At 61.4% G+C, this 114434-nt stretch carries 102 protein-coding genes and 2 pseudogenes (2 of these 104 running past the window's edge); 70 read left to right on the top strand and 34 right to left on the bottom strand.

All coding sequences use genetic code 11. The features are described 5' to 3' along the window. From lon to Q7C33_RS16565, 4 genes are all read right to left on the bottom strand, one after another. Nucleotides 1-403, bottom strand: partial view of an endopeptidase La gene (gene lon, locus Q7C33_RS16580; protein WP_030139565.1) — the beginning only. Its footprint begins 2012 nt before the window's first position; the window shows 403 of its 2415 coding nt (coding positions 1-403); it begins with the start codon at nucleotides 401-403; its stop codon lies beyond the left edge, outside the window. Between the two features lie 219 nt (nucleotides 404-622). Next, nucleotides 623-1936 carry an MFS transporter gene (locus Q7C33_RS16575; RefSeq protein WP_030139564.1) on the bottom strand — a complete coding sequence of 438 codons (1314 nt, stop codon included), beginning with the start codon at nucleotides 1934-1936 and terminating at the stop codon, nucleotides 623-625. Between the two features lie 425 nt (nucleotides 1937-2361). Beyond that, nucleotides 2362-3603: a CNNM domain-containing protein gene (locus Q7C33_RS16570; RefSeq protein WP_407683797.1), complete on the bottom strand. Its 1242-nt coding sequence runs from the start codon at nucleotides 3601-3603 to the stop codon at nucleotides 2362-2364. Nucleotides 3604-3615: 12 nt separating this feature from the next. Next, nucleotides 3616-4428, bottom strand: coding sequence for a cytochrome C assembly family protein (locus tag Q7C33_RS16565; RefSeq protein ID WP_030139562.1), 813 nt, complete (start codon nucleotides 4426-4428; stop codon nucleotides 3616-3618). A gap of 196 nt (nucleotides 4429-4624) precedes the next feature. Here Q7C33_RS16565 and ffh point away from each other — a divergent pair, with 196 nt between their 5' ends. From ffh to Q7C33_RS16510, 11 genes are all read left to right on the top strand, one after another. Further along, nucleotides 4625-6001 carry a signal recognition particle protein gene (gene ffh, locus Q7C33_RS16560; RefSeq protein WP_030139561.1) on the top strand — a complete coding sequence of 459 codons (1377 nt, stop codon included), beginning with the start codon at nucleotides 4625-4627 and terminating at the stop codon, nucleotides 5999-6001. Between the two features lie 251 nt (nucleotides 6002-6252). Then, entirely contained in the window at nucleotides 6253-6504 is a 252-nt protein-coding gene (gene rpsP, locus Q7C33_RS16555) for a 30S ribosomal protein S16 (RefSeq protein WP_003198088.1), read from the top strand. Nucleotides 6505-6509: 5 nt separating this feature from the next. Further along, complete coding sequence (gene rimM / locus Q7C33_RS16550; protein WP_407683796.1) at nucleotides 6510-7046, top strand: ribosome maturation factor RimM; 537 nt, start codon at nucleotides 6510-6512, stop codon at nucleotides 7044-7046. After that, nucleotides 7028-7801 carry a tRNA (guanosine(37)-N1)-methyltransferase TrmD gene (trmD, locus tag Q7C33_RS16545; protein ID WP_187293314.1) on the top strand — a complete coding sequence of 258 codons (774 nt, stop codon included), beginning with the start codon at nucleotides 7028-7030 and terminating at the stop codon, nucleotides 7799-7801. Before rimM ends, trmD begins: the two co-directional genes overlap by 19 nt. A gap of 45 nt (nucleotides 7802-7846) precedes the next feature. Next, complete coding sequence (rplS, locus tag Q7C33_RS16540) at nucleotides 7847-8197, top strand: 50S ribosomal protein L19 (RefSeq protein WP_030139558.1); 351 nt, start codon at nucleotides 7847-7849, stop codon at nucleotides 8195-8197. 131 nt (nucleotides 8198-8328) lie between these two features. Continuing rightward, on the top strand, nucleotides 8329-9225 hold the full coding sequence (gene xerD, locus Q7C33_RS16535; protein ID WP_030139557.1) for a site-specific tyrosine recombinase XerD: 897 nt from the start codon (nucleotides 8329-8331) through the stop codon (nucleotides 9223-9225). A gap of 298 nt (nucleotides 9226-9523) precedes the next feature. After that, a complete protein-coding gene (locus Q7C33_RS16530) occupies nucleotides 9524-10255 on the top strand; it encodes a DsbC family protein (protein ID WP_030139556.1) in 732 nt (243 codons plus the stop codon). 132 nt (nucleotides 10256-10387) lie between these two features. Next, the gene (locus Q7C33_RS16525; protein WP_030139555.1) at nucleotides 10388-11692 is read left to right on the top strand and encodes a homoserine dehydrogenase; all 1305 of its coding nucleotides are present in this window, start codon (nucleotides 10388-10390) and stop codon (nucleotides 11690-11692) included. Between the two features lie 104 nt (nucleotides 11693-11796). After that, a complete protein-coding gene (gene thrC, locus Q7C33_RS16520) occupies nucleotides 11797-13206 on the top strand; it encodes a threonine synthase (RefSeq protein WP_198796310.1) in 1410 nt (469 codons plus the stop codon). Between the two features lie 120 nt (nucleotides 13207-13326). Beyond that, nucleotides 13327-14697, top strand: coding sequence for a transporter substrate-binding domain-containing protein (locus Q7C33_RS16515; RefSeq protein ID WP_407683795.1), 1371 nt, complete (start codon nucleotides 13327-13329; stop codon nucleotides 14695-14697). A 163-nt stretch (nucleotides 14698-14860) separates the two neighbouring features. Next, complete coding sequence (locus Q7C33_RS16510) at nucleotides 14861-15148, top strand: DUF3509 domain-containing protein (protein ID WP_407683794.1); 288 nt, start codon at nucleotides 14861-14863, stop codon at nucleotides 15146-15148. 344 nt (nucleotides 15149-15492) lie between these two features. On the opposite strand, the gene Q7C33_RS16505 is transcribed toward Q7C33_RS16510, so the two are convergent. Next, complete coding sequence (locus tag Q7C33_RS16505) at nucleotides 15493-16692, bottom strand: CaiB/BaiF CoA transferase family protein (RefSeq protein ID WP_407683793.1); 1200 nt, start codon at nucleotides 16690-16692, stop codon at nucleotides 15493-15495. A 148-nt stretch (nucleotides 16693-16840) separates the two neighbouring features. Between Q7C33_RS16505 and Q7C33_RS16500 the strand changes: the two genes are divergently transcribed. The 3 genes from Q7C33_RS16500 (at nucleotide 16841) to Q7C33_RS16490 (ending at nucleotide 20736) form a co-directional block, all read left to right on the top strand. Then, nucleotides 16841-17383, top strand: a complete 543-nt coding sequence (locus Q7C33_RS16500; protein ID WP_030139550.1) for a YaeQ family protein — start codon at nucleotides 16841-16843, stop codon at nucleotides 17381-17383. Nucleotides 17384-17551: 168 nt separating this feature from the next. Continuing rightward, entirely contained in the window at nucleotides 17552-19261 is a 1710-nt protein-coding gene (gene recJ / locus Q7C33_RS16495) for a single-stranded-DNA-specific exonuclease RecJ (RefSeq protein ID WP_407683792.1), read from the top strand. Nucleotides 19262-19629: 368 nt separating this feature from the next. Next, nucleotides 19630-20736: an NADH:flavin oxidoreductase/NADH oxidase gene (locus Q7C33_RS16490; RefSeq protein ID WP_334598265.1), complete on the top strand. Its 1107-nt coding sequence runs from the start codon at nucleotides 19630-19632 to the stop codon at nucleotides 20734-20736. Between the two features lie 203 nt (nucleotides 20737-20939). Here Q7C33_RS16490 and Q7C33_RS16485 read toward each other — a convergent pair whose 3' ends face one another. Next, nucleotides 20940-22565, bottom strand: a complete 1626-nt coding sequence (locus Q7C33_RS16485; RefSeq protein WP_198796314.1) for a glucan biosynthesis protein D — start codon at nucleotides 22563-22565, stop codon at nucleotides 20940-20942. Nucleotides 22566-22921: 356 nt separating this feature from the next. On the opposite strand from Q7C33_RS16485, the gene Q7C33_RS16480 reads away from it, so the two are divergent. After that, nucleotides 22922-23107 (top strand): hypothetical protein, encoded by a 186-nt coding sequence (locus tag Q7C33_RS16480; RefSeq protein WP_030139546.1) that lies wholly within the window; start codon nucleotides 22922-22924, stop codon nucleotides 23105-23107. Between the two features lie 25 nt (nucleotides 23108-23132). Then, nucleotides 23133-23381, top strand: a complete 249-nt coding sequence (locus tag Q7C33_RS16475; RefSeq protein ID WP_030139545.1) for an AbrB/MazE/SpoVT family DNA-binding domain-containing protein — start codon at nucleotides 23133-23135, stop codon at nucleotides 23379-23381. 76 nt (nucleotides 23382-23457) lie between these two features. Here the strand turns inward: Q7C33_RS16475 and Q7C33_RS16470 are convergent, their stop codons facing one another. The 7 genes from Q7C33_RS16470 to Q7C33_RS16440 form a co-directional block, all read right to left on the bottom strand. Beyond that, a complete protein-coding gene (locus Q7C33_RS16470; protein WP_407683791.1) occupies nucleotides 23458-24882 on the bottom strand; it encodes a gamma-aminobutyraldehyde dehydrogenase in 1425 nt (474 codons plus the stop codon). A 157-nt stretch (nucleotides 24883-25039) separates the two neighbouring features. After that, nucleotides 25040-25852 (bottom strand): ABC transporter permease, encoded by an 813-nt coding sequence (locus Q7C33_RS16465; protein ID WP_030139543.1) that lies wholly within the window; start codon nucleotides 25850-25852, stop codon nucleotides 25040-25042. After that, nucleotides 25842-26789, bottom strand: a complete 948-nt coding sequence (locus tag Q7C33_RS16460; protein ID WP_030139542.1) for an ABC transporter permease — start codon at nucleotides 26787-26789, stop codon at nucleotides 25842-25844. Before Q7C33_RS16460 ends, Q7C33_RS16465 begins: the two co-directional genes overlap by 11 nt. 2 nt (nucleotides 26790-26791) lie before the next feature. Beyond that, complete coding sequence (locus tag Q7C33_RS16455) at nucleotides 26792-27826, bottom strand: ABC transporter ATP-binding protein (RefSeq protein ID WP_030139541.1); 1035 nt, start codon at nucleotides 27824-27826, stop codon at nucleotides 26792-26794. 210 nt (nucleotides 27827-28036) lie between these two features. After that, on the bottom strand, nucleotides 28037-29188 hold the full coding sequence (gene ydcS, locus Q7C33_RS16450; RefSeq protein ID WP_030139540.1) for a putative ABC transporter substrate-binding protein YdcS: 1152 nt from the start codon (nucleotides 29186-29188) through the stop codon (nucleotides 28037-28039). Between the two features lie 88 nt (nucleotides 29189-29276). Continuing rightward, nucleotides 29277-30734 carry a gamma-aminobutyraldehyde dehydrogenase gene (locus Q7C33_RS16445; RefSeq protein ID WP_030139539.1) on the bottom strand — a complete coding sequence of 486 codons (1458 nt, stop codon included), beginning with the start codon at nucleotides 30732-30734 and terminating at the stop codon, nucleotides 29277-29279. A gap of 215 nt (nucleotides 30735-30949) precedes the next feature. Next, nucleotides 30950-31864 carry a LysR family transcriptional regulator gene (locus tag Q7C33_RS16440; protein ID WP_030139538.1) on the bottom strand — a complete coding sequence of 305 codons (915 nt, stop codon included), beginning with the start codon at nucleotides 31862-31864 and terminating at the stop codon, nucleotides 30950-30952. Nucleotides 31865-32046: 182 nt separating this feature from the next. On the opposite strand from Q7C33_RS16440, the gene Q7C33_RS16435 reads away from it, so the two are divergent. From Q7C33_RS16435 to Q7C33_RS16365, 15 genes are all read left to right on the top strand, one after another. After that, entirely contained in the window at nucleotides 32047-32757 is a 711-nt protein-coding gene (locus Q7C33_RS16435) for a tellurite resistance TerB family protein (protein ID WP_030139537.1), read from the top strand. A 220-nt stretch (nucleotides 32758-32977) separates the two neighbouring features. After that, a complete protein-coding gene (locus tag Q7C33_RS16430; RefSeq protein WP_407683790.1) occupies nucleotides 32978-34663 on the top strand; it encodes a methyl-accepting chemotaxis protein in 1686 nt (561 codons plus the stop codon). Beyond that, nucleotides 34663-35199, top strand: coding sequence for a chemotaxis protein CheW (locus Q7C33_RS16425; RefSeq protein ID WP_198796319.1), 537 nt, complete (start codon nucleotides 34663-34665; stop codon nucleotides 35197-35199). Before Q7C33_RS16430 ends, Q7C33_RS16425 begins: the two co-directional genes overlap by 1 nt. Beyond that, nucleotides 35196-36461, top strand: a complete 1266-nt coding sequence (locus Q7C33_RS16420; protein WP_407683789.1) for a CheR family methyltransferase — start codon at nucleotides 35196-35198, stop codon at nucleotides 36459-36461. Before Q7C33_RS16425 ends, Q7C33_RS16420 begins: the two co-directional genes overlap by 4 nt. Continuing rightward, a complete protein-coding gene (locus Q7C33_RS16415) occupies nucleotides 36458-37129 on the top strand; it encodes a chemotaxis protein CheW (RefSeq protein ID WP_198796321.1) in 672 nt (223 codons plus the stop codon). Before Q7C33_RS16420 ends, Q7C33_RS16415 begins: the two co-directional genes overlap by 4 nt. Continuing rightward, a complete protein-coding gene (locus Q7C33_RS16410) occupies nucleotides 37126-39396 on the top strand; it encodes a hybrid sensor histidine kinase/response regulator (RefSeq protein ID WP_198796322.1) in 2271 nt (756 codons plus the stop codon). Before Q7C33_RS16415 ends, Q7C33_RS16410 begins: the two co-directional genes overlap by 4 nt. Further along, a complete protein-coding gene (locus tag Q7C33_RS16405; protein ID WP_323156005.1) occupies nucleotides 39393-40403 on the top strand; it encodes a chemotaxis response regulator protein-glutamate methylesterase in 1011 nt (336 codons plus the stop codon). Before Q7C33_RS16410 ends, Q7C33_RS16405 begins: the two co-directional genes overlap by 4 nt. Nucleotides 40404-40442: 39 nt before the next feature. After that, entirely contained in the window at nucleotides 40443-41444 is a 1002-nt protein-coding gene (locus Q7C33_RS16400; RefSeq protein ID WP_198796324.1) for a response regulator, read from the top strand. Nucleotides 41445-41726: 282 nt separating this feature from the next. Then, nucleotides 41727-42822, top strand: a protein-coding gene (prfB, locus tag Q7C33_RS16395; RefSeq protein ID WP_095963568.1) for a peptide chain release factor 2 whose coding sequence is annotated in 2 segments (ribosomal slippage) — nucleotides 41727-41798 and nucleotides 41800-42822 — 1095 coding nt in all. Because the reading frame shifts where the segments join, the coding sequence is not laid out codon by codon here. A gap of 108 nt (nucleotides 42823-42930) precedes the next feature. Further along, nucleotides 42931-44433: a lysine--tRNA ligase gene (lysS, locus tag Q7C33_RS16390; RefSeq protein ID WP_198796325.1), complete on the top strand. Its 1503-nt coding sequence runs from the start codon at nucleotides 42931-42933 to the stop codon at nucleotides 44431-44433. A 101-nt stretch (nucleotides 44434-44534) separates the two neighbouring features. Then, nucleotides 44535-45251 (top strand): TetR/AcrR family transcriptional regulator, encoded by a 717-nt coding sequence (locus Q7C33_RS16385; RefSeq protein ID WP_030139528.1) that lies wholly within the window; start codon nucleotides 44535-44537, stop codon nucleotides 45249-45251. 175 nt (nucleotides 45252-45426) lie between these two features. Further along, on the top strand, nucleotides 45427-45981 hold the full coding sequence (locus Q7C33_RS16380; protein ID WP_264432771.1) for a hypothetical protein: 555 nt from the start codon (nucleotides 45427-45429) through the stop codon (nucleotides 45979-45981). A 36-nt stretch (nucleotides 45982-46017) separates the two neighbouring features. Continuing rightward, nucleotides 46018-47295 (top strand): flavohemoglobin expression-modulating QEGLA motif protein, encoded by a 1278-nt coding sequence (locus tag Q7C33_RS16375; RefSeq protein WP_198796326.1) that lies wholly within the window; start codon nucleotides 46018-46020, stop codon nucleotides 47293-47295. 80 nt (nucleotides 47296-47375) lie between these two features. Next, nucleotides 47376-48281 carry an alpha/beta hydrolase gene (locus tag Q7C33_RS16370; protein ID WP_407683788.1) on the top strand — a complete coding sequence of 302 codons (906 nt, stop codon included), beginning with the start codon at nucleotides 47376-47378 and terminating at the stop codon, nucleotides 48279-48281. Next, complete coding sequence (locus tag Q7C33_RS16365; protein WP_030139524.1) at nucleotides 48278-48607, top strand: hypothetical protein; 330 nt, start codon at nucleotides 48278-48280, stop codon at nucleotides 48605-48607. Before Q7C33_RS16370 ends, Q7C33_RS16365 begins: the two co-directional genes overlap by 4 nt. 191 nt (nucleotides 48608-48798) lie before the next feature. Here Q7C33_RS16365 and Q7C33_RS16360 read toward each other — a convergent pair whose 3' ends face one another. From Q7C33_RS16360 to Q7C33_RS16350, 3 genes are all read right to left on the bottom strand, one after another. Continuing rightward, nucleotides 48799-49590 carry an OmpA family protein gene (locus Q7C33_RS16360; RefSeq protein ID WP_407683787.1) on the bottom strand — a complete coding sequence of 264 codons (792 nt, stop codon included), beginning with the start codon at nucleotides 49588-49590 and terminating at the stop codon, nucleotides 48799-48801. Nucleotides 49591-49638: 48 nt separating this feature from the next. Then, the gene (locus Q7C33_RS16355; protein ID WP_014336761.1) at nucleotides 49639-50052 is read right to left on the bottom strand and encodes a DUF4398 domain-containing protein; all 414 of its coding nucleotides are present in this window, start codon (nucleotides 50050-50052) and stop codon (nucleotides 49639-49641) included. Nucleotides 50053-50436: 384 nt separating this feature from the next. After that, a complete protein-coding gene (locus Q7C33_RS16350) occupies nucleotides 50437-50781 on the bottom strand; it encodes a hypothetical protein (RefSeq protein WP_030139522.1) in 345 nt (114 codons plus the stop codon). Nucleotides 50782-50959: 178 nt separating this feature from the next. Here Q7C33_RS16350 and ppc point away from each other — a divergent pair, with 178 nt between their 5' ends. From ppc to Q7C33_RS16315, 7 genes are all read left to right on the top strand, one after another. Then, on the top strand, nucleotides 50960-53590 hold the full coding sequence (ppc, locus tag Q7C33_RS16345) for a phosphoenolpyruvate carboxylase (RefSeq protein WP_407683786.1): 2631 nt from the start codon (nucleotides 50960-50962) through the stop codon (nucleotides 53588-53590). 291 nt (nucleotides 53591-53881) lie between these two features. Beyond that, on the top strand, nucleotides 53882-54529 hold the full coding sequence (gene adk / locus Q7C33_RS16340; RefSeq protein ID WP_030139520.1) for an adenylate kinase: 648 nt from the start codon (nucleotides 53882-53884) through the stop codon (nucleotides 54527-54529). Nucleotides 54530-54623: 94 nt separating this feature from the next. Next, on the top strand, nucleotides 54624-55301 hold the full coding sequence (gene tsaB / locus Q7C33_RS16335) for a tRNA (adenosine(37)-N6)-threonylcarbamoyltransferase complex dimerization subunit type 1 TsaB (protein WP_198796330.1): 678 nt from the start codon (nucleotides 54624-54626) through the stop codon (nucleotides 55299-55301). 341 nt (nucleotides 55302-55642) lie between these two features. Beyond that, nucleotides 55643-55951, top strand: coding sequence for a hypothetical protein (locus Q7C33_RS16330; RefSeq protein WP_407683785.1), 309 nt, complete (start codon nucleotides 55643-55645; stop codon nucleotides 55949-55951). Beyond that, nucleotides 55951-56811, top strand: coding sequence for a DUF72 domain-containing protein (locus tag Q7C33_RS16325; RefSeq protein ID WP_407683784.1), 861 nt, complete (start codon nucleotides 55951-55953; stop codon nucleotides 56809-56811). Before Q7C33_RS16330 ends, Q7C33_RS16325 begins: the two co-directional genes overlap by 1 nt. A gap of 33 nt (nucleotides 56812-56844) precedes the next feature. Beyond that, complete coding sequence (locus tag Q7C33_RS16320; RefSeq protein ID WP_217860253.1) at nucleotides 56845-57666, top strand: isocitrate lyase/PEP mutase family protein; 822 nt, start codon at nucleotides 56845-56847, stop codon at nucleotides 57664-57666. A gap of 16 nt (nucleotides 57667-57682) precedes the next feature. Beyond that, nucleotides 57683-58381: an extensin-like domain-containing protein gene (locus tag Q7C33_RS16315; protein ID WP_030139515.1), complete on the top strand. Its 699-nt coding sequence runs from the start codon at nucleotides 57683-57685 to the stop codon at nucleotides 58379-58381. Nucleotides 58382-58384: 3 nt separating this feature from the next. On the opposite strand, the gene Q7C33_RS16310 is transcribed toward Q7C33_RS16315, so the two are convergent. After that, the gene (locus tag Q7C33_RS16310; RefSeq protein WP_030139514.1) at nucleotides 58385-59005 is read right to left on the bottom strand and encodes a hypothetical protein; all 621 of its coding nucleotides are present in this window, start codon (nucleotides 59003-59005) and stop codon (nucleotides 58385-58387) included. Between the two features lie 91 nt (nucleotides 59006-59096). On the opposite strand from Q7C33_RS16310, the gene Q7C33_RS16305 reads away from it, so the two are divergent. Further along, nucleotides 59097-59879, top strand: a complete 783-nt coding sequence (locus tag Q7C33_RS16305) for a class I SAM-dependent methyltransferase (RefSeq protein WP_206768479.1) — start codon at nucleotides 59097-59099, stop codon at nucleotides 59877-59879. Nucleotides 59880-60018: 139 nt separating this feature from the next. On the opposite strand, the gene Q7C33_RS16300 is transcribed toward Q7C33_RS16305, so the two are convergent. Beyond that, a complete protein-coding gene (locus Q7C33_RS16300; RefSeq protein ID WP_030139512.1) occupies nucleotides 60019-60654 on the bottom strand; it encodes a TetR/AcrR family transcriptional regulator in 636 nt (211 codons plus the stop codon). A 94-nt stretch (nucleotides 60655-60748) separates the two neighbouring features. On the opposite strand from Q7C33_RS16300, the gene Q7C33_RS16295 reads away from it, so the two are divergent. After that, nucleotides 60749-61849 carry an efflux RND transporter periplasmic adaptor subunit gene (locus Q7C33_RS16295; protein WP_407683783.1) on the top strand — a complete coding sequence of 367 codons (1101 nt, stop codon included), beginning with the start codon at nucleotides 60749-60751 and terminating at the stop codon, nucleotides 61847-61849. 6 nt (nucleotides 61850-61855) lie between these two features. Next, on the top strand, nucleotides 61856-64921 hold the full coding sequence (locus Q7C33_RS16290; protein WP_407683782.1) for an efflux RND transporter permease subunit: 3066 nt from the start codon (nucleotides 61856-61858) through the stop codon (nucleotides 64919-64921). A 136-nt stretch (nucleotides 64922-65057) separates the two neighbouring features. Here the strand turns inward: Q7C33_RS16290 and Q7C33_RS16285 are convergent, their stop codons facing one another. From Q7C33_RS16285 to plsB, 4 genes are all read right to left on the bottom strand, one after another. Next, entirely contained in the window at nucleotides 65058-65747 is a 690-nt protein-coding gene (locus Q7C33_RS16285) for a DUF4197 domain-containing protein (RefSeq protein WP_030139509.1), read from the bottom strand. Nucleotides 65748-65776: 29 nt separating this feature from the next. Next, nucleotides 65777-66181, bottom strand: coding sequence for a YbaY family lipoprotein (locus Q7C33_RS16280; RefSeq protein ID WP_030139508.1), 405 nt, complete (start codon nucleotides 66179-66181; stop codon nucleotides 65777-65779). Nucleotides 66182-66274: 93 nt separating this feature from the next. After that, entirely contained in the window at nucleotides 66275-66619 is a 345-nt protein-coding gene (locus Q7C33_RS16275; RefSeq protein ID WP_030139507.1) for a hypothetical protein, read from the bottom strand. A 172-nt stretch (nucleotides 66620-66791) separates the two neighbouring features. Further along, complete coding sequence (gene plsB / locus Q7C33_RS16270) at nucleotides 66792-69284, bottom strand: glycerol-3-phosphate 1-O-acyltransferase PlsB (RefSeq protein ID WP_407683781.1); 2493 nt, start codon at nucleotides 69282-69284, stop codon at nucleotides 66792-66794. Between the two features lie 223 nt (nucleotides 69285-69507). Here plsB and Q7C33_RS16265 point away from each other — a divergent pair, with 223 nt between their 5' ends. Next, on the top strand, nucleotides 69508-69717 hold the full coding sequence (locus tag Q7C33_RS16265) for a cold-shock protein (protein ID WP_003184959.1): 210 nt from the start codon (nucleotides 69508-69510) through the stop codon (nucleotides 69715-69717). A 215-nt stretch (nucleotides 69718-69932) separates the two neighbouring features. On the opposite strand, the gene Q7C33_RS16260 is transcribed toward Q7C33_RS16265, so the two are convergent. The 3 genes from Q7C33_RS16260 to dapE form a co-directional block, all read right to left on the bottom strand. Then, nucleotides 69933-70310, bottom strand: coding sequence for a hypothetical protein (locus Q7C33_RS16260; protein WP_030139505.1), 378 nt, complete (start codon nucleotides 70308-70310; stop codon nucleotides 69933-69935). A gap of 78 nt (nucleotides 70311-70388) precedes the next feature. Next, nucleotides 70389-71198 carry a putative RNA methyltransferase gene (locus Q7C33_RS16255; protein ID WP_407683780.1) on the bottom strand — a complete coding sequence of 270 codons (810 nt, stop codon included), beginning with the start codon at nucleotides 71196-71198 and terminating at the stop codon, nucleotides 70389-70391. Then, nucleotides 71198-72349, bottom strand: a complete 1152-nt coding sequence (gene dapE, locus Q7C33_RS16250; protein ID WP_258648208.1) for a succinyl-diaminopimelate desuccinylase — start codon at nucleotides 72347-72349, stop codon at nucleotides 71198-71200. The genes Q7C33_RS16255 and dapE overlap by 1 nt, the downstream gene beginning before the upstream one ends. Before the next feature lie 302 nt (nucleotides 72350-72651). Between dapE and tcdA the strand changes: the two genes are divergently transcribed. Continuing rightward, the gene (gene tcdA / locus Q7C33_RS16245) at nucleotides 72652-73470 is read left to right on the top strand and encodes a tRNA cyclic N6-threonylcarbamoyladenosine(37) synthase TcdA (protein WP_217860246.1); all 819 of its coding nucleotides are present in this window, start codon (nucleotides 72652-72654) and stop codon (nucleotides 73468-73470) included. Nucleotides 73471-73605: 135 nt separating this feature from the next. Here tcdA and Q7C33_RS16240 read toward each other — a convergent pair whose 3' ends face one another. From Q7C33_RS16240 to Q7C33_RS16225, 4 genes are all read right to left on the bottom strand, one after another. Next, a complete protein-coding gene (locus tag Q7C33_RS16240; RefSeq protein WP_407683779.1) occupies nucleotides 73606-74010 on the bottom strand; it encodes a SufE family protein in 405 nt (134 codons plus the stop codon). After that, nucleotides 74007-75212, bottom strand: coding sequence for an aminotransferase class V-fold PLP-dependent enzyme (locus Q7C33_RS16235; protein WP_407683778.1), 1206 nt, complete (start codon nucleotides 75210-75212; stop codon nucleotides 74007-74009). The genes Q7C33_RS16240 and Q7C33_RS16235 overlap by 4 nt, the downstream gene beginning before the upstream one ends. Before the next feature lie 176 nt (nucleotides 75213-75388). Beyond that, complete coding sequence (gene dapD, locus Q7C33_RS16230) at nucleotides 75389-76423, bottom strand: 2,3,4,5-tetrahydropyridine-2,6-dicarboxylate N-succinyltransferase (protein WP_030139499.1); 1035 nt, start codon at nucleotides 76421-76423, stop codon at nucleotides 75389-75391. Between the two features lie 32 nt (nucleotides 76424-76455). Next, a complete protein-coding gene (locus Q7C33_RS16225) occupies nucleotides 76456-76818 on the bottom strand; it encodes an ArsC family reductase (protein ID WP_217860243.1) in 363 nt (120 codons plus the stop codon). 177 nt (nucleotides 76819-76995) lie between these two features. On the opposite strand from Q7C33_RS16225, the gene Q7C33_RS16220 reads away from it, so the two are divergent. Together Q7C33_RS16220 and Q7C33_RS16215 are read left to right on the top strand one after the other, a co-directional pair. Then, nucleotides 76996-78351 carry a type III effector protein RopAA gene (locus Q7C33_RS16220; protein WP_407683777.1) on the top strand — a complete coding sequence of 452 codons (1356 nt, stop codon included), beginning with the start codon at nucleotides 76996-76998 and terminating at the stop codon, nucleotides 78349-78351. A gap of 183 nt (nucleotides 78352-78534) precedes the next feature. After that, entirely contained in the window at nucleotides 78535-80172 is a 1638-nt protein-coding gene (locus Q7C33_RS16215) for a Na+/H+ antiporter (RefSeq protein WP_407683776.1), read from the top strand. Between the two features lie 21 nt (nucleotides 80173-80193). On the opposite strand, the pseudogene Q7C33_RS16210 reads toward Q7C33_RS16215, so the two are convergent. Then, nucleotides 80194-80484 (bottom strand): annotated as a pseudogene (locus tag Q7C33_RS16210) (helix-turn-helix domain-containing protein); the annotation flags it as partial. Between the two features lie 586 nt (nucleotides 80485-81070). Between Q7C33_RS16210 and Q7C33_RS16205 the strand changes: the two are divergent. Further along, nucleotides 81071-81430, top strand: coding sequence for a DUF6124 family protein (locus tag Q7C33_RS16205; protein WP_407683775.1), 360 nt, complete (start codon nucleotides 81071-81073; stop codon nucleotides 81428-81430). Nucleotides 81431-81711: 281 nt separating this feature from the next. Here Q7C33_RS16205 and dapC read toward each other — a convergent pair whose 3' ends face one another. From dapC to map, 3 genes are all read right to left on the bottom strand, one after another. Continuing rightward, nucleotides 81712-82911, bottom strand: coding sequence for a succinyldiaminopimelate transaminase (gene dapC, locus Q7C33_RS16200; protein ID WP_407683774.1), 1200 nt, complete (start codon nucleotides 82909-82911; stop codon nucleotides 81712-81714). A gap of 136 nt (nucleotides 82912-83047) precedes the next feature. Beyond that, the gene (locus Q7C33_RS16195; RefSeq protein ID WP_030139492.1) at nucleotides 83048-85750 is read right to left on the bottom strand and encodes a [protein-PII] uridylyltransferase; all 2703 of its coding nucleotides are present in this window, start codon (nucleotides 85748-85750) and stop codon (nucleotides 83048-83050) included. A gap of 48 nt (nucleotides 85751-85798) precedes the next feature. After that, the gene (gene map / locus Q7C33_RS16190) at nucleotides 85799-86581 is read right to left on the bottom strand and encodes a type I methionyl aminopeptidase (RefSeq protein ID WP_030139491.1); all 783 of its coding nucleotides are present in this window, start codon (nucleotides 86579-86581) and stop codon (nucleotides 85799-85801) included. A 375-nt stretch (nucleotides 86582-86956) separates the two neighbouring features. Here map and rpsB point away from each other — a divergent pair, with 375 nt between their 5' ends. The 23 genes and pseudogenes from rpsB (at nucleotide 86957) to ispD (ending at nucleotide 113238) form a co-directional block, all read left to right on the top strand. Beyond that, on the top strand, nucleotides 86957-87694 hold the full coding sequence (gene rpsB, locus Q7C33_RS16185) for a 30S ribosomal protein S2 (protein WP_003198231.1): 738 nt from the start codon (nucleotides 86957-86959) through the stop codon (nucleotides 87692-87694). Nucleotides 87695-87889: 195 nt separating this feature from the next. After that, the gene (gene tsf / locus Q7C33_RS16180) at nucleotides 87890-88756 is read left to right on the top strand and encodes a translation elongation factor Ts (RefSeq protein ID WP_030139490.1); all 867 of its coding nucleotides are present in this window, start codon (nucleotides 87890-87892) and stop codon (nucleotides 88754-88756) included. A 214-nt stretch (nucleotides 88757-88970) separates the two neighbouring features. Next, nucleotides 88971-89714 carry a UMP kinase gene (pyrH, locus tag Q7C33_RS16175; RefSeq protein ID WP_003198235.1) on the top strand — a complete coding sequence of 248 codons (744 nt, stop codon included), beginning with the start codon at nucleotides 88971-88973 and terminating at the stop codon, nucleotides 89712-89714. Then, nucleotides 89711-90268, top strand: a complete 558-nt coding sequence (gene frr / locus Q7C33_RS16170; RefSeq protein WP_030139489.1) for a ribosome recycling factor — start codon at nucleotides 89711-89713, stop codon at nucleotides 90266-90268. The genes pyrH and frr overlap by 4 nt, the downstream gene beginning before the upstream one ends. A 13-nt stretch (nucleotides 90269-90281) precedes the next feature. Next, entirely contained in the window at nucleotides 90282-91037 is a 756-nt protein-coding gene (gene uppS, locus Q7C33_RS16165) for a polyprenyl diphosphate synthase (protein ID WP_030139488.1), read from the top strand. After that, on the top strand, nucleotides 91037-91843 hold the full coding sequence (locus Q7C33_RS16160) for a phosphatidate cytidylyltransferase (protein ID WP_030139487.1): 807 nt from the start codon (nucleotides 91037-91039) through the stop codon (nucleotides 91841-91843). The genes uppS and Q7C33_RS16160 overlap by 1 nt, the downstream gene beginning before the upstream one ends. Then, nucleotides 91840-93030: a 1-deoxy-D-xylulose-5-phosphate reductoisomerase gene (ispC, locus tag Q7C33_RS16155; RefSeq protein ID WP_407683773.1), complete on the top strand. Its 1191-nt coding sequence runs from the start codon at nucleotides 91840-91842 to the stop codon at nucleotides 93028-93030. The genes Q7C33_RS16160 and ispC overlap by 4 nt, the downstream gene beginning before the upstream one ends. Nucleotides 93031-93082: 52 nt before the next feature. Then, nucleotides 93083-94435: an RIP metalloprotease RseP gene (gene rseP / locus Q7C33_RS16150; protein ID WP_407683772.1), complete on the top strand. Its 1353-nt coding sequence runs from the start codon at nucleotides 93083-93085 to the stop codon at nucleotides 94433-94435. Between the two features lie 74 nt (nucleotides 94436-94509). Next, a complete protein-coding gene (bamA, locus tag Q7C33_RS16145) occupies nucleotides 94510-96897 on the top strand; it encodes an outer membrane protein assembly factor BamA (RefSeq protein WP_407683771.1) in 2388 nt (795 codons plus the stop codon). 45 nt (nucleotides 96898-96942) lie between these two features. Beyond that, nucleotides 96943-97446: an OmpH family outer membrane protein gene (locus tag Q7C33_RS16140; protein WP_003184901.1), complete on the top strand. Its 504-nt coding sequence runs from the start codon at nucleotides 96943-96945 to the stop codon at nucleotides 97444-97446. A gap of 3 nt (nucleotides 97447-97449) precedes the next feature. After that, the gene (lpxD, locus tag Q7C33_RS16135) at nucleotides 97450-98505 is read left to right on the top strand and encodes a UDP-3-O-(3-hydroxymyristoyl)glucosamine N-acyltransferase (protein ID WP_217860235.1); all 1056 of its coding nucleotides are present in this window, start codon (nucleotides 97450-97452) and stop codon (nucleotides 98503-98505) included. A 105-nt stretch (nucleotides 98506-98610) separates the two neighbouring features. Next, entirely contained in the window at nucleotides 98611-99051 is a 441-nt protein-coding gene (gene fabZ / locus Q7C33_RS16130) for a 3-hydroxyacyl-ACP dehydratase FabZ (RefSeq protein WP_003184897.1), read from the top strand. Beyond that, the gene (lpxA, locus tag Q7C33_RS16125; protein ID WP_030139482.1) at nucleotides 99048-99824 is read left to right on the top strand and encodes an acyl-ACP--UDP-N-acetylglucosamine O-acyltransferase; all 777 of its coding nucleotides are present in this window, start codon (nucleotides 99048-99050) and stop codon (nucleotides 99822-99824) included. Before fabZ ends, lpxA begins: the two co-directional genes overlap by 4 nt. 2 nt (nucleotides 99825-99826) lie before the next feature. After that, a complete protein-coding gene (gene lpxB, locus Q7C33_RS16120) occupies nucleotides 99827-100957 on the top strand; it encodes a lipid-A-disaccharide synthase (RefSeq protein WP_407683770.1) in 1131 nt (376 codons plus the stop codon). Next, nucleotides 100954-101607: a ribonuclease HII gene (rnhB, locus tag Q7C33_RS16115; protein ID WP_030139480.1), complete on the top strand. Its 654-nt coding sequence runs from the start codon at nucleotides 100954-100956 to the stop codon at nucleotides 101605-101607. Before lpxB ends, rnhB begins: the two co-directional genes overlap by 4 nt. A gap of 195 nt (nucleotides 101608-101802) precedes the next feature. Beyond that, on the top strand, nucleotides 101803-105324 hold the full coding sequence (gene dnaE, locus Q7C33_RS16110; protein WP_407683769.1) for a DNA polymerase III subunit alpha: 3522 nt from the start codon (nucleotides 101803-101805) through the stop codon (nucleotides 105322-105324). Between the two features lie 150 nt (nucleotides 105325-105474). Next, nucleotides 105475-106422 (top strand): acetyl-CoA carboxylase carboxyltransferase subunit alpha, encoded by a 948-nt coding sequence (locus Q7C33_RS16105; protein ID WP_024779026.1) that lies wholly within the window; start codon nucleotides 105475-105477, stop codon nucleotides 106420-106422. Nucleotides 106423-106556: 134 nt separating this feature from the next. Then, nucleotides 106557-107886 (top strand): annotated as a pseudogene (gene tilS / locus Q7C33_RS16100) (tRNA lysidine(34) synthetase TilS). Nucleotides 107887-108160: 274 nt separating this feature from the next. Next, nucleotides 108161-109792, top strand: a complete 1632-nt coding sequence (locus Q7C33_RS16095; protein WP_030139477.1) for a CTP synthase — start codon at nucleotides 108161-108163, stop codon at nucleotides 109790-109792. A gap of 4 nt (nucleotides 109793-109796) precedes the next feature. Next, nucleotides 109797-110642 (top strand): 3-deoxy-8-phosphooctulonate synthase, encoded by an 846-nt coding sequence (kdsA, locus tag Q7C33_RS16090; RefSeq protein ID WP_030139476.1) that lies wholly within the window; start codon nucleotides 109797-109799, stop codon nucleotides 110640-110642. A 152-nt stretch (nucleotides 110643-110794) separates the two neighbouring features. Further along, nucleotides 110795-112084 (top strand): phosphopyruvate hydratase, encoded by a 1290-nt coding sequence (eno, locus tag Q7C33_RS16085; RefSeq protein WP_030139475.1) that lies wholly within the window; start codon nucleotides 110795-110797, stop codon nucleotides 112082-112084. A 171-nt stretch (nucleotides 112085-112255) separates the two neighbouring features. Further along, complete coding sequence (gene ftsB / locus Q7C33_RS16080) at nucleotides 112256-112534, top strand: cell division protein FtsB (protein ID WP_030139474.1); 279 nt, start codon at nucleotides 112256-112258, stop codon at nucleotides 112532-112534. Continuing rightward, entirely contained in the window at nucleotides 112531-113238 is a 708-nt protein-coding gene (ispD, locus tag Q7C33_RS16075) for a 2-C-methyl-D-erythritol 4-phosphate cytidylyltransferase (protein ID WP_030139473.1), read from the top strand. Before ftsB ends, ispD begins: the two co-directional genes overlap by 4 nt. A 167-nt stretch (nucleotides 113239-113405) precedes the next feature. Here the strand turns inward: ispD and Q7C33_RS16070 are convergent, their stop codons facing one another. Continuing rightward, a complete protein-coding gene (locus Q7C33_RS16070) occupies nucleotides 113406-114302 on the bottom strand; it encodes a LysR substrate-binding domain-containing protein (RefSeq protein WP_407683768.1) in 897 nt (298 codons plus the stop codon). A gap of 107 nt (nucleotides 114303-114409) precedes the next feature. Between Q7C33_RS16070 and Q7C33_RS16065 the strand changes: the two genes are divergently transcribed. Next, nucleotides 114410-114434 carry the 5' end (the start) of an S-(hydroxymethyl)glutathione dehydrogenase/class III alcohol dehydrogenase gene (locus Q7C33_RS16065; RefSeq protein WP_030139471.1) on the top strand. 1088 nt of this gene lie beyond the right edge of the window, so only the first 25 of its 1113 coding nucleotides appear in the window; the start codon lies at nucleotides 114410-114412; the stop codon falls past the right edge of the window.

The following is a 114434-nucleotide window of genomic DNA, read 5'->3' as shown; positions in this document are numbered from 1 at the left end:
TGAGCCAGGTGCGGATGCGCACGCGGGTCAGGCCCTGGGCGACGAACTGCAATTTTCCGGCTTCACGGCTGGCGTGGTGAACCTTCACCAGCGTGCCGTACAGCGGCAGCTTCGAGGTGTCGAAATGGCGCGGGTCTTCCTGGGGACTGTCCATGAAAAACAGCGCCAGGGAGTGATGTTCGGATTTGGCCACCAATTCCAGGGTTTCGGCCCACGGCTCTTCATTGACGATGACCGGCAGCACCTGGGCCGGGAAGAACGGGCGGTTGTGGATCGGAATGATGTAGACCTTGTCCGGCAGGCTCTGGCCAGGCAGGGCCAGGCCGGTGCCGGAGGAAGTGTGTTCGATGTGCTCGGATTCAGCGTATTCGTTCGTGGCTTCAGTAGAGTGCTGGTCGCTCATGGGGCACCTGCGCAATGGAGTATGGATCTTAGATGGGGCAGGTGAGGGGTGGTTTCAATGGGGGGATTGTTAACGGCTATTTCATTGGAGCGCGTTGGTCCGGAGCTGCCGAGCGAAGCGAGGCTGCGATCTTTCTCCTGATGCTTGAGTTCCAAGCGAAAGATCAAAGGATCAAAAGATCAAAAGATCGCAGCCTGCGGCAGTTCCTGCAGAGGCGCGTCAGGCGACCCGGTTCAAGTCGTTATGACGCGTTTCCTTCAGGCACATTACCGCGATCACGCTGAGCACTGCGGCCCCGGAAACGTACCCGCCGACGTAGCTCAGGCCACCCATCGCCACCAGCTTCTGGGCGAAGAACGGTGCGGCGGAGGCGCCGACAATACCGCCCAGGTTGTAGGCCGCCGAAGCACCGGTGTAGCGCACGTGCGTGGGAAACAGCTCCGGCAGCAACGCGCCCATCGGGGCGAAGGTCACGCCCATCAGGAACAGTTCGATGCACAGGAACAGCGCCACGCCGCCAGTGGACCCTTGGGTCAGCAAGGGTTCCATGAGGAAGCCCGAGGCCACCGCCAGCAGGCCGCCGCCGATCAATACTGGCTTGCGGCCAAATCGGTCGCTGGCCCAGGCCGACAGCGGTGTCGCGGCGGCCATGAACAACACCGCAAAGCACAGCAGGCCAAGGAACGTCTCGCGACTGTAGCCCAGGCTCGCAACGCCATAGCTCAGGGAAAACACCGTGGAGATGTAGAACAGGGCGTAACACACCACCATCGCCGCCGCGCCGAGCAATGTGGGCGCCCAGTACTGGCTGAACAACTCGACCAACGGGATTTTCACTCGTTCCTGGCGGGCCATGGCACTGGCGAAAACCGGCGTCTCATGGAGCTTGAGGCGTACGTAGAGGCCGACAATCACCAGTACGGCGCTGAGCAGGAACGGAATCCGCCAGCCCCAGGACCGGAACTGCTCGTCATCCAGGGTCATGGCCAGGGTCAGGAACAGCCCGTTCGCCGCCAGGAAACCGATAGAAGGGCCCAGTTGGGGGAACATGCCGAACCAGGCACGCTTGCCTTTGGGCGCGTTCTCGGTGGCCAGCAAGGCCGCGCCGCCCCATTCGCCGCCAAGCCCCAGCCCTTGGCCGAAACGCAGCAGGCACAGGAGGATGGGCGCCCAGGCGCCGATGCTGGCGTAGCCGGGAAGCACACCGATGAGGGTTGTACAGACGCCCATCAGCAGCAGCGATGCCACCAGTGTCGATTTGCGTCCGATGCGGTCGCCGAAGTGGCCGAACAGCGCCGAGCCCAGCGGACGGGCAAGGAAGGCGATGCCGAAGGTCAGGAAGGACGACAGCATCTGTGCCGTGCCTGAGGTTTGCGGAAAGAACACCGGCCCGATCACCAGGGCGGCGGCGGTGGCATAGACGTAGAAATCGTAGAACTCGATGGCGGTGCCGATGAAACTCGCGGTCGCCACGCGGCTGGCCGAATTGGTCGGCTGGACAGGCACGGCGTCGTTGCAGGTGGTGGTTGTCATGCGGTTATCCCTGACAGTCATGTGCTCCGTTGGAGCGAATTATTATGGTCGAATACCCAGGGATGTGGGGTGGGCGCTGTCGCTGTTCCGGGTAGGAACAGTCGCAGGGATGAAGCGGATATTGCGGTGAACGCCCCGGAACCTTCCGTGCGCAGGGTAGGCTCGGGGCTTGGGCGGGGCTGGATAAGCGAATTGAGTATAAGAAGGAGGCTAACGAATCAACAAGTGAGCCCGCGCACAATATCAGTGTCGACGATGAGCTTTTTGTGGCGAGGGGATTTATCCCCGCTGGACTGCGAAGCAGTCCCAAATGCACTCAATCAATTTGCCTGGCACACCGAGTTGTTGGGTTCTAGGGCTGCTGTGCAGCCCAGCGGGGATAAATCCCCTCGCCACGACGGTGTTTTACCTTGAACTGTTGGGATTCAGGAAAAAGTCGGCACCGTACTGTTATGCCACACCAGCACCTGGCTGACGCGGTTGTCGACGGTTTCGATGATTTCAAGTCGATAGCGGCCGATCTTCAGGCACACCGGGCTTTCCGGGATGGTCTCCAACGCTTCGGTCACCAAGCCGTTGAGGGTCTTGGGACCGTCGCAGGGCAGGTGCCAGCCGAGGGTCTTGTTCAGTTCGCGGATCGATGCCGCGCCATCGATCATCAAGCGCCCATCGGGTTGAGGATGGACATGCGGGTTGTCGAGGCTGTGCTCGCTTTCGAACTCGCCGACGATTTCTTCGAGAATGTCCTCCAGGGTCACGATGCCCAGCACCTCGCCATACTCGTCCACCACCATGCCCAGGCGCCGCTGCTGTTTGTGGAAGTTGAGCAACTGCAATTGCAGCGGTGTGCTTTCAGGCACGAAGTACGGCTCGTGGCAGGCGGCGAGCAGCGCCTCCTGGGTCAGGCTCGCATCCGCCAGCATATGACGGATCTGCCGGGTGTTGAGCACTGCTTCGACCTGGTTGATGTCGCTGTGGAACACCGGCAGCCGGGTTCGCCGGTTCAGGCGCAACTGCTCGATGATCTCGCCGATGGGGTCGTCCAGGTTGATCCCGTCCACCTCGCTGCGGGGCACGAGGATGTCGTTGACCGTGATGTTGTCCAGCGCATGGATGCCGGAAATCGGGTGTACCCGACCGTTGCCCTGCTCCTGTTCCTGTTCGGCGCGGGGCGTTGCGGGTGGTTCATCGTCGCTTTGCTGGACTGCGCGGGCCTTGCGAGCAAAGGGGCGTAGCAGCAATTGGCTGAGGCCATTGAGCAGCCAGGCGGCTGGGTAGAGAATTTTCAGTGGTACGCCGAGCAACGTGTTGCCCAAGCCCAATACGGCATCGGGAAAACGGCTCGCCAAGGTGCGAGGCAGGTAATCGGCGAACACCAGCAGGGCCGCACTGGTGCCGAGCCAGGCCAGCCAGGGGCCGTTTTCCAGCCAGGTGAAGAGTGCCAGCAACGTGGCGATGACCACGGCCAGGGTACGGCAGAAGGTATTGCACAGGATCAGGCTGGCCAAGGGGAAGCTCAGGCGCGCCAGCGGTCTGTCACTGGCGCGCGAGGCGCGGCGTTGCGCCAGCAAGTGTTGCTGGGCAGCTTCGATGGCCGTGAACAGGGCCGACCAGAGGATCAGCACGACCATTACCGCAAACATGGGCCCTACGGGCAGGCTCTCCATCAGGCTCGTCCGTCAGATATGCAGGATATATTCGCGGACCAACTTGCTGCCGAAGTACGCCAGCATCAGCAGGCAGAACCCCGCCAGTGTCCAGCGAATCGCCTTGTGGCCACGCCAGCCGAGACGGTTGCGGCCCCACAGCAGCACGCTGAACACCACCCACGCCAGGCATGCCAGCAAGGTCTTGTGCACAAGGTGTTGGGCGAACAGGTTCTCGACGAACAGCCAGCCGGAGATCAGCGACAGCGACAGCAGGGTCCAGCCGGCCCAGAGGAAGCCGAACAGCAGGCTTTCCATGGTTTGCAGCGGAGGGAAATTGCGGATCAGCCCGGACGGGTGCTTGTGCTTGAGTTGATGGTCCTGCACCAGCAGGAGCAGCGCCTGGAATACCGCGATGGTAAACAGGCCGTAGGCGAGGATCGACAGCAGGATATGGGCGAGGATGCCCGGCTCTTCATCGATGATCTGTACCGTGCCCGATGGCGCGAACTGCGCCAGCAGCACTGTGGCCAGCCCCAGCGGGAACAACAGCACCAGCAGGTTTTCCACGGGTATGCGCGAGCAGGCCAGCAGCGTCAGGGCGATCACCGCGACGGCAATCAGGCTGGCGGCGTTGAAGAAGTCCAGGCCCAGGCCGATCGGCGTCATCAAGTGGGTAAAAAGGCTGGCCGCATGGCCGAGCACCGCCAGCACGCCAAGCGTGACCAGCAGGCGTTTGTTCGCCTTGGCGCCGGAGGCCAGGCGGGTGCCTTGATAGAGGGTCGCAGCGGCGTACAGGCAGGCGGCGGCGAGGGAAGCAAGCAAACTGGGTGACAAGGGGAGCATAAGTCCTGTTAGGCAAGCCCGAAAGGCGCTGAGTTTGGCATAGAACCCCCTCCGCACGAAAGACCACTGCAAGGTGTACGCGGCACGCTTCTTCGCTATAATCCGCGACCTGCCCACGCCGCAGGCTCGCCGAGCACATATTTCACGGTCTGGGCCGCCATTATCCCGGTCATATCTGGGCCTGAAAGGATCGCGCATGTTTGAAAACCTAACCGACCGTCTCTCACAGACGCTGCGCCATGTCACCGGCAAGGCGAAACTGACCGAGGACAACATCAAAGACACCCTGCGCGAAGTGCGCATGGCGTTGCTCGAAGCCGACGTCGCCCTGCCGGTGGTCAAGGACTTCGTCAATTCGGTCAAGGAACGCGCCGTCGGCACCGAAGTGTCGCGCAGCCTGACGCCGGGCCAGGCCTTCGTGAAGATCGTCCAGGCCGAGCTCGAAAGCCTGATGGGCGCCGCCAACGAAGACCTGAACCTGAGCGCCGTACCGCCAGCGGTAGTGCTGATGGCCGGTCTCCAGGGCGCGGGCAAGACCACCACGGCTGGCAAACTGGCGCGCTTCCTTAAAGAGCGCAAGAAAAAATCGGTAATGGTGGTGTCCGCGGACATCTACCGTCCGGCGGCAATCAAGCAGCTGGAAACCCTGGCCAACGATATCGGCGTGACGTTCTTCCCGTCCGACCTGAGCCAGAAGCCGGTGGACATCGCCCAGGCGGCTATAAAGGAAGCGAAGCTCAAGTTCATCGACGTGGTCATCGTCGATACCGCCGGTCGCCTGCACATCGATGAAGAGATGATGGGCGAGATCAAGGCGCTGCATGCCGCGATCAACCCGGTAGAAACCCTGTTTGTCGTCGATGCCATGACCGGCCAGGACGCGGCCAACACCGCCAAGGCCTTCGGTGATGCACTGCCGCTGACCGGCGTGATCCTGACCAAGGTCGACGGCGACGCCCGTGGCGGTGCCGCGCTGTCGGTACGCGCCATCACCGGCAAGCCGATCAAGTTCATCGGCATGGGCGAGAAGAGCGAAGCGCTCGAGCCGTTCCACCCCGAGCGTATCGCTTCGCGCATCCTCGGCATGGGCGACGTGCTCAGCCTGATCGAACAGGCGGAAGCGACACTCGACAAGGACAAGGCCGACAAACTGGCCAAGAAGCTGAAGAAGGGCAAGGGCTTCGACCTCGAGGACTTCCGCGACCAGCTGCAGCAAATGAAGAACATGGGCGGCCTCGGCGGCCTCATGGACAAACTGCCGAACATCGGTGGCGTAAACCTGGCGCAGATGGGCAATGCCCAGGGCGCGGCGGAAAAACAATTCAAGCAGATGGAAGCCATCATCAACTCCATGACCCCGGCCGAGCGCCGCGACCCTGAGCTGATCAGCGGTTCGCGCAAGCGCCGTATCGCCATGGGTTCCGGCACCCAGGTGCAGGACATCGGTCGCTTGATCAAGCAGCACAAGCAGATGCAGAAGATGATGAAGAAGTTCTCCGCCAAGGGCGGGATGGCCAAGATGATGCGCGGCATGGGCGGTATGTTGCCCGGCGGCGGCATGCCGAAAATGTAAAGAATCTGCGCCGGCTGTCATGTCGGCGTTGCCCCGCACGGATGCGGGGATCTCCAGCAAACCCGCGCCAGGCGGGAGCTGACCTGCCGTTTTTAATGACGGCTTCATGGCAGATCTTGATTGCGCGGCACCAGGCGCCGGAAAAAGTCATTTGCAAAAGTCCGGATATTCCTTAGAATATGCGGCCTTTCGGGCACCTATGCCCGCTGTGCATTTAGATTTGCAGCACCGACTACAGGAACGATGTTCACATGCTAACAATCCGTCTTGCCCTTGGCGGCTCCAAAAAGCGCCCGTTTTACCACCTGACCGTAACCGACAGCCGCAATCCGCGTGACGGTTCCCACAAGGAGCAGGTTGGTTTCTTCAACCCTGTTGCCCGTGGTCAGGAAGTTCGTTTGTCCGTGAACCAAGAGCGCGTAGCCTACTGGCTGAGCGTTGGTGCACAACCTTCTGAGCGCGTTGCTCAGTTGTTGAAGGAATCGGCTAAGGCCGCGGCCTGAGCAATATGAACGCGACGCCAAAAGATGCCGGTGATTTGATCGTTGTCGGCAAGATCTACTCTGTACATGGCGTTCGCGGCGAAGTGAAGGTGTATTCCTTTACTGATCCGATCAAGAACCTGTTGGACTACAAAACCTGGACGCTCAAGCGCGAAGGTAGCGTGAAACAGGTGGAGCTGGTCAGCGGACGCGGGAACGACAAGTTCCTGGTCGCAAAGCTCAAGGATCTCGATGATCGTGAAGAAGCACGTCTTCTGGCCGGTTATGAGATCTGTGTGCCGCGCAACCTGTTCCCTGAACTGACCGACGGCGAGTACTACTGGTACCAGCTGGTGGGTCTGAAGGTCATCGACCACCTCGGGCAATTGCTCGGGAAGATCGATCACCTGCTCGAGACCGGTTCGAACGATGTCATGGTGGTCAAGCCTTGCGTCGGCAGCATGGATGATCGCGAACGCCTGTTGCCCTATACCGAGCAATGCGTGTTGGCAGTCGACCTTGAAGCAGGCGAGATGAAGGTGGAATGGGATGCGGATTTCTAAACGTGGCTAATTTGCGCGTTGAAGTCATCACGCTGTTTCCCGAGATGTTTTCCGCCATCAGCGAATACGGCATAACCAGCCGCGCGGTGAAACAGGAGCTGTTGCAGCTCACCTGTTGGAATCCGCGAGACTACACCACGGATCGGCATCACACTGTGGACGATCGCCCGTTTGGCGGTGGTCCGGGCATGGTGATGAAGATCAAGCCCCTGGAAGATGCACTGGTTCAGGCCAAGGCAGCAGCCGGGGAGGCGGCGAAGGTAATTTACCTGTCGCCCCAAGGCCGTCAGCTGACTCAGTCGGCGGTACGCGAGCTGGCGAATTCGGATGCATTGATCCTGATTGCCGGCCGTTATGAAGGCATTGACGAGCGTTTCATTGAAGCTCATGTCGATGAAGAGTGGTCGATTGGCGACTATGTATTGTCTGGCGGCGAGCTGCCGGCGATGGTCCTGATCGATGCGGTTACACGACTGCTGCCTGGAGCTTTAGGGCATGCGGATTCCGCCGAGGAAGATTCCTTTACGGATGGTCTGCTGGATTGCCCGCACTACACCCGACCGGAGGTGTATGCGGATCAGCGTGTTCCCGACGTGTTGCTGAGTGGCAACCACGCGCACATCCGGCGTTGGCGTTTACAGCAGTCCCTTGGTCGGACCTATGAACGACGCGCCGATCTTCTGGAAAGCCGCTCGCTTTCTGGAGAAGAGAAGAAGCTGCTCGAGGAATACATCCGCGAGCGGGACGATAGTTAACAACGTATCGATGGTAAGTCCGATGACTTGCCTTAGGAGCACAGCATGACTAACAAAATCATCCTTGCACTCGAAGCAGAGCAGATGACCAAAGAGATCCCTACCTTTGCCCCGGGCGACACCATTGTCGTTCAGGTGAAAGTGAAGGAAGGCGACCGTGCGCGTCTGCAAGCGTTCGAAGGTGTTGTTATCGCCAAGCGTAACCGCGGCGTAAACAGTGCATTCACCGTTCGTAAAATCTCCAACGGTGTTGGCGTAGAGCGTACTTTCCAGACCTACAGCCCGCAAATCGACAGCATGGCTGTCAAGCGTCGCGGTGACGTACGTAAAGCCAAGCTGTACTACCTGCGTGACCTGTCGGGTAAAGCAGCTCGCATCAAGGAAAAACTGGCTTAAGTCCAGCTTCCGATGCAAAAAAAGCAGCCTGCGGGCTGCTTTTTTGTTGCCTGCGATTTGTGCTTTGAGCACTCTGCATAGCTTTATGGCCCTTTCGACACCGTGTGTGCCCGTATCCTTCAAGAGTTTTTATGCCCGCCATCGATCATCCGCTCATAGACCAGTTTCTCGACGCCCTGTGGCTGGAAAAAGGGCTTTCCGATAACACCCGCGGCGCCTATCGCAGCGACCTGGCCCTGTTCAACGGCTGGTTGCAGGAAAAGAACCTGGAGTTGGTAAACGCCGGGCGGGAACTGATCCTCGATCATCTGGCGTGGCGCTTGGAGCAGAACTACAAACCGCGCTCCACTGCCCGATTTCTTTCCGGTTTGCGTGGGTTTTATCGCTATTTGCTGAGAGAAAAGTTGATCGCGGTGGACCCGACCTTGCGCGTGGAAATGCCGCAGCTGGGGCGTCCGCTGCCCAAATCCTTGTCGGAGGCAGATGTGGAAGCATTGCTGGCGGCCCCCGACCTCAGCGACCCCATCGGCCAGCGTGATCGGGCCATGCTGGAAGTCCTGTATGCCTGTGGCCTGCGCGTCACTGAGTTGATCAGCCTGACGCTCGAACAGGTGAACCTGCGCCAGGGCGTGCTGCGGGTGATGGGCAAGGGCAGCAAGGAACGCCTGGTGCCGATGGGCGAGGAGGCGATCGTCTGGGTTGAGCGTTACATGCGCGATGCCCGTCATGATCTGCTGGGCGGGCGTCCCAGCGACGTGCTGTTTCCCAGCTTGCGCGGCGAGCAGATGACCCGCCAGACCTTCTGGCACCGCATCAAGCACCAGGCCAAGGTAGCCGGGATCAATAAATCGCTTTCCCCGCACACCTTGCGGCATGCCTTCGCCACGCACCTGCTCAATCACGGCGCCGACTTGCGAGTGGTGCAGATGCTGCTGGGGCACAGCGATCTATCCACAACCCAGATCTACACCCATGTGGCCCGGGCGCGGTTGCAGGACTTGCATGCCAAGCACCATCCCCGGGGCTGAGCCTGCCGCGATGTTGTCAATGCTGACGCCATCGCGAGCAAGCTCGCTCCCACAGGGATCCGTGTTGGGCGCGCGATCCCGGCCTGGCACCGATCAAAGTGTGGGAGCGAGCTTGCTCGCGATAGCTGTGTGTCAGCCGCCATCAATTCTGTATGTGACTACAAAACGTCGTGTGTCAGCGGCATTCGGCCACGCCACCCTTATGTGGTAGGCTTTCCCGGTTTGCACAGTGGGCGGCTGGAACCCGAATCTGCGGGTCGGCGTTTCCTCGTCCCATTTGTTCGCCTCAGGAGTCCCCATGCGTTTGATCCAGATGTTCACCGCCGCCGCCATTGCGCTGGCCAGTACCTTTGCCATCGCCGATGACGCGGCCGACCAGGCCATCCGTAAGAGCCTGGCCAACCTTGAGCTCGAAGTGCCTATCGAAGCCATTACCGCCAGCCCGATGTCCGGCCTGTATGAAGTCAAGCTCAAGGGCAGCCGTGTGCTGTACGCCAGTGCCGACGGCCAGTACATCGTCCAGGGCAACTTGTTCGCACTCAAGGACGGCAAGCCGGTCAATCTCACCGAGATCACCGAGCGCCAGGGCATCTCCAAGCTGATCAACGGCATCCCGGTTGCCGAGACCGTGGTCTACCCGGCGATCGGCGAGACCAAGTCGCACATCACCGTATTCACCGACACCACTTGCCCGTATTGCCACAAGCTGCACGCTGAAGTGCCGGAGCTGAACAAGCGCGGTATCGAAGTGCGCTACGTGGCGTTCCCGCGCCAGGGCCTGGGTTCGCCGGGTGACGAGCAGCTGCAGGCGGTCTGGTGCTCCAAGGACAAGAAGGCGGCCATGGACAAGATGGTCGACGGCAAGGAAATCAAGGCCGCCAAGTGCGAGAACCCGGTTTCCAAGCAGTTCGCCCTCGGCCAGTCCATCGGCGTGAACGGCACGCCGGCTATCGTTTTGGCGGACGGCCAAGTGATTCCGGGCTATCAGCCGGCGCCGCAAGTCGCCAAACTGGCCCTGAGCGCAAAATGACCAGGGTCGATCCGCTTTTGAAGATCACGGCTCGGCGAAAACCTTCGTCGGGCCGTTAAACACAAAGTCGCGTTGCTGCGCGGCTGTATTTCACGGCCGACCTTGCGTCGGCCGTTTCATGGGGAGTCAAGAGTGAATCCGGTCAAAGTAGGCATCTGTGGGTTAGGTACCGTCGGTGGCGGCACCTTCAACGTACTTCAGCGCAACGCCGAGGAAATTGCTCGTCGTGCCGGGCGTGGAATCGAAGTGGCACAAATTGCCATGCGCACGCCAAAGCCTCAGTTCCAGACGACCGGTATTGCGATTACCAACGATGTCTTCGAAGTGGCCACGAACCCTGAGATCGACATCGTGATAGAGCTGATGGGCGGCTATACCGTTGCCCGAGAGCTGGTACTCAAGGCCATCGAGAATGGCAAGCATGTGGTCACCGCGAACAAGGCGCTCATCGCCGTTCACGGTAATGAGATTTTCGCCAAGGCACGCGAGAAAGGCGTGATCGTGGCGTTCGAAGCCGCCGTGGCCGGGGGTATCCCGGTGATCAAGGCGATTCGCGAAGGCCTCTCGGCCAACCGCATCAACTGGGTTGCGGGGATCATCAACGGCACCGGCAACTTCATCCTCACCGAGATGCGCGAAAAAGGCCGCACCTTCGAGGATGTACTCACCGAAGCCCAGGCCCTGGGTTACGCCGAGGCCGATCCGACCTTCGACGTGGAAGGCATCGACGCAGCGCACAAGCTGACGATCCTGGCTTCCATCGCCTTTGGCATCCCGCTGCAATTCGACAAGGCCTACACCGAAGGCATCACCAAGCTGACCACCGCCGACGTGAACTATGCCGAAGCCCTCGGCTACCGCATCAAGCACCTGGGCGTGGCGCGCAGCACTGCCAGCGGCATCGAATTGCGGGTGCACCCGACGCTGATCCCGGCGGATCGCCTGATCGCCAACGTCAACGGCGTGATGAACGCGGTGATGGTCAACGGCGATGCCTCCGGCTCGACGCTGTTCTATGGCGCCGGCGCCGGCATGGAGCCAACAGCGTCCTCGGTGATCGCCGACCTGGTGGATGTGGTTCGCGCCATGACCTCGGACCCGGAAAACCGCGTGCCGCACCTGGCCTTCCAGCCGGATTCGCTGTCGGCCCATCCGATTCTTCCGATCGACGCCTGCGAAAGCGCCTACTACTTGCGCATCCAGGCCAAGGATCACCCGGGCGTATTAGCCCAGGTGGCGAGCATCCTTTCGGAGCGTGGCATCAACATCGAATCGATCATGCAGAAGGAAGTCGAGGAGCACGACGGCCTGGTGCCGATGATCCTGCTGACCCACCGTGTGGTCGAGCAGCGCATCAACGACGCCATTGCCGCGTTGGAGGCCCTGCAAGGCGTCGTTGGCCCAGTGGTCCGTATCCGCGTCGAACATTTGAACTAATTTAGCGGCAAGCTCTAAGCTGCACGCTACAAGTAAAAGCCGACCCGCTTTTCACTTGTAGCTTGTAGCTTGAGGCTCGCAGCTCAAACCGAAGGTTTGCCCCTATGCGCTATATCAGCACCCGCGGCCAGGCACCGGCCCTGAATTTCGAAGATGTCCTGCTGGCCGGCCTGGCCACGGATGGCGGTCTCTATGTGCCGGAGAACCTGCCGCGTTTCACCCAGGAAGAAATCGCCTCCTGGGCCGGCCTGCCGTATCACGAGCTGGCCTTCCGCGTGATGCGCCCGTTTGTTGCCGGCAGCATTCCGGACGCCGATTTCAAGAAGATCCTCGAAGAGACCTATGGCGTCTTTTCCCACAATGCCATTGCCCCGTTGCGTCAGCTCAACGGTAACGAATGGGTCTTGGAGTTGTTCCACGGTCCGACCCTCGCGTTCAAGGATTTCGCCTTGCAACTGCTCGGTCGCCTGCTGGACTACGTGCTGCAGAAACGTGGCGAGCGCGTGGTGATTGTCGGTGCAACTTCCGGCGACACCGGTTCGGCCGCCATCGAAGGCTGCAAGCATTGCGAGAACGTCGACATCTTCATCCTGCACCCGCACAACCGCGTCTCGGAAGTGCAGCGCCGGCAGATGACGACCATCTTCGGCGAAAACATCCATAACATCGCCATCGAAGGCAATTTCGATGACTGCCAGGAAATGGTCAAGGCGAGCTTCGCCGACCAGAGTTTCCTCAAGGGCACGCGGCTGGTGGCGGTGAACTCGATCAACTGGGCGCGGATCATGGCCCAGATCGTCTATTACTTCCACGCGGCCCTGCAATTGGGCGGCCCGGCCCGTTCGGTATCGTTCTCGGTGCCGACCGGTAACTTCGGCGATATCTTCGCTGGCTACCTGGCGCGCAACATGGGCCTGCCGATCAATCAACTGATCGTCGCCACCAACCGCAACGACATCCTGCACCGCTTCATGAGCGGCAACCAGTACGTGAAGGAAACCCTGCACGCCACGCTGTCGCCGTCGATGGACATCATGGTGTCGTCGAACTTCGAACGCCTGTTGTTCGATCTGCATGGTCGCAACGGCGCGGCGATCGCCAGCCTGATGGACAGCTTCCGCCAGGGCGGCGGTTTCAGCGTCGAGGCCGAGCGTTGGACCGAAGCCCGCAAGCTGTTCGATTCCCTGGCCGTGGATGACGCCCAGACCTGCGAGACCATCGCCGAGGTGTTCGGGCAAAGCGGTGAGTTGCTCGACCCACACACCGCTATTGGTGTGAGGGCCGCGCGCGAGTGCCGTCGCAGCCTGGATATCCCGATGGTCATCCTGGGCACTGCTCACCCGGTCAAGTTTCCGGAAGCCGTGGAGAAGGCGGGCGTAGGAAAAGCGCTCGAACTGCCTGCACATCTTTCTGATTTGTTTGAGCGAAACGAGCGTTGCACGGTGTTGCCGAACGACTTGAAAGCCGTGCAGGCCTTTGTCAGTCAGCATGGCAATCGCGGCAAGCCTCTCTGACGGCTCTAACCTGTCACATTTTGAAGCCCGTCTCCTGACGGGCTTTCTTGTTTCTGCATGCCAAACTGGCCGGGTTTTCGCCCTTGGAGGGATGGGCGGGTAATTTCGAAGGAAGTGCAGATGTTGTTCTTTATCCGATGCAAACCAGTGTTGAGCTGGATGATGGGCCTGGTCCTGATGTACTGGACCCAGTGGGGCGGGGCGGCCCAACTGGCGGCCTCCGGCCAACCACCGTTCGAGCCGGGCGGGCGGCTGGCGCTTGATGCCGAGGAGTTGCGGTGGATCAGGGAAAATCCGCGTGTCGTCGTTGCCTCGATGCAGTTCCCGCTGTACCTGTTCAAAGATGAACGCGGGCGATGGAATGGGCTGAACGACGATATTCTGCGGCGTATCGCGCACATGACCGGCCTTGAGTTCGTCCACCGGGAGTCGTTCTCTCCCGATCAATTGATCGTGATGTTGCAAAACGGCGAGGCCGACATGACCACCACCCTGGCGATGAACGACGAGCGCCGGGAGTTCCTGAGTTTCAGCCATGCGTTCGGAGGCTCCGGCTGGGTCTTCGTCGGGCGCAACGGAGCGCCACTGCTGCGTTCGCTGGAGCAGCTCAATGGCAAGGTCCTGGCGTTGCCTGCACGCCACGCGTTGGAAGCGCAGATCAAGCGCGACCATCCGGCCATCGAACTGCGCACGGTCAAGACCTATTGGGAGGCGAGGGCGCTGGTGGAGAGCCGGGAAGCCCATGCCACCATCGAGAATGAAACCGGCGCGCACCTTTATCCCGCAGGTCAGCTACAGGTGGGCAGCAACCTCGAAGGTCGATGGGAGCCCGATTATCTGGCTGTGCGCCAGGACCTGCGACCTTTGCTGGGCATTTTGAACAAGGCGCTGGAAGCATTCCCGGTCGAAGAAATGCGTGCGCTGCGCTCAAAATGGTTGGCAAGTATTGCCCCGCGCCAGGCACCGTCGCTCTGGGCACGTGTCTCCCAGTGGGGCTATTGGTGTGTGGTCGGGGCGGGCGTGTTCGGCCTGTTGTCCCTGCTGTGGAGCCGTCGCCTGCAGGCGCAGATCAATCAGCGTCTCAAGGCCGAGGCGGTACTCAACGACCAGTTGACCTTCCAGCGAGCCCTGATGGATGCCATTCCCGATCCGATCTTCATTCGTGACCTCGAGGGACGGCTGGTCATGTGCAACAGAAGTTACGAGGAACAGTTTTCGACCCGCTTCGAAAAACTGCGAGGGACCCGTTTGACAGACTCTTCGGCCTTTCCATTGGCGACTGCCGAGCTGCTGCATGGTGAACTGATGGAGCAATTGCAAAGCCGCAAGCCGCGATTTGCTGACCGTCAACTGATGTTCAACTGCGGATTACGGGACATCTACCACTGGTCGGTGCCATTTTATGGTGCCGATGGGCAATTGCGAGGGCTCCTGGGTGGGTGGATCGATGTCGGGCGGCGATGGCGGCGCTCGAACCGGTTCCTGGCGTGAGCACGGCGACGGGCAATGGCTGTTGTCTGCCTGTCACATTGGACGCGCATGCTCGTTTGAACAGGTCTCGGAGGTGGCGCTTCGTTGCGCTGGCGAACTTTCCGCCAGGCCCAACGGTCACTTACTGTGCAGTTGTTTTTTCGGACTAATGAAGGGTGATCGAATGGAAAGTATCAGCCTGTTGCTGAATGAAGCCTTGAGCCCGTGCCAGGTCACGCTCACTCCCTCCGGTACAAAGGGCGAGTGCCTGGTGACGCTGAAGAACCGCTCGGGCGCCATCATGGTCGAGCGAGCGTTCAATCAGGCCCAATTGGCCGACAAGCGCCAACTGACTGACGTGGTCGATGGCCTGCATCGTGACGTGATGATTGCCGAAGGCCGCTTGGAGCCTTGCGTGATTGCGGCATTGCGCAATCTGGCGCGCGACAAGGTCATGACCGTCCCGAATTGAGCGACATTTCCTAGGGAACCTTCCTACACCCTGGTGAGTCAGACCTTTTACCAACAAGAGCAAGCATTGTGCTCCGGTGCTTGTCGCTTGTTGTACTGACCTGAATGGTCACGTTTAACCCCGAGTTGTCTCCCCACTTCTCGGGGTTTCTTTTTGCCTGGCGTTCAGGCCTTGGCGCGGCCACTCGACCGCGCTGAATCTGGGTGGGAGCGAGCTTGCTCGCGATGGCGTCGCGTCAGCCAATTCCGACGTCAACGGACACACCGCAATCGCGAGCAAGCTCGCTCCCACAATGGATCTATGGCGAATTCGAGATTTTTGTTCACAGCAGATCCACGGTCGCATCAAACAGCACCATCGGACCGCAGTCTGGCGATCCGCTGCGCATCGTAGCCAAGCTCACCGAGTACCTGCGCGTTGTGCTCGCCCAACGCCGGTCCGACCCATTCGGACGTGCCAGGTGTTTCCGAGAGCTTCGGGATGATCCCGGGCATCTTGAACGCCTTGCCGTCCGGCAGCTTGGCCTGCAGGAACATTTCCCGGGCGAGAAATTGCGGGTCGCTGAACATGTCTTCGGCACTGAAAATCCGACTGGCCGGCACTCCGGCCTGGTTCAGCTGTTCGATGACAGCCTCCAGCGGCAGTGAGTTGACCCAACGATCGATCACGCCGTAGAGCTCGTCGCGGCGACTGTCGCGTCCATCATTGCTGGCCAGTTGCGGGTCGTTGGCCAGGTCGTCACGGCCGATGATTTGCATGAAGCGCTTGAAGATCGCATCACCGTTGGCGCCGATCTGTACATGCTTGCCGTCGGCGCTGGTATGGATGGACGATGGGGTGATGCCGGGCATGATGTTGCCGGTGCGTTCGCGAATGAAACCGAACACATCGAATTCCGGCACCATGCTTTCCATCATGGCGAATATCGCTTCATACAGCGCCACGTCCACTACTTGTCCGGTGCCGCCGTTCACCTCGCGATGACGCAAGGCCATCAGCGCGCCGATCACGCCCCAGAGCGCGGCAATGGAGTCGCCGATGGAAATTCCCGTACGCACCGGCGGGCGGTCCTCGAAACCGGTGATGTAGCGCAGGCCGCCCATGGATTCTCCGACGGCGCCAAATCCGGGCTGATCCTTCATCGGCCCGGTCTGACCGAACCCGGAAAGTCGCACCATGACCAGTTTCGGGTTCAGTGCGTGCAACACGTCCCATCCCAGGCCGAGCTTTTCCAGCACGCCGGGACGAAAATTCTCGATCAGGATGTCCGCTTCGCCGATCAACTGTTTCAGGATCGCCAAGCCTTCAGGATGCTTGAGGTTCAGTGTCAGGGACTTTTTGTTGCGCGCCTGGACAAACCACCACAAGGACGTGCCTTCATACAGCTTGCGCCATTTACGCAGCGGATCGCCGCCGTCGGGCGACTCGACCTTGATCACCTCGGCGCCGAATTCACCGCAGATGCGCGAGGCGAAAGGGCCGGCGATCAGGGTGCCGAGTTCGATGACCTTGACGCCGGCAAGGGGTTTGGCAGTAAGCGACATAACGAATCCTTGTAGGACAAAGGCGGAACGAGAACAGCGTTTTATCATAGGCCAAGGTCAGTCGCCGCAGGTTGATGGTCGGCAATTCGTGGATTGTCCGTGTCATCGGTTAGACTTGCCGCCTTTCCTCGTATCAAGAAGCCCGTTCATGGCCCAGCCGTCCACGACCTACAAGTTTGAACTGAACCTCACCGACCTCGACCGCAGTGTGTATGAGAGCGTGAAGCAAACCATCGCCCGTCATCCTTCGGAAACCGAGGAGCGCATGACCGTGCGCCTGCTGGCCTACGCGTTCTGGTACAACGAGCTGCTGTCGTTCGGTCGTGGTCTGTCAGACGTCGATGAACCCGCGTTGTGGGAAAAAAGCCTGGACGACCGAGTGCTGCATTGGATCGAAGTCGGCCAGCCGGACGCCGAGCGCCTGACCTGGTGCTCGCGCCGCACCGAGCGCACCAGCCTGCTGGCCTATGGCAGCCTGCGTGTCTGGGAAGGCAAGGTGATTCCCGCCGTGAAGACGCTGAAGAACGTGAACATCGCCGCCGTGCCCCAGGAAGTCCTCGAAACCCTGGCCCGGGACATGCCCCGGGTCATCAAGTGGGACGTGATGATCAGCGAAGGGACGATTTTCGTGACCGACGACCGTGGCCAGCACGAAGTGCAGCTGCAGTGGTTACTGGGCGAGCGTGGATGATGGGCCATATTGCATAGATTCACCGTGGCGAGGGAGCTTGCTCCCGCTTGGGGGCGCAGCGCCCACAAGAGGAGGGCCGCTGCGCGCTGGAGCGCCAACCCGGCCCAGCGGGAGCAAGCTCCTTCGCCACAAGAATTCCCACTTTAAGAGAAGTTTTCGTCTTTCCCCATGCGCATAGAACCCCGCCAGTTACCCGACACCCTGCCATTCCTCGGTGACCTGCCGCCGCTGTTGACCCGCCTGTACGCCGCCCGAGGCGTGCAATCTGCGGTTGAATTGGATAAAAGCCTGGCACGCCTGATCCCTTACCAGCAGCTCAAGGGAATCGACGCCGCAGTAGACCTGCTGGTGACGGCGCTGGAACACCGGCAGCGCATCCTGATCGTTGGCGATTTCGATGCGGACGGTGCGACCGCCAGCACGGTAGGGGTATTGGGCCTGCGCCTGCTCGGTGCGGCCCATGTCGATTACCTGGTGCCCAACCGCTTCGAATATGGCTACGGATTGACTCCGGAAATCGTTGAAGTCGCCCTGGAGCGCGAGCCGCAATTGCTGATCACCGTGGACAATGGCATTTCCAGCGTCGAAGGCGTGGCGGCGGCGAAAGCCGCGGGTCTCAAAGTGCTGGTCACCGACCACCACCTGCCCGGCCTCGAATTGCCGGCGGCTGATGCCATCGTCAACCCGAACCAACCGGGTTGTGATTTTCCCAGCAAGGCACTGGCGGGCGTCGGCGTGATTTTTTACGTGCTGATGGCCCTGCGGGCACGCTTGCGCAGCCTGGGCTGGTATGCCACCAAGCCCCAACCGAACATCGGCGAGCTGCTGGACCTGGTGGCGCTGGGCAGCGTCGCCGACGTGGTTCCTTTGGACGCCAATAACCGGATCCTGGTGCACCAGGGCCTGGAGCGTATTCGCGCCGGCCGCGCCCGTCCCGGGATCAAGGCGATCCTCGAAGTGGCCAAGCGCGACCCGTCGCGTATCACGTCCACCGATCTCGGTTTCATTCTCGGCCCGCGACTGAATGCGGCGGGGCGCCTGGATGACATGAGCCTGGGCATCGAATGCCTGCTCACCGATGACCCGGCGCTGGCGCGGGAAATGGCGGCGCAACTGGATGGCATGAACCAGGACCGCAAGTCCATCGAACAGGGCATGCAGCGCGAAGCGCTGGCCCAGCTCAAGGATTTGCCGGTGGAGTCGATGCCGTTCGGTTTATGCCTGTTCGATCCGCAGTGGCACCAAGGGGTTATCGGCATCCTCGCGTCGCGGATGAAAGAGCGGTATTTCCGTCCGACCATTGCCTTTGCCGATGCCGGGGACGGTTTGCTCAAAGGCTCCGGCCGCTCGGTACCGGGTTTTCATATTCGCGATGCGCTGAGCGTCGTTGCCGCGCAGCATCCAACGCTGATCAGCAAATACGGCGGTCATGCCATGGCGGCGGGGCTGACGTTGCCCGAGGCAAACTTTCCGATGTTCGCCGAGGCATTTGACGCGGAAGTGCGCAGGCAATTGCGTGAAGAAGACCTGACCGGCCGGCTGTTGTCCGACGGCACCCTGGCGGTGGAGGAGTTCCACCTGGAACTGGCCCGGGCGCTGCGTCACGCCGGCCCTTGGGGCCAGCACTTCCCCGAGCCGATGTTCCATGGCGTGTTCCAGTTGGTCGAGCAGCGCGTGGTGGGCGAGCGGCACCTGAAGGTCGTCCTCAAGAGCGAGTGCGGCTCGGTGAAGCTCGATGGCATCGCCTTTGGTATCGACCGCGAGATCTGGCCAAATCCTACGGTGCGCTGGGTCGAACTCGCCTACAAGCTCGACCTCAACGAGTTCCGCGGCCAGGAAACGGTGCAGTTGATGATTGCCCATATCGAACCGCGATAGACACTCGGCTTTTGTGGCGAGGGGATTTATCCCCGCTGGGCTGCGAAGCAGCCCCAAAGCAGGCGACTCAATCTGCCTGATACCCACAGGTGTCAGGTTTTGGGGGGCTTCGCCCCCAGCGGGGATAAATCCCCTCGCCACACAGTGACCAACCCAAGCGAGAGCAAGCACCCTCGTCACACCGTCAGTTTTTCAGGTCTGAACCCTGCTTCCTCCCAGGTTGTCGACTAGTCTCTAAGCACTGCTTGATAGCCCTTGTGACGTCTTGTCTGTTTCTTTGCCCGCGGGGGCGGGTGTTGCGCCTTTTGTCACTCGTCGACTTTTCAAACAGAACCCTGGAGCCTGCCCACTGATTCGAGAGGTGCCCCATGAGTCTGCTGCTGGAACCCTATACCCTTCGTCAACTGACCCTGCCCAATCGCATCGCGGTGTCGCCGATGTGCCAGTATTCGAGCGCCGATGGCCTGGCCAACGATTGGCATCTGGTGCACCTCGGCAGCCGCGCCGTGGGGGGCGCCGGGCTAGTCTTCACTGAAGCCACCGCCGTCACCGCCGATGGTCGCATTACCGCCCAGGACCTGGGCTTGTGGAACGACGAACAGATCGAGCCCCTACAGCGCATCACACGGTTTATCACCGCACAAGGGGCCGTGCCCGGCATTCAACTCGCCCACGCCGGTCGCAAGGCCAGCACCTGGCGGCCGTGGCTGGGCAAGCATGGCAGCGTCAAGCCGGAGGACGGTGGCTGGGTGCCGGTCGGCCCATCGCCTATCGCCTTCGATCCGCAGCACACCCAACCGGTCCAGCTGGACGAGGGGCAGATCGCCGACGTCATCCAGGCATTCGTGGACGCGGCCAAGCGCGCCTTGACCGCCGGCTTCAAGGTCGTCGAGGTCCATGCGGCCCATGGCTATCTGCTGCATCAATTCCTTTCGCCGTTGAGCAATCAGCGCCGCGATCAATATGGCGGGTCGTTCGAAAATCGCATCCGGCTGGTGTTGCAAGTGACCGAAGCGGTCAGGGCTGCCTGGCCTGAAGAGCTCCCGGTATTCGTGCGTGTCTCCGCCACCGACTGGGTCGAAGACGGCTGGAACCCGGATGAAACCGTGGAGTTGGCGCGACGCTTCAGGATGCTGGGGGTGGACTTGATTGACGTGTCGTCGGGCGGCACCGCCGCGAATGCGGAAATTCCCACCGGCCCGGGCTATCAGACGCGCTTCGCCGAGCGGGTACGCAAGGAGTCGGAAATCGCCACCGGCACCGTGGGCATGATCACCGAACCGGCCCAGGCCGAGCACATCCTGCGCACCTGCCAGGCCGACATCATCTTCCTCGCCCGCGAACTGTTGCGTGATCCATATTGGGCGCTGCATGCCGATGATGACCTGGGCGGACGCAAGGCCACCTGGCCGGCGCAGTACCAGCGGGCGACGCATCGGGACCAGCCGATCCATGAGTCGGATTTGCGGGATTGAGGGCCTGATAAAACAAAAAGCCCCGATCAGCATTGGCCGGGGCTTTTGTTTATCGGGCTGGATTATTCGGTGGTTGGACCGGCCTCATCGCAAGCAAGCTCGCTCCCACAGTGGAGTTGTGTTGTTCACATATCCCCCTGTGGGAGCGAGCTTGCTCCGGGCGGCGATCCGACGATTGGGCCAGTCCAGACACTCGATTACTGTCAGGGATACTTACGCTTATCCGGCGCCGGCGGAAAGTACTGGTACAACCAGGTTTCGCTCAAGGTCCGGTCCTTGGAGCGAATGAACAGCCGCATCTCCACCGGGTCCACGCGATCGTCGGTCGGGTACCAGTCAAAGGTGATGCGGTAGCCCTTGATCGAATCCAGCACCAGCACATTGAAATCCTTCACTTCGCCGTGGGAGCAGGTCACCACCGGTTCGATGCCGGTGCCCGGTGGCAACTGGTCGAGGCCGCCGCCGCTGAAGTCCACGGCAAAACGCCGCGCCCAGACGGTCGGGTAGTGCTCGCCGGGTGCCCAGCCTTCGATGAAGCCGCCCATGCCGGAACGGGTCGCATCGACGTGCGCCAGGTCCGTGCTGACCGGAGGCAAGGCGCTCCAGTAGAGCTTGTAGCCGTAGTTCAGCGAATCACCGGCGGCGACGGGTTTTTTCGGTGTCCAGAACGCGACGATGTTATCGAGGGTTTCGCCAGTGGTGGGAATCTCCAGCAGATCGACGGAGCCCTCGCCCCATGCGGTCGTAGGTTCTACCCACAGGCTTGGACGTTTGCTGTACCAGTCGACGGTGTCCTGGTAACTGTCGAAGTCATGGTCGGTCTGCACCAGGCCGAAGCCTTTCGGGTTCTTGTCGGCGAAGGCGTTGAACTGCAGGGTCGCGGGATTGTTCAGCGGGCGGCAGACCCACTCACCATTGCCGCGCCACATGGCCAGCCGGTCGGAATCATGGATTTGCGGGTGAATGGTGTCGCACATGCGTCGTTCGACGGTGCCGCAACTGAACATGCTGGTCATTGGCGCAATACCCAGTTGCTCGATGGCGGTACGGGCGTTGATATGCGCGTCGATTTCCATGACGACCCGCGTCGGTTGGCAGTCGATGTCAAAACGATAGGCACCGGTGGCACTAGGCGAGTCGAGCAACGCGTAGACCACGAAACGGGTGCTGTTCTTTTCCGGGGTTTCGAACCAGAACTTGGTGAAATCCGGAAACTCCTCGCGCTTCTTGGCGTAGGTGTCGATGGCCAGGCCACGGGCTGACAAGCCGTACTGGCCGCTGGCGTCGACGGCGCGGAAATAACTTGCGCCGAGGAAGGAAACGATATCGTGGCGGTCCAGCTCCGGTGCCTTGAACACCCGGAACCCGGCGAAACCCAGGTCACCGGTCAGTTGCGAGGTGTTGACCGTGGTCTTCTCATAATTGAACAGCTCCGGACGGAAATGCACCTCCCGGGCCATGCGCGTCTTCGCATCGACGCTGTACATGCGCACTGGCTGCTTGAAACCCATGCCGACGTGGAAGAACTGGACATCCAGCTGGCCGTCCACCGCGTTCCACAGCGAATGGTTGGCGTCGTACTTGATGGCGTTGAATTGCAGGGGCGACATCTGCGCCAGGGTGGGCGGCAGGACTTGCTTGGTGTCGGTGTAGGGGCTCCTGGCCAACTGCCGGGCCTGGTCTTTCAGCGCATCGAAATCGAACGGCCGGGCTTCGCCATCGGCTGCCTGATCGGCCGCCCAGGCGCGTGCAGCCATGAGCCCGGAAGCTGAGAGCCCGGTGTAGGCGGCAAAGGCCATGGAGGCCTTGAGCAGGTTCCTGCGGTGCATAAATACAACCTTCTATCGAAACAATCCCGCGCCGATCCTGGGAACAGGGATTGGTATTAGGGTTCGGACATGCCTTTGGCCAAACGCGACGGACGTTAGAACAGATACCTGAGAGCTGGATCGGTTCACCGAGGCGCAAAATCATAGGGCAAATGATGGGATCGAGAGATGGCAATGCGGGGTTCGGTCAAACTTTCTTACAGAGTTTTCTTTTTTTTACGGCGTTTCGGCGTTTTTTGACTAATTACTCTAAAAAACGCTTTTCACGCTTGGAATCCTCCTTATTCTTTAGCGAGATAGCCGGCATAACCGTTCACCAGGCGCTATCAGGCCAACGACGCAACGAAGGACAAGTCATGACGAAATTACAGGGCATCACCGAAATGCTGGGCGTTTTTCCCGGCCTGGGCATCAAGCGTCGGTCGCGCCGGCTTAGCCTGGAGGAATTGAGGTTGGTCGAGCGCTATCGAGAGTTGTCGGAAAACGACCGGATCGCCATGCGCTACCTCGTAGACGCGATGCGGCGTGTCTCGCAGTTTTGAACACGCTATTTCAAAGGAGAGCGTTATGTCGTCAACGGTAGCAAGCAACGGACGGGTGACCATTCCCAAGGCTATTCGCGAGGCCCTGCAATTGGTTCCGGGGTGTACTGTCGAATTCAGCATCAATGCGCTTGGCGAAGTGGTGTTACGTGCCGTGAGACACCCTGTGGCAAGGGATTGGGCCCAGGATTGCTTCGAGGTCACCCATGGCAGGGCGAAGATGAAGCGGCGTACAGGCGAGTTGATGGCGCGATTGCCTGCCAGATACAAATGAAATGAGTGTGTTGCCATGACCGTTAAAAAACACGACCGGACACTGTCGTCCGGTCGTGAATCAATTGTATTTCGGCTCAGTGCTTGAACATCACATGCCGCACCACCGTGTAATCCTCCAGCCCATACATGGACATGTCCTTGCCGTAGCCGGAGCGTTTCTGACCGCCGTGGGGCATTTCGCTGACGAGCATGAAGTGAGTGTTCACCCAGGTGCAGCCGTATTGCAGTCGCGCTGACAGGCGATGGGCACGGCCGACGTCGGTGGTCCATACCGATGAGGCCAATCCATAGTCCGAGTCGTTGGCCCACGCCAATACTTGCGCTTCATCGAGGAACGGGGTGACGGACACCACCGGGCCGAAGACTTCGCGGCGGACGATTTCGTCGTCCTGCTGGGCGTCGGCCAGCACCGTGGGTTCAAAGAAGAAACCGTTGCCGTCCACGGCCTTGCCACCGGTGATCAGGCGGATATGCGGCTGGGCGATGGCCCGCTCGACGAAAGCGGCCACGCGGTCGCGATGCTGGGCGGTGATCAGCGGGCCCATTTCGGTGTCGGGCTCGTTCTGCAAACCGTACTTGATGCTGCTGACCGCAGCGCCGAGTTTCTCGACGAACCGGTCATAGATGCCTTGCTGGGCGTAGATGCGACAAGCGGCGGTGCAATCCTGGCCGGCGTTGTAGAAGCCGAAGGTGCGGATGCCTTCCACGGCTGCGTCGATGTCGGCGTCATCGAAAATGATCACCGGGGCTTTCCCACCCAGCTCCATGTGCATGCGCTTGACGCTGTCGGCAGTGCTGGAAATGATGTTCGAACCGGTGGCGATGGAACCGGTCAGCGATACCATCCGCACTTTCGGGTGGGTGACCAGCGGATTGCCGACGGTTTGCCCACGGCCGAAGACCACGTTGAGCACGCCGGCGGGGAAAATCTGCGCGGCCAGTTCCGCCAGGCGCAATGCGGTCAGCGGGGTCTGCTCCGACGGCTTGAGCACCACGGTGTTGCCGGCGGCCAGGGCTGGAGCGATTTTCCAGGCGACCATCATCAACGGGTAATTCCACGGTGCAATGGAAGCGATAACCCCCACAGGATCACGACGGATCATCGACGTGTGGCCCGGCAGGTATTCGCCGCCCGCCGAACCGCTCATGCAGCGGCTGGCGCCGGCAAAGAAACGGAACACGTCGGCAATCGCCGGGATCTCGTCGTTCAACGCGGCGCTGAAGGGTTTGCCGCAGTTGTCCGATTCCAGCTTCGCCAGTTCCTCACCGTTGGCTTCGATGGCGTCGGCCAGCTTGAGCAGCAACACGGAGCGGTCCTTGGGTGACACTTGCGACCAGGATTCGAAGGCGCTGTCGGCGGCACGCACGGCGGCATCGACCTGGGCCTCGCTGGCTTCATTGATTTCCACCAGGACCCGACCCAGGGCCGGGTTGAATACCGCCTGGCCAGGGCCTTCGCCGTTGACCAGATGGCCGTTGATCAGCAGTTTAGTTTGCATGTCCTTGTCCTCTTGAATGGTTTCCAAGTCCCCTGTGGGAGCGAGCTTGCTCGCGATAGTGGTAGGTCATTCACCTTTGCAGCGACTGACACGACGCATTCGCGAGCAAGCTCGCTCCCACAGGATTGCGGTTCCTGCGATGAGCGATCTTCATTGATTATTTCCCGCCACTCCCCGCCACGCTTTCACCCCCGCGCGTCAGGTAATACGCGCCCAATATCGGCAACATCGTCACCATCATCACCAGCATCGCCACCACGTTGGTCACCGGCACGTCGCGAGGGCGGCTGAGCTGGTTGAGCAGCCAGAGCGGCAAAGTGCGCTCGTGGCCGGCGGTGAAGGTGGTGACGATGATTTCGTCGAACGACAGGGCAAACGCGAGCATTCCGCCGGCCAGCAGCGCCGACCCCAGGTTAGGCAGGACGATGTAGCGAAAGGTCTGCCAGCCGTCGGCGCCCAGGTCCATCGAGGCCTCGATCAGGCTGTGGGACGTGCGGCGCAGGCGGGCGATAACGTTGTTGTAGACGATCACCACGCAAAAAGTCGCGTGCCCGACAATGATGGTGAACATCCCGGGCTCTATGCCCAGGGTCTTGAACGTTGCCAGCAGGGCGATGCCGGTGATGATTCCCGGCAGGGCGATCGGCAGGATCAGCATCAGCGAAATGCCCTGTTTGCCGAAGAAGTCCCGGCGGTACAGCGCTGCCGAGGCCAATGTGCCGAGCACCATGGCAATCAGCGTCGCGACAGCGGCGACCTGCAAGGACAGCTTGATCGCCTCCAGCACGTCGGGGCGCGAGAAGGCCACGCTGAACCACTTCAATGTCAGCCCCTTGGGCGGAAAGCTGAACGCAGCGTCTTCGGTATTGAAGGCATACAGGAAGATGATCAGGATCGGAAAGTGCAGGAACACCAGCCCGCCCCATGCCGCGATCCGCAAGCCCCACGACGCTTGAGAGTCAGAGTGCATCGAAAGCCCCCAGTCGCTTGACGATGGAAAGGTAGATGGCGATCAGCACGATGGGCACCAGCGTGAACGCCGCGGCCATGGGCATGTTGCCGATGGCGCCTTGCTGGGCGTAGACCATGCTGCCGACGAAATACCCTGGCGGTCCCACCAGTTGCGGCACGATGAAATCCCCCAGGGTCAGCGAGAACGTGAAGATCGAGCCGGCGGCAATTCCCGGGATCGACAACGGCAGGATCACTTGCATGAACGTCTGGCGGGGCTTGGCGCCAAGGTCCGCCGAGGCTTGCAGCAGCGACGGCGGCAGACGCTCCAGGGACGCCTGGATCGGCAGGATCATGAATGGCAGCCAGATGTAGACGAACACCAGGAAGCGCCCCAGGTGTGAGGTGGACAAGGTGCTGCCGCCCACGCCGGGAATCCCCAGCACGAACTGCAACACAGGGCCCAGGCCCAGGTGCTGGACGAACCACTGCGCCACGCCGCCCTTGGCCAGCAGCAGCGTCCAGGCGTAAGCCTTGACGATGTAGCTGGCCCACATCGGCAGCATCACCGCGATGTAGAAAAACGCCTTGGTCTTGCCGCTGGTGTAGCGCGCCATGTAATAGGCAATCGGGAAGGCGACGATGGCGCTGGCGATGGACACCACGATTGCCATGGCCAGGGTGCGCACGATGATGTCGAAATTCGACGGTTGGAACAGCGCCGCGAAGTTCGCCAGGGTCAGGTCCGGCGTGACCGCCATGGTGAAGTCGTCGAAGGTGTAGAAACCCTGCCACAGCAAGGTCAGCAGCGAACCCAGGTAGATTGCGCCGAACCAGATCAGCGGTGGCACCAGCAACATCGACAGGTACAGGTTGGGGCGTCGGTACAGCACGTTGGAAAATCGCCGCAGCGGTGAGCCGGGGGCGGGCGTTCGCGTGAGAGCCAAGGTATTCATTTTCAGACCTCGGCCCCGGTGTCATTCAGGGCGATCATTGCCTCGCGGGCCCAGCGCACGGTGAGCTGCTGGCCGGTCTGGTATTGGGTCGCGTTGTCCACCCATTGGGTATTGGCCTGGCTGAGGTTCAGCGTCTGGCCGTTGTCGAGTTTCAGCTCGTAACGCGTGGCGCTGCCCTGGTACTGGATGTCATGGAGCAGGCCCTGGATTTCGATTTCATGGCCGGCCAGCGGGCCTTCGGCGAAACGCACATGCTCCGGGCGAATCGAAAACGGCTGTGGATGACCGCTCAATTGCCGGGCCAGTTCGCCACGGATCACGTTGGAGGTGCCGACGAACTCGGCAACGAAGGTGGTTGCCGGTTTCATATAGAGGTTGCGTGGGGTATCGACTTGTTCGATCCGACCTTTGTTGAAGACCGCGACGCGATCCGACATCGACAGCGCTTCGGTCTGGTCGTGGGTGACGAAAATGAAGGTGATGCCCAGCTGGCGTTGCAGCTTCTTCAACTCGCCCTGCATTTGTTCGCGCAACTTCAGGTCGAGGGCGCCCAGCGGTTCATCCAGCAGCAACACCCGAGGACGATTGACCAGCGCGCGGGCCAGGGCGACGCGTTGGCGCTGGCCGCCTGAAAGCTGCACCGGCTTGCGCTCGCCATAGCCGCCCAGGGCAACCATCTCCAGCGCTTCGTCGGCGCGCTTGATTCGTTCTGCCTTGGCCACGCCTTTGACTTTCAAACCGTAGGCCACGTTGTCGCGCACGTTCATGTGGGGAAAGAGGGCGTAGTCCTGGAAAACCGTGTTGACGTCGCGCTGATAAGGCGCGAGCCCGGTGGCTTCTTCACCGTGGATGCGGATCGAACCGGCACTGGGCTGCTCGAACCCGGCGATCAGCCGCAGGCACGTGGTCTTGCCCGAGCCGGAAGGGCCCAGCATGGAAAAGAACTCGCCGTCCTGGATATCGATGGAGACCCGGTCAACGGCCTTCACCTCGCCGAACTGACGGGAAACGTGGGTGAACTGGACTGCAAGCGTCATGGTGCGGGCTCCGGAAAAGCGGGCTTTCGTTAAATCATTACCAGGGGACAGGCACGGACTCGTGGCGAGGGGATTTATCCCCGCTGGGGGCGAAGCCCCCCAAAACCTGACACCTGTGGGTATCAGACAGATTGAGTCGCCTGCTTTGGGGCTGCTTCGCCGCCCAGCGGGGATAAATCCCCTCGCCACAAAAACAGTGTTCGGCTGCGCTTAACGTCCGCCCATGATCGCAATGTAATCCTGGGTCCAGCGGCTGTACGGCACGAACTTGCCGCCCTCGGCCTGTGGGGTTTTCCAGAACGCGATCTTGTCGAACTGATCGAAGCCGTTGGTCTTGCAACCTTCGGCGCCCAGCAGCTCGCTGCCCTTGCACGCCGCCGGCACCGCAGGCAAGGAGCCGAACCACGCGGCGACGTCGCCCTGGACTTTCGGTTGCAGCGACCAATCCATCCATTTGTAGGCGCAGTTCGGGTGCTTGGCCTCGGCATGTAGCATCGTCGTGTCGGCCCAGCCGGTGGCACCTTCTTTCGGAATGGTCGAGGCGATCGGCTGTTTCTCGTTCATCAGGCCGTTGACCTGATACGGCCAGGCGCCGGACGCCACCACGCCTTCGTTCTTGAAATCGCTCATCTGCACGGTGGTGTCATGCCAGTAGCGATGGATCAACGGCTGTTGGCCCCGCAGCAATTCGAGCACCGCCTTGTATTGGGCCTCGTCGAGTTGGTACGGGTCCTTGATACCCAGCTCAGGCTTGGCGGTCTTGAGGTACAGCGCCGCGTCGGCGATGTAGATCGGGCCATCGTAGGCTTGCACGCGGCCCTTGTTCGGCTTGCCGTCGGGCAAATCCTGGGCGTTGAACAGCACGCTCCAACTGGTCGGTGCCTGCTTGAACACGCTGGTGTTGTACATCAGTACATTCGGGCCCCATTGGTACGGGGTGCCGTAGGTCTGTTGGTTGACCACGTACCACGGCGCATCCTTGAGGCGCGGGTCGAGGTTTTTCCAGTTGGCGATCAGTGCGGTGTTGATCGGTTGCACCCGCTTGCCGGCAATCAGCCGCAACGACGCGTCGCCCGAGGCGGTCACCAGGTCGTAGCCGCCCTTGGTCATCAGGCTGACCATTTCATCGGACGTCGCGGCGGTTTTCACATTGACCTTGCAGCCGGTTTCCTTCTCGAAGCCGGTGACCCAGTCGTAGGCCTTGTCGCTTTCACCGCGTTCGATGTAGCCCGGCCAGGCGACGATATCCAGTTGGCCTTCGCCAGCACCAACGGCCTTGAGCGGTTCGGCGGCCTGCAGGCTGACGCTGGTCAGCAACGCCGTGGTGATTGCACTGAGCAATACGGTCTTGTGCGCGTACATGGAAATCCCTCTTGCTTTAATTATGGTCGGGGCAGTTTTGAACCGGTGAAGCGCCACGAATGGCTTGTTATTAGAGTAGTGCTGTTATCTAGAGATGCTGGCCATGCCTGGCCATGATGTGTCTCACCACGCTGTAGTCCTGCAGCGAGTCGCTGGACAGGTCTTTCCCATAGCCCGAACGTTTCAGTCCGCCGTGGGGCATTTCGCTGACCAGCATGAAATGGCTGTTGATCCAGGTGCAGCCGTATTGCAGCCGCGCCGCCACCTGCATCGCCTTGTCGAGGTTCTGGGTCCACACCGAGGACGCCAGGCCATATTCCGAATCATTGGCCCAATCCACCGCCTGGCTGAGTTCGTCGAAGCGGGTCACGGTGACGACCGGTCCGAATACCTCGCGCTGGACGATCTCATCACTTTGCTTGCAGCCGGCCAGCAGTGTCGGCTGGTAAAAGAAACCGGCGCCGGAATGCACCGCCGCACCTGTGATGCGTTCGATATGCGGTTGGCCGAGGGCACGCTCGACAAAACTGGCGACCCGGTCGCGTTGGCGGACGCTGATCAGCGGGCCGATTTCGTTGTCGGCGTCGCGCTTGCCGGCAAAGCGCAGGCTGCCGACCGCCGCACCGAGTTCGGCCACGAGTTGGTCATGAATGCCGGCCTGGGCGTAGATCCGGCAGGCCGCGGTGCAATCCTGGCCGGCGTTGTAATAGCCATAGGTGCGCACACCCTCGACCACCGCCCGCAGGTCGGCGTCGTCACAGACAATCACCGGGGCCTTGCCGCCCAGTTCGAGATGCGTGCGCTTGAGGGTTTTCGCGGCGGCCTGGAGGATCTTCTGCCCGGTGACGATATCCCCCGTCAACGAGACCATGCGCACCTTCGGATGACTGACCAAGTGGCTGCCGACGCCTTCACCGCCACCGCAGATGATATTGATGACGCCGCGCGGCAGGATCTCCGCCAACGTTGGCGCCAGGGCCAGGATCGACAGCGGGGTGTGCTCCGAAGGCTTGAACACCAAGGTGTTGCCGGCGGCCAGGGCCGGGGCGATTTTCCAGGCTGCCATCATGATCGGGTAGTTCCACGGCGCAATCGATGCCACCACGCCCAGCGGGTCGCGGCGCACCATGCTGGTGTAGCCGGGCAGGTATTCACCGCTGAGCTGGCCGGTCTGGCAGCGCACGGCGCCGGCAAAGAAACGGAACACGTCCACCGTGGCGCTCAAGTCATCCTGGCGGGCCAGGTGCAGCGGCTTGCCGCAGTTCAGTGATTCGAGGCGGGCCAGTTCGTCGGCGTTTTTTTCGATGGTGCTGGCGATTTCCAGCAGCAGGTTCGAGCGGTGTTGCGGCGTGGTGCGTGACCAGTCGGGGAAGGCGTGGTGGGCGGCGAGGATCGCGGTCTCGACCTGTTCGAGGCTGGCCTCGGCGATGTGGACGAGTACTTCACCGGTGGCGGGGTTGAGGATCGGCTCGACAACGCCTTCGCCGGGGACCAACGCTCCGTCGATCAGCAACGCGGTACAGAACGGGTTTTGCGTGCCGGCCATTTTTTATAGGTCTCAGTTGAAACAAAGAACCTGTGGGAGCGAGCTTGCTCGCGATGGCGGTGTATCAGTCGAATCGATGTCGCCTGTCACACCGCCATCGCGAGCAAGCTCGCTCCCACAATGGATTGTTCTCACACAAGGGATTGTGGCGATGCAGCAAGACTAGTGCTCAGCCGCAAGGCCGACAAATTCGAAATACTCAAGGCTGCGTTCGATTAAATAGATGGCTTGCGCCCGCTTGGGCGTTGCTCCCGAGCGACGGTCAGGAATGGATCGACCGACGCCGGTCGCGCCGTGCCCCGGCGCCACGCCAGGCCGACGTCGAGCGTCTGGTTGAGGTCGGCAATTGGGCGTGCCTCGATGATGTCGCCCTCCAGCGACCACGGACGATAGGTCATGTCCGGCTGGATCGACACGCCCAGCCCGGCGGCCACCAGACTGCGCACCGCTTCGGTCGAGGCGGTGCGCAGCGTGACCTGCGGTTGCAGGCCGGCGCCGCGCCAGAGGCGTTGCGCGTTGCGATCCATCTCGTCGACGTTCAGCTGGATCAGTGGCTCCCGGGCCACCTCCGCCAGGTTGATGCTGTCGTGTTCCAGCAGCGGGTGTTGGGCCGGCAGCCACAAGCGATACGGTGAGTGGGTCAGCACTTCGGTCTGCAGGGCGTGGCGGTCTTCGAGGTTGGACAGGATCAGGACGCCGACATCGATTTCGCCGCTGACCAGCAGATGCTCGATATAAGGTCGTTCGTCCTCCATGACGCGGATCGCCACGTTAGGATAGGCGCGCTGGAAACGGGTCAAGAGGTCCGCCAGGTAGTAACCGGCGACAAGGCTGGTCACGCCGACGGTGACTTGGCCAGCCACTTGGTCGGTGCTTTGTTGCAGGCTGCGCTTGGCATTGTCGACGGTGGCCAGGATCAGGTGGGCCTGGCGCAGGAATTGGTGCCCCTGGTGCGTCAATGTCATGCCCTTGGCGTGCCGACTGAACAGGCTGACGCCGATCTCTTCCTCCAATTGCTGGATGGCCAGGGTCAGGGTGGATTGGGAGATGAATGCAGTCTGCGCAGCGGCGGAGATCGAGCCGGTTTCGGCCACGGCTATGAAATGGCGGATCTGGCGCAGCGTCATCATGGCGGGATACCCGGGGGCGAATTTATCGATGTCCCCGAGTGTATATCGTTTTTTTAGAATGGGAGCCGGCGCTGACGCTGGACGTGCCAGGCAACATCTGGAAGCAATCTCGGCAAGGGCGACAGGGCACTTTCGATCTAGGCTGGTGGCCTCAAGTTGACCTGAAAACGTGGAGGCAACAAATGAACACCCGTGGATTGCTCGATCAGCTTCTCAAGTCCGGCCAGGAACTGCTGCAGAACAAGGCGGGCGGTTCGCAGGGCAAGCCGTCTTCCGGCCTGGGCGGGTTGCTCGGCGGCTCCGGCAACCTGGGCGGAATGCTTTCCGGCGCGGGCGGCGGAGCGTTGGCCGCCGGGGCCATGGGGTTGCTGCTGGGTAACAAGAAGGCCCGCAACTTCGGTGGCAAGGCCTTGGCTTATGGCGGCTTGGCTGCGTTGGGGGTGATTGCCTACAAGGCTTATGGCAACTGGCAGGCCCAGCAGGGCAACGCGCCGAAGACCGAGCCGCAGACCCTGGACCGCGTCCCGGCGGGGCAAGTCGAGCAACACAGCCAGGCGATCCTCAAGGCCCTGGTCGCGGCGGCCAAGGCTGACGGCCATGTGGACGAGCGGGAGCGGCAATTGATCGAAGGTGAATTCACCAAGCTCGACAACGACCAGGAACTGCAGCACTGGTTGCACGCCGAACTCAACAAACCCCTGGACCCTGCCGATGTGGCCCGAGCGGCCAGCACGCCGGAAATTGCCGCGGAAATGTACATCGCCAGCGTGATGCTGGTGGACGAGGAAAACTTCATGGAGAAATCCTACCTCGACGAACTGGCGCGCCAACTCAAGCTGGAGCCGGGGCTGAAGGCAGAACTGGAGAAGCAGGTGCGCCAGGCTGCTGCCTAACCTCCCTCAATGGTGTTGTGTTGTCCAATGTTATTGAGTTCACCGCACCGTGGCGAGGGAGCTTGCTCCCGCTGGGTGGCGAAGCCGCCCCAACAGCGTTTCCCAATGGACCCTTTCGGTCGGTTGACGGCGGCTGCGCCGCCGAGCGGGAGCAAGCTCCCTCGCCACGGTGCGTGTTTCACGCTTGAGCAAACGGTTTCAAAAATCTCCCTCAACCGCCATGCAGACGCACCGCCTCCCTCGGCTATACTCCCGGCAATTCAAAGCGTCCCGAGGTTTTACTGTGAAGAATTGGACATTGCGCCAACGCATCCTGGCGAGTTTTGCGGTGATCATCGCCATCATGCTGCTGATGGTGATTGTCTCGTTTTCACGGTTGTGGAAGATCCAGGAAAGTGAAGAAAAGGTACGGGTCGATGCGGTGCCCGGGGTTTACTACAGCTCCATGATCCGTGGCGGCTGGGTAGACAGCTATGTCTTGACCCAGCAGATCGTCGGCCTCTCCGGGAACCGGGAAATCACCGCGGAGGACAAGGTCCGCTATCAAGGCTTCGAGCAGCATCTGCGCGAAGAAATCCAGAACTATCAAAAACTGATACAGAACCCTGCCGACCAGGCGTCGTTCGATGAGTTCGAGGGCTATCACCAAGCCTTCAACCAGGCCGTGGCCAAGGTCCTGGATCTTTACCAGCGCAAGGATTACGAAGGGGCGCGGCTGGCGCTGGATAAAGAGCTGACGCCTGCATGGTTGGGTGGCCGCGGACATTTGAATCAGATTATCGACCGCAACCGTGACCTGGCTGAAACGGCCATGCAAACCATTGATGATGCGGTGACGGCCGCCAAGGTCGCCATGGGCCTGTCATTCCTGGTTGCGCTGGTCATCGCCTTGTTGTGTGGCCTGTTGCTGATGCGCGCGATCATGGCGCCGATGAGCCGCATCGTCGAGATCCTCGAAGTGATGCGCAGCGGTGACCTGAGCGGACGCCTGAACCTGGCGCGCAAAGACGAATTCGGCGCGGTGGAGACCGGTTTCAACGACATGATGGCCGAGCTGACTGCCCTGGTGTCCCAGGCCCAGCGCTCATCCGTCCAGGTCACCACGTCGGTGACCGAGATCGCCGCGACGTCCCGGCAGCAACAGGCCACGGCCACTGAAACCGCAGCGACCACCACCGAGATCGGTGCGACCTCCCGAGAAATCGCCGCCACGTCCCGCGACCTGGTGCGCACCATGACTGAAGTGTCCACCGCCGCCGACCAGGCCTCGGTCGCCGCCGGCTCCGGACAGCAAGGCCTGGCGCGCATGGAAGACACCATGCATTCGGTGATGGGCGCCGCCGACCTGGTCAACGCGAAACTGGCGATCCTCAACGAGAAGGCCGGCAACATCAACCAGGTGGTCGTCACTATCGTCAAGGTGGCCGACCAGACCAACCTGTTGTCCCTCAACGCCGCCATCGAGGCCGAGAAGGCGGGCGAGTACGGTCGCGGGTTTGCCGTCGTTGCCACCGAAGTGCGCCGCCTGGCCGACCAGACCGCTGTTGCCACCTACGACATCGAGCAGATGGTCCGTGAAATCCAGTCCGCTGTTTCGGCTGGCGTGATGGGCATGGACAAATTCTCCGAGGAAGTGCGCCGAGGCATGGCCGAAGTGCAGCAGGTGGGCGAACAGCTGTCGCAGATCATCCATCAAGTCCAGGCCCTGGCGCCGCGGGTGCTGATGGTCAACGAGGGCATGCAGGCCCAGGCCACCGGTGCCGAGCAGATCAACCACGCGCTGGTGCAATTGGGCGATGCCAGTAGCCAGACCGTGGAGTCCCTGCGCCAGGCCAGTTCCGCCATCGACGAACTCAGTCAGGTGGCCGTGGGACTGCGCAGCGGCGTTTCGCGTTTCAAAGTCTGATGAGCGAGCCAGAAGCCCGCCGTGGCGCCGTTTCGGCGGCCCGGCAGACGTTGTTCCTGATGTTTTGCATCGGTAACGAGCGCTACGCCCTGCAAGCCACCGATGTGGTGGAAGTATTGCCGCGCCTGCCACTCAAGCCGATCGCCCGGACGCCGTCCTGGGTCGCGGGGGTATTTGCCTGGCGCGGCGTGGTGGTGCCGGTGATCGATCTGTGCGCGTTGACCTTCGGCCAGAGCGCCGAGGCGCGCACCAGCACCCGGCTGGTACTGGTGCAGTATCGGCCGGGGGCGCAGCAAACCGGACAGGTGCTGGGCTTGATATTGGAGCAGGCCACCGACACCTTGCGCTGTGATCCGGCGGATTTCAAACCCTATGGCCTGGACAATCGCCAGGCGCCTTACCTCGGTCCGGTACGCGAAGATGCACAAGGAATGATGCAATGGGTGCGGGTCAACGACTTGCTCGACGAATCCGTTCGCGCGCTGCTGTTTCCCTCGCCGCCGCTAAGTCCCGATGACTTCGAGGAACGGGCATGAACAGCGACCAGCGATTCTTCGACTTCCTCAAGGAACGCATCGGCCTGGACGTGACCTCCGTCGGCCCCGCCATTATCGAACGGGCTGTGCGCCAGCGGGTCCTTGCCGTGCCCGGTCGAACCACCGATGACTACTGGCAAAGCTTGCAGCACTCCGCCCAGGAGCAACAGGCGCTGATTGAAGCGGTGATCGTTCCGGAGACGTGGTTCTTCCGCTACCCCGAGTCCTTCGCGACGTTGGCTCGGCTGGCAACCCAGCGCCTGGCCGACATCAAGCACCTGCGTGCCCTGCGTATCCTCAGCCTGCCGTGTTCCACTGGCGAGGAACCGTACTCGATCGCCATGGCTTTGTTCGATGCAGGCCTGGGGCCGCATCAGTTCAAGGTCGATGGCATGGACGTCAGTCCCTTGTCCGTGGACAAGGCCAGGCAAGCGCGTTACGGCCGCAACTCTTTCCGTGGCGCGGACATTGGCTTTCGGGAGCGATATTTCAATGCCGAAGACGAAGGCTATCGCCTCGACGAGCGGGTACGCGAACAGGTGCGCCTGCAAACGGGGAACGTGCTGGATCCGGCGTTGCTGGTAAACGAGGCCCCCTACGACTTCGTGTTCTGCCGCAATCTGCTGATTTATTTCGACCAGCCGACCCAGCAGCAGGTGTTCGAGGTGCTCAAGCGCCTGACCCATCAGGACGGCGTGCTGTTCATCGGTCCCGCCGAGGGCAGTTTGCTCGGACGGCTGGGCATGCGTTCGATCGGCGTTGCCCAGTCGTTCGCCTTCAGCCGCCAGGGCGCACCGGAGCCGCAGCCGTTGCCCACGTTGATGCCGACGCCGCTGCCGATCCGCCAGCCGCCATCGCGCGTCGCTGCGCCCGTGAGTCGGCCGCGCCCGTTCGCCGCGAGTGTGACGCCGATTACCGAACCGAAAAGCAGCGACGCCGCGACGTTGCTGGCCAACATCGCCGCCCTGGCCAACGGTGGCAAGAGCGCCGAGGCGCGTGCGGTGTGCGAAGAATATCTGCGCAGCCACGCGCCAAACGCCCAGGTTTTCTATTGGCTGGGCCTGCTCAGCGATATGGCCGGCAATGCGCTGGAGGCCCAGGGGTTTTATCGCAAGACGCTCTATCTTGAGCCGCAACACGCCGAGGCCCTGGTGCATCTGGCGGCGCTGCTGGCTTCCCAGGGAGACGCGGTCGGCGCCCGTCGATTGCAGGAACGTGCGGCCCGCAGTGGTCGCGCGGCAGACAGTGAGCACAAACGATGAGCGGTTCGGCTTCCTATAACGTGACCCATGACGACGCCCAGGCCATCGACGACTGCTGGAACCGCATCGGCGTGCATGGCGACAAATCCTGTCCCTTGCTGGCCGAGCACATCCATTGCCGCAATTGCTCGGTGTACTCGGCGGCCGCCACCCGTTTGCTCGACCGTTATGCGCTGCGCCAGGATGAGCGGGAGCTGGTTTATGCCCCGGTCGACAGCGATATTGTCACGCGCTCGCTGCTGATGTTCCGCCTGGGTGAAGAGTGGCTCGGCCTGAGCACCCGCAGCCTGGTGGAAGTGGCGCCCTTGCAGGCGATCCATTCGTTGCCCCACCAGCGTTCGCGAGCCCTGCTGGGGGTGGCGAATGTACGCGGCGCCCTGGTGGCCTGCCTGTCGTTGGTAGAACTGCTGGGGTTGGAGCCGGGTTCGCCGGCGCCCTCCGGTGGGCGGATCATGCCACGCATGCTGATCGTCGCCGCCCAAGGTGGGCCGGTGCTGATGCCAGTCGATGAAGTGGACGGCATCCATGCCATCGACGAGCGCATCCTGGCGAACGCTTCGCCATCGGCGGGCAAGTACACCCGTGGCGTGTTGCAGTACAAAGGACGCAGCCTGCGTTGGCTGGACGAAGAGCAATTGCTGTCCGCGGTGTCCCGGAGCCTGTCATGACCCCCGACCAGATGCGCGATGCCTCGTTGCTGGAGCTGTTCAGCCTGGAAGCCGAAGCCCAGACCCAGGTATTGAGTGCCGGTTTGCTGGCCTTGGAGCGCGATCCGACCCAGGCCGATCACCTGGAGTCGTGCATGCGTGCGGCCCATTCGCTCAAGGGCGCGGCGCGAATCGTCGGGGTCGATGCCGGCGTCAGCGTGGCCCATGTGATGGAAGATTGCCTGGTCAGCGCCCAGGAGCGGCGGCTGGTCTTGCGCGCCGAGCATATCGACGCGCTGCTGCAGGGCACGGACTTGCTGACGCGTATCGCGACCCCCGGCAACAGCGTTTCTGCCGAGGACATCGAGGCCTATGTCGGGTTGTTGGGGCACCTGCTGGATCCGTCCGCAACGCCAGCTCCGACTCCCACCGTCATGGCGCCGACCATCGAGATACCCGCCGAACCCGTGCGTAGCGAAGCGCCCGAGCCGATGTCCATGGAACCGCTGGAACCGACCGCCAAGAAAAAACGCACCACCGAGGGCGGCGAGCGCGTCTTGCGGGTCACGGCCGGACGCCTTAACAGCCTGTTGGACCTGTCGAGCAAATCCCTCGTCGAAACCCAGCGCCTCAAGCCCTGGCTGGCGACGATGCAACGGATCAGGCGCCAGCAAAGCAATGGCCTGCGCGCCCTCGAAGACCTGAACGTGCATCTCAAGGATCACGCGCTGAGCCTGCAAGCCCAGGAAGCCCTCAACGATGCGCGGCGGCTGCTGGCCGAAACCCAACAGATGCTCGCGCAGAAAACCGCTGAGCTGGATGAGTTCGCCTGGCAGGCCAGCCAGCGGGCACAAGTGTTGTACGACACGGCACTGGCCTGTCGCATGCGACCGTTTGCCGATGTGCTTGCGGGGCAGGCGCGGATGGTGCGGGACTTGGGGCGCAGCCTGGGCAAACAGGTGCGCCTGGAAATCGAAGGCGAGAAAACCCAGGTCGATCGCGACGTACTGGAAAAACTCGAGGCGCCGCTGACGCATCTGCTGCGTAACGCCGTCGACCACGGCATCGAGATGCCCGAGCAACGGGTGCTGGCAGGCAAGCCCGCCGAAGGCTTGATTCGCCTGCGCGCCTCCCATCAGGCCGGCCTGTTGGTACTGGAACTGGCGGATGATGGCGCGGGCGTGGACCTGGAGCGGGTGCGGCGGACGATTGTCGAGCGCGGGCTTTCTCCCGAGCAGACCGCCGCCAGCCTGAGCGAAGAGGAACTGCTGACCTTCCTGTTCCTGCCGGGCTTCAGCCTGCGGGACAAGGTCACTGAAGTGTCCGGGCGCGGAGTCGGCCTGGATGCGGTCCAGCATATGGTCCGGCAGTTGCGCGGCGCGGTGGTGTTGGAGCAGACGGCGGGCGCCGGCAGTCGTTTCCACCTGGAAGTGCCGCTGACGTTGTCGGTGGTGCGCAGCCTGGTGGTGGAAGTCGGCGGCGAAGCCTACGCGTTCCCCTTGGCCCATATCGAGCGCATGTGCGACCTCGCGCCGCAAGACATCGTCCAGGTCGAAGGCCGCCAGCACTTCTGGCATGAGGGGCGCCATGTTGGCCTGGTGGCCGCCACGCAATTGCTCAATCGTCCGGTGACGCCCAACAACGGCCAGGTCCTCAAGGTCGTGGTGATCCGCGAACGAGAGGTCATCTATGGCGTCGCGGTGGAACGGTTCATCGGTGAGCGGACGCTGGTGGTGTTGCCGTTGGACGAGCGCCTGGGCAAGGTCCAGGACATTTCCGCCGGGGCGTTGCTCGACGACGGCTCGGTGGTGCTGATTGTCGATGTGGAAGACCTGCTGCGCTCGGTGGACAAGCTGCTCGATACCGGACGATTGGAACGCATCGCCCGGCAAAACGAAGCCCAGGCCCCGCGCAAGCGGATCCTGGTGGTCGATGATTCCCTGACGGTACGAGAACTGGAGCGCAAGCTGCTGCTCAATCGCGGCTATGACGTGGCGGTGGCGGTGGACGGCATGGACGGCTGGAACGCGTTGCGCTCGGAGGATTTCGATTTGCTCATCACCGACATCGACATGCCGCGCATGGACGGTATCGAACTGGTGTCGCTGCTGCGGCGCGACAACCGCTTGCAATCGCTGCCGGTGATGGTGGTTTCCTACAAGGATCGCGAGGAAGATCGTCGCCGTGGCCTGGACGCCGGGGCCGACTATTATCTAGCCAAGGCGAGCTTCCATGACGACGCCTTGCTCGACGCCGTGGTCGAATTGATCGGAGGAGCACGCGCTTGAAGATCGCCATCGTCAATGACATGCCCCTGGCGGTCGAGGCCCTGCGCCGTGCGCTGGCGTTCGAGCCCGCGCATCAGCTGGTCTGGGTGGCCGCCAACGGCGCCGAGGCCGTGCAGCGTTGTCATGAATACACGCCGGACCTGATCCTGATGGACCTGTTCATGCCGATCATGGATGGCGTGGAGGCGACCCGGCGGATCATGGCCGACACGCCATGCGCCATCGTGATCGTCACCGGCGACAGCCAGCAGAACGTCCATCGCGTGTTCGAGGCCATGGGCCACGGTGCCCTCGATGTGGTCGATACCCCGGCCCTGGGCGTCGGCAGGCCCGAGGACGCCGCGGCACCGCTGTTGCGCAAGATCGCCAACATCGGCTGGCTGATCGGCGAGCGTGGCAACCGCGAGCGCGTCACGCCGGCTGCCCAGCGGGCGTCGGTGTCACGCAACAGCCTGGTGGCGATCGGATCGTCGGCTGGCGGCCCGGCGGCGTTGGAAGTGCTGCTCAAGGGGCTGCCGCGCGACTTCGCCCCGGCGATCGTGCTGGTCCAGCATGTGGACGAGGTGTTCGCCGCTGGCATGGCCGAGTGGCTCAGCGGCGTGTCGGGATTCAACGTCCGCCTGGCTCGCCAGGGCGAGACGCCGCAAAGCGGCACGGTGCTGTTGGCCGGGACCAATCATCATTTGCGCCTGTTGAAAAATGGCACGCTGGCCTACACCGCCGAGCCGGTCAATGAGATCTATCGGCCTTCCATCGATGTGTTTTTCGAGAGTGTCGCCAACTTCTGGAGCGGTGATGCGGTGGGCGTCTTGCTCACCGGCATGGGCCGCGACGGTGCGCAAGGGCTTAAACTCATGCGTCAGCAGGGCTGCGTGACCATCGCCCAGGACCAGCAGAGCAGCGCGGTATACGGCATGCCCAAGGCGGCGGTGGCCATCGACGCGGCTGCGCAGATCCTGGCGCTGGATAAAATAGCGCCACGCTTGGTGGAGATTTTCACCCAATGACCAACCCCCGCACCCTAGGCAGTATTCAGGTGAGCCCCCATGAATGATCTACAGCTCGACGATTTCAAGCGCGATGAGAATGCCGCCATGGTGCTGCTCGTCGACGACCAGGCGATGATCGGCGAGGCGGTGCGACGCGGGCTGTCGAACGAACAGAACATCGATTTCCATTTCTGCTCCGATCCGCACCAGGCCATCGCCCACGCCGTGCGCATCAAGCCGACGGTGATCCTCCAGGACCTGGTGATGCCAGGCCTCGACGGCCTGAGCCTGGTGCGCGAGTACCGCAGTCATCCGGCGACCCGTGACATTCCGATCATCGTCCTGTCGACCAAGGAGGACCCGTTGATCAAGAGCGCGGCGTTCGCCGCCGGGGCCAACGACTATCTGGTCAAATTGCCGGACAACATCGAACTGGTGGCGCGCATCCGCTATCACTCCCGCTCCTACAAAATGCTCTTGCAGCGCGACGCGGCCTTTCGCGCGTTGCGGGTCAGCCAGCAGCAGTTGTTGGACACCAACCTGGTGTTGCAACGGCTGATGAACTCCGATGGCCTGACCGGCCTGTCGAACCGCCGGCACTTCGATGAATACCTGGAACTGGAGTGGAGAAGGGCGCTGCGGGACCAATCTCAGCTGTCGTTGTTGATGATCGACGTGGATTACTTCAAGTCCTACAACGACAACTTCGGCCACCTCGAGGGTGATGAAGCCCTGCGCAAGGTCGCCACGGCGATCCGCGAGTCATGCAGTCGGCCTTCCGACCTGCCGGCCCGCTATGGCGGCGAGGAGTTCGCGCTGGTCTTGCCTGGCACGTCCCCTGGCGGTGCGCGGCTGATGGCCGAAAAACTGCGCCAGAGCGTCGTCGCCCTGAAAATCCCCCACACCACGCCTGACGGAGGCGAGAACCTGACCATCAGCATCGGCGTCTCGACCTTCACTCCGCAGCAGGGCAGCGATTGCCGGGAGTTGATTTCCGCGGCGGACAAGGGGCTGTACATGGCCAAGCACAATGGGCGCAATCGGGTTGGAGTCGAATAAACTCCGGCTTGGCAGGGTTCCCTTTGTGGCGGAGCGGTTTATTGTGGCGAGGGGATTTATCCCCGCTGGGCTGCGAAGCAGCCCTAAAACCCGGCAACTCGGTGTGCCAGGAAAACTGAGTTGACTGCATTTGGGGCTGCTTCGCAGCCCAACGGGGATAAATCCCCTCGCCACAGTGCGCTGAATCTCATTCCCCCTAAAGCCGCCAGGCGGGCTGCCGCTGGCGCCTGATTACGTTATACTCGCCGGCTTTCAAAAGTTCGCCAACGAGTGCTGCCCGCCATGGAAATCAACCCGATCCTGAACACCATCAAGGACCTGTCCGAGCGCTCCGAAACTATTCGGGGGTATCTTTGACTACGATCAAAAGCATGAGCGCCTGACCGAAGTCAATCGCGAGCTTGAAGATCCGAATGTCTGGAACAACCCTTCGTACGCCCAGGAGCTGGGCCGCGAGCGTTCTGCGCTGGCGCAGATCGTCGAGACCCTGGACGAATTGTCCAGTGGCCTGGCCGATTGCCGCGACCTGCTGGACATGGCTGTCGAAGAGAACGACGAAGGCGCGGTCGGTGATGTCGTCGCCGAGCTGACGCGCCTGGACGAGAACCTCGCCAAGCTGGAATTCCGTCGCATGTTCAGCGGCGAGATGGACATGAACAACGCCTACCTGGACATCCAGGCCGGTTCCGGCGGCACCGAAGCCCAGGACTGGGCCAACATCCTGCTGCGCATGTACCTGCGCTGGGCCGACAAACGCGGTTTCGACGCGACCATCATGGAACTGTCGGCCGGTGAAGTCGCCGGGATCAAGGGCGCCACCGTGCACATCAAGGGCGAATACGCCTTCGGCTGGCTGCGGACCGAGATCGGCGTGCACCGCCTGGTGCGCAAGAGCCCGTTCGACTCCGGCAACCGTCGCCATACCTCGTTCTCGGCGGTATTCGTCTCGCCGGAAATCGATGACAACATCGAAATCGAGATCAACCCGGCCGACCTGCGCATCGACACCTACCGTTCCTCCGGGGCCGGTGGCCAGCACGTCAACACCACCGACTCGGCCGTGCGGATCACCCACGTACCGACCAACACCGTGGTCAGTTGCCAGAACGAGCGTTCCCAGCACGCGAACAAAGACACTGCGATGAAGATGCTGCGGGCCCGCTTGTACGAGCAGGAAGTGCAGAAGCGCAACGCCGCGTCCCAGGCCCTGGAAGACACCAAGTCCGACATCGGCTGGGGTCACCAGATCCGCTCGTACGTGCTCGACGCCTCGCGGATCAAGGACCTGCGCACCAGCATCGAACGCAGCGACTGCGACAAAGTGCTCGACGGCGACATCGATGAATACCTGATCGCCAGCCTCAAGCAAGGGCTGTAACGCGACACCCACGCGGTGGGCAGGCACGCTTCCATGGGAGCGAGGCCTGCCCGCAAACTCCGGCCCCGGGGCCGGGGGCAACGAACCTGTGATGGAAACCTTAAAGACATGAGCGACCTAGAACTCGACCCGCAAGCCCTGCAACAGGAAGAAAACTCCCTGATCGCCCTGCGCAAGGAAAAGCTTGCTGCCGAGCGCGCCAAGGGCCAGGCCTTCCCCAACGACTTCCGCCGCGACGCGTATTGCGACGTCCTGCAGAAGAAGTACGCGGACAAGACCAAGGAAGAGCTGGCCGAGGCGGCGATTCCGGTCAAGGTTGCCGGTCGCATCATGCTCAACCGTGGTTCGTTCATGGTGATTCAGGACATGACCGGGCGCATCCAGGTCTACGTCAATCGCAAGACCCTGCCGGAAGAAACCCTGGCCGCCGTCAAGACCTGGGACCTGGGCGACATCATCGCTGCCGAAGGCACCCTGGCCCGCTCCGGCAAGGGCGACCTGTACGTCGAAATGACCAACGTGCGCCTGCTGACCAAGTCCCTGCGCCCATTGCCGGACAAGCACCACGGCCTGACCGACACCGAGCAGCGCTACCGCCAGCGCTACGTCGACCTGATCGTCAACGAAGAGGTGCGCCAGACCTTCCGCGTGCGTTCGCAAGTCATCGCCCACATCCGCAGCTTCCTTATGAAGCGTGACTTCCTCGAAGTCGAGACGCCGATGTTGCAGACCATCCCTGGCGGCGCGGCGGCCAAGCCGTTCGAAACCCACCACAACGCCCTGGACATGGAAATGTTCCTGCGTATCGCGCCGGAGCTGTACCTCAAGCGCCTGGTGGTCGGCGGGTTCGAAAAAGTCTTCGAGATCAACCGCAACTTCCGTAACGAAGGCGTTTCGACCCGGCACAACCCAGAGTTCACCATGCTCGAGTTCTACCAGGCCTACGCCGACTACGAAGACAACATGGACCTGACCGAGGAACTGTTCCGCGAGCTGGCGCAGTTGGTCCTGGGCAGCACCGACGTGCCGTACGGCGACAAGGTGTTCCACTTCGGCGAGCCGTTCGTGCGTTTGTCGGTGTTCGACTCGATCCTCAAGTACAACCCGGAAATCACCGCCGCCGACCTGCAGGACATCGACAAGGCCCGCGCCATCGCCAAGAAGGCCGGCGCCAAGGTGCTCGGCTTCGAAGGCCTGGGCAAGCTGCAAGTGATGATTTTCGAAGAGCTGGTCGAGCACAAGCTGGAGCAGCCGCACTTCATCACCCAGTACCCGTTCGAAGTGTCGCCTCTGGCCCGTCGCAACGACGAGAACCCAAGCGTGACCGACCGCTTCGAGCTGTTCATCGGTGGTCGTGAAATCGCCAACGCCTACTCCGAGCTCAATGACGCGGAAGACCAGGCCGAGCGCTTCATGGCCCAGGTGGCCGACAAGGACGCCGGCGACGACGAAGCCATGCACTACGACGCCGACTTCGTCCGTGCCTTGGAATACGGCATGCCGCCAACAGCCGGCGAGGGCATTGGCATCGATCGCCTGGTGATGTTGCTGACCAACTCACCGTCGATCCGCGATGTCATCCTCTTCCCGCACATGCGGCCCCAAGCGTAAATGCTTCAAATAAAAAGCCGCCTCGATGGGCGGCTTTTTATTGCCTGTCTGGTACAAACGTATCAATTGGTTACTTCTGAAACAGCGAGGAAAGACCTGTCGTGAATCGTGCAATGGCTCAAGAAGGTGCAGCGGGCGTCGCCACTGCTGTGGCTGAAAGTGTTCAGTACCAAGGTCGCAAGGCCAGCCGACAGGGCAGTGAACAGCGCCGACAGAAGATTCTCGACGCGGCCATGCGCATTGTCGTGCGCGATGGCGTGCGGGCGGTGCGACACCGTGCGGTGGCCGCCGAAGCGGGCGTGCCGCTGTCGGCCACCACGTATTACTTCAAGGACATCGATGACCTGCTCACCGATACCTTCGCCCAATACGTGGAGCGCAGCGCGGCCTTCATGGCCAAGTTGTGGGCCAATAACGAGGGCTTGCTGCGCGAGATGGTCGCCTATGGGGACGGCAGCGCCGAGTCGCGCTCGCAATTGGCCGACGACATCGCGCGGATGACCGCTGATTACGTGCAGCATCAACTGCAGAGCCGTCGCGACTACCTGATGGCCGAACAAGCGTTCCGCCAGGAAGCGTTGCTCAACCCGCGACTGGCGGTGCTGGTACGCTCTCATCAGCAAATCCTGTTGCACGGCACGTGTCAGTTTTTCCAGGTTCTGGGCTCGCGCGAGCCGCAACAGGATGCCAAAGTGTTGACGGCGATTATCGGACGGATGGAATATCAGGGCTTGCTCAATGGCGCCGAGCCGGTAGCCGAAGAAGACATGCTCGGCATCCTGACCCGCTACATGCACTTGGTACTGGCGTCGGTGTAGCCCTTTTAGGGTTACCACAGTCCCCTGTGGCGAGGGGATTTATCCCCGTTGGGCTGCGAAGCGGCCCCAAAACCAGCCAACTCGGTACATCTGGCTAACGGAGCTGACTGCAAAGGGGGCTGCTTCGCAGCCCAGCGGGGATAAATCCCCTCGCCACAGACCATAGGGAGTTTCAATGAAAGCCTGGCGTGCCGTTGTACTGGCCGTGTCGTTGCTGTTGCTCAGTGGTTGCCTGGTGTCGTTCAAGGCGCCATTGCCCGACAGCGAAGCCGCGCCCAAGGGCCTGCTCGGCCACTGGACCAGCACCAACGCCTGGGGCGAACCGTTGAACCTGGAGCTGACGAAGGTGGGCAAGCACCGCTACCAGGCCATCAGTTATTTCAGGGCCAGGCCCCAGGAGCGCGAAGCCATTCCCCTGACGGTCTCTCGCCACGGCAGCCGCTGGTACCTGTCGGCAAAAGTGCCGGCCCGGTTTGGCGGACATTTCGTCATCGCCGGTTTCGAACTGACCGACAAGCAGGAACTGGTGGTCTACAACCTGGACATGGAACAGATCAACCAGGCCATCGGCCAGAAGCTCCTCAGCGGCCAGCCGAACCCGAGCGAAGAGGGTGATGGCGTGCTGGTGGACAGCGACATGAGCAAGGTTTTCAGCTACCTCGATGACCCGGCCAATTCCGACGTGTTCTCGGAAGCCGTGCGCTACCAGCGACTGGTCAAATCCCAATAACGGTTATAAGCGGACGTTTTTTCACAGGAGTTCCGGGTGGACGATTACCAGCAGACGATACGCACCTTGTCCGATCGCATTGTGCTGGCGCAGACGCCGATTCGCATTCTCGACGCGGTGAAGTGGGACGAGAACGTCCGCAAGGGGTTTCTCAAGGCCAAGGGCAAGGAACTGCCGGCGGTGGACCGCGATTATTACCTCAACCGCCCCCTGTCGTTCGACTCCAGCAAAGTGAAGCTGGAGTTCCAGAACATCGAGCGCGACATCACCCGCCAGCTCGGGCAGTTCAACCCGGTTGGCCAGATCATGCGCCGCATGTGCAAGGAATACCGCATGGTGGTGCGCATGCTCGAAGCGCGCGGTACCGAGGATTTCGGGCTGATCTCCCAGGAACTGTACGGCGCCGCCTCCGACGCCTTCCACGCTGGCGACCCGACCCTGGCCGACCTGGGCCTGATGCTCTCCGATTACCTGAATAACATCGACGGCCGTGGCGACCTCAAGGACGAACCCAAGGTGCTCAGCGCCAAGGAAGCCGTCGGTCTGTTGCAACATCGTCTCAACCGGGTGTTCGGCGAAGCCGAGGAAACCATCCGCGTGTTCGAGTCCGACGGCATCGTTGCTGACGCGGCGGCGGGCGCCGACTACATCAAGATCCGCACCGACGCGATGTTCAACGAGCGCGACGTGCGTGCACTTGAGGTTCACGAAGGGCTGGTCCACGTCGGCACCACCCTCAATGGCTTGAACCAGCCGATCTGCACCTTCCTGTCCAAAGGGCCGCCCTCGTCGACGGTGACCCAGGAAGGCCTGGCGATCCTCATGGAAATCATCACCTTCGCCTCCTACCCGAGTCGCCTGCGCAAGCTCACCAACCGCACCCGGGCCATTCATATGGTGGAGGAGGGGGCCGATTTCCTGCAGGTGTTCGAGTTCTTCCGCGAACAGGGTTTTGAAATGGCCGAAAGCTACGGCAACGCCAGCCGGGTGTTCCGTGGCTCGGTGCCGACCGGTCTGCCATTCACCAAAGACTTGTCCTACCTCAAGGGCTTCATCATGGTTTACAACTACATTCAGCTCGCCGTGCGCAAAGGCAAGCTGGAGCAGGTGCCGCTGCTGTTCTGCGGCAAGACCACCCTGGAGGACATGCGTACGTTGCGCCAGTTGGTGGATGAAGGCCTGGTCGTACCGCCGAAATACCTGCCCGAGCAGTTCCGTGACATGAATGCGCTGTCGGCCTGGATGTGCTTCTCCAACTTCTTGAACCACCTGAGCCTGGATCGGATCGAAGCGGATTATTCGAACATCCTTTAACCACACCTCATTCCTTGTGGGAGCGAGCCTGCTCGCTCCCACAAGACGGCGTTTAGTCCTAACTTGCGAGGCTTCACCGGATGCGAAACCTCGGCATCATTTGCCTGCTGCTGGCCCTGGGCGGTTGCAGCTCCTTGCTGTTCTACCCGGAACGCGGCCTGCCGTTCACGCCGGAGCGGGCCAAGCTCGAATACCGCGACGTCACCCTGACCACTGCTGATGGGCTGAAGCTGCGTGGCTGGTGGCTGCCGGTGAAGCCGGGTGTCGAGGTCAAGGGCACGGTGCTGCACCTGCACGGCAATGGCGGCAACCTGGCCTGGCACCTCGGTGGGAGCTGGTGGTTGCCGGAGCAGGGTTATCAGGTGTTGATGGTCGATTACCGTGGCTATGGCGTTTCCGAAGGCGAGCCGAGCCTGCCGGCGATTTACCAGGACATCGATGCGGCATTCAAATGGCTCGACGATGCGCCCGAGGTCAGGGGCAAGCCGTTGGTGCTGCTCGGCCAGAGCCTGGGGGGCGCATTGGCGGTGCATTACCTGGTCGAGCATCCCCAGCGCCAGCAGCAGCTCAAGGCTTTGGTACTGGACGGGGTGCCCGCCAGCTACCGCGATGTAGGGCGTTTCGCCCTCGGCACGTCGTGGCTGACCTGGGCGTTCCAAGTGCCGTTGTCGTGGCTGGTGCCGGACGGTGACAGCGCCATCGGCTCGATCGCGCAATTGAACGGCGTGCCAAAACTGATCTACCACAGCCTCGACGACCCGATCGTGCCTCTTTCCAACGGCATCCGCTTGTATCAAGCTGCGCCGCCGCCCAGGGTGTTGCAACTGACCCGCGGCGGGCATGTGCAGACCTTCGCCGACCCGACCTGGCGAACGGTGATGCTGCGCTACCTTGACGACCCCCAGCATTTCGATGGCCTGCGCCGCCTGGGTGAAGTCCCTAATTATCCGAAATCCCCTGTTGAATCATCCGAGAACCCGCAATGAGCGAAGAACGTAACGCCATTCCCCTGATCATCACCGGTATCTGCAGCATCCTCGGCACTGTCGCGGTGCTGTGGTACTACGGCTACCTGCATTTCGCCAAGCCCGAGGATGCGTTGCTGCTCAACCAGTTCACCATGCTCAAGACCGTGCCGGGCGAGGACTACAAGGTCTCCCTGGAGCCGGCGCCGCAGGTCGCCCAGTGCATCGACGGCGTGCTGGTGTTGTTCGACACCGAACAGAAAGGCTTGACCGGTGTGTTGATCAACGAGAAGAAGCGTGCAGTGCGGTGCATGGGGCAGGAAACCCCGCAGAAACTGCAGCCGTAATCCAATCCCAACGACACCACAAATCCCTGTGGGAGCGGGCTTGCTCGCGAAAACGGTGCGTCAGTCACTGCATATGTAGCTGGCCGGACGCTTTCGCGAGCAAGCCCGCTCCCACAAGGGGATTTGTGTTGGCCGATAAAAAGCCCCGCCTGACTTCAATCAGGCGGGGCTTTTCAGTTTCACTCAACCGATCAGTTGGCGCTCATGGTCGAACGCGGGGCGACGGGCTGGTTGTCGTTGGAGATGGTCACTTCCACGCGACGGTTCATGGCGCGGCCCGAGACGCTGGTGTTGTCGGCGACCGGGAATTCCTTGCCATAACCCTGGGTCACGATGCGGGCTGGATCGACGCCCATTTTCACCAGGGCCGCGCGCACTGAGCTGGCACGGCGCTCGGACAGCGACTGGTTGTAGGAGTCCGAGCCGGTGCTGTCGGTGTAGCCTTCGATGATCACCTTGCGATCCGGATTTTCCTGGAGGAATTGCGCAAGCTTGCTCACGTTGGTCATGCCGCTGGTGCGCAGGTCGGATTTGTTGGTGGCAAACAGCACGTCGCCGAAGGTCACCAGGGTACCGCGCTCGGTCTGCTTGGCGTTGAGGCTGTCCTGCAACTGCTTGATCTGCGCGTTACGGGCTTCCAGCAATGCACGGGCGCGTTCGTCACCGGCGTTTTTCAGTTCGGCTTCGGCGTTGCGCAGGGCGATGGTCTGCTTGGCCACTTCGACACGCTGGTTGGTCAGGTAGGCCAACTGGTCGACCTTGGCTTCGTCTTCGTTATCCAGGTAGGCCTTGTCGGCCTTGGCCAGGAAATCGGCGGCATCCTTGGTTTCCAGCGCAGCCACTTTGGTCGCCGCCGGATCGGCCTGCAGCCCGTTGTAGTTGGTGCGGGCCTGTTCCAGGTTCGCGTTCGGATCGTGGGAGCAAGCGGCCAGGGATACGCAGGCGGCAAGCAGGGCGGGCATCATGAAATGTTTGTGCGTCATAGTCTGTCGTCCTTTTATCAATGAGAAATACGTCGTGGCGTGAGCGGTTTACTGAACCTTGTTCATGCCTTCCTGACGCAGTTCCTGAACCCCTTTCTGAGAGTCCTTGAGAGCCTGTTCGGCCTTGGCGGCCTGGGCCTTGCGCTCAGCGACGCGGGCATCCCATTCGGCCTGTTCGGCCAGACGCTTGGCCTCTTCGTAGTTCTCGTCGTGCATGGCGATTTCGGCTTGCTTGAGTTTGTCCTGGGCCGATTTCATTTCCACCGCGGCGAACTCGGTGCCACCGGCGCTGACGGCGCTGTTGACCGCCGATTGCGTGACCGCATATTGCTCCGACGGTGGATTGCCGGCACAACCGGCCAGGATGAAGCTGCTACCGATAGCCAGGGCAGCCAACTTCAGGCCGCGCAGGCCAGTGGATGAGGGTTTGGCAGTGCAGGTATTCATAGGCTTCAACTCCATTGGAAAACTCCTGAAAAAACACGAATCCATGCTGGGACCGAAGCCGTGACGTCTGTTTTGGCGCGGGCGCCAGGGCGCGTTTATTTAAACGGCCGTTCCAGTATGGTTACTCGGTGTGACCCGAGGCGTTTTTCAAAAGTTCAGGCAAGGATGGCCATTCGCCAAAAGAATTGCTGACTGATCGGTCAGGGGCAAAAAAGCTGAACTTTCAAGGCGTGCAGCGGTATTACGGGCGCCGTGAGGCGTGCATTTTTTTGGGCGAGGCGCGTGTAGGAACTGCCGAGCGAAGCGGGGCTGCGATCTTTTGATCTTTCACTCGGAACTCGAGTATCAGAAGAACGATCGCAGCCTCGCTTCGCTCGGCAGCTCCACAGGGGGCAGGAGTCAGTGTTTGGATTTGTCGTTCTGCGAGGAAAGTTCATGCAGATGGCGGCGGGACAATGCGAGGAACCGCGGGGTCGGCCCGACGTCTTCGTACAGCGGATCGCCTTCTTCATCGGTGGCCACTACCTGCGATCCCCTGACGTAGGGAAAGCTGGCTTCCAGCTCTTCCAGTGCCGCGCCGATGAGCTCGCCGAGCAATTCTTCAGGGTGGCGCTTGGGGTACATGTCGCAGATGGCCGCCAGGCGTGCCGCGGCCTCGACGTCGAGATGAATCGTGTAGCCGGTCTGGGTCAGGCGACCCTTGGCGTTTTCTTCCCAATGCTGGGCAAGCTCACGGATTTTCATGATGACCTCAATAGCCCTGCTTTTGGCGGGCGCGATAGTGACAAGCCGTCGTGTGGCTTATCCATGAGACTAGCTTTGCCTGACAAGGTTTAAAGTCCCTTCGTCGCTTGTCATTAACGACTGGCATCGGCACTCTCTCCTACAAAGCTGTCCGGACCTTTTTGCTGGAGAACTGCTGATGACCGATATCGATGCCCGCTTGCGCGAGGACGTCCACCTGCTCGGCGAGCTGCTGGGCAACACCATTCGCGACCAGTACGGGGACACCTTTCTCGACAAGATCGAGCAGATCCGCAAGGGCGCCAAGGCTGATCGCCGTGGTTCCATGGACGCCGAGTTGAGCGCCAGCCTCAACCAGTTGAGCGAGGATGAACTGCTGCCGGTGGCGCGGGCGTTCAACCAGTTCCTCAACTTGGCCAACATCGCCGAGCAATACCAATTGATTCATCGGCGCGAAGAATCCAAGCCTGCACCGTTCGAAGCGCGAGTGCTGCCCGAACTGCTGGCGCGCCTGCGTGCCGAAGGCCACAGCGCTGAATCGCTGGCCAGGCAATTGGGCCGGCTGGACATCGAACTGGTTCTCACCGCCCACCCCACCGAAGTCGCCCGGCGTACGCTGATCCAGAAATACGACGCCATTGCTGCGCAATTGGCCGCCCAGGATCACCGCGACCTCACCAGCGCCGAGCGCGCGCAAATCCACCAGCGCTTGCAACGGTTGATCGCCGAAGCCTGGCACACCGAAGAAATTCGCCGGACCCGGCCCACGCCCGTGGACGAGGCCAAGTGGGGTTTCGCGGTGATCGAGCATTCGCTGTGGCACGCCATCCCCAATTACCTGCGCAAGGCCGACCAGGCCCTTCACGCCGCCACCGGGCTGCGCTTGCCCCTGGAAGCCGCGCCGATCCGCTTTGCCTCGTGGATGGGCGGCGACCGCGACGGCAACCCGAACGTCACCGCCGCGGTCACCCGTGAAGTGCTGTTGCTGGCGCGTTGGATGGCGGCGGACCTTTATCTGCGCGATGTCGATCACCTGGCGGCCGACCTGTCCATGCAGAACGCCAGCGCGGCTTTGCGCGCCCAGGCCGGCGACAGCGCCGAACCCTATCGTGCGGTGCTCAAGCAATTGCGTGAGCGCCTGCGGGCCACGCGCAACTGGGCCCAGGCCTCGTTGAAGGCCTCGACGCCCGCCAGCGCCGAGGTGTTGCAGAACAACCGCGAGCTGCTCGATCCGTTGGAGCTGTGCTACCAGTCCCTGCACGAATGCGGCATGGGCGTGATCGCCGATGGGCCGCTGCTTGATTGCCTGCGCCGCGCAGTGACGTTCGGGCTGTTCCTGGTGCGCCTCGATGTGCGCCAGGATTCGACTCGCCATACGACGGCCATGACCGAGATCACCGATTACCTCGGGCTTGGGCGTTATGAAGACTGGAATGAAGAGCAGCGCATCGGTTTCCTGCTGGAGGAGCTGAATAACCGTCGCCCGTTGTTGCCGCCACATTTCAAGCCGTCGGCCGATACCGCAGAAGTCCTGGCGACCTGCCGGGAAGTCGCGGCGGCACCGGCGGCGTCCTTGGGCTCCTACGTGATCTCCATGGCCGGCGCGGCTTCCGACGTGCTGGCGGTGCAGCTGCTGCTCAAGGAAGCCGGCGTGCTGCGGCCGATGCGGGTAGTGCCGCTGTTCGAAACCCTTGCCGACCTGGATAACGCCGGTCCGGTGATGGAGCGTCTTTTGTCGCTGCCCGGCTACCGTGCACGCCTGCAAGGGCCTCAGGAAGTGATGATCGGCTATTCCGATTCGGCCAAGGACGCCGGGACCACGGCGGCGGCCTGGGCACAATATCGGGCGCAGGAGCGCTTGGTGGATATCTGTCGCGAGCAGCAAGTCGAACTGCTGCTGTTCCATGGTCGCGGGGGCACGGTGGGCCGTGGCGGTGGCCCGGCGCACGCGGCGATCCTGTCGCAGCCGCCGGGTTCGGTGGCCGGTCGGTTCCGTACCACTGAACAGGGCGAAATGATTCGTTTCAAATTTGGCCTGCCGGACATCGCCGAACAGAACCTCAACCTTTATCTCGCTGCGGTGCTGGAAGCGACCTTGTTGCCACCGCCGCCGCCCACGCCAGAGTGGCGTCATTTGATGGACGAACTGGCCGCCGACGGCGTCCGTGCCTACCGCGCCGTGGTGCGGGAAAATCCGCAATTCGTCGAGTACTTCCGCCAGTCCACGCCGGAACAGGAGTTGGGCCGGCTGCCCCTGGGCAGTCGCCCGGCCAAGCGCCGCGCCGGAGGTATCGAAAGCCTGCGGGCGATTCCGTGGATCTTCGGCTGGACCCAGACGCGCCTGATGCTGCCCGCCTGGCTCGGTTGGGAAACCGCCCTGGGCAAGGCGTTGGAGCGGGGTGAGGGTGAGTTGCTCGGGCAGATGCGCGTGCAGTGGCCGTTCTTCCGTACCCGCATCGACATGCTGGAGATGGTGCTGGCCAAGGCCGACGCCGACATTGCCCAGTCCTACGATGAGCGTCTGGTGGAGCCGGCACTGCTGCCGTTGGGCGTGCATTTACGCGACCTATTGTCGCAGGCCTGCGCGGTGGTCCTGGGGTTGACCGGCCAGTCGCAGCTACTGGCACATAGCCCAGACACGCTGGAATTCATTCGCCTGCGCAACACCTACCTCGACCCGCTCCACCTGTTGCAGGCCGAACTGTTGGCGCGTTCGCGGCAGCAGGACGTTGCCCAGGGCAGCCCCGTGGAACAGGCGTTGCTGGTGTCTGTGGCAGGGATCGCCGCCGGTTTGCGCAACACCGGTTGACGTCGGGGCGTTGCGTGAAACAGCTCGCCCGGTTCGTCCGGGCGTAGCCGTTTGCGGGGAAGGGCAGGTCGACCAGGCGACAGTTTGTTGCCCGGTTGCGACTCTCGCCACCTCATACAAAGGTCGCGTCGGGCGCGGGTTCCTCCGACTTTCGGCGGCTTGTGTGGCTCGGGCCTGCTGTGTATCTTGAGCAGCCTTTGACCGTTTGGGCGGTCACGATCCTGTTTTTCGAAGATTGGCCCCACGAGGCGAATCCGAGCGTTTTACATAAAAAAATTGAGGAGCACATCGATGCGCGTCATTCTGCTGGGAGCTCCCGGGGCCGGTAAAGGTACTCAGGCAAAGTTCATCACCGAGAAATTCGGTATCCCGCAAATCTCCACCGGCGACATGCTGCGTGCCGCGGTCAAGGCTGGCACCCCATTGGGTGTTCAAGCCAAGAGCATCATGGATGCCGGCGGCCTGGTGTCGGATGACCTGATCATCGCCCTGGTCAAGGATCGCATCGCTCAACCGGACTGCGCCAATGGCTTCCTGTTCGACGGTTTCCCGCGCACCATTCCCCAGGCTGAAGCCCTGGTGACTGCCGGAGTGGAGCTCGATCACGTGGTCGAAATCGCGGTAGATGACGAAGAAATCGTCCAGCGCATTGCCGGCCGTCGCGTTCACGAAGCGTCCGGTCGTGTCTATCACACCGTCTACAACCCGCCAAAGGTCGCCGGCAAGGACGACGTGACTGGCGACGAGCTGGTGCAACGCAAGGACGACACTGAAGAAACCGTGCGTCATCGCCTGTCGGTCTACCATTCCCAGACCAAGCCGCTGGTGGACTTCTACCAGAAGCTGTCCGCTGCCCAGGGCAAGCCGAAGTACAGCCACATCCCGGGCGTTGGCTCGGTCGATGCGATCACCGGCAAGGTGCTTGAAGCGCTGAGCTGAAAAGTCTGATCAGTTGCATCGACGACGGCCCGCTTGCGGGCCGTAGTTGTTTATACTGGCGCACTTTTTCCCCACCTGATTTACGGACACATCGATGAGCACCTTGCTGGCCCTGGACACCGCGACCGAAGCTTGCTCCGTTGCCTTGCTGCACGACGGCAAGGTCACGAGCCATTACGAGGTGATCCCGCGCCTGCACGCGCAGAAGTTGTTGCCAATGATCCAGCAGTTGTTGAGCGACGCCGGGACGACCTTGCAAGCGGTTGACGCAATTGCCTTTGGCCGTGGGCCCGGGGCGTTCACCGGCGTGCGGATCGCCATTGGCGTCGTGCAGGGCCTGGCCTTTGCCCTGGAACGTCCGGTATTGCCGGTGTCGAACCTGGCGGTGCTGGCCCAGCGTGCCTTGCGCGAACACGGCGCGCGCCAGGTGGCGGCTGCCATTGATGCACGCATGGACGAGGTGTACTGGGGCTGTTATCGCGAAACCGATGGCGAGATGCGCCTGGTGGGCCGTGAAGCAGTATTGCCACCCGAGTCGGCGGCATTGCCGGAAGAGGCGAGTGGCGATTGGTTCGGCGCCGGTACCGGGTGGGGCTATGGCGAGCGGATCGGCGCCAGCGTTGGCGGCCAGGACGCGTCGATGCTGCCCCATGCCGAAGACCTGCTGGCGCTGGCACGCTTCGCTTGGGAGCGCGGCGAGGCCATTGCGGCCGATGAGGCGCAGCCGGTTTACCTGCGGGACAGGGTCGCCACGCCCAAGTCCGAGCGCTAAACAAGCATTACCCCATCCAAAGGCGAGCGCAGTTGTGGCGAGGGGATTTATCCCCGCCCGAGTGCGCAGCACTCGTCAAGTGTGTGGCTGACAAAACAATGTCGGGGGCGCTGCGCGCCCAGCGGGGATAAATCCCCTCGCCACGAGGCATTCTTCAGCCCCTGGACTTCCAGCCAAAAAGTCATTGCCCGATCCAAAAGTCACACCCAACCTTGCCAGTCGTCACTTTTTCACCCCGTTTTTAAACCTTTTTGACTTTATGTGTTCTAGTTATCACTTGCGCATTTGCGCGGCTGCGAATGTGCCGCTAAATTGCCATCATTGATACCGAGCATTTTGTCATGCGTATAGACGGCGTTTCATCACAGTCCTATCCCATCAAGCGTCGGCCTCGTGCGGGTAAAACCGCTGAGCCCGAAACCTTCGATGACATCGATGGCGACCTGGAACTTCCGTCCGAAGAGCAACTGGCCGCCCGTGCCGCCAAAGCCTCCGCGCAACGCCTGAGCAATCTCCCCGCCCGCCAGCAAGACATGCTGTACCACCGCGCCATGAGCCGCAGTGTCGCCACGGCCCTTGCCAGTTATTTGAGCACTGCCGGTTTTGTCGACTGGGATATGGAAGTGCTGGGGCTCGACCTCTACATCTGATGCGGTTGCCTTATTACCTCGGCTGCCCGTCCTGGAGTGAAAACGCCTGGCGCGATTATCTTTATCCCCAGAACGCCAAGAGCTCCGAGTTCCTGAATCTCTATAGCCAGGTTTTCAACGCCGTGGAAGGCAACACGACCTTCTATGCGAGCCCGTCTGCGGCCACCGTCCAGCGCTGGGCGGAAATCATGCCCGAACATTTTCGTTTCACGGCCAAGATTCCGGGCGACATCAGTCACGGCGGTGACTTGCGCGAACATCTGACAGCCACCGAAACCTTCGTTCAATTGCTCAGCCCGTTGGGCGATCGGGTTTCGCCGTTCTGGCTGCAACTGTCCAAGGCGTTCACGCCCAATCGGTTGCAGGAGTTGGCTGCCTTCATCGACGCGTTTCCACGACCATTGGCCGTCGAGGTCCGTCATGATGAGTTCTTCGCCAAGGGCGATGCCGAGCGCCAGCTCAATCGCCTGTTGCTCGATCGCGGCGTGGAACGTATCTGCCTCGATCCACGGGGTTTGTTCAGCTGTGCCTCGACCGATCCCTCAGTGATCCATGCCCAATATAAAAAGCCACGGGTGCCTACGCGGCCAGCAGCGTTCACCCAATGCCCACAGGTGCGCTTCGTCGGCCATCCCGTGGTGGAGGCCAACGAGCCGTTCCTGACGCCTTGGGTGGAGAAAATCGCTGAGTGGATCGAAGAAGGGCGCACGCCGTACATGTTCCTGCACACCGCCGACAACCTCCTGGCGGCAAAACTCGCGATGCATTTTCACAGCCGCTTGATGAGCCGTTTGCCTGGCTTGCCGGCCCTGCCTGAGCTATATAGAGAACCCGCCGCCGAGCAACTGGGTTTGCTCTGAGGCGATCTCTTCCCTAGTTCAGGAGCGACTTTCATGGATGCACAAACCCGGCGAGCCCAGGCGTTCAAGGCCTTGCACGAGCGTGAAGGGGCGTTTGTCATTCCCAATCCGTGGGATGCCGGTTCGGCCAAGATGCTCGCCACCCTTGGCTTCGAAGCCTTGGCCACCACCAGTGCCGGCTACGCTTTTTCCCTGGCGAGACCCGATGGTGGGCTGGCCTTGGATGACACACTGGCCAACGTGCGAGCGATCGTGGCGGCCACGGATTTGCCAGTGGCCGTCGACCTGGAGAACGGTTTCGCCGATGCGCCCGAAGCCTGTGCCCAGAGCCTGCTGCGTGCGGCAGAAGCCGGCGCGGTAGGCGGCTCGATCGAAGATGCCACCGGGCGCGTCGACAGTCCTATTTATTGTTTCGATCATGCCGTGGCGCGAGTCAAAGCCGCCGCCGAGGCTGTGCGGAGCCTGCCTTTTCCTTTTCTGCTGACCGCCCGGGCGGAGAATTTCCTGCACGGCAAACCCGACCTGGACGACACCATTCGACGCTTGAAGGCGTTCGCCGACGCAGGTGCCGACGTGCTCTACGCGCCGGGGTTGAGCAGCGCCGAACAAGTCCTCGCGGTGGTCCGGGCCGTGGCGCCCAAGCCGGTGAATGTGCTGATGTCCGGCGCGCTGGACCTCACCGTGGCACAGTTGAGCGAACTGGGCGTCAAGCGCATCAGCGTCGGATCGGCCCTGGCACTGGCGGCCTACGGCGAGTTCTTCCGCGCTGCCGAGGAGATCCAGCAGCAGGGGACGTTCACCTTCACCCGTCGCTCGATGCCGTACAGTCAGGCCAATCAATTATTCAAGGGTTGATGCCCGAGGCGTTGTCGTGCGGTTTTTCAAAGTGTTGATGGTATTGGCGCTGGTTGCTGGCGCTGCGGTATTTGGGGTTTGGCGCGGCTGGCTGTCGGTGCCGCCGCAATGGAATCCCTGGGCGCCGTTGGACGTCAACGTCCCGCCGAACCTGCTGACCCGCTACAAGCTGATGGCCCTGCGCAACGACCCGCAACTGTGCGACCAGGCGCTTGCGACATCAGGGCTTCGCACCGCTCGCCAGGCGGACAGCGGCGCCAACACGACGTGTCCGTTGACCAATGTGTTGCGGGTGCAGGGCGGCGAGGTGGCATTGAGCAGCAGCTTCCTGGCCAGCTGCCCGCTGGCCGTGGCCTTCGCGTTGTTCGAGCGCCATGCGCTGCAGCCGGCGGCAACGGCGGTCTATGGGCAGAAGGTCACGCGGGTCGATCACTTGGGCAGCTTTGCCTGTCGCAATATGTACGGTCGTGAAAGCGGCGCGCGCAGCCAGCATGCCACCGCCAGCGCGCTCGACATCGCCGGGTTTCGCCTGGCCGATGGGCGCGCGGTCAGCGTGCTCAAGGACTGGCCGAAGGACAACACCGATGCGCAGTTCCTGCGGCAGGTGCGCGACGGCGCGTGCGACATGTTCAGTGTGGTGTTGAGTCCAGACTACAACGCGGCGCACCGCAACCATTTTCATCTGGATGTCGGGCCGTGGTGGATCTGTCGGTAAGAATCAGGCGGCGATGCGCAGGTTCTGCAGCACGATCGGCCGTGCCCAGCGAGTGTCGAAATCGAGTTGTTTCTGTTGTGCCACCAATTCCTCTTCCGGGAACGGCGGGAAGGGTTTGTCCAGCAGCTCGAGTTCGAACTCGGCAATCGGCAGGTGCAACGGACGCGGTTGTGGTGCCGGGCCCGGTTCTGGCAGGGGTTGGCCGGCGGTGAGAACGATCGGGCGGACCCAATTGCTTTCGAAGGTCTGCTGCTTTTGCTGGGCGACGATTTCTTCCGGCGGGAAGGGTGGGAACGGCTTGTCCAGCAAGTCAAGTTCGAACTCGGCGATCGGCAGGAACAGCGGCTCGGGTGGCTTGACCTGGGTCTCAGTCACGTCGCAGGTGCGTTGGCTGACGATGTGTTCCAGCAGTTCGGCGCCGAGGGTCGGTTCAACCGCTTCATCGAGGGCGACGGGCTGGTAGCTGCCTGGCGCCGGTGCGTTTTCACCCAACTGATCGGCCAGGGCCCGGGCGAAAAAATCCTGCCACAGGTGACTGACGCCGCTCAGCGCTTGGGTGTTACGCAGGCTGTAATCGCCGTAAGGGGAGATAACGCCTATCGATGTGGATTGAATGTCTGACATTTTTCTCGGTCGACGCTCAGCTCTGGCAAAATGCCGTTCACCGTTGTTATCGGCCGTTTTTGCCGATCCTTAATTTTTTGAGCGTGTTTTCATGATTGAGCAACCCGCGGCCTGCCGCATCCGCATCGAGGCCCTGGCCCCGGCCTTCCAGGCGCAAGCCGAGCAATGGGCCGAGCGGCTTGGCCTGCCGTTGCAAGTGGACGATGGCGAGTTTGCCTTGCAGGTTGGCGAGCAGGGTTTGCAATTGCAGCAACTGGGTCCGGACGCGCCGGGACCGGTGCGGGTGGACTTCGTCGAGGGTGGCGCGGCCCATCGTCGGTTGTACGGCGGCGGCAGCGGCCAGATGATCGCCAAGGCCGTCGGTGTCGCCCAAGGTGTGCGTCCTCGGGTACTCGACGCCACGGCTGGGCTGGGCAAGGACGCGTTCGTGCTGGCGAGCCTGGGCTGCGAAATGAGCCTGATCGAGCGCCAGCCGCTGATCGGCGCCTTGCTGGAAGATGGCCTGGCCCGGGGCGCGGAGGATTTCGACGTGGCGCCGATCGTGGCGCGCATGCGTTTGCTCAAGGGCAATTCCATCGAGGTGATGCGCACCTGGGAAGGCGAGCCGCCCCAGGTAATCTACCTGGACCCGATGTTCCCTCATCGGGAGAAAACCGCCCTGGTGAAGAAAGAGATGCGCCTGTTCCGGCCATTGGTGGGTGATGACAATGACGCCCCGGCGCTGTTGGCCGCGGCACTGGCGCTGGCGACCCACCGAGTGGTGGTCAAGCGCCCGCGCAAGGCGCCTTGCATCGAAGGGCCGAAGCCGAGCCATGGGCTTGAGGGCAAGTCCAGTCGGTACGACATCTACCCGAAGAAAGCGCTCAAGCCTTGAGACCGAGGCGCCTGCATCGCGAGCGAGCTCGCTCCCACAGGGTTTGATGAGCACCACAGATCCAATGTGGGAGCGAGCTTGTTCCGGGCGGCGTTCCGACGATGAGGCCCTGACGGCCAGCGCAAGGCTGCCGGTCGAGCTAGGGCCGATAAGCGCGCACAAACAACCCCACCACTTCCTGCACATGAGCCTCGGCCGCCTCGGCGTCCTGCGGCCCATCGCAGCCGTACAGCAACCGGAAATTCGCCGCGCCCTTGATCAGGCAGAAGAAATGTTCGGCGGCATTTCTCGGTTTGTCGATGCTCAAGGCGCCGCTCTGGTTGACCTTGCTCAGTAACCGCTCCATGCCTGAAAGCATGCGTTGCGGGCCGGCCTCGTAGAAAATCGTCGAAAGTTTCGGATCCTGGCTGCCCAAGGCAATCATCAACCGATGCAGGTTGACCGATTCGTCGCTGTTGATCAGTTGATTGAAACCACGGGCGATGTTCAGCAACACGTGCTCAATGGGAACGCCATCAGGCCATTCGAAAAAAAGCGTCGGAACTTGCTCCTCGCATTTGGCAATCACCGCGGCGGCAAACAGGGTTTCCTTGTCGTTGAAGTGACTGTAGACCGTCAGCTTCGACACGCCGGCCTCGGTCGCCACGGCATCCATGCTGGTACTGGCGTAACCCAGGCTCAGGAACAGACGTTTCGCGGCGTCGAGAATGGCTTGGCGCTTGGCCAGATCCTTTGGGCGACCGGGGCCGCTGGGAGGGAGAGGATTGTTCGACATTATTCGCTTTTAATACTGGACTGGTGAGTTTGCTATTAATAACATACTCGCCAGTATAATTATTCCAAGCACCATTAGCGAAAGGTCATCCACCATGTTCCGCTATGTCCTGCCCCTCGCCCTGCCAGTCAGCCTGGCTTTTTTATTGTCTGCGTGTGGCCACGATGAGCCGGTCGCCGCTGTCGTCCGCCCCGCCATGGTGGTCAAGCCAGAGCCTTCGGCCTTGGCGATGGACAGTTATCCTGGCGAAGTGCGGGCGCGGTTCGAACCGGACCTGGCGTTTCGCATTGGCGGCAAAGTGAGCCGACGGTTGGTCGAAGAGGGGCAGCGGGTCAAGGCCAATCAACCCTTGGCTGAACTCGATCCTGAAGATGTACGCCTGCAACTGGAAGCGAGCCGGGCCCAGGTCGCCGCCGCCGAGGCCAACTTGAGCCTGGTGCGCGCCGAGCGCGACCGCTACAAGACCTTGATGGAACGGCAGATGGTCAGCCGCTCCCAATACGACAACGCCGAGAATCTCTATCGTTCCGGGGCCGCGCGGCTCAAGCAGATCAAGGCTGAGTTCGATGTCGCCAGCAACCAGGCGAGCTATTCCGTATTGCGCGCGCCCCAGGATGGCGTCGTGGCCCGGCGTTCGGTGGAGGTCGGTCAGGTGGTGTCGGCCGGGCAGACGGTCTTCACGCTGGCCACCGACGGTGAGCGTGAGGTGCTGATCAGCTTGCCTGAGCAGAGCTTCGGCCGCTTCAAGATCGGCCAGCCGGTTTCGGTGGAGCTGTGGAGCCAACCCGACCAGCGCTTCAGTGGACACATCCGCGAACTCTCGCCCGCCGCCGACCCGAAATCCCGCACCTTCGCCGCTCGCGTCGCGTTCACCGCCGGCAGCGTCCCGGCGGAACTGGGCCAGAGCGCCCGGGTGTTTATCCAGAATGCCGAAAAGGTCCCGCTGTCAGTGCCGCTGTCGGCCCTCACCGCCGAAAACGGTGCGACCTACGTCTGGGTGGTCAACGCCAACAACACCCTCAAGAAAGTCCCGGTCCGTGTCGGTGCCTTTGGCGAAAAAACCGTGCCGGTACTTGAAGGCCTGGGTGCGAATGACTGGGTGGTGGCCGCAGGCGTGCATGTGCTCCTCGATGGCCAGCAGGTGCGGCCGGTGGATCGCTCCAACCGCGTGGTCAACCTGGCGGCCAAGGAGTAATCCCCGATGGGTTTCAATCTTTCCGAATGGGCGTTGCGCAACCGCCAGATCGTACTGTTCCTGATGTTGTTGCTGGCAATCGTCGGAGCACTTTCCTACACCAAGCTCGGCCAGAGCGAAGACCCGCCGTTCACCTTCAAGGCCATGGTCATCCGCACGATCTGGCCCGGCGCCACGGCTGAGGAAGTGTCGCGCCAGGTCACCGAGCGTATCGAAAAGAAGCTGATGGAGACCGGCGATTACGAAAAGATCGTCTCGTTCTCCCGCCCGGGGGAATCCCAAGTGACGTTCATGGCGCGCGACTCCCTGCACTCCAAGCAGATTCCCGAGCTGTGGTACCAGATCCGCAAGAAGATCGGCGACATCCGGCATACCTTGCCGCCGGGTATCCAGGGGCCGTTCTTCAACGATGAGTTCGGCACCACGTTTGGCAATATCTATGCACTCACTGGCGAAGGCTTCGACTACGCCGTGCTCAAGGATTACGCCGACCGAATCCAGATCCAGCTCCAGCGGGTCAAGGACGTGGGCAAGGTCGAGCTGGTCGGCCTGCAGGACGAGAAAATCTGGGTCGAACTGTCCAACGTGAAACTGGCGACCCTCGGCCTGCCGTTGGCGGCGGTTCAGCAAGCCTTGGAAGCGCAGAACGCGGTGTCCACCGCCGGATTCTTCGAGACCGGTAGCGAGCGATTGCAGCTGCGGGTTTCCGGGAATTTCCAGACCGTGGAAGAGATCCGTAACTTTCCGATCCGCGTGGCTGATCGCACCTTCCGGATCGGCGACGTGGCGGAGGTTCGTCGCGGCTTCAATGACCCACCCGCGCCGCGCATGCGCTTCATGGGGGAAGATGCCATCGGCCTCGCCGTGGCGATGAAGGAGGGCGGTGACATCCTCGTGCTGGGCAAGGCCCTCGAGGTGGACTTTGCGCGGATCCAGAACACCCTGCCGGCCGGCATGCAGTTGCGCAAGGTCTCGGACCAACCGGCGGCGGTGAAGACCGGCGTCGGTGAGTTTGTCCAGGTGCTGGTGGAAGCGCTGACCATCGTGTTGCTGGTGAGCTTCTTCTCCCTGGGGCTGCGCACCGGGATGGTGGTGGCGCTGGCGATTCCTCTGGTGTTGGCGATGACCTTCGCCGCCATGTATTACCTGGGGATCGGCCTGCACAAGATTTCCCTCGGTGCGCTGGTATTGGCCCTGGGGCTGCTGGTGGACGACGCGATCATTGCGGTGGAGATGATGGCGATCAAGATGGAGCAGGGCTTCGACCGGATCAAGGCGGCCAGCTTCGCCTGGACCAGCACCGCATTCCCGATGCTCACCGGTACCTTGATCACGGCGGCGGGCTTCCTGCCGATCGCCACCGCGCAATCGGGCACCGGCGAATACACCCGTTCGATTTTCCAGGTGGTCACCCTTGCGTTGCTGGCGTCCTGGGTCGCCGCGGTGGTGTTCGTGCCGTACCTGGGGGAAAAATTCCTCCCGGACCTGGCGAAGATTCATGCGGCCAAGCATGGCACGGTCGACGGCCAGCCAGATCCCTACGGCACGCCGTTCTACCAACGTGTGCGGCGCCTGGTGGAGTGGTGCGTGCGCCGGCGCAAGACGGTCATCGCATTGACTGTGCTGTTGTTCCTGGGCTCGGTGGTGCTGTTCCGTTTTGTCCCGCAGCAGTTTTTCCCGGCGTCGGGGCGACTGGAACTGATGGTCGACCTGAAACTCGCCGAAGGCGCTTCCTTGGTCAATACCGCAGAACAGGTCAAGCGCCTGGAAGCGCTGCTCAAGGATCACGCCGGCATCGACAATTATGTTGCCTACGTCGGCACCGGATCACCGCGTTTCTATCTGCCGCTGGACCAGCAACTGCCGGCGCCAAGCTTCGCCCAATTCGTGGTGCTGGCCAAGACCATCGAAGACCGCGAGCCGTTGCGCAGTTGGCTGATCACCACCCTGAACGAGCAGTTCCCGACGTTGCGCTCGCGGGTGACACGCTTGGAAAACGGTCCGCCGGTGGGCTACCCGGTGCAGTTCCGCGTGACGGGCGAGCACATCGAGGTAGTCCGGGCCCTGGCGCGGAAAGTGGCGACGAAGGTCCGGGAAAACCCCTACGTTGCCAATGTGCATCTGGACTGGGAAGAGCCGAGCAAGGTGGTGTATCTGAATATCGACCAGGACCGCGCCCGGGCCTTGGGGGTGACCACCGCCAATCTGTCGAGCTTCCTGCAAAGTTCTCTGACCGGATCCAGTGTCAGCCAATACCGGGAAGACAACGAGCTGATCGAGATCCTGCTGCGCGGCACCGTGCATGAGCGCACCGAGCTTTCGCGGCTGCCAAGCCTGGCGGTGCCCACCGACAACGGCGCGAGCGTTGCGCTGTCGCAGATCGCGACACTGGAGTATGGCTTCGAAGAGGGCGTGATCTGGCATCGCAACCGTCTGCCGAGCGTGACCGTTCGGGCCGATATCTACGGCAAGGAACAGCCGGCGACCCTGGTGCAGCAGATCTTCCCGACCCTGGACGCGATTCAAGCGGAACTGCCGGACGGCTATTTGCTGGAAGTGGGTGGCACCGTGGAGGACTCGGCCCGTGGCCAGAAATCAGTGAACGCCGGTGTGCCGCTGTTCATCGTGGTGGTGCTGACGTTGTTGATGCTGCAACTGCGCAGCTTTTCCCGCACGGCCATGGTGTTCCTCACCGCGCCGCTGGGGTTGATTGGTGTCACGCTGTTTCTGTTGGTGTTCCGCCAGCCGTTCGGTTTCGTCGCCATGCTCGGCACCATCGCGCTGTCTGGCATGATCATGCGCAACTCGGTGATCCTGGTGGACCAGATCGAACAGGACATCAAGGCCGGGCTTGCGCCATGGCAGGCGATCATCGAAGCGACGGTGCGACGATTCCGCCCGATCGTGCTCACCGCGCTGGCGGCGGTGCTGGCGATGATTCCGCTGTCGCGCAGCCTGTTCTTCGGCCCGATGGCGGTGGCGATCATGGGGGGGCTGATTGTGGCGACAGCGTTGACGCTGCTGTTCCTGCCGGCGCTGTATGCGGCGTGGTTCAGGGTCAAGAAGACCTGACCTCGGCCTGTGGCCTCCATGAACCCAATGTGGGAGCGAGCTTGCTCGCGATAGCAATATCAGCCTCAACATCTTCGTTGGCTGTTACACCGCTATCGCGAGCAAGCTCGCTCCCACAGTTGTTTTGGGTTGGGGTTTAGAGCGTACCGAACACTTTCTTCGCCAAACTGGTCGCCGCAGCCGCCGGGTTCTTGCGAATGGTGGCTTCCTGCTCGCCGATCATCTTGAACAAGCCGTCCAGCGCCTGCTCGGTCACGTAGTTCTCCACGTTGGCGCTCTTGGCGTCCACTACACCTAGCGTCGCAGCCTGGCCGGCAAAGGCGTTGTACTTCTGGGCCAGGCCGACCTTGTCGGTGGCTTGCTTGACGATAGGCAGGAACTTGGCGCGAATCTGCTCGCGGCTGCTCTTGTTCAGGTATTGCGTGGCCGAATCGTTGCCACCGCTCAAGATGCCCTTGGCATCGCTCACGCTCATGTTCTTCACGGCATCGACCAGGATCGGCTGGGCCTGCACTACGGCGGCTTCGGCCGCCTGGTTCATGCTGGTTTCCAATTGATCCACCTGGTCACCCATGCCGAAGGCTTTCATCTTGCCGGCGACTTTGCCGAGCTTGCCTGGCAACTCGATCTTCACGTCCGGGTTGTTGCTGAAACCGCCCGGCTTGCCCAGTTGCTTGACGGCAATCTGGGCGCCTTGGGTCAGTGCATCCTTGAGGCCACCCGTGGCGTCTTTCTGGGACAGATCGCCCAGGGACAAGGCCATGGCGTTGGCGCAGATCAACAGGCCGGCACACAGGCCGGTGAAGCGAAGGGTAGAGCGGAGCATGGCAGCTTCCTTGAGGAGTGGAACAGGAATCAGCGTGCGGCGTTGACGCGAATCTTCAACGGCTGCGGATCTTTGCCATCGAGCTGCACGGCATGTTGTTCTGTGGTGATGAACATCAGCTGGCCGTCCACTTCGATGCGGGCGCTCACGGCATAACGATGACCGGGCTTGACCTGTGCCGGATCATAACTGAGCTTGAACGGTAATGGGACCTGCCCTTCGACCGGGCCACGTTGCTCGTCGATCACTACCGCCGCAGCGTCGGCCAGGGAAACGTCTTGCAGGCTCACGGTCAAGGTTGCAGTGGGCGGCAAGGCGATGCGCTGCAAATAGAATACTTCACCGTCAAGGGTTTGGACGGTTGCGGAGGGTGGCGTTGCCGATTGGCAAGCGGCCAGTACGGCCATGGAGGCAAGCAGAGCAAATCTTTTCATGGGTCATTACCTTTCCCTTTGACGCCAACAACACGCCAGCGTCAAAGAGAATCTGGAGGATTCTGGTTTATAAATCCACCTGAACGTTGCGACTCAGGAGCCGAACGTGAATGGCAGAGTCTCTTCGGTTTCCGGTGGCGCGAGGGTCAGGTTGATATCAACGTTCTGATCACCGCCGTTCCAGATGAACGTATGCGGGGTGTTCAGGAAAAGAGGACGAGGGGCGTTGATTTGCGCGGTCACCGAAAACTCTTCGCCTTCGGTCGCGACGTCGCTGTTGATGGTGAAGCTGACGATCCATGGCATTTTGGGTATCTGGTTGCCGCCATGGCCGCCGGAGGTGTGCGGCGTTGCGAAAGTGATGTGAGTGCCTCCGCTTTCAGGGAGTTGAACATCTTCAGGCAAATGAATGGACGCTTGGATGGTGTGCAGGCTCATGTTGAATTCCTTTTCAATCCGTCGATATTGACGTGAGCCCATCCTAGAGTCTTGGTCTAACGATATCTGTAGGGCTTTTCTTCGTTTGACGTCGCCTGTGCCGCTTGAAGATGTGGGATCGCATATATCGACTGGCTGATCGGGGCAACCCCACGCTGCCCCAGATCAGGTTTCAGGGCTGGTTGTGAGTCTCAGTCACCTCTTCGTCGCGATGCAACGCCACCTGGCGGATCGACAAACGAATCTCCGCCGGCAGCACGCGCTTGGCCGCACCTTCGGCCAGTTCACCGAGCAGCTCGTGATAGCTTAGCTTGCCCGCTTCATCGCGGCGCAGTACGTCGAGGTCGAGCATCGTCTGGATGAAGTGGCGGAACAGGCTCTTGTCGAAGAATTCCGGCGCGTTCAGCCCGTGCAGGATCGACAGGCGCTGGGCCATGACGGTGCAGAGGTCTTCCAGCTCTTCGGCGCTGATGCTGTTCTGGCCGCTGTTGAGCAGCAGCGAAACGGTCATGTAGAAGCGTTGCAAGGTCTGGGCGATGCTCTTCGATAGCAGCGTCAGCAGCACGAAATGCCGTGAACTTGGCGCAGGACGCAGGTACAGGTCTTTCTCGAAACGCAGCAGGCCCTGCTCGACGAACGCTTCGAGCCATTGGTCGACCACGCCGTCCAACTCTTCCAGCGACCAGCGAATGAACAATTCCGATTGCAGATACGGGTACAAGGCCCGGGTGTAGCGCAGGATCTGCTCGCGGCTCATGCGCGAGCTGCTCTGGAAGAAGCTCGCCAGCAGCGCCGGCAGGGCGAAGATATGGAGCACGTTGTTGCGGTAGTAGGTCATCAGCACCGCATTCTGCTCGTCCAGGTACAGGATCTTGCCCAAGGCATCGCTCTGTTCCGACAGCAGGTCCATGCCTTTGACATGCTCGATCAACGCCTGGCCGTCGCCCTCAGGCAGCGTGGTATGCGGTGAATACGGCACTTTGCGCAGCAACGCGAGGTACAAGTCCAGCACTCGGGCCATGGCCTGGTCGTCCAGGGCCAGGCGGCTGGTGGACAGCAATGCCAGGGCGACAAGGTTGACCGGGTTGATGGCCGCGGCTTCGTTCAAGTGCCGCGCCACGCGTTCGCCGAGGCGGTTGGTGGTTGCGTTGAGCCAGGCTGGTTTGAATTGCGGACCCAGTTCCTGCTGGCGCCAATCGGGCTGTTCGCCGTCGAGGAATTCCGCCAGCTTGATCGGTTCGCCGAAGTTCACCGCCACTTGGCCGAAGCGCTGCTTGAGGGCGCCGATGACCTTGAAGATATCGAAGATCGACTCTTTCTTCTTGCTCGCGCCGCGCAGTTCGCCCAGGTAGGTGCGGCCTTCCAGCACGCGCTCATAACCGATGTACACCGGCACGAACACGATGGGCATGCGCGACGAGCGCAGGAAGCTGCGCAGGGTGATGGCGAGCATGCCAGTCTTGGGTTGCAGCATGCGCCCGGTGCGCGAACGGCCGCCTTCGACGAAATACTCCACCGGGAAGCCCTTGGTGAACAGCGTGTGCAGGTATTCGTTGAACACGGCGGTGTAGAGCGGGTTGCCCTTGAACGTACGGCGCATGAAGAACGCCCCGCCACGGCGCAGCAGGCTGCCGATCACCGGCATGTTCAGGTTGATGCCCGCGGCGATGTGCGGTGGCGTCAGGCCGTTGCGAAACAGCAGGTACGACAACAGCAAGTAGTCGATGTGACTGCGGTGGCACGGCACGTAGATGACTTCGTGGCCCTGGGCGACGTTCTGCACGCCTTCGATGTGGTTGACCTTGATGCCGTCGTAGATCTTGTTCCAGAACCAGCTCAGCACCACTTCCAGGAAGCGGATGGCCGTGTAGGTGTAGTCCGAGGCGATCTCGTTGCCGTAGCGCAGGGCCTGGGCCTTGGCTTTTTCCGGGGAAATTTTCTCCCGCTCGGCTTCTTCGGCAATGGCCTGCTTGACCAGCGGCTGGTTCAACAGCCCCTTGACCAGGTTGCGTCGGTGGGAAATGTCAGGGCCGATGACCGCCGCTTTAAGGTTGCGGAAGTGCACCCGCAGGATCCGCTGGGCCATGCGCACGGTGCGTTCGTGGCCCTTGTCGTGCTCGATCAGCTCGCGCAGGTGGATCGGCGCGGAAAACTGCACGCGGGTCTTGCGCCCGAGAATCATGATGCTCAGCAATCGACGCAAGCGCCCGGTGACCGCCCAACTGTCGGCGAACAACAGCTTCCAGGGGCTGGATTCGCTGTCGGGCGACTGGCCCCAGAACACACTGACCGGAATGATCTGCGCATCTTCGGCGACATTGTGGGTCAGCACGTCGACCAGCCGCGTCAGGGTGGGCGGCGCTCCTCGCTTGTCCTGGCGCCCGAGCCAGTCCGGTGCCGGCGTCAGGTAGAAGAATGCCGCCGGCTCCAGCAGGTTGCCCACCGAGACCGGCAGCACCGGGCGCGGCAGGCCGGCCTTGGTGCACTCGGTGTCGAGCACCGCGAGATCGGTGAGCGAAGGATCTTGCAGGACGTAGAACACGGGACGACTGCGGTCGAGGTTGAGGGTAAAGGACGACTGGTTGATCGTCTCGGAGCGAACCCAGAGATACAGCAGTCGGCGCAAGGTGCCAAACACAAGACGGCGGAACGGGGAGCGGGTCATACGGCTTCTGCATGAGTGAATGGGATGGAGCGGCCGTCAGTGTGCCGGATTCGTCGAAAATCGGCAAAAAAGCGCCGAAGTAAAGTCAGTTGAGAGTTTTCTCGGGTGTCATATACTCGGCCAGTTACTGCCCCGGCCTTCCACATCGACGACCGGACGGTGGCTAAGTTCGTACGGCTTTCCTGCGAAAAGCCGACTCAAAATAAAAATGGGAGTGAGCATCATGGCAGCACGCGAAACCGGCAATGTGAAGTGGTTCAACGACGCCAAGGGCTACGGCTTCATCCAGCGTGAAGGCGGCGCGGATGTGTTCGTGCATTACCGCGCGATCCGTGGCGAAGGCCACCGTTCACTGACCGAAGGCCAGCAGGTCGAGTACGCGGTCGTGGAAGGGCAGAAGGGCTTGCAGGCTGAGGATGTGGTGGGGTTGTAACCCGCATTCACTGGCAACACAAAAAACCAGTGTGGGAGAGCCTGCTCCCACAGTTTTGGATGGGGTGCCACCTGGTTCGTGCCCACCCCATATCCCCTGTGGGAGCGAGCTTGCTCGCGAAGACGGCGTTACATTCAACATCACCGTCTCAGGCAGACCGCTATCGCGAGCAAGCTCGCTCCCACATTGGCTCTTCGGTGGACTGGAGGTCAGCGTCACGCCGTCTTCCAGGTAATCTCTTCTTCCCCATCGGCGCTGATGCGAATCCAGCGATCCGCCGACTCTTCACCTTCTTCCTCCACCCACGAGCCGGGTGCGCAGCGCACTTCGACGTTCAGTGCGGCGAAAGCGGCGCGGGCGCAGGCGATGTCGTCTTCCCACGGCGTCTGATCACTTTCCAGATACAGGCTGTTCCATTTGCCTACGGCCTTGGGCAACCAGGTCACTGGGATGTCGCCAGCCTTGCACTTGTAAGTCTGGCCTTTCTGCACCCAGTCGCTGCACGGCCCCAGGGCTTCGCCGAGCCAGTGGGCGATGGCTTTGTGGTCGACGTCGGCGTCCTTCAGGTAAATCTCGATATCGGGTTGGCGCATGGATGTCCTCGCTGCGGTCTTGAAAAATCCATTCGCGGATTTAACTGGCCCCAGACAGTTGCCCGGGGCCCAAGGTAACTATTGAAGAATGAAATAATCGTAGCGCATCGACACCGTGACTTCGAACGGCTCGGCCTGCTCGATCACGCCGGCGCGGCGTTCGGCACTGGCGCGCCAGCCGTGCGGCGTCATCGCCAGCAGGTTGGCACGGTCCTGCCCATTATCGAGCGTCAGTCTGAATTCGAGGGTTTCGCTGTGATCCAGCACCATGCCCGGCGGTACCAGGGCCAGGTGCTTGTCGTCGGTGTATTCGCGGACTTCGTCGTACAGGCGCTCGCGCAACTCCATCAGGTGGCCGGCGGTAGGGCCGACTTTCATCAGGCCGCCGCCGGGGCTGAGCAGGCGCTTGGCCTCCTGCCAATCCAATGGGCTGAACACGCTGGCGAGGAACTGGCAGCAGCCGTCCGCCAACGGCACCCGGGCCATGCTGGCGATCAACCAGGTCAGCTGCGGGTTGCGCTTGCAGGCCCGTTTGATAGCTTCACGGGAAATGTCGAGGGCGTAGCCATCGGCATTGGGCAACGCTTCGGCGATTTGCGCGGTGTAATAACCCTCGCCACAACCGATGTCCAGCCAGCGCCCAGGCGCGCGTTCGGCGGCCAGTTCGGCCAGGCGCCGGGCGACCGGGGCGTAGTGGCCGGCATTGAGAAAGTCGCGGCGAGCTTCGACCATTGCCTGGTTGTCGCCGGGGTCGCGGCTGTTCTTGTGCTGCACCGGCAGCAGGTTCAGGTAACCCTGCCGCGCACGGTCGAAGCGATGTCCGGCGGGGCACACCACGCCGTTGTCCACCGCGTTCAGCGGCTCACTGCAGATCGGGCAAGCGAGCATCAGGCGAGCAACTTGATCAGCGTCTTGTAGTAGATCTCGGTCAGCACTTCGAGATCGGCCGCCAGCACGCGTTCGTTGACCTGGTGGATGGTCGCGTTGACCGGCCCCAGCTCCACGACCTGCGTGCCCATGGTGGCGATGAAACGACCATCTGAAGTGCCGCCGCTGGTGGAGGCTTTGGTCTCGCGGCCCGTCACGTCCTTGATGCTCGATGACACGGCGTCCAGCAAGGCACCCGGCTCAGTGAGGAACGGCAGGCCGGACAAGGCCCAGTCGATGTGCCAGTCCAGTTGATGCTTGTCGAGGATGGCGGCGACGCGCTGTTGCAGGCCTTCGACGGTGGATTCGGTGGAGAAGCGGAAGTTGAACACCGCCACCAGGTCACCGGGGATCACGTTGGTCGCGCCGGTGCCGGAATTGAGGTTGGAGATCTGGAAGCTGGTCGGCGGGAAGAAATCGTTGCCGTGGTCCCAGTGCTCGGCGGCCAGTTCGGCCAGGGCCGGCGCGGCCAGATGGATCGGGTTCTTCGCCAGGTGTGGATAAGCCACGTGGCCTTGCTTGCCGCGCACGGTCAACTTCGCGCCGAGGGAACCGCGCCGGCCATTCTTGACCACATCGCCCACCAGCGTGGTGCTCGACGGCTCGCCGACGATGCACCAGTCCAGTCGCTCCTGGCGGGCCTTGAGGCGTTCGACCACGGCTTTGGTGCCGTGGTGGGCCGGGCCTTCTTCATCGCTGGTGATCAGGAAGGTCAGCGAGCCCTTGTGGTCCGGGTAGTCGGCGACGAACCGTTCGGCCGCCACCACCATCGCCGCCAGGCTGCCTTTCATGTCCGCCGCGCCACGGCCGCAGAGCATGCCCTGTTCGTCGATGACCGCATCGAACGGGTCGAGTTGCCAAGCCTGCACCGGGCCGGTCGGCACCACGTCAGTGTGACCGGCGAAGCACAACACCGGGCCGTCCTGCTTGCCATGGCTGGCCCAGAAGTTATCCACATCCTCGATGCGCATCGGCTCCAGTTTGAAACCGGCGTCGCCCAGGCGCTGCATCATCAGTTTCTGGCAATCGGCGTCGGCCGGCGTCACGGACGGGCGGCGGATCAGGTCGCAGGCGAGTTGCAGGGTCGGCGAGAGGTCGGCGTGGGCCGTCATGGAAAACTCCGGGAATATAGTGTGAACGCAAGGCTTGTGCAGGCGCGGGCTGGCTCGCGCAAAATGGCGGTTATCTTATAGCAAAACGACCACCATGGCCCCCTGGTGCGGGACAGGTGGAACACAAAACCTGTGGGAGCGAGCTTGCTCGCGATGGCGGTGGATCAGTCGATACTCTATTGACTGGACTGACGCCATCGCGAGCAAGCTCGCTCCCACAAGGGAAAATTGGAGGGATTCAATTCGCGAACGGCTCGAATTGCCGTGGCAAAGCCCTATAATGCGCGCCGGTTTTTGGGGTAATGGTCATGAGTACAGAAGATCCACGGTTTGCCGGCATCGCCCGTTTGTATGGCATCGAAGGCCTGGAGCGCCTGCGGGCGGCCCATGTGGCGATTGTCGGCGTTGGCGGTGTCGGCTCCTGGGCGGCGGAGGCCATCGCCCGTTGCGGCGTGGGCGAGATTTCGCTGTTCGACCTGGACGATGTCTGCGTCAGTAACGCCAACCGTCAGTTGCACGCCCTGGACAGCACCGTCGGCAAACCCAAGGTCGAAGTGATGGCCGAGCGGCTGCGCGGGATCAACCCCGACTGCACCGTGCACGCGGTGGCCGACTTTGTCACCCGCGATACCATGGCCGAATACATCACGCCGAACATCGACTGCGTGATCGACTGCATCGACAGCGTCAACGCCAAGGCTGCGCTGATCGCCTGGTGCAAGCGCCGCAAGATCCAGATCATCACCACCGGCGGCGCGGGCGGGCAGATCGACCCGACGCTGATCCAGGTCTGCGACTTGAACCGTACGTTCAACGATCCGCTGGCCTCCAAGGTGCGCTCCACCTTGCGCCGCGACTACGGCTTCTCCCGCACCGTGACCCGCCACTACAGCGTGCCTTGCGTGTTCTCCACCGAACAACTGCGCTACCCGAAACCGGACGGCAGCATTTGCTTGCAGAAGAGTTTCGTCGGCGACGGCGTCAAGCTCGACTGCGCCGGCGGGTTTGGCGCGGTGATGATGGTCACGGCGACGTTCGGCATGGTCGCGGCGACCAAGGCTGTGGATAAGATCGTCGCGGGCATGCGGCGGCCGGCGGACAGGACCAAGCCCGGACAGTAATTGTGGCGAGGGGATTTATCCCCGTTGGGCTGCGAAGCAGCCCCCTAAAACTGTGAACTCAATCCTCTCGGCACACCGAGTTGCCTGGTTTGGGGCCGCTTCGCAGCCCAGCGGGGATAAATCCCCTCGCCACAATTATTGCGCCAACTCGCGCATCCGCTGTAGCACTGCGTTCAAGCCATTGCTACGCGACGGCGACAACTGCCGCGACAATCCCAACTGATTGAACCAACTCGGCAAATCCACCTGCTGCAATTCTTCAGCGGACAAACCATTGACCCGCGCCAGCAACAACGCCACCAGACCACGGATCAACCGCGCATCGCTGCTGGCTGAAAACTGCCAGTGGCCGTCTCGCAACTGACCCACCAGCCAGACTTGGCTTTCACAGCCGCCGACAAGGTTGGCGTCGCACTTGTCTGCATCGCTCAATGGCGCCAGGCGCTCGCCCCATTGCATCAACAGCCGGGCGCGTTGTTCCCACCCGGAGGCGTCCTGGAAAATCTGCAGTGCGGCGACAGCATCGTCAGGCAAGTTCATCGCAGCATCTCCAGGGCCTGGTCCAGCGCCTCGAAGAAACGCTCGATGTCGGCGGAATCGTTGTACAGCGCCAGCGACACCCGGATTGCCCCGGACAGCTTCAGATGCTTGAACAACGGCATCGCGCAATGATGCCCGGCACGCACGGCGATGCCTTGCTCGGTCAGCAGGTGCGCAAGGTCGGCGTTGTGGATGCCATCGACCACGAAGCTGGACAGTGCGAGTTGGGGGCTGCCCACCAGGCGCACGCCGTTGCGCGCCTGCAGACCGTGGAGCAAATAATCATGCAGGGCGGTTTCATGATCGATGACCGCCTGCCCGTCGAGCCCGGACAGGTAATCCAGCGTCGCCCCCAGGCCGATCACGCTGGCGATAGGCGGTGTGCCAGCCTCGAAACCCAGTGGCGCCGGGCGGAAGGTGGCGCTGTGGTAATCGGCCTGCTGGACCATTTCACCGCCAAACTGCCAATGACGCAGTAGACCAAGCGCTTCGCTGCGACCGAACAGCGCCCCCAGGCCTTCGGGGCCGTAGAGCTTGTGGCTGGAAAACACGTAGAAATCGCAGCCCAGTGCCTCCACATCATGGCGGCCGTGGACCACGCCCTGGGCGCCATCGATGACCGTCAGCGCGCCCTGCGCCTTGGCCATCGCCAACAGCGCCGGCAACGGCTGCCAGGTGCCGAGGACGTTGGACAACTGGCTCACCGCCAACAGGCGCGTGCGCGGTCCGATCAGCTCGGCGGCGGCACTCGTATCGATCACCCCATCGGCATCCAGCGGCAGCACCACCAGGGTCAACGCGCGACGCTCCGCCAGTTGCTGCCAGGGCAACAGGTTGGCGTGGTGTTCCAAGGCGCTGACGACAATTTCATCGCCCGGGTTGAACAGATGTTCCAGCCCATAGGCCAGCAGGTTCAGCGCCGACGTGGCGCCATGGGTGAAGACCACTTGCCCGCAGTTTCCGGCATTGAGCCATTGTGAGACCTTGAGGCGACTGTCTTCGAATGCCTGGGTAGCCAGCGCCCCGGGCAAATGTTGCGCCCGGTGTACGTTGGCCGCACCGTTGGCGTAGTAATGCGCCAGCGCGTCGAGCAAAGCTTGGGGTTTTTGCGTGGTGGCGGCGCTGTCCAGGTAGGTCTGGCCTTGCCGTTGCAGGGCGGCGATGGCCGGGAAATCGGCGCGCCAGGGGGATTGAATCAACATGCTTTCGGGCCCTGCTGGAGTTACGCCGGACCCTGTGGGAGCGGGCTTTTTTGTGGGAGCCGAGCTTGCTCGCGATGAACGATGACACGGTCTTGCAATGAAACCGTGTCGCTGCCATCGCGAGCAAGCTCGGCTCCCACAGAAGCCCGCTCCCACAGGTGACTGTGTGAAGCCGCTTAGTTATGCGCGTGCAGTGCTTCGTTCAGCTCGATGGCCGACTTGTGGGTCTTGCATTCCACCGCGCCGGTTTCGGAATTGCGGCGGAACAACAGGTCAGGCTGGCCGGCCAGGTCGCGGGCCTTGACCACTTTGACCAGTTGGTTGTTTTCGTCCAGCAGTTTCACCTTGGTACCAGCGGTCACGTACAGGCCCGACTCCACGGTGTTGCGGTCGCCCAGCGGGATACCGATGCCGGCGTTCGCGCCGATCAGGCAGCCTTCGCCGACCTTGATCACGATGTTGCCACCGCCCGACAGGGTGCCCATGGTCGAGCAGCCGCCGCCCAGGTCCGAGCCCTTGCCGACGAACACGCCCGCCGAGACACGGCCTTCGATCATGCCCGGGCCTTCGGTGCCAGCGTTGAAGTTGACGAAACCTTCGTGCATGACCGTGGTGCCTTCGCCCACATAGGCGCCCAGGCGCAGACGCGCGGCATCGGCGATGCGCACACCGGCCGGGACCACGTAGTCGGTCATTTTCGGGAACTTGTCCACCGAGAATACTTCCAGCAACTCGCCACGCAGGCGGGCTTCGAGCTGGTGCTCGGCCAGTTCGGCCAGGTCGATCGCGCCTTGGCTGGTCCAGGCCACGTTCGGCAGCAGAGGGAAGATGCCGGCCAGGTTCAGGCCATGGGGCTTGACCAGGCGATGGGACAGCAGGTGCAGCTTGAGGTAAGCCTCAGGCGTGGAAGACAGTTGGGCATCTTCGGCCAGCAGGGTGGCGACCAGTGGCTTGTGGCTTTCGGCCAGGCGGGTCAGCAGCGCGGCTTGGGCGGCGTCGACGTTGCGCAGTGCTTCAGCCAGTTGGGACGCCTGGGCGGTGGTGAAGGTGATGGCCTGGTTGCCTTCGCTGTAGCCCAGGATCGGCGCGATGGCCGCGACGATCTCTGCCGACGGCTTGAGCAGTGGCTGTGCGTAGAAGACTTCCAGCCAGGCGCCTTCACGGTTTTGGGTGCCAACGCCGAAGGCCAGGCTGAACAGGGTAGTGGACATGAAATTACCTCTACAAAATGGACTGGGCAGGCTTACTTGATTTCTGCCGCATAAATATCTGGCTTGAAGCCAATCAGGGTTCGGTCACCGAGATCGAGCACCGGTCGCTTGATCATCGAGGGTTGGGCGAGCATCAGTTCGATGGCTTTCGTCTGGTCGAGATCGGCTTTGCGTTCGTCGTCGAGTTTGCGAAAGGTCGTACCGGCACGGTTCAACACCACTTGCCAGCCATGCTCGTTGCACCACTGGGTCAGGTGCTCACGGTCGATGCCGGCAGTTTTGTAATCGTGAAAGTCATAGCGCACCGCGTGCTCATCGAGCCAGGTACGGGCTTTTTTCATCGTATCGCAGGCTTTGATGCCGAAAAGCTGTAAGTGCTTGTTTTCATTGGGCATGAGTGCTCCCCCAAAACGTTCCCGGTATCGTCCTGAAAATCAGCCGACGATTATGCCACGTCGTTCCTTTCAGTGCCTTGACTGTCGCGACGGATCGGACGAGGCGGAACCGATCGGAAAGAGGTGGCCACACAGCACAGGTAGACCCAGCACTTTTCCACACAAGAGACCCCGCCCATGGATTCCATCTCCCTGACCCCGTTCCATCCACTGACGGATCAAACTGAAGAAACACTCCCGCCCCCTTCAACGACCTCGACCACCGGGACCACTGCAGCCGTCCCGATCGGCCCTGTCACCGCTGAACAGGACCTGGCCAATCGGACGGGCGCCATCAAGGCCCAGCTCACCCGGGTATTCGAGCCCCATATGAACGGTGCCAATCGCGAGGCCTTCGAAGCACTGATCGACGATCGTTCACGGACCTTGGCCAATGACGGCGAAACCGCGGAAAGCGTCGACGCCGTGCTCACCAAGGGCTCGCGCCTGGATCGCGCGGCCCATGACACCGTCGGATTCCTCCGTTCGGTTCCCTTTGGCGCGGCGTCCATCGCGCTGGACTTCGCCCCGGCGGTGACCGGCAATGGCTCGATTACCGCGCCATTGGCGCTGTCGGCCATTGCCGGCCTGGTCAGCAGCGCCGCCGACACGGTCGGCAATGGCCTGATGAAACGCGCCACCAGCGATACCCAATGGCTGGTGGCCGACAATGCCGAGCTGGAGCCGGTCATGCAGGAAGCCGCCCAGGCGGTGAAGCCGAGCCTGACGACCCAGGCTGTCGAAGGCAGCCTGACCTTCCAGACCTTCACCGCGCGAAACGTCTTGCGCACAGTGGTCCAACCCGTGGTGACAAAAACGGTCGATGCGCAGACGGGCAGCAAGGTGGACTCGGTGATGGCGGCTGTCGGTTCTCCGCTTTCCGGCATGGCGGCCTATGATCTGCAACATTCCATCGATAAATCGAAACACCGGATTGGCCCGGAATACCTGTTGGGGCGCCAGGACTGGCATCAGCGCTACAAGGATCTCAAGAACTATGGCGTAGGAAGTGCGGCGATGGGCATCGCCAAGCGAGTCGGCAGCCTGCCGCTGGACGCGATGCGCGATGGCAGCAAATCGCTGCAAGCCTTGGTGACGCCGACGGGCTTGGTCAGTGGTCTCGGCGCGTTGGCCGGCGGTATTACCGCGATCGGCATGGCCCAAACCGCCGCTGTCAATGCAGCCAGGAACGCCGGGATTTCGCCTGCGGGTGTTGCGGCAGCAGGCAAGGCGACCGTCACCGCCACCATGGCCCCGGTGCTCGCCGCCTGGGTGACCACGGCTGTGATGACGCAGCCGTTGGCGGACAAGGCTTCCGCTGCGTTGGACAGGCTTTCCGCCGGTCCCGCTCATCCGGATGAGCTGCAGGGAATGTTGCCTTTGGTTGAAACGCCGGTGGCCGAACATGTTGAGGAAGAGAGCGACAATGAGGGTGACAGCGTCGATTTTGTCTCGGCCCGCTCGACCCTCAGTGCCGCCGAGCGAGCGGTTTAGCATTGGTTGATTGCCGGTCGCCCCTGCCGCGTGGAGGTTAGGGCTGGCCGACGGACGATGGCGCATTAACGCCGCTGAGGTGCGACCAATGTGCAACGGCAGCGGTCCGCCTCGGCAGTTAATATGGCACTTCACCGGCCAGCTGTTGCCGGAGATGTGTATGGCTGTCATTGGAAGTCCGTTATGCAAAGCGCCTATACCGTCCTGATCCTGTTGATGCTGGTCGGCGTGTCGCGCCTGATCGGACGGTTGATCCCGCTGCCGTTGCCCCTGGTGCAGATCGCTGCCGGTGCCGTGCTGGCCTGGCCTTCGTTGGGACTGCATGTGGCGCTTGATCCCGAGTTGTTCCTGTTTTTGTTCTTGCCGCCGCTGCTGTTCTCCGACGGTTGGCGAATGCCCAAGCGCGAGCTCTGGCGCCTGCGTGGGCCGGTCCTGACGCTGGCGGTGGGGCTGGTTCTGTTCACGGTGGTGTTGGCGGGTTATTTCATTCATTGGTTGCTGCCCGATATCCCGTTGCCGGTGGCCTTCGCCTTGGCGGCTGTCCTGTCGCCGACCGACGCCGTGGCGGTCTCGGCAATTGCCCGGGATCGCTTGCCCGCACCGTTGATGCACATGCTCCAGGGCGAAGCGTTGATGAACGATGCGTCGGGCCTGGTGACCTTCAAGTTCGCCCTGGCAGCGGCGATCACCGGCGTGTTTTCCCTGGCGGGGGCGAGCCTGGCCTTCGTCCTGGTGGCGGTCGGCGGCCTGTTGGTGGGCGTGGCGCTGAGTTGGCTGATGGGCCGCTTGCGGGCCTGGATGATTGCCCGTGGCTGGGACGATCCGGCGACCCACGTGGTGTTCATGTTGTTACTGCCGTTTGCCGCCTATGTGCTGGCTGAACGCTTGGGCACCTCGGGGATTCTCTCGGCGGTGGCGGCGGGGATGATGCAGAGTTGGCTCGACCTGCTGCCGCGCCAGACGGGCACGCGGTTGCTCAATCGCAGCGTCTGGGCGTTGCTGGAATTCGCTTTCAACGGCCTGATCTTCCTGCTGCTGGGCTTGCAATTGCCGGACATTATCAAGGCGGTGACCAGCCACGAGACGACGTTGTGGCCAACACTGTTTTATCGCTGCCTGGACGTGGTGGCGATTTTCCTGGTGTTGCTGGTGCTGCGGTTCGTCTGGGTGCAAAGCATCTGGCGCGTGTCCGGGCTGGTGCGCCGCTGGCGCGGCAAGGGCGAGCTGACCCTGGTGCCGACGGCGCGTGCCTGCTGGTTGTTGACGTTTGGCGGTGTACGCGGGGCGGTGACGCTGGCGGGCGTGCTGTCGGTGCCGTTGTTGTTGAGCGCCGGTGTTGAATTCCCGGAGCGCGACTTGCTGATCTTCATTGCCGCTGGGGTGATCCTGTTGTCGCTGATCGCGGCCTGCATCGCCCTGCCGATGCTGCTGCGTGGCATCGAGAAAAGTCCCGACGACAAGCGCCGAAACGAAGTCCGCGAGGCGTGGCGTAAAACCGCTGAGGCGGCGATTCATGCGCTGGAAGTCGAAGAGCCAAGCGTTGTACCGGACGCGGCCCAGGCTGCGCTGGCGACGGAGGTCAAGGCGCGGTTGATGTCCGAGTATCGCCATCAGCTCGAGGTGTTCAACGACTCAGCCGAAGCCCAGGCGCTGGCGTTCGAGATGGATTTGCTGGAGCGTCGGCTGCGCTTGAAGGCCTATCGGGCGCAGCGACTGGAGCTGTATCGGCTTAGCCGGCATCACCAGATTGGCGACGATGTGTTGCGGGAGGTGCTGGGGGAGTTGGATTTGGCGGAGGCGAATTTGGGGTTGGGGAAATAAATATCCGTCTCATCGCCCGAATAGCGAGCGTTTACGGTTGAGCACCTCGTATACGCGGTTCGTTTTTCCGATAGCGGGAGCCAGATCGGCTGCGGTGAGTCCGGATTGCTCCATGCGAAACTTGATGGCTTCAATTGGGTCAGGCAGATCAACCGGGAAGTTCTTGGTTTCGTAGGCCTCGATCAGAGTGACCATGACTTCAAAAGCAACGCCTTCCGGGGTGCCAAGTTCAGGTTCATTCTCAAACAGGGGAGAGATCTCTTTGAGAGCTACCCGGTATTCTTCGTCGGTGCGGATTGGGCGAATGTTCATGGTGATTACTCCATTTCCAATCGACACGCAGCTGAGGTTGCTTTGCCCCGTCTGCGTGGGTGGGTCAACCCGGAGAGGGACCCAGACTTCTGCCAGCGTTCGCTGGTGACGGGGCGATCATGGCTGTCGGTAATAACGAATTCAAGCCAGCTTGATTCTTGAAACAGGGCTGCATGAGATCTGTTGAACTTCTAAACCAATAAAATCAATGGGTTGTTCTATGGAGGCCCGTTTTATTTCTTTTCTTGTCTGAGCAAGCGATCGTGGTCTGTCAGACGCGCCGAAATTTCCGACAAGTTTTTAAGGTTGTCCGTCGGACGCGGGGGCTCTAGCCTCTGGGTGTCGCTGCCAATTCAGCGACCGGACGTGAGAATCCGAACACCCACTATGCGCATAGGCGCCGGCCATATAAAGTGCAGGCGCGTTTCGTCCATACATCGTGTTATGGCGGCTGTGCGCGGGCATGTTTCGACATGGCCGGGTTTTTGGTGGGTGTTAACCCGGATTCTCACCCCGCGTACGGCTGCCACTCTCTCTAAGTCCGTGAGAAGACTTTGTGGCAGCTCCAACACCCAAGGAGCATCAAATGATCAAAGAAACTCCAAATCCACCAAAACCTGCCTCCACTTTCCCCTACGGCGATTACGCACCCGAAAAGCTGCAAGAGGCTGCTGACCGTGTGCTGGATCATTACCTCAAACCTGACGACAGCAAGTCAGAAGCCAAGCCCTCAGTACAGTTATTCACTGTGGCTGACGGTATCGACACCGAAGTGTTGCTGGCCAACCTCAGCGAAACCCTGGCTTCGGCCAATGCAATGCTCAATGACCTTGCCTTCGATCAGGACGGCTCGCGACGACATGTAGCATTGGGAGTGGCGCAGATGATTGAGTTGGGGATGTTGTTGGCGAACAAGTGCCTGGACCGGGTAGAGCTTCGGACTTGATGTAATAAGTGCCGGCCTCTTCGCGAGCAAGCTCGCTCCTACAGTGGTTGGTGTTGTTCACAGGACGCGCGATCGACATCAACCCTCAGTGGGAGCGGGTTTGCTCGCGAAGACGTAGGCCCATTCAACATGAGTGCAAGCTGAACCACCGCTTTCGCGAGCAAGCCCGCTCTCACAGGGGATTTGTGGTGTTCGCAGATATGGGGGCGACACCAGCCCCCTGTGGCGAGGGAGCAAGCTCCCTCGCCACGACAGCGGTCCGCTTCAGCGCGATATAGCCATCAACCCCGACGTTGGATAAACGCGCGAATCCGCTCCGCCGCTTCCACGCATTCCGCCAATGGCGCGACCAGGGCCATGCGCACGCGGCCGGCGCCTGGGTTGACGCCGTCCACGTCGCGGGACAGGTACGAGCCCGGCACGACGGTCACGTGTTCCTGTTCGAACAGGTCACGGCAGAAGGCTGCGTCATCGCCCGCCACATTCGGCCACAGGTAGAAGCTGCCGTCGGGGCGTTGCACGTCCAGCACCGGACTGAGGATTTCCAGCACCGCGTCGAACTTTTCCCGGTACAGCGCACGGTTGGCCCGCACATGCACTTCGTCGTTCCACGCGGCGATGCTTGCCAGTTGGGTCTGAACCGGCATCGCGCAGCCGTGGTAGGTGCGGTACAGCAGGAAGCCCTTGAGGATGTCGGCGTCGCCGGCCACGAAACCGGAGCGCAGGCCCGGCAGGTTGGAGCGTTTGGACAGGCTGTGGAAGACCACGCAGCGCTTGAAGTCCTTGCGGCCGAGTTCGACGCAAGCGGTGAGCAGCCCCGGCGGTGGGGTTTGTTCGTCGAAGTAGAGTTCGCTGTAGCACTCGTCCGAGGCGATGACGAAGTCATATTCGTCAGCCAGGGCGATGAGTTTCTTCAGCACATCCACCGGGATCAAGGCGCCGGTCGGGTTGCCGGGGGAGCACAGGAACAGGATCTGGCAGCGTTTCCAGATATCCGGCGAGACGGCATCGAAATCCGGATTGAAGCCGTTGGCATCGAGGCAAGGCAGGTAGTGCGGCTTGGCCCCGGCCAGGAACGCCGCGCCTTCGTAGATCTGGTAGAACGGGTTCGGGCTCACCACCAAGGCGTCGTCGCCCCGGTTGACCACGGTCTGGGTGAAGGCGAACAGCGCTTCACGGGTGCCATTGACCGGCAGCACGTGGCGCGCCGGGTCGAGCCAGCCGCTTGGCACATTGAAGCGACGCTCGCACCAGCCAGTGATGGCTTCACGCAGTTCCGGAATACCGAGGGTGGTCGGGTACACCGCCATTTTTTCCAGGTTGCTGGCCATGGCCTCAGCCACGAAGCTCGGCGAACGGTGCTTGGGCTCGCCGATCGACAGCGCGATTGGGCGCTTGTCCGGGTTCGGCGTGACGCTGCCGAGCAGGGCGCGGAGTTTTTCGAACGGGTAGGGCTGGAGCTGGTTCAGAGCGTTGTTCATTGAGGGCCTCGTCAATGTGGGCGCGGTCCTTGTGGGAGCGAGCTTGCTCGCGATAGCGGCGGCTCAGGCAACATCAATCTGGATGTTCCGACGCCATCGCGAGCAAGCTCGCTCCCACAGGGGGGGATTTATTGATTCAGATGCTGATGCGTGTCAGATGAGCATCGGGTTCCTGGTTGACGCTCAAATGCTGGACGATCGCTTCCTGCAAGCGGCTGCACAGTTGCGGATCAGAAAGCGGATGATTATGGGCGTCGGTAATGAAGAACACGTCTTCCACCCGTTCGCCGAGCGTGGCGATCTTGGCGTTCTGCAGCGACAGGTCGAATTCCAGGAAGATATGGCCGACGCGTGCCAGCAGGCCCGGGCGGTCCGGCGCGCTGAGTTCCAGCACGGTGACCTGGCGATGGGCGTCGTTGTGGATCGTCACCTGTGGCGCAAAGGCGAAATGCTTGAGCTGGCGCGGCACCCGACGCTGGATGATGGTCGGGTAGTCCGCCGGGTTGCGCAGGGCCTCGGTGAGGCCATCGCGAATCTGCTTGATCCGCGCCGGGTTGTCACCGATCGAATCGCCGTCGGTGTCGAGCACGATGTAGGTGTCGAGGGTGAACTGGCTGGTGGACGTAATGACCCGGGCGTCATGGATGTTGAGGTTGAGCTGGTCCATCGCCGCCACGGTCACGGCGAAGAAATCGTGCTGGTCCGGGGCGTAGATGAATATCTGCGTGCCGCCCTCGAACTCGCGTTGGGTGGTTTCCTTGATCAACACCAGCGGTCCGCCGTCGGCCGGCTGCTGTAGGATCGCGTCGCTGTGCCAGGCCACGTCGCCAGCGGTGTGGCGCAGGAAATAGTCATCGCCCAGTTGCGACCAGAGCTGCTCGACATCGTCCGGATCGGTGCCGCCGCGGACCAGGATGTCCAGGGCCGCGCTCTGGGTGCGGCGGATCTGTTCTTCGCGGTCCACCGGGTTTTCCAGGCCGCGGCGCAAGGCTCGCTTGGTCTCGGTGTACAGCTGGCGCAGCAGGCTCGCGCGCCAGGAGTTCCACAGGGACGGATTGGTGGCGTTGATGTCGGCCACGGTCAGCACGTAGAGGTAATCCAGGCGCGTCTCATCGCCGACGGTCTGGGCGAAATCGTGGATCACCTGCGGATCGGACAAGTCCTTGCGCTGGGCGGTGGTCGACATCATCAAGTGGTTTTGCACCAGCCAGACGATCAGGCGGCTGTCCCATACCGGCAGCTGGTGCCGCTGGCAGAACGCCTCGGCATCGACCGCGCCGATCTCGGAATGGTCGCCCTGGCGACCCTTGCCGATGTCGTGATAGAGCCCTGCCATGTAGATCAGCTCGGGCTTGGGCAGCTTGGCCATGAGTTTGCTGGCCAACGGAAATTTCTCCGAAACCTGGGTGTATTGCAGCTTGCGCAGGTGCTTGATCAGGTTCAGCGTGTGGGCGTCGACCGTATAGATGTGGAACAGGTCGTGCTGCATCTGCCCGACGATATGGCCGAACTCCGGCAGGTAGCGCCCGAGGATCCCGTAGCGGTTCATCCGGCGCAGGTTGCGGTGCACGCCGATCTTGCACTTGAACAGCTCGATGAACAGGCTGGTGTTGCGAATGTCGTTGCGGAAGTCGTCGTCGATCAGGTGCCGGTTTTCCCGCAACAGGCGAATGGTGTCGGCGCGCACGCCCTTGATTTCCGGCTGTTGGGCCATGAGCACGAAAATCTCGAGCATGGCGAACGGCGTGCGGCGGAACACGTTGGCGTTGCGCGCCTCGATGTAGCCGTCGTGCAGTTGGAATCGTGAATTGATCGGCTGCGGCGGCGCCTCATCCTCGGAGGCGAGAATGACCTCTTCGAAGTGCTGGATGATCAGCTCGCTGAGCTGGGCAATGCTCATCACCACGCGGTAATACTGCTGCATGAAGTTTTCAATGGACTGCTTGGCGTCCTGGCCTTCGAAACCCAGCAGGCCGGCGATTGAGCGCTGGTGGTCGAACAGCAGTCGATCCTCGGCTCGCCCGGCGAGCATGTGCAGGGCGTAGCGGACCTTCCACAGGAATTCCTGGGACGAGGCGAGCAGGGCGTTCTCGCTCTCCACCAGGAAACCTTCTCCGGCCAGGGCCCGCAGATTGAGCGTGCCGTACTGCCGACGGGCAACCCACAGGATCGTCTGGATATCCCGCAGCCCGCCGGGCGAGCCTTTGACGTTGGGTTCCAGGTTGTACTCGGTGTCGTTGTACTTGTGGTGGCGAGCCTTCTGTTCGGCGCGCTTGGCCAGGAAAAAATCCTTGCTCGGCCACATGTGCGCCGTGCTGGTGACGTCGAGCATGCGCTGGCGCAGTCGCTCGGGGCCGGCAACGGTGCGGCTTTCCATCAGGTTGGTGATCACTGTCAGGTCGGCGCGGGCTTCGTCGGCGCATTCCTGCACCGAACGTACGCTCTGGCCGACTTCCAGGCCGATATCCCACAACAGCGTCAGGAAGCGCTCGATGGAGTCGCGGAAAATCTCATGATCGGCGCTGTCCAGCAGGATCAGCAGGTCGATGTCGGAATAAGGGTGCAGTTCGCCGCGCCCGTAGCCGCCCACCGCCACCAGGGCGATGTCGGCGTCCTCGCTCCAGTTGAACTGCTCCCAGGCCTTTTGCAGGATGTTGTCGACGAACCAGGCGCGGTCCTCGATCAGCCGGCGGATATCGCGGCCGCTGCGAAAGCGCTGGTCGAGCACTTCGTGGGCCTGGCGGATCGCTTTCTTGAACGCCGAGATGGGGCTTGCCTTCAGGGCCAGTTCAGCCTGGAACTGGCCGCGGTCGAAGAGTTCGGGATCCACCTGCGGCATCGAATGGCTTTCCTTTCTGTCTATCTATAGCTAAAGGCTGGGTTTGGGTCAGGCGGAAACGCGAGGGATGGTGTCATCGCTGCGCAGGGTAAAGATCTCGTAGCCCGTCTCGGTCACCAGCAGGGTGTGCTCCCATTGGGCCGACAGCTTGCGATCCTTGGTGATGGCGGTCCAGCCATCGCCCAATACCTTGGTGTCGGCGCGGCCCTGGTTGATCATCGGCTCGATGGTGAAGGTCATGCCTGCTTGCAACTCCATGCCAGTGCCGGCGCGGCCATAGTGCAGGATCTGCGGTTCTTCGTGGAACACCTTGCCGATGCCGTGGCCGCAGAACTCACGCACCACCGAGAAGCCGTTCTTCTGCGCGTGCTTCTGGATCACTTCGCCGATGTCACCCAGGCGGCAGCCCGGCTTCACCAGTTCAATGGCCATGTACATGCATTCCTGGGTGACCTTGGACAGGCGCTCGGCCCACTCCGGGACGTTGCCGACGTGAAACATGCGGCTGGTGTCGCCGTGGTAGCCATCCTTGATGACGGTGACGTCGATGTTCAAGGTGTCGCCGTCCTTCAACGGTTTTTCGTTGGGGATGCCGTGGCAGACCACATGGTTGATCGAGGTGCAGATCGACTTCGGGAAGCCTTTATAGTTGAGCGGGGCGGGGATGGCCTTCTGCTCGTTGACGATGTAGTCGTGGCAGATGCGGTCCAGCTCTTCGGTGGTCACGCCCGGCTTGACGTAGTCGGCGATCATTTCCAGCACTTCGGCGGCGAGTTTGCCGGCGACGCGCATTTTGGCGATGTCTTCGGGAGTCTTGAGGGTGACGGTCATACAGGCTCTCTCTGCGCCCGACGGCGCTGTTCAAAACGAAATGGGCGGCGGATGATGACTCGCGTGGCCCTGAAAGAGGCGATTCTAACAGACGATCAGCGCAAATCCGCGTCCACATGCATCGCTTCTCTCTATATGGGTGTACATCCATGAACCATGAAAGGGCTGTGGGAAAGGGGCTTTGCCGGGATTTCAGAATCCGTGTTCCGTTTTCGCCCTTGCTGTGGTATAAAATGCGCCGCTTTCCGGGGATGACCCCGTAAGCTTAAATCCACACACGTGTCGACACGATGACCTGGGTGCCTTCGGCTTATATAGCCGCTGGTTGGTCATTGGGATACGTGGAGGCCAAACCCGACTTATCAAGGAACTATCATGTCCCAAGTCAACATGCGCGATATGCTGAAGGCCGGTGTGCACTTCGGTCACCAGACCCGTTACTGGAACCCGAAAATGGGCAAGTACATTTTCGGCGCGCGTAACAAGATCCACATCATCAACCTTGAAAAAACCCTGCCAATGTTCAACGAAGCACTGACCTTCGTAGAGCGCCTGGCCCAGGGCAAAAACAAGATTCTGTTCGTCGGCACCAAGCGTTCCGCTGGCAAGATCGTTGCTGAAGAAGCAGCACGTTGCGGTTCGCCGTACGTCGATCACCGCTGGTTGGGCGGCATGCTGACCAACTTCAAGACCATCCGCGCTTCCATCAAGCGTCTGCGTGATCTTGAAGTCCAGTCCGAAGACGGTACTTTCGCCAAGCTGACCAAGAAAGAAGCGCTGATGCGCACTCGCGATCTTGAGAAGCTGGACCGCTCCCTGGGTGGTATCAAGGACATGGGCGGTCTGCCTGACGCACTGTTCGTGATCGACGTTGACCACGAGCGCATCGCGATCACCGAAGCCAACAAGCTGGGTATACCGGTCATCGGCGTTGTCGATACCAACAGCAGCCCGGAAGGCGTTGACTACATCATCCCAGGCAACGATGACGCCATTCGCGCCATCCAGCTGTACATGGGTTCGATGGCTGACGCTGTGATCCGTGGTCGCAACAATGTTAATGGCGGCACCGAAGTCTTCGCTGAAGAAGCTCCGGCAGCAGCCGCTGAGTAATCGACGCCCCTGGCGTTGACTCAGTAAGCAAAAAGGGGGCTTGGCCCCCTTTTTGCCACCTCGAAAACCACTTGTCGCCAGCGCAGCTACCTGTTTGTAACTTGTCGCGGTCTATAAGCAGTGGTTTTCCAGGAAGAATTGATCGCCCGTTCGGTCGGGTGGAATGGTTGAAAACCTATCCAAGAGGATTTTGAAATGGCAGAGATTACTGCAGCGTTGGTCAAAGAACTGCGCGAGCGTACCGGCGAAGGCATGATGGACTGCAAGAAAGCCTTGACCAAGGCTGGCGGCGACATCGAGAAAGCCATTGATGACATGCGTGCTTCGGGCGCCATCAAGGCTGCCAAGAAAGCTGGCAACGTTGCCGCTGAAGGCGCCATCGCCATCAAGGACGACGGTAAAGCCGCCGTTCTGCTGGAAGTCAACTCCCAGACCGACTTCCTGGCTCTGCAGGACGACTTCAAGGCATTCGTCGCTGCCAGCGTCGACAAAGCCTTCGCTGACAAACTGACCGACGCAGCTCCGCTGATCGAAGCTCAGGAAGAAGCGCGCCTGGTCCTGGTTGGCAAGACCGGCGAGAACGTCAACATCCGTCGCCTGGTTCGCGTTGAAGGTGACGTGGTCGGTACCTACCTGCACGGCAACAAGATCGGTGTTGCAGTTGTCCTGAAGGGCGGCGATACCGAACTGGCGAAAGACATCGCCATGCACGTAGCTGCAACCAACCCTGAGTTCCTGCTGCCGTCCGACGTTTCGGCTGAAGCGATCGAGCGCGAGAAGGGCGTTTTCCTGCAGCTGAACGAAGAGAAGCTGAAAGGCAAGCCTGCCGAAATCGCCGAGAAAATGGTCAGCGGCCGTATCTCCAAGTTCCTGGCTGAAGCCAGCCTGGTTGAGCAGGCTTTCGTCAAGAACCCGGAAATCAAGGTCGGCGACCTGGCGAAGAAAGCCGGTGCTGAAATCGTTTCCTTCACCTACTTCAAAGTGGGCGAAGGCATCGAGAAGCCGGTCGACAACTTCGCTGAAGAAGTTGCTGCCCAGGTAGCTGCTGCCAGCAAGCAATAAGACGGTTTCCATAACGTCGCCCAGAAGAGGCTGCCCGCTTAACGCGCGCAGCCTCTTTTCGGATGGGGATGCCGATTTTTATTGGTTTCCTGTCGGAACTGGCTTACAAAGCCGTGTTCCGATGGCGCTGTGTCAGCGTCAAGCTAGAGTGAACGAGGCTGCAAACAGTCCGTTAAGAATTTTTTGAAAAAATACGCCGCAGGAGAGATTCGCAATGGCTCAGCAGGGCAGTGGTTATCAGGCTCGCTATAAACGCATTCTACTCAAGCTTAGCGGCGAGGCCCTGATGGGCTCGGAGGAGTTCGGGATCGACCCGAAAGTGCTGGATCGCATGGCCCTGGAAGTGGGCCAGTTGGTCGGGATCGGCGTTCAGGTCGGGCTGGTCATCGGCGGCGGCAACCTGTTCCGTGGCGCAGCGCTGAGCGCGGCCGGCATGGATCGGGTCACGGGCGACCACATGGGCATGCTGGCCACTGTGATGAACGCCCTGGCTATGCGCGACGCACTGGAGCGTGCCAATATTTCGGCCATCGTGATGTCGGCCATTTCCATGGTTGGCGTGACCGATCACTACGATCGCCGCAAAGCCATGCGCCACCTCAACTCCAAGGAAGTGGTGATTTTTGCCGCCGGTACCGGTAATCCGTTCTTCACCACGGATTCCGCAGCCTGCCTGCGAGCGATCGAGATCGATGCCGATGTCGTGCTCAAGGCAACCAAGGTGGATGGTGTGTATACCGCCGACCCGTTCAAAGACCCGCATGCCGAGAAGTTCGATCATCTGACCTACGATGAAGTGCTGGATCGCAAGCTGGGTGTCATGGACCTGACGGCTATCTGCCTGTGCCGCGACCATAAGATGCCGTTGCGCGTTTTCAATATGAACAAGCCTGGCGCCCTGCTGAACATCGTCCATGGCGGCGCCGAAGGAACACTGATCGAGGAAGTTCAACAATGATCAACGAAATCAAGAAAGACGCTCAAGAGCGCATGCAGAAGTCCTTGGAGTCTCTGGCCCACGCATTCGGCCAGATTCGTACCGGCAAGGCTCACCCGAGCATCCTCGGCAGCGTCATGGTGCCTTACTACGGCGCTGACACACCGCTGAGCAGCGTCGCCAACGTCACCGTGAAAGATTCGCGCACCCTGCAGGTCGTGGCTTTCGAGCGCAACATGCTCGCTGCTGTAGACAAGGCCATCCAGAGCGCCGGTCTGAACCTCAACCCAACCAACCTGGGTGAGTTGCTGTTGATCCCGATGCCGGCCCTCACCGAGGAAACGCGCAAAGGCTTCACCAAACAGGCCCGTAGTGCAGCGGAAGACGCGCGTGTTGCCGTGCGCAATATCCGTCGTGACGCGTTGGGTGAGCTGAAGAAGCTGATCAAGGACAAGGCAATCAGTGAAGACGAAGAGCGTCGTGCCATCGCTGATATCGATAAGTTGACCAAGGAATCCGAGGCCCAGATCACCAAGGCCACGGACGAGAAAGAAAAAGACCTGATGGCCGTATAAGGGTCTCGCTTTAATGGATAAGACCAAGCAGGCCGTGCCGTTCGCGGTGCCGCGCCACGTGGCGATCATCATGGACGGCAATAACCGCTGGGCCAAGAAACGCTTCATGCCCGGTGTTGCCGGGCACAAGGCTGGGGTTGATGCGGTTCGTGCTGTCATCGAGGTGTGCGCGGAGGCAGGGGTCGAGGTGCTCACCCTGTTCGCCTTTTCCAGTGAAAATTGGCAACGTCCGGCCGATGAGGTCAGCGCCTTGATGGATCTGTTCCTCAAGGCGTTGCGGCGTGAGGCCAAGCGTCTGGATGAGAACAAGATCAGCCTGCGGATCATTGGTGATCGTTCGCGTTTTCATCCGGAGCTGCAAGCTGCCATGCGTGAAGCCGAGTCCGCCACGGCGGGCGCTGATCGGTTTGTCCTGCAAATTGCCGCCAACTATGGTGGGCAGTGGGACATCGCCCAGGCGGCCCAGCGACTGGCGCGGGAAGTCCAGGCGGGCCATCTCCGCCCCGAGGACATTACACCCGACCTGCTGCAAACCTGTCTGGCGACCGGCGACTTGCCGTTGCCCGACTTGTGCATCCGCACCGGTGGCGAACACCGCATCAGTAATTTCCTGCTCTGGCAGCTGGCTTACGCCGAGCTGTATTTCTCCGACCTGTTCTGGCCGGACTTCAAACACGAAGCCATGCGCACCGCGCTGGCCGATTTCGCTTCCCGTCAGCGTCGTTTCGGTAAAACGAGCGAGCAGATCGAAGCTGGAGCCCGGGTTTAATGCTCAAACAACGAATCATCACTGCCCTGATCCTGCTGCCCATCGCCTTGGGCGGCTTTTTCCTGCTCGAGGGTGGCAGTTTTGCACTGTTCATCGGCCTGGTCGTGACCTTGGGGGCGTGGGAATGGGCTCGGCTGGCGGGTTTCCCTGCGCAGTCGGCGCGCGTGGCCTACGCGGCGGCTGTGGCGGCCATGTTGTTCATCATGTACGTGGTGCCTGGCCTTGCGCCTTGGGTGCTGGGCGCTGCGGTGCTGTGGTGGGCGATGGCGACTTTCCTGGTCCTGACTTACCCGCGGACGACGCACCATTGGGCCAATGCGGCGACCAAGCTGGTGATCGGCCTGCTGATCCTGCTGCCGGCCTGGCAAGGGCTGATCTGGATCAAGCAGGGGGCGCTGGGCAACTGGCAGATCATGGCGGTGATGGTGTTGGTCTGGGGCGCCGATGTCGGGGCTTACTTCTCCGGTCGGGCTTTTGGCAAGCGCAAGCTCGCGCCCAAGGTCAGTCCAGGCAAAAGCTGGGAAGGCGTCTATGGCGGTCTGGCCTTGAGCCTGGTGATCACCACCGTGGTCGGCTTCGTGCGGGACTGGACGGTCGCGCAATTGCTGATGGGGCTGTTTGGCGCCGCCCTGATCGTGTTCGTGTCCGTGGTCGGTGACCTGACCGAAAGCATGTTCAAGCGCCAATCCGGAATCAAGGACAGCAGTAACCTGCTGCCTGGCCATGGTGGCGTGCTGGATCGCATCGACAGTCTGACCGCCGCGATCCCGATCTTCGCGGTGCTGTTGTGGATGGCGGCATCGTGAGTCGTCCCCAGCAGATTACCGTCCTGGGGGGCACCGGTTCGATAGGTCTCAGTACGCTGGATGTGATTGGCCGGCACCCGGAGCGCTATCAGGTATTCGCCCTCAGCGGCTTTACTCGCCTCAACGAGCTGCTGGCGCTGTGCATTCGCCATGCGCCGCGGTTTGCCGTGGTGCCCGAGGCCGGCGTGGCTCGGGCATTGCAGGATGACCTGAATGCGGCCGGCTTGCAGACGCGCGTACTGGTGGGGGAGGAGGGCTTGTGTCAGGTGGCCTCCGATCCTGAAGTCGATGCCGTGATGGCAGCGATTGTCGGCGCGGCGGGCTTGCGTCCAACGCTGGCGGCGGTGGAGGCTGGCAAGAAAATCCTGCTGGCCAACAAGGAAGCGCTGGTGATGTCGGGTGCGCTGTTCATGCAGGCGGTGCGCCAGAGTGGCTCGGTGCTGCTGCCTATCGACAGCGAACACAACGCGATTTTTCAATGCATGCCCCGGGATTTTTCCCGTGGCCTGGGTGCGGTCGGTGTCAGGAGGATTCTTCTGACAGCCTCTGGTGGTCCCTTCCGGCAGACACCGATGGAAGAATTGGTGCATGTTTCACCCGACCAGGCTTGCGCTCATCCGAACTGGTCCATGGGGCGCAAGATCTCCGTGGATTCGGCCAGCATGATGAACAAGGGGCTGGAACTGATCGAGGCCTGCTGGCTGTTCGATGCAAAGCCGGCCCAGGTCGAGGTGGTCATCCATCCACAAAGCGTTATCCACTCCCTTGTGGACTATGTAGATGGCTCGGTGCTGGCTCAGTTGGGTAATCCGGACATGCGCACACCTATTGCCAATGCTTTGGCCTGGCCGGAGCGGATTGATTCAGGTGTCGCACCCTTGGACCTGTTTGCCATTGCTCGGCTGGACTTCCAGGCGCCCGATGAGCAACGTTTTCCCTGCCTGCGCCTGGCGCGACAGGCGGCCGAGGCGGGCAACAGCGCGCCGGCCATGCTTAACGCCGCCAACGAGGTGGCAGTTGCAGCGTTTCTCGATGGGCGTGTCCGCTACCTCGAGATCGCGAGTATCATCGAGGAGGTCTTGAATCTCGAAGCTGTGGTTTCGCTCGATGACCTCGATGCGGTATTCACGGCGGATGCCAGGGCTCGCGAGCTGGCGGGCCGATGGTTGCAGCGCCACGGGCGCTAAGGCTGCGGTACGTTAGCCAGGGTTGTCCCAGGCAGGATTGTGGAGAAAACAGATGAGCGCGCTCTATATGATTGTCGGCACCCTGGTTGCACTGGGGGTGCTGGTCACTTTTCACGAATTCGGCCATTTCTGGGTCGCGCGTCGCTGTGGCGTCAAGGTTCTGCGCTTTTCCGTCGGTTTCGGCATGCCGTTGCTGCGCTGGCATGACAAGAAAGGGACTGAGTTCGTCGTGGCAGCCATCCCACTGGGCGGCTACGTCAAGATGCTCGATGAGCGCGAAGGCGAAGTCCCGGCCGATCAGCTTGATCAGTCTTTCAATCGCAAAACCGTCCGTCAGCGCATCGCTATCGTCGCGGCGGGCCCGATTGCCAACTTCCTGCTGGCCATGGTGTTTTTCTGGGCGCTGGCCATGCTGGGCAGTGAGCAGGTACGGCCTGTCATCGGCGCGGTCGAGGCGGGTAGCGTTGCGGCGCGGGCCGGGTTGGGCGCGGGCCAGGAAATCGTTGCCATCGACGGCGAGCCGACATCGGGTTGGGCTGCGGTCAACTTGCAGTTGGTGCGTCGCCTGGGTGAAAGCGGTTCGCTGCAATTGATGGTGCGCGAACAAGGCTCGACGGCGGACTCGCCTCGGGAGCTGGTCCTCGACAACTGGCTCAAGGGCGCCGATGAGCCCGACCCGATCCGTTCCCTGGGGATTCGCCCATGGCGTCCGGCGTTGCCGCCCGTGCTTGCCGAGCTCGATCCGAAAGGCCCGGCTAGCGCTGCTGGCCTGAAAACCGGTGACCGTTTGCTGGCATTCGACGGCCAGCCTGTCAGGGACTGGCAACAGGTCGTCGACTCGGTTCGTGTTCGCCCTGATACCAAAATCATGCTGCGTGTCGAGCGCGATGGTGCTTCAATCGACGTCCCTGTCGCCTTGGCTGCCCGCGGAGAGAGCAAGGCGCCGACCGGTTACCTGGGGGCTGGCGTCAAGGCGGTCGACTGGCCACCGGAAATGATCCGGGAGGTCAGCTTCGGTCCTGTCGCGGCAATCGGCGAGGGTGTGCGGCGTACTTGGACCATGAGTGTCCTGACCCTCGACTCGCTGAAGAAAATGTTGTTCGGCGAGCTCTCGGTAAAAAACTTGAGTGGACCGATAACCATTGCTAAAGTGGCGGGCGCTTCTGCCCAGTCGGGCATTGCTGATTTCCTGAATTTCCTTGCTTATCTGAGCATTAGCCTGGGGGTTCTGAATTTGCTGCCCATCCCGGTACTGGATGGGGGGCATCTGCTGTTTTATCTGATCGAGTGGGCGCGTGGTCGTCCCTTGTCGGATCGGGTGCAAGGTTGGGGGATACAGATCGGTATCAGCTTGGTGGTCGGGGTGATGTTGCTTGCCTTGGTCAACGATCTGGGTCGTCTGTAACGCTTCGCTGAATTGCGAATCTGCCGCATTTTGCGGCAGTTTGTTTATTGCCAGTTGGAATAAGAAAGGACTTCATGAAACGTCTGCTGCTAACTGCGGTTCTCACCGTATTGATGATCGCCGAAGTTCACGCCGAGTCCTTCACTATCTCTGATATTCGCGTCAACGGCCTCCAGCGGGTTTCCGCGGGTAGCGTCTTTGGTGCCTTGCCGCTGAACGTCGGCGAGCAGGCGGATGATCGGCGCCTGGTGGAATCCACTCGTGCGTTGTTCAAGACCGGTTTCTTTCAGGATATCCAGCTGGGCCGCGACGGCAATGTCCTGGTCATCACGGTAGTCGAGCGCCCATCGGTCGCCAGTATCGAGATCGAGGGCAACAAGGCGATCTCCACCGAAGACCTGATGAAAGGCCTGAAGCAATCGGGCCTGGCGGAAGGCGAGATCTTCCAGCGCGCGACACTCGAAGGCGTTCGTAACGAGTTGCAACGCCAGTACGTTGCCCAGGGCCGCTACTCGGCCACCGTTGATACCGAAGTCGTCCCGCAACCGCGCAACCGCGTTGGCCTGAAGGTGAACATCAACGAAGGCACCGTCGCCGCCATCCAGCACATCAACGTGGTAGGCAATACGGTTTTCCCAGACGAAGACCTGATCGACCTGTTCGAACTCAAGACCACCAACTGGTTGTCGTTCTTCAAGAACGACGACAAGTACGCCCGTGAAAAACTCTCCGGTGACCTGGAGCGCCTGCGTTCCTACTACCTGGACCGTGGCTACATCAACATGGACATTGCTTCGACCCAGGTGTCCATTACCCCGGACAAGAAGCACGTCTACATCACCGTCAACGTCAACGAAGGCGAGAAATACACCGTTCGTGACGTCAAGCTCAGCGGCGACCTGAAGGTCCCTGAAGACCAGGTCAAGTCGCTTCTGCTGGTGCAGAAGGGCCAGGTATTCTCGCGCAAGCTGATGACCACCACGTCCGAGCTGATCACCCGTCGCCTCGGTAACGAGGGCTACACCTTCGCCAACGTCAACGGCGTGCCACAGCCACACGATGAAGACCATACCGTCGACATCACCTTTGCCGTGGACCCGGGCAAGCGCGCCTACGTCAATCGCATCAACTTCCGTGGCAACACCAAGTCCGAGGACGAAGTGCTGCGCCGTGAAATGCGCCAGATGGAAGGTGGCTGGGCTTCGACCTACCTGATCGACCAATCCAAGACCCGCCTGGAGCGCCTCGGCTTCTTCAAGGAAGTCAACGTCGAGACCCCGGCCGTACCGGGCGTCGATGACCAGGTTGACGTGAACTACAGTGTCGAGGAACAGGCTTCCGGTTCGATCACCGCGAGCGTCGGTTTCGCCCAGAGCGCAGGCTTGATCCTGGGCGGTTCGATCACCCAGAACAACTTCCTCGGTACCGGTAACAAGGTCAGCGTCGGCCTGACCCGTAGCGAATACCAGACCCGCTACAACTTCGGCTACGTGGACCCCTACTGGACCGCCGACGGCGTGAGCCTGGGCTACAACGCCTTCTATCGCACCACTGACTACGACGAACTCGATTCCGATGTCTCCAGCTATGCAGTTGACAGCCTGGGTGCCGGCGTCAACGTAGGTTATCCAATCAGCGAGACTTCGCGTCTTACGTTCGGGCTCACCGCCCAGCAGGACGAGATCAGCACCGGCCGCTATACCGTTGACGAGATCTTCGATTTCGTCGAGAAGGAAGGCGACAAGTACCTGAACTTCAAGGCGTCTGTTGGTTGGTCCGAGTCGACCCTGAACAAGGGCGTATTGGCGACACGTGGTCACTCCCAGAGCCTGGTGCTTGAATCGACCGTACCGGGCAGCGACCTGTCGTTCTTCAAGCTCGATTATCGCGGCCAACTGTTCCAGCCGCTGACCGATAACTACACCATGCGCCTGCACACCGAGCTGGGTTATGGCGATGGCTACGGTTCGACTGACGGCCTGCCGTTCTACGAGAACTACTACGCGGGTGGTTTCAACTCGGTACGCGGCTTCAAGGACAGCACCCTGGGGCCTCGCAGTACGCCGAGCCGTGGCGCAGCCGTCACTGGCAACCAAGGGACCATCCGGGATCCGGACCAGGATCCGCTTCCATTCGGTGGTAACGTCCTGATTCAGGGCGGGGTTGAAGTGCTGTTCCCGATGCCGTTCGTCAAGGACCAGCGCTCCCTGCGTACCTCTGTATTCTGGGACGTGGGTAACGTATTCGACTCCAGTTGCGATAACGCCACCAACAACAATGGCACGTCATCCAATGCAGAATGCAACGACATCAGCCTCAGCAACCTTGCCAGTTCCGTCGGCGTGGGCGTGACCTGGGTCACCGCGCTGGGCCCGTTGAGTTTCGCGCTGGCGATGCCGATCAAGAAACCGGATGACGCTGAAACCCAAGTGTTCCAATTTTCCCTCGGCCAGACGTTCTAAGTGTCCGGCCCAAGATAACGACAATGGATTTTGTAGGAGTACATCGTGCGTAAGTTGACTCAATTGGTTCTCCTGGCGACCGTACTGGTCGCAGGTCCGGCTTTTGCCGACATGAAGATCGCCGTGCTGAATTATCAGATGGCCCTGCTGGAATCCGATGCGGCGAAGAAATATGCCGTGGACGCGGAGAAGAAATTCGGCCCGCAACTGACCAAGCTCAAGGGCCTGGAAAGCAGCGCCAAGGGTATCCAGGACCGTCTGGTCGCCGGTGGCGACAAGATGGCCCAGGGCGAGCGCGAGCGTCTTGAGCTGGAATTCAAGCAGAAGGCCCGCGACTTCCAGTTCCAATCCAAGGAACTGAACGAAGCGAAAGCCGTGGCTGACCGTGAAATGCTCAAGCAGCTCAAGCCGAAACTCGACAGCGCCGTTGAAGAAGTCATCAAGAAAGGTGGTTTCGACCTGGTGTTCGAGCGCGGCGCAGTGATCGATGTCAAACCTCAATACGACATCACGCGCCAGGTCATCGAGCGCATGAACCAGCTGAAGTAATCCATGACAGCGACTATCAAGCTCGGCCAACTGGCTGAGTTCCTCGGCGCCACCCTGCGTGGCGACCCGGAGAGGGCAATTACTGGGCTAGCCACTTTGCAAGAGGCTGGCCCAGCTCAGTTGAGCTTTCTGGCAAATCCCCAATACCGCAAATACCTGGCAGACAGCCGGGCCGCAGCGCTGTTGCTGAAGGCCGGTGATGCCGAAGGGTTTGCTGGCGATGCGCTGATCGTGGCCGATCCTTACCTGGCGTATGCGCGGATTTCCCATCTTTTCGACCCCAAGCCCAAATCGCCTGCGGGCATTCATCCCAGTGCGGTAATCGCGGCGGATGCGATCGTTGACCCCACGGCCAGCGTAGGGCCTTTTGTCGTCATCGAAAGCGCGGCCCGGATTGGCGCTGGCGTGACGCTGGGCGCCCACTGCTTTGTCGGCGCGCGCAGCGAGATCGGCGAGGGCGGCTGGCTGGCTCCGCGTGTCACCCTGTATCACGACGTGCGCATCGGCAAGCGTGTGGTGATTCAGTCTGGCGCGGTGCTCGGTGGTGAAGGATTTGGTTTTGCCAACGAGAAAGGCGTCTGGCAGAAGATCGCCCAGATCGGTGGCGTGACCGTTGGCGATGATGTGGAGATTGGCGTCAATACCGCGATCGACCGTGGTGCGCTGGCCGACACCGTCATCGGTAACGGCGTCAAGCTCGACAACCAGATCCAGATCGCCCACAACGTCCAGGTCGGTGACCATACCGCCATGGCCGCTTGCGTGGGCATTTCCGGCAGTACCAAGATCGGCAGGCATTGCATGCTGGCCGGTGGCGTAGGGCTGGTAGGTCACATCGAAATCTGTGACAACGTTTTCCTGACCGGCATGACCATGGTCACCCACTCGATTACCGAGCCGGGCGCCTATTCATCCGGTACGGCCATGCAGCCGGCAGCCGAATGGCGCAAGAGCGCGGCGCGTATCCGCCAGCTCGACGACATCGCGCGGCGCCTCAAGCAGGTGGAAAAGCGTGTAGGGGACGTGACCCCTGGCGGTAATGCTTCATCAGATGGCTGATACCATTTCCATATCAAGTGTGCACAGCCGTTAGGGCATCTTGATTTGCTAGCGGAGTGCGCGTCACTCGTGCGCTCCCAATCTTTACATAGGCTTCCCCCCGAAATGATGGACATCAACGAGATTCGCGAATACCTGCCTCACCGTTACCCGTTCCTGCTGGTGGATCGGGTCGTGGACCTGGATGTTGAAGGCAAGCGCATTCGCGCCTACAAGAATGTCAGCATCAACGAACCGTTCTTCAATGGCCACTTCCCCGCGCATCCAATCATGCCGGGCGTGTTGATCATCGAAGCGATGGCTCAGGCTGCCGGGATCCTTGGTTTCAAAATGCTCGACGTGAAGCCTGCCGATGGCACGCTCTACTACTTCGTCGGCTCCGACAAGCTGCGCTTTCGCCAGCCAGTGACCCCGGGCGATCAATTGATCCTCGAGGCCAAGTTCATCAGTTGCAAGCGCCAGATCTGGAAGTTCGAATGCCAGGCCTCGGTCGATGGCAAGCCGGTCTGCTCCGCTGAAATCATCTGCGCGGAACGCAAACTATGAGTTTGATTGACCCTCGCGCAATCATCGATCCGTCGGCCGTGCTGGCCGCCGATGTCGAGGTTGGCCCTTGGTCGATCATCGGCGCAGGTGTGGAAATCGGCGAGGGCACGGTGATCGGCCCCCACGTAATTCTCAAGGGGCCGACCCGAATCGGCCGGCACAATCGCATCTACCAGTTTTCATCGGTAGGCGAGGACACGCCCGATCTGAAATACAAAGGTGAAGAAACCCGCCTGGTCATCGGCGATCACAACGTGATCCGCGAAGGCGTGACGATTCACCGTGGCACCGTCCAGGACCGTTCCGAAACGACACTGGGCGACCATAACCTGATCATGGCCTATGCCCACATCGGCCACGACAGCGTCATCGGCAACCATTGCATCCTGGTCAACAACACTGCGTTGGCCGGCCATGTGCACGTGGATGACTGGGCGATCCTGTCCGGCTTCACCCTGGTCCACCAGTATTGCCATATCGGTGCCCATAGTTTCTCCGGCATGGGCACGGCCATCGGCAAGGACGTTCCCGCATACGTCACCGTGTTCGGTAACCCGGCCGAAGCCCGCAGCATGAACTTCGAGGGCATGCGTCGTCGTGGCTTCAGCGAAGAGGCGATTACGGCGCTGCGCCGCGCCTACAAGGTGGTCTATCGCCAGGGCCTGACGGTCGAGCAGGCGCTGGCCGAACTGGCCGAAGCGTCGACGCAGTTCCCGGAAGTCGCGATATTCCGTGATTCCATCCAGTCATCGACTCGCGGCATCACGCGCTGACCATGGCTAATCTGCGTATCGCGCTGGTGGCGGGGGAGGCTTCCGGTGACATTCTGGGTGCCGGTCTGATGCGTGCGCTCAAGGCGCAGCATCCCGCAGTCGAATTCATCGGGGTTGGTGGGCCATTGATGCAGGCCGAAGGGCTGGAGTCCTACTTCCCCATGGAGCGCCTGTCAGTCATGGGCCTGGTGGAAGTGCTCGGTCGCTTGCGGGAGCTGCTGGCCCGGCGCAAGAAGCTGATCCAGACGCTGATCGAAGAAAAACCGGACGTCTTCATCGGTATCGATGCGCCGGATTTCACCCTCAATATCGAACTCAAATTGCGCCAGGCGGGTATCAAGACCGTGCATTACGTCAGCCCGTCGGTCTGGGCCTGGCGGCAGAAACGCGTGTTGAAGATCCGCGAAGGTTGCGACCTGATGCTGACGCTGCTGCCGTTCGAAGCCCGTTTCTACGAAGAAAAAGGCGTGCCGGTGCGGTTTGTCGGACACACCCTGGCCGATACCATTCCCCTGGAGGCGGACCGCGCGGCGGCGCGCCAGGCGTTGAACCTGCCTGCAGGGCCGCTGGTGGCATTGATGCCCGGCAGTCGCGGTGGCGAGGTCAGTCGCCTGGGCGGCTTGTTCTTCGACGCCGCTGAACGCCTGCGGGCGATGCGGCCCGGTGTACGTTTTGTTCTGCCGTGTGCCAGTCCGCAGCGGCGAGTCCAGCTCGAAGCGTTGCTGGCCGGGCGCGATTTGCCGGTTACCTTGCTCGACGGCCAATCCCATCAAGCACTGGCCGCTTGTGATGCGGTGTTGATTGCGTCAGGCACTGCTACCCTTGAAGCGTTGTTGTACAAACGCCCAATGGTGGTCGCCTATCGCCTGGCGCCGCTGACGTTCTGGATTCTCAAGCGCATGGTCAAGAGCCCTTACGTTTCCTTGCCCAATCTCCTGGCCCAGCGCCTGCTGGTCCCTGAGCTGCTGCAAGACGACGCGACCGCCGAGGCGCTGGCCACCACGCTGTCGCCCTTGATCGACGGCGGCGAGGAACAGACCCGGGGTTTTGACGAAATTCACCGTACCCTGCGTCGCGATGCCTCCAACCAGGCGGCTGGCGCGGTACTGACCCTGATTGGCGCAAAACCATGAGCAACGTAAAGCTACAGATGGGCCTGGACTTCAACCTGGTCGCTGAAGTCGAAGAACTCGTCGCCGGTGTCGATGAAGTCGGGCGTGGGCCTTTGTGCGGTGCGGTGGTGACGGCGGCGGTGATCCTTGATCCGAACCGGCCGATCCTGGGGCTGGATGATTCCAAGAAACTCACCGAGGCCCGTCGCGAGAAGCTCTACGACGAAATCTGCGAAAAGGCCCTGAGCTGGTGCATCGCCCGGGCCGAAGTCGAAGAAATCGATGAGCTCAATATCCTGCACGCCACCATGCTCGCCATGCAGCGTGCGGTGCAGGGGCTGCATATCACGCCGAAGCTGGCGATGATCGACGGCAATCGTTGCCCGAAACTGTCGATGCGCGCCGAAGCGGTCATCCAGGGCGACGGCAAAGTGCCGGCCATCGCGGCGGCTTCGATCCTGGCCAAGGTCAGTCGTGATCGGGAAATGGCCGCGTTCGAGCTGATCTATCCAGGCTATGGCATCGGCAGCCACAAGGGTTATCCGACCCCCGTCCACCTGGAAGCCCTGGCGCGCCTTGGCCCGACGCCGATTCATCGGCGATCGTTTGCCCCGGTTAGGCTGGCTTATGAAGCTCGGGATGGGTTGATCGTGAGCGAGGGGTTCACCTGATTCATCGTGGCGAGGGAGCTTGCTCCCGCTTGGGTGCGAAGCGCCCATAAGAAGGGGGCTGCCGCGCAGCCCAGCGGGAGCAAGCTCCCTCGCCACGGGTTCAATCCTCAAGAGAATGGGTTGCTGGCTGATGTTTTACCCAAGGCCCGGTACAATCCGGGCCTTGTTGTTTTCATGACTTAACGCAGGATCACTATGCCGGCTTCATTCGTTCATCTACGCCTGCACACTGAATATTCCCTGGTCGACGGTCTGGTGCGGATCAAGCCCCTGGTCAAGACGCTGGTGGGCATGAACATGCCTGCCGTGGCCGTTACCGACCAGAACAACATGTGTTCGCTGGTCAAGTTCTACAAGAACGCCATGGGCGCCGGGATCAAGCCGATCTGCGGCGCCGACCTGTGGCTGGCGAACAAGGACCCGGACGCGCCGCTGAGCCGGATCAGCCTGCTGGTGATGAACGCCTTGGGCTACCGCAACCTCACCGAGCTGATTTCCCGCGGCTTTATCGACGGCCAGCGCAATGGCTCGATCATCATCGAGCGCGAGTGGGTGGCCGAGGCCAGCGAAGGGCTGATCATGCTGTCGGCGGCCAAGGAGGGTGAAATCGGCCAGGCCCTGCTCAGCGGCAATGTCGAAGAAGCCGAACAACTGGCCCACGACTGGATGGCCGTGTTCCAGGATCGCTTCTACATCGAAGTGCAGCGCACCAACCGTCCCAATGACGAAGAACACCTGCACGCCGCTGTAGCCCTGGCCGACAAGCTCGGTGCGCCGCTGGTGGCGACCAACGACGTGCGGTTCATCAAGCAGGAAGATTTCGAGGCCCACGAAACCCGCGTCTGCATCGGTGAAGGCCGGGCCCTCGACGACCCCCGTCGGCCGAAAAACTACAGCGACCAGCAATACCTCAAGAGCGCCGAGGAAATGGCGGAGCTGTTCAGCGACTTGCCCGAAGCGCTGGAGAACACCGTCGAGATCGCCAAGCGTTGCAACATCGAAGTGAAGCTGGGCAAGCACTTCCTGCCCAACTTCCCGATTCCCGATGGGATGACCATCGATGAATATTTCCGCAAGGTCTCGTTCGACGGCCTCGAAGAACGCCTGAGCGTCCTGCTGCCCAAGGACACCACTGAAGATTACGAAGCCAAGCGCCAGGTCTATGTCGATCGGTTGAATTTCGAGCTGGATATCATCATCCAGATGGGGTTCCCCGGTTACTTCCTGATCGTGATGGACTTTATCCAGTGGGCCAAGAGCAACGGCGTGCCCGTTGGCCCTGGCCGGGGGTCGGGTGCCGGTTCGCTGGTGGCCTACGTGCAGAAGATCACCGACCTCGACCCGCTGGAATATGACCTGCTGTTCGAACGTTTCCTCAACCCGGAACGGGTTTCCATGCCCGACTTCGACGTCGACTTCTGCATGGACGGCCGCGACCGGGTGATCGACTACGTGGCCGAGAAATACGGCCGCAACGCGGTGAGCCAGATCATTACCTTCGGTTCCATGGCTGCCAAGGCTGTGGTGCGCGACGTGGCGCGGGTGCAGGGCAAGTCCTACGGACTGGCGGATCGCCTGTCGAAGATGATCCCGTTCGAAGTCGGCATGACCCTGGAAAAAGCCTACGAGCAGGAAGAAATCCTGCGGGACTTCATCAAGGTCGATGAGGAAGCTGCGGAAATCTGGGAGATGGCCCGCAAGCTCGAAGGCGTGGTGCGTAACGTCGGCAAGCACGCCGGTGGCGTGGTGATCGCGCCGACCAAGCTGACTGACTTCTCGCCGATCTATTGCGATGAAGAGGGCGACGGCCTGGTCACCCAGTTCGACAAGGATGACGTCGAGGCGGCGGGCCTGGTGAAGTTCGACTTCCTCGGCCTGCGGACCCTGACCATCATCGACTGGGCGCTGAAAACCATCAACCGCGACCGGGCCAAGGTTGGCGAAGAGCCGCTGGACATCGCCTTCATTCCGCTGGACGACAAGCCGACCTACAGCCTGTTGCAGAAAGCCGAAACCACCGCGGTGTTCCAGCTTGAATCCCGAGGCATGAAGGAGCTGATCAAGAAGCTCAAGCCCGACTGCCTGGAAGACCTGATCGCACTGGTGGCCCTGTTCCGTCCGGGGCCGCTGCAGTCGGGCATGGTGGATGACTTCATCAACCGTAAGCACGGTCGCGCCGAGCTGGCGTACCCGCACCCCGACTACCAGTACGAAGGCTTGAAGCCGGTACTGGCACCGACCTACGGCATCATCCTGTATCAGGAACAGGTGATGCAGATTGCCCAGGTGATGGCCGGCTACACCCTCGGTGGCGCGGACATGCTGCGTCGAGCCATGGGTAAGAAAAAACCCGAGGAGATGGCCAAGCAGCGCGGTGGCTTCATCGAAGGTTGCGCGAACAACGGCATCGATGCGGACCTGGCGGGCAACATTTTCGACTTGGTGGAAAAGTTCGCCGGCTACGGCTTCAACAAATCCCACTCCGCCGCCTATGGCCTGGTCTCGTACCAGACCGCATGGTTGAAGGCACACTACCCGGCGCCGTTCATGGCGGCGGTGTTGTCGGCGGATATGCACAACACCGACAAGGTCGTGACCTTGATCGAAGAAGTGCGGACCATGAAGCTGCGCCTCGACGCGCCGGACGTGAACGCTTCGGAGTTCAAGTTCACGGTGAACGACGAAGGCCGCATCATCTATGGCCTCGGCGCGATCAAGGGCGTGGGTGAAGGCCCGGTGGAGGCGATTACCGAAGCGCGCCAGGACGGGCCATTCAAGGATCTGTTCGATTTCTGCGCGCGGGTTGACCTCAAGCGCATCAACAAGCGCACCCTCGACGGTTTGATCCGCAGCGGCGCGCTGGACCGCCTGGGGCCTTATTTCCACGATGAGCCGAAGGCCTACCAGGCCAACATCGATCGCAATCGCGCGGTGTTGCTGGCGGCGATGGAAGAAGCGATCAAGGCCGCCGAACAGACCGCCCGCACCCATGACAGCGGCCATGCCGACCTGTTTGGCGGGCTGTTCGTCGAGGAAGACGCCGACGTCTATGGCAATCATCGCAAGGCCAAGGAACTGACCCTCAAGGAGCGCCTCAAGGGTGAGAAAGACACCTTGGGCCTGTACCTGACCGGTCACCCGATCGACGAATACGAAGGCGAGATCCGCCGCTTCGCCCGCCAGCGCATCATCGACCTGAAGCCGGCTCGCGACACGCAAACGGTCGCCGGCATGATCATCGCCCTGCGGGTGATGAAAAACAAAAAAGGCGACAAGATGGGTTTCATCACCCTGGACGACCGCTCCGGGCGCATCGAGGCGTCGTTGTTCGCCGATGCGTTCCATTCCGCGCAGTCGTTGTTGCAGACCGATGCGATGGTCGTCGTGGAAGGGGAAGTCAGTAACGACGACTTCTCCGGTGGCCTGCGGCTGCGGGTCAAGCGCGTGATGAGCATGGAGGATGCCCGTACCAACCTGGCCGAGAGCCTGCGCCTGAAGTTGCAAACCCAGGATCTGAAAGGCGATCAGCTACGCTGGCTGGGCGAGTTGTTCAAGCGCCATCGCGGTGCTTGTCCGATCACCATGGAGTATGTACGACCCGACGCCAAGGCCGTGCTGCAGTTCGGCGAAGGTTGGCGGATCGATCCGGCGGATGCGTTGATTCAAGCCTTGCGTGACCAGTTCGGCAAAGACAACGTCTTCCTCCAATACCGTTGACGGCCAGGGGCCACTTCCGTATTCGGAGCGCCCCTGACCTCGACTCGAATTTTTAATCTCGACCTGAACGCGCCTCTCCCTTAAGGTAGGGCGCGAATAGACAACCGGCCGGCCCAAGCTCTCTTGGACGTCGACCCAAGACGGACGCCTATGAACCCGAATTTTCTAGATTTCGAACAGCCGATCGCCGACCTTCAAGCCAAGATCGAAGAGTTGCGCTTGGTCGGTAACGACAATTCGCTGAATATTGGCGATGAAATCTCTCGGCTGCAGGACAAGAGCCGCACGCTGACCGAAGACATCTTCGGCAAGCTGACCAGCTGGCAGATCGCGCGTCTGGCGCGTCACCCGCGTCGTCCCTATACCCTGGACTACATCGACCACATCTTTACCGAGTTCGATGAGCTGCACGGCGACCGTCACTTCTCCGACGACGCCGCGATCGTCGGCGGCGTTGCCCGCCTGGACGACCAGCCGGTGATGGTGATCGGTCACCAGAAGGGCCGCGAAGTGCGCGAGAAGGTGCGTCGCAACTTCGGCATGCCGCGTCCGGAAGGCTACCGCAAGGCCTGCCGCCTGATGGAAATGGCCGAACGCTTCAAGATGCCGATCCTGACCTTCATCGACACCCCGGGCGCTTACCCAGGCATCGACGCCGAAGAGCGCAACCAGAGCGAAGCGATCGCCTGGAACCTGCGCGTCATGGCCCGCCTGAAAACCCCGATCATCGCCACCGTGATCGGCGAAGGCGGTTCGGGCGGTGCGTTGGCCATCGGTGTCTGCGATCAGTTGAACATGCTGCAATACTCCACCTACGCGGTGATCTCGCCGGAAGGCTGCGCCTCTATCCTCTGGAAAACCGCCGAGAAGGCGCCGGATGCCGCTGAAGCCATGGGCATCACCGCTGAGCGTCTCAAAGGCCTGGGCATCGTTGATAAAGTGATCAACGAGCCAGTGGGCGGCGCCCACCGTGACCCGGCTGCGGCCGCTGCGCTGATTCGCGCGGAGCTGAGTTCGCAGCTGTCGATGCTCAAGAAGTTCGACAACGACGCGTTGCTGGCCCGTCGTTATGAGCGGTTGATGAGCTACGGCCTCTGATCCAAGCGTTGTACCCTGTGTGGGAGCGAGCTTGCTCGCGATGGCGGTTTAACATTCAACCGATAAGTTGACTGATACACCGCCATCGCGAGCAAGCTCGCTCCCACATTTGATTGGTGTGAAGGCAAGTTTCCATGAATCAGCCCAGGATTGATCTGCCAACCCGGCTCCTCACACAGCTATCTCCCTGGCGCAACGCCGCCCACTGGCGCATCGCCTTCTCCGGTGGCCTCGATTCCACCGTCCTGCTGCACCTGCTCGTTTCCCTGGCCAAAAACCAAGCCCTGCCACCGCTCAGCGCCATCCATATCCATCATGGTCTCCAGGTCGTGGCCGAGGCGTGGCCGGAACATTGTCGCAGGGTCTGCGAGGCCCTTGGGGTGCCGCTTGAAGTGGTCAGCGTTGAGGTCCGGCCAGGCGCCAGTGTCGAGCGCGCCGCCCGGGATGCGCGTTACGCGGCTTTCACCGCCGCGACACAAGACAACGAAGTACTGCTCACCGCCCAGCACCGGGACGATCAAGCCGAGACCCTGCTGTTTCGTTTGCTGCGTGGGGCGGGCGCGCGAGGCCTCGCGGCGATGCCGAGGCAGCGACCACTGGGCCGGGGACATTTGCTGCGACCATTGCTCGATGTATCCCGCGTGGAGTTGGAGGCCTATGCCAGCCGGCATGGCTTGAGCTGGGTCGAGGACCCTTCCAACGATGACCATCGTTACGCCCGCAATTTCCTGCGCCAACGGGTCTTTCCGGTCTTGGCCGAGCAGTGGCCCCAGGCATCGATGACCCTCGCCCGCAGCGCCGCGCACCTGAGCGAGGCGCAAGGCTTGCTGGACGAGTTGGCGCAGATCGATCTGGAGCGTGCCATGAGCGCCAGCGCGTTCGACTGGCTCGGGTTACGGTCTCTTGAGCTGGCGCCCTTGCGCGCTTTGTCTGCGGCCCGCCAGCGCAACGCATTGAGTCATTGGCTGGCACCGGTGACTAAGCTTCCCGACAGTGATCATTGGGTGGGCTGGGACTCGTTGCGTGACGCCAGGGGCGATGGCCATCCGGTCTGGCGACTGGCGGACGGAGAATTGCACCGGACCGGCGGACGCATCTGGTGGTTATCCGACCATTGGCGACAGCCGGTCTCGGGTCCGATTGAATGGCCTGAGGTCGATCGGCCATTGTTGCTGCCGGGTAATGGTCGGGTAATTCTTCTTGGCGCAGCCCCCTCGGGAGCGCTTTGCATCCGCTATCGCCAGGGCGGTGAAATCATGGAATTGCCGGGACGCGGGCACCGGGATCTCAAGCGTTTGCTCAACGAAAACGGCGTGCCGGCGTTCGTACGTGGCCGTTTGCCGCTCCTGTATCGGGGCGAGCAATTGCTGGGGTTGGCCAGCCTTCAGGGATTCGATCGGGGGACTGATGGCAGTTGGCAACTGACCTGGCAGCCATGAAAGCCAAGATCTGGGTTTGAGCTGAAAGGGGCTTTCCGGTAGACTACGCTCCCTTCTTGATACAACTTCTGTGGATTCGCCTGAATTGCAGGAGTTGCCGATTACCAAGCAGTCTTTGCTGGGCGATTCCAAAAAATGTGTAGCGAACAACGTACCGGTGATTTCACCTCCGGTCTGTCCCGACGCGGCGGTTTTTTTGAAAGGTGCACTGTGATTAATGCAGGTGATCGGGGGCTTCGGCCTTCCTTCGCTTTCCCCGGCGGCTCGGACCGCTTTAACGCAGACTTCTAGGGTTTTTCATGACGCGCTACATATTCGTCACGGGCGGTGTTGTTTCTTCATTGGGGAAAGGCATTGCCTCGGCTTCATTGGCGGCCATCCTGGAGGCGCGGGGACTTAAGGTCACCATGCTCAAGCTGGACCCGTACATCAACGTCGACCCGGGCACCATGAGCCCGTTCCAGCACGGTGAAGTGTTCGTCACCCACGACGGCGCCGAGACCGACCTGGACCTGGGCCACTACGAGCGGTTCATCCGCACGACCATGACCCAGAACAACAACTTCACCACCGGCCGTGTCTACGAGCACGTCCTGCGCAAAGAGCGTCGTGGTGACTACCTTGGCGCAACCATCCAGGTCATCCCGCACATCACCGACGAAATCAAGCGCCGCATCATCAAGGGTGCCGGCGACGCGGACGTGGCGATGGTCGAGATCGGCGGCACTGTGGGCGACATCGAGTCCCAGCCGTTCCTTGAAGCCATCCGCCAGTTGCGTTTCGAAATCGGTGCCAAGCGCGCGATGCTGATGCACCTGACCCTGGTGCCGTACATCGCCACCGCCGGCGAAACCAAGACCAAGCCAACCCAGCACTCGGTCAAGGAACTGCGTTCCATCGGCCTGCAGCCGGACGTGCTGATCTGCCGCTCCGATCACCCGATCGACATCTCCTCGCGTCGCAAGATCGCCCAGTTCACCAACGTGGAAGAACGTGCGGTCATCGGCCTGGAAGACGCCGACACCATCTACAAGATCCCGGGCATCCTGCACTCCCAGGGCCTCGATGACTTCGTTGTCGAGCGCTTCGGCCTGCAATGCGCCAGCGCCGACCTGTCCGAGTGGGACGCCGTGGTCGATGCCAAGCTCAATCCAGAGCACGAAGTCACCATCGCCATGGTCGGCAAGTACATGGAGCTGCTGGACGCCTACAAGTCGCTGATCGAAGCGATGAGTCATGCCGGCATCAGCAACCGCACCAAGGTCAACCTGCGCTACATCGACTCCGAAGACATCGAGAACCAGGGCACCGGCCTGCTCGAAGGCGCCGATGCGATCCTCGTACCGGGCGGCTTTGGCCTGCGCGGCGTGGAAGGCAAGATCACCGCCGTGCAATACGCCCGCGAGAACAAGGTGCCGTACCTGGGCATCTGCCTCGGGATGCAAGTGGCGGTCATCGAGTTCGCCCGTAACGTGATGGGCTGGAAAGACGCCAACTCCACCGAATTCGATCGTGCCAGTGGCCACCCGGTCGTGGGCCTGATCACCGAGTGGGAAGATGCCACCGGCGCCGTCGAAGTGCGTACCGAAAGCTCGGACCTGGGCGGCACCATGCGCCTCGGCGCGCAGGAATGCCTGCTCGAAGCCGGCTCCAAGGTGCACGATTGCTACGCCAAGGACGTGATCGTCGAGCGTCATCGCCACCGCTACGAAGTGAACAACAACCTGCTGCCACAACTGATCGAAGCCGGCCTGAAGATTTCCGGTCGTTCCGGTGACGGTGCACTGGTTGAAGTGGTCGAGGCTGCGGACCATCCATGGTTCGTCGCCTGCCAGTTCCACCCGGAGTTCACTTCGACACCGCGCGACGGTCACCCGCTGTTCAGTGGTTTCGTGAAAGCCGCTTTGGCTCAACACCAGAAAAAGGCATAAGACGATGGCCCAGAAGATCATCCGCGTTGGCGACATCGAGATTGCCAACGACAAACCCATGGTGCTGTTTGGCGGCATGAACGTGCTGGAAAGCCGCGACATGGCGATGCAGGTCTGCGAGGAGTATGTGAAGGTTACCCAGAAACTGGGTATTCCATACGTCTTCAAGGCCAGCTTCGACAAGGCCAACCGTTCGTCGGTGACTTCCTACCGTGGTCCGGGCCTGGAAGAGGGGATGCGGATTTTCCAGGACATCAAGCAAGCCTTCGGCGTGCCGATCATCACCGACGTCCACGAGCCTGACCAGGCCGCGGTGGTCGCCGAGGTCTGCGACATCATCCAGTTGCCGGCCTTCCTGTCGCGCCAGACCGACCTGGTGGTCGCGATGGCCAAGACCGGCGCGGTGATCAATATCAAGAAAGCCCAGTTCCTCGCGCCCCAGGAAATGAAACACATCCTGAGCAAATGCGAAGAGGCCGGCAACGACCAGTTGATCCTCTGCGAGCGTGGTTCAAGCTTCGGCTACAACAACCTCGTGGTGGACATGCTCGGCTTCGGCATCATGAAGCAGTTCGAGTACCCGGTATTCTTCGACGTGACCCACGCGCTGCAAATGCCTGGCGGTCGCTCCGATTCCGCGGGTGGTCGTCGCGCCCAGGTCACCGACCTGGCCAAGGCCGGCATGAGCCAGTCCCTGGCTGGCCTGTTCCTTGAAGCCCACCCTGACCCTGACAACGCCAAGTGCGACGGCCCTTGTGCCTTGCGCTTGAACAAGCTGGAACCTTTCCTGTCTCAGCTCAAGTCGCTGGATGAGCTGGTCAAGGGTTTTCCGACGATAGAAACCGCGTAACGCGATTTTCTCCGGTAAAGTACCGCTCGATAAACGCTCTGGCCTGCGGGCCGGGCGTTGTCGTCGGCAAGCCTGCCCGCTGCTCTATCCCGCCGACGATAAAGATTTCCTCTCGCTGCGTCGTTTTCGTCAACTTTGGAGTGTTTACAACAATGGCAAAAATCGTCGACATCAAAGGTCGTGAAGTTCTCGACTCCCGTGGCAACCCCACTGTCGAAGCGGACGTGCTTCTCGACAACGGCATCATCGGCAGCGCCTGCGCGCCGTCCGGTGCTTCCACTGGCTCGCGCGAAGCGCTGGAGCTGCGTGATGGCGACAAGAGCCGTTACCTGGGCAAGGGCGTGTTGAAGGCCGTCGCCAACATCAACGGCCCGATCCGTGACCTGTTGCTGGGCAAGGACCCTGCCGACCAGAAAGCCCTCGATCACGCCATGATCAAGCTCGACGGTACCGAAAACAAAGCCACCCTGGGCGCCAACGCGATCCTCGCCGTGTCCCTGGCCGCTGCCAAGGCCGCTGCCCAGGACCAGGACCTGCCGCTGTACGCGCACATCGCCAACCTCAACGGTACGCCGGGCGTGTACTCGATGCCGGTACCAATGATGAACATCATCAACGGCGGCGAGCATGCCGATAACAACGTCGACATCCAGGAATTCATGGTGCAGCCGGTGGGTGCCAAGACCTTCTCCGAAGGCCTGCGCATGGGCACCGAGATTTTCCATCACCTCAAGGCCGTGCTGAAGGCCCGTGGCCTGAGCACCGCCGTTGGCGACGAAGGCGGTTTCGCACCGAACCTGGCGTCCAACGAAGATGCACTGAAAGTGATCTCCGAAGCCGTGGCCAACGCTGGCTACAAGCTGGGCACCGACGTGACCCTGGCCCTGGACTGCGCCGCCAGTGAGTTCTTCGAAGACGGCAAGTACAACTTGTCCGGCGAAGGCCAGGTGTTCACCGCCGAAGGTTTCGCCGACTACCTCAAGGGCCTGACCGAACGCTACCCGATCATCTCCATCGAAGACGGCCTGGACGAGTCCGACTGGGCGGGCTGGAAAATCCTCACCGACAAGATCGGCGAGAAAACCCAGCTGGTGGGTGACGACCTGTTCGTGACCAACACCAAGATCCTGAAAGAAGGCATCGACAAGAAGATCGCCAACTCGATCCTGATCAAGTTCAACCAGATCGGCACCCTGACCGAAACCCTGGAAGCCATCCAGATGGCCAAGGCCGCCGGTTATACCGCCGTGATCTCCCACCGCTCGGGTGAAACCGAAGACTCGACCATTGCCGACCTGGCCGTGGGCACCGCGGCGGGCCAGATCAAGACCGGTTCGCTGTGCCGCTCCGACCGCGTTTCCAAGTACAACCAACTGCTGCGCATCGAAGAGCAGTTGAACGGCAAGGCCAAGTACAACGGTCGCGCCGAGTTTCGCGGTTAAGCTGTAAATGATAAAAAGACAGCGGATTGCGTCGCAAAGGTCGCCAAGGTGGCGGTTTTGCCTCTAATCTGATGCCTTATCAAGCACAAGCCTGGATCTTCCAGGCTTCGTGCTATCAGACGCTTCAAAGTTTGGCATGGCGGTCTTTTTTCACTGGATACCTGATATTCGATGCGCAGTCCCAATTGGTTGTTTCTCGTCTTGCTCTTGTTGCTGGCCGGCCTGCAGTACCGCCTTTGGGTGGGTAATGGCAGCTTGGCGCAGGTGGCCGAGTTGACTCAGCAAATTGCCGACCAGCACGCCGAAAACGAGGCATTGCTGGAGCGTAACCGAGTGATGGACGCCGAAGTGATGGAACTGAAAAAAGGCATGGAGACCGTCGAAGAGCGGGCTCGCCATGAATTGGGCATGGTGAAAGAGGGCGAAACCCTCTATCAACTGGCCCAATGAGCATTCGTTTACCGGCCTTTTGGGCCGTGATTCCTGCCGCGGGCGTTGGTGCTCGCATGGCCGCGGACCGTCCCAAGCAATACCTGCAGTTGGGCGGACGCACAATTCTCGAACACAGCCTTGGCTGTTTCCTCGATCACCCGACCGTCCAGGGCGTGGTGGTCAGCGTGGCATCTGACGATCCCTATTGGCCGACACTGGCCTGTGCCAGCGATCCGCGTATCCAGCGTGTGGATGGCGGTGAGCAGCGTTCGGGTTCGGTGCTCAATGCGTTGCTGCACCTTCACGAGCAGGGCGCCGACGATTTCGATTGGGTGCTGGTACACGACGCCGCGCGGCCGAACCTGGCCCGGGACGATCTTGATAACTTGCTCCATGAGCTGGCGAACGATCCGGTCGGCGGCCTGCTGGGTGTGCCGGCGCGCGATACCCTCAAGCGCGTCGACAAGCATGGCCGCGTGCTGGAAACGGTCGATCGCAGCGTGGTCTGGCAAGCCTACACGCCACAAATGTTCCGCCTCGGCGCCTTGCATCGAGCCCTGGCCGACAGCCTGGTGGCGGATGCAGTGATTACCGACGAAGCGTCCGCCATGGAATGGGCGGGGCAGGCGCCTCGGTTGATCGAAGGACGGGCGGATAACATCAAGGTGACCCGGCCAGAAGACCTGGAGTGGTTGCGCCAGCGGTGGGCGAATCGGCGTTAAGCTGGATCTGTTTCCTCGTTGGATCGTCATTGTCTGGGCCGGCGCCATCGCGAGCAAGCTCGCTCCCACAGGGTTATCGTCGAGTGATGGATGTGTGTTCACACCGGTCCACTGTGGGAGCGAGCTTGCTCGCGATGGCGTCATCCCGGACAACAAAAAAACCACTGTCACCCCCGATATTCAGGCCGCTCAGCCAAGCCCCCCTTCAAATAATCCACCAACTTGCGCACCTTCGGCGACAGATGCCGTTGCTGCGGGTACAACGCCCACACCGCCGTATTCGGTGGCTGATGAGCCTCCAGCAGCGAAATCAACGCACCGCTGTTCAAATGCTCCAGCACGTAATAGTCCGGCAACTGGCACAAACCCACGCCTTGAAGCGCTGCATCAAGTACCGCTTGCCCACTGTTACAACGCCAGTTTCCCTGTACTCGCTGGGAAAATTCCCGCCCATTCTGCTCCAGTTGCCACATGTCGGAGCTGCCGATCAGGCAGTTGTGGCGGCTCAGTTCCGACAAGCTGTGGGGGCGACCATAACGTTCCAGGTAGGAGGGCGAAGCGCAAAGGTACATGCGTCGCGGTGCCAAGCGTGCGGCGACCAAGCGTGAGTCCTGCAGGCGGCCGAGGCGAATCGCCAGGTCCAGGCCTTCGTGGACGAGGTCCAACTGGCGATTGCTCAATTCTATGTCCACCCGCAATTGCGGATATAGGCCCATGAATCGCGTCACCAACGGCACGATAAACCGTTCGCCGTAAGCCACGGCACAGGTCATGCGCAGCATGCCCTTGGGCTCGCTGGTCAGGTCGCCGACGGCCCGCAGTGCTTCCTCGCGTCCATCCTGGAGGCGCTGGCAGTGCTGCAAAAAGGTTTGCCCGGCTTCGGTCAACGTCACACGGCGGGTGCTGCGGTAGAGCAGTCGTGTCTGTAGACGCTCTTCAAGCCGTACGATTTGTCGGCTGATATGGGAAGACGAAACCCCGAGCCGTTCCGCGGCGGCGGTGAATTGGCTGCATTCGGCCACGGCCACAAACTCGTCGATACCTTCCCAGCGGTTATCCGACATGGAGGATTATCCCTGTATGGCAATAATGTTTTGCTTTTAGCCGGATTATTCATCGTCTGGTGGCGGATTACACTCCTTGTCTCGTTTTTATTTGCTGGAGTATCCGGATGATCAAGTCACGCGCCGCCGTTG

Source organism: Pseudomonas sp. BP11-1-1 (assembly GCF_052112105.1).
In the GTDB taxonomy this organism is placed as follows: Bacteria; Pseudomonadota; Gammaproteobacteria; order Pseudomonadales; family Pseudomonadaceae; genus Aquipseudomonas; species Aquipseudomonas alvandae.
This window is presented reverse-complemented; position numbering and strand designations above follow the sequence as displayed.

Excerpts from the sequence above, each read along its gene's own strand:
- Q7C33_RS16575 (WP_030139564.1), bottom strand. The coding sequence starts at position 1,936 with ATGACAACCACCACCTGCAACGACGCCGTGCCTGTCCAGCCGACCAAT.
- Q7C33_RS16570 (WP_407683797.1), bottom strand. The coding sequence starts at position 3,603 with ATGGAGAGCCTGCCCGTAGGGCCCATGTTTGCGGTAATGGTCGTGCTG.
- Q7C33_RS16565 (WP_030139562.1), bottom strand. The coding sequence starts at position 4,428 with ATGCTCCCCTTGTCACCCAGTTTGCTTGCTTCCCTCGCCGCCGCCTGC.
- ffh (WP_030139561.1), top strand. The coding sequence starts at position 4,625 with ATGTTTGAAAACCTAACCGACCGTCTCTCACAGACGCTGCGCCATGTC.
- rpsP (WP_003198088.1), top strand. The coding sequence starts at position 6,253 with ATGCTAACAATCCGTCTTGCCCTTGGCGGCTCCAAAAAGCGCCCGTTT.
- rimM (WP_407683796.1), top strand. The coding sequence starts at position 6,510 with ATGAACGCGACGCCAAAAGATGCCGGTGATTTGATCGTTGTCGGCAAG.
- trmD (WP_187293314.1), top strand. The coding sequence starts at position 7,028 with ATGGGATGCGGATTTCTAAACGTGGCTAATTTGCGCGTTGAAGTCATC.
- rplS (WP_030139558.1), top strand. The coding sequence starts at position 7,847 with ATGACTAACAAAATCATCCTTGCACTCGAAGCAGAGCAGATGACCAAA.
- xerD (WP_030139557.1), top strand. The coding sequence starts at position 8,329 with ATGCCCGCCATCGATCATCCGCTCATAGACCAGTTTCTCGACGCCCTG.
- Q7C33_RS16530 (WP_030139556.1), top strand. The coding sequence starts at position 9,524 with ATGCGTTTGATCCAGATGTTCACCGCCGCCGCCATTGCGCTGGCCAGT.
- thrC (WP_198796310.1), top strand. The coding sequence starts at position 11,797 with ATGCGCTATATCAGCACCCGCGGCCAGGCACCGGCCCTGAATTTCGAA.
- Q7C33_RS16515 (WP_407683795.1), top strand. The coding sequence starts at position 13,327 with ATGTTGTTCTTTATCCGATGCAAACCAGTGTTGAGCTGGATGATGGGC.
- Q7C33_RS16510 (WP_407683794.1), top strand. The coding sequence starts at position 14,861 with ATGGAAAGTATCAGCCTGTTGCTGAATGAAGCCTTGAGCCCGTGCCAG.
- Q7C33_RS16505 (WP_407683793.1), bottom strand. The coding sequence starts at position 16,692 with ATGTCGCTTACTGCCAAACCCCTTGCCGGCGTCAAGGTCATCGAACTC.
- Q7C33_RS16500 (WP_030139550.1), top strand. The coding sequence starts at position 16,841 with ATGGCCCAGCCGTCCACGACCTACAAGTTTGAACTGAACCTCACCGAC.
- recJ (WP_407683792.1), top strand. The coding sequence starts at position 17,552 with ATGCGCATAGAACCCCGCCAGTTACCCGACACCCTGCCATTCCTCGGT.
- Q7C33_RS16490 (WP_334598265.1), top strand. The coding sequence starts at position 19,630 with ATGAGTCTGCTGCTGGAACCCTATACCCTTCGTCAACTGACCCTGCCC.
- Q7C33_RS16485 (WP_198796314.1), bottom strand. The coding sequence starts at position 22,565 with ATGCACCGCAGGAACCTGCTCAAGGCCTCCATGGCCTTTGCCGCCTAC.
- Q7C33_RS16480 (WP_030139546.1), top strand. The coding sequence starts at position 22,922 with ATGACGAAATTACAGGGCATCACCGAAATGCTGGGCGTTTTTCCCGGC.
- Q7C33_RS16475 (WP_030139545.1), top strand. The coding sequence starts at position 23,133 with ATGTCGTCAACGGTAGCAAGCAACGGACGGGTGACCATTCCCAAGGCT.
- Q7C33_RS16470 (WP_407683791.1), bottom strand. The coding sequence starts at position 24,882 with ATGCAAACTAAACTGCTGATCAACGGCCATCTGGTCAACGGCGAAGGC.
- Q7C33_RS16465 (WP_030139543.1), bottom strand. The coding sequence starts at position 25,852 with ATGCACTCTGACTCTCAAGCGTCGTGGGGCTTGCGGATCGCGGCATGG.
- Q7C33_RS16460 (WP_030139542.1), bottom strand. The coding sequence starts at position 26,789 with ATGAATACCTTGGCTCTCACGCGAACGCCCGCCCCCGGCTCACCGCTG.
- Q7C33_RS16455 (WP_030139541.1), bottom strand. The coding sequence starts at position 27,826 with ATGACGCTTGCAGTCCAGTTCACCCACGTTTCCCGTCAGTTCGGCGAG.
- ydcS (WP_030139540.1), bottom strand. The coding sequence starts at position 29,188 with ATGTACGCGCACAAGACCGTATTGCTCAGTGCAATCACCACGGCGTTG.
- Q7C33_RS16445 (WP_030139539.1), bottom strand. The coding sequence starts at position 30,734 with ATGGCCGGCACGCAAAACCCGTTCTGTACCGCGTTGCTGATCGACGGA.
- Q7C33_RS16440 (WP_030139538.1), bottom strand. The coding sequence starts at position 31,864 with ATGATGACGCTGCGCCAGATCCGCCATTTCATAGCCGTGGCCGAAACC.
- Q7C33_RS16435 (WP_030139537.1), top strand. The coding sequence starts at position 32,047 with ATGAACACCCGTGGATTGCTCGATCAGCTTCTCAAGTCCGGCCAGGAA.
- Q7C33_RS16430 (WP_407683790.1), top strand. The coding sequence starts at position 32,978 with ATGCAGACGCACCGCCTCCCTCGGCTATACTCCCGGCAATTCAAAGCG.
- Q7C33_RS16425 (WP_198796319.1), top strand. The coding sequence starts at position 34,663 with ATGAGCGAGCCAGAAGCCCGCCGTGGCGCCGTTTCGGCGGCCCGGCAG.
- Q7C33_RS16420 (WP_407683789.1), top strand. The coding sequence starts at position 35,196 with ATGAACAGCGACCAGCGATTCTTCGACTTCCTCAAGGAACGCATCGGC.
- Q7C33_RS16415 (WP_198796321.1), top strand. The coding sequence starts at position 36,458 with ATGAGCGGTTCGGCTTCCTATAACGTGACCCATGACGACGCCCAGGCC.
- Q7C33_RS16410 (WP_198796322.1), top strand. The coding sequence starts at position 37,126 with ATGACCCCCGACCAGATGCGCGATGCCTCGTTGCTGGAGCTGTTCAGC.
- Q7C33_RS16400 (WP_198796324.1), top strand. The coding sequence starts at position 40,443 with ATGAATGATCTACAGCTCGACGATTTCAAGCGCGATGAGAATGCCGCC.
- lysS (WP_198796325.1), top strand. The coding sequence starts at position 42,931 with ATGAGCGACCTAGAACTCGACCCGCAAGCCCTGCAACAGGAAGAAAAC.
- Q7C33_RS16380 (WP_264432771.1), top strand. The coding sequence starts at position 45,427 with ATGAAAGCCTGGCGTGCCGTTGTACTGGCCGTGTCGTTGCTGTTGCTC.
- Q7C33_RS16370 (WP_407683788.1), top strand. The coding sequence starts at position 47,376 with ATGCGAAACCTCGGCATCATTTGCCTGCTGCTGGCCCTGGGCGGTTGC.
- Q7C33_RS16365 (WP_030139524.1), top strand. The coding sequence starts at position 48,278 with ATGAGCGAAGAACGTAACGCCATTCCCCTGATCATCACCGGTATCTGC.
- Q7C33_RS16360 (WP_407683787.1), bottom strand. The coding sequence starts at position 49,590 with ATGACGCACAAACATTTCATGATGCCCGCCCTGCTTGCCGCCTGCGTA.
- Q7C33_RS16355 (WP_014336761.1), bottom strand. The coding sequence starts at position 50,052 with ATGGAGTTGAAGCCTATGAATACCTGCACTGCCAAACCCTCATCCACT.
- Q7C33_RS16350 (WP_030139522.1), bottom strand. The coding sequence starts at position 50,781 with ATGAAAATCCGTGAGCTTGCCCAGCATTGGGAAGAAAACGCCAAGGGT.
- ppc (WP_407683786.1), top strand. The coding sequence starts at position 50,960 with ATGACCGATATCGATGCCCGCTTGCGCGAGGACGTCCACCTGCTCGGC.
- adk (WP_030139520.1), top strand. The coding sequence starts at position 53,882 with ATGCGCGTCATTCTGCTGGGAGCTCCCGGGGCCGGTAAAGGTACTCAG.
- tsaB (WP_198796330.1), top strand. The coding sequence starts at position 54,624 with ATGAGCACCTTGCTGGCCCTGGACACCGCGACCGAAGCTTGCTCCGTT.
- Q7C33_RS16330 (WP_407683785.1), top strand. The coding sequence starts at position 55,643 with ATGCGTATAGACGGCGTTTCATCACAGTCCTATCCCATCAAGCGTCGG.
- Q7C33_RS16325 (WP_407683784.1), top strand. The coding sequence starts at position 55,951 with ATGCGGTTGCCTTATTACCTCGGCTGCCCGTCCTGGAGTGAAAACGCC.
- Q7C33_RS16320 (WP_217860253.1), top strand. The coding sequence starts at position 56,845 with ATGGATGCACAAACCCGGCGAGCCCAGGCGTTCAAGGCCTTGCACGAG.
- Q7C33_RS16310 (WP_030139514.1), bottom strand. The coding sequence starts at position 59,005 with ATGTCAGACATTCAATCCACATCGATAGGCGTTATCTCCCCTTACGGC.
- Q7C33_RS16305 (WP_206768479.1), top strand. The coding sequence starts at position 59,097 with ATGATTGAGCAACCCGCGGCCTGCCGCATCCGCATCGAGGCCCTGGCC.
- Q7C33_RS16300 (WP_030139512.1), bottom strand. The coding sequence starts at position 60,654 with ATGTCGAACAATCCTCTCCCTCCCAGCGGCCCCGGTCGCCCAAAGGAT.
- Q7C33_RS16295 (WP_407683783.1), top strand. The coding sequence starts at position 60,749 with ATGTTCCGCTATGTCCTGCCCCTCGCCCTGCCAGTCAGCCTGGCTTTT.
- Q7C33_RS16290 (WP_407683782.1), top strand. The coding sequence starts at position 61,856 with ATGGGTTTCAATCTTTCCGAATGGGCGTTGCGCAACCGCCAGATCGTA.
- Q7C33_RS16285 (WP_030139509.1), bottom strand. The coding sequence starts at position 65,747 with ATGCTCCGCTCTACCCTTCGCTTCACCGGCCTGTGTGCCGGCCTGTTG.
- Q7C33_RS16280 (WP_030139508.1), bottom strand. The coding sequence starts at position 66,181 with ATGAAAAGATTTGCTCTGCTTGCCTCCATGGCCGTACTGGCCGCTTGC.
- Q7C33_RS16275 (WP_030139507.1), bottom strand. The coding sequence starts at position 66,619 with ATGAGCCTGCACACCATCCAAGCGTCCATTCATTTGCCTGAAGATGTT.
- plsB (WP_407683781.1), bottom strand. The coding sequence starts at position 69,284 with ATGACCCGCTCCCCGTTCCGCCGTCTTGTGTTTGGCACCTTGCGCCGA.
- Q7C33_RS16265 (WP_003184959.1), top strand. The coding sequence starts at position 69,508 with ATGGCAGCACGCGAAACCGGCAATGTGAAGTGGTTCAACGACGCCAAG.
- Q7C33_RS16260 (WP_030139505.1), bottom strand. The coding sequence starts at position 70,310 with ATGCGCCAACCCGATATCGAGATTTACCTGAAGGACGCCGACGTCGAC.
- Q7C33_RS16255 (WP_407683780.1), bottom strand. The coding sequence starts at position 71,198 with ATGCTCGCTTGCCCGATCTGCAGTGAGCCGCTGAACGCGGTGGACAAC.
- dapE (WP_258648208.1), bottom strand. The coding sequence starts at position 72,349 with ATGACGGCCCACGCCGACCTCTCGCCGACCCTGCAACTCGCCTGCGAC.
- tcdA (WP_217860246.1), top strand. The coding sequence starts at position 72,652 with ATGGTCATGAGTACAGAAGATCCACGGTTTGCCGGCATCGCCCGTTTG.
- Q7C33_RS16240 (WP_407683779.1), bottom strand. The coding sequence starts at position 74,010 with ATGAACTTGCCTGACGATGCTGTCGCCGCACTGCAGATTTTCCAGGAC.
- Q7C33_RS16235 (WP_407683778.1), bottom strand. The coding sequence starts at position 75,212 with ATGTTGATTCAATCCCCCTGGCGCGCCGATTTCCCGGCCATCGCCGCC.
- dapD (WP_030139499.1), bottom strand. The coding sequence starts at position 76,423 with ATGTCCACTACCCTGTTCAGCCTGGCCTTCGGCGTTGGCACCCAAAAC.
- Q7C33_RS16225 (WP_217860243.1), bottom strand. The coding sequence starts at position 76,818 with ATGCCCAATGAAAACAAGCACTTACAGCTTTTCGGCATCAAAGCCTGC.
- Q7C33_RS16220 (WP_407683777.1), top strand. The coding sequence starts at position 76,996 with ATGGATTCCATCTCCCTGACCCCGTTCCATCCACTGACGGATCAAACT.
- Q7C33_RS16215 (WP_407683776.1), top strand. The coding sequence starts at position 78,535 with ATGCAAAGCGCCTATACCGTCCTGATCCTGTTGATGCTGGTCGGCGTG.
- Q7C33_RS16205 (WP_407683775.1), top strand. The coding sequence starts at position 81,071 with ATGATCAAAGAAACTCCAAATCCACCAAAACCTGCCTCCACTTTCCCC.
- dapC (WP_407683774.1), bottom strand. The coding sequence starts at position 82,911 with ATGAACAACGCTCTGAACCAGCTCCAGCCCTACCCGTTCGAAAAACTC.
- Q7C33_RS16195 (WP_030139492.1), bottom strand. The coding sequence starts at position 85,750 with ATGCCGCAGGTGGATCCCGAACTCTTCGACCGCGGCCAGTTCCAGGCT.
- map (WP_030139491.1), bottom strand. The coding sequence starts at position 86,581 with ATGACCGTCACCCTCAAGACTCCCGAAGACATCGCCAAAATGCGCGTC.
- rpsB (WP_003198231.1), top strand. The coding sequence starts at position 86,957 with ATGTCCCAAGTCAACATGCGCGATATGCTGAAGGCCGGTGTGCACTTC.
- tsf (WP_030139490.1), top strand. The coding sequence starts at position 87,890 with ATGGCAGAGATTACTGCAGCGTTGGTCAAAGAACTGCGCGAGCGTACC.
- pyrH (WP_003198235.1), top strand. The coding sequence starts at position 88,971 with ATGGCTCAGCAGGGCAGTGGTTATCAGGCTCGCTATAAACGCATTCTA.
- frr (WP_030139489.1), top strand. The coding sequence starts at position 89,711 with ATGATCAACGAAATCAAGAAAGACGCTCAAGAGCGCATGCAGAAGTCC.
- uppS (WP_030139488.1), top strand. The coding sequence starts at position 90,282 with ATGGATAAGACCAAGCAGGCCGTGCCGTTCGCGGTGCCGCGCCACGTG.
- Q7C33_RS16160 (WP_030139487.1), top strand. The coding sequence starts at position 91,037 with ATGCTCAAACAACGAATCATCACTGCCCTGATCCTGCTGCCCATCGCC.
- rseP (WP_407683772.1), top strand. The coding sequence starts at position 93,083 with ATGAGCGCGCTCTATATGATTGTCGGCACCCTGGTTGCACTGGGGGTG.
- bamA (WP_407683771.1), top strand. The coding sequence starts at position 94,510 with ATGAAACGTCTGCTGCTAACTGCGGTTCTCACCGTATTGATGATCGCC.
- lpxD (WP_217860235.1), top strand. The coding sequence starts at position 97,450 with ATGACAGCGACTATCAAGCTCGGCCAACTGGCTGAGTTCCTCGGCGCC.
- fabZ (WP_003184897.1), top strand. The coding sequence starts at position 98,611 with ATGATGGACATCAACGAGATTCGCGAATACCTGCCTCACCGTTACCCG.
- lpxA (WP_030139482.1), top strand. The coding sequence starts at position 99,048 with ATGAGTTTGATTGACCCTCGCGCAATCATCGATCCGTCGGCCGTGCTG.
- lpxB (WP_407683770.1), top strand. The coding sequence starts at position 99,827 with ATGGCTAATCTGCGTATCGCGCTGGTGGCGGGGGAGGCTTCCGGTGAC.
- rnhB (WP_030139480.1), top strand. The coding sequence starts at position 100,954 with ATGAGCAACGTAAAGCTACAGATGGGCCTGGACTTCAACCTGGTCGCT.
- dnaE (WP_407683769.1), top strand. The coding sequence starts at position 101,803 with ATGCCGGCTTCATTCGTTCATCTACGCCTGCACACTGAATATTCCCTG.
- Q7C33_RS16105 (WP_024779026.1), top strand. The coding sequence starts at position 105,475 with ATGAACCCGAATTTTCTAGATTTCGAACAGCCGATCGCCGACCTTCAA.
- Q7C33_RS16095 (WP_030139477.1), top strand. The coding sequence starts at position 108,161 with ATGACGCGCTACATATTCGTCACGGGCGGTGTTGTTTCTTCATTGGGG.
- kdsA (WP_030139476.1), top strand. The coding sequence starts at position 109,797 with ATGGCCCAGAAGATCATCCGCGTTGGCGACATCGAGATTGCCAACGAC.
- eno (WP_030139475.1), top strand. The coding sequence starts at position 110,795 with ATGGCAAAAATCGTCGACATCAAAGGTCGTGAAGTTCTCGACTCCCGT.
- ftsB (WP_030139474.1), top strand. The coding sequence starts at position 112,256 with ATGCGCAGTCCCAATTGGTTGTTTCTCGTCTTGCTCTTGTTGCTGGCC.
- ispD (WP_030139473.1), top strand. The coding sequence starts at position 112,531 with ATGAGCATTCGTTTACCGGCCTTTTGGGCCGTGATTCCTGCCGCGGGC.
- Q7C33_RS16070 (WP_407683768.1), bottom strand. The coding sequence starts at position 114,302 with ATGTCGGATAACCGCTGGGAAGGTATCGACGAGTTTGTGGCCGTGGCC.